The following is a 113,218-nucleotide window of genomic DNA, read 5'->3' on the forward strand; positions in this document are numbered from 1 at the left end:
TGAAACCAACACAGCGGCGGTTCTTACGTATGTATGTCTGTCTTTGCCAGGGTGTCACCGATGGTCAGATTCGCGATGCGATCTACGAAGGCTGCTGCAGCTTTCGTGACGTGCGTGAAACCCTCGGCGTGGCCACGCAGTGCGGTAAGTGTGCCTGCCTAGCCAAGGAAGTGGTACGCGATACCCTGACTCAAATCCAGACCGCTCAAGCCTCTGCACTGCCCTACCCAGCAGAATTTACACCCGCGTAAAACCACCGTCTTTGAAGAAACCGGGCCCCGCCCGGTTTTTTTATGTCTGGAATACAACGACTTAGCAACAAACGCGGAACTCAGTCATTCTTATTCCGATTAATTTTCATATAGTATTCAATAACTTAGGTTTGACATGCTTAGTTCCTGAGGCCAAACTTCACGCCATTACTCCTATACCCGCGCAGGCTCTCTGATCATGAAAGGCGATATCAGCGTCATCCAGCATCTCAACAGGATCCTCGGAAACGAGCTGGTCGCCATCAACCAGTACTTCCTGCACGCCCGCATGTACGAAGACTGGGGCCTGAACAAGCTGGGCAAGCACGAATACAAGGCGTCGATCGACGCAATGAAATACGCCGACAAGCTGATCAAGCGCGTGCTGTTCCTCGAGGGCATTCCCAACCTGCAGGAACTGGGCAAGATTCTGATCGGTGAACACGCCGGTGAAATGCTGGCCTGCGATCTCAAGATCGAATACAAGGGCCTGGGCGATCTGAAAGGCGCCATCGCTCATTGCGAAACCGCTGGCGACTTCGGCAGCCGCGAAATGCTCGAAGACATCCTTGAAGGCAAGGAAGAACAGATCGACTGGCTGGAGACTCAACTGGGCCTGATCGACAAGGTCGGGATCGAGAACTACCTGCAGTCGAGCATGGGCGAAGAAAGCTGAGTCTTCCCAACCCTGACGCGACACCATGAAAAAGCCCCGCGCTGTGTGAACAGGCGGGGCTTTTTCATGGCTGGCTGGCACCAAGGCCAGCCAGCAAGCGGATCACGCGTCGGCTTTGGGCTGTGCGGCCTTGGCCGAAGCGTCCTTGACCAGCGTCTGCAATTCACCGTTGGCGGCCATTTCGGCCACGATGTCGCTACCGCCTACCAGCTCACCGGCCACCCACAGCTGCGGGAAAGTCGGCCAGTTGGCGTACTTGGGCAGGTTTGCACGGATTTCCGGGTTCTGCAGGATGTCGACGTAGGCGAACTTTTCGCCACAGGCCATGATCGCCTGCGAAGCCTTGGCCGAGAAACCGCACTGGGGCGCATTCGGCGAGCCTTTCATGTAAAGCAGGATTGTGTTGTTGGCAATCTGCTCTTTGATCGTTTCGATAATATCCATGGAGCACCTCGCTCGGCTTGTATATCCGACTCAGTCGTCGGCACGGTGAGGCATTGTAACGGAAAGCCGAGCGCTACGCTCGGGCTCTTGCGCTGACCGTTGCTCAGAGCGAAGGCGTTGCCAAGTGTGCCGAACTAGTTCAGCGGCAGCGAAGGTGGCAGTGCCTGCAGCTGGATTTCCAGGACAGTTTCGACTTCTTCCTGGGCGACATGCACACCGGTCAGTTCGCCGATGAGGCGCCAGTGGTCGTCCAGGCCGGTGCTGATGGTCGCCATGCGATCGATCATGTGCTTGCCTGCCGAGCGTGTGACCTCGTCGGAACTGCGCAGCAGTTCGAACGACATCGAGGTCATGGATGCCGTCAGGTGGGTCAGGGTGCGCGCGGTCAGGCCGAGCAGCTCCAGCAGTTGTTGTTCTTTCGATTCCATTCCGCAAACTCCGTGTGTTTCCCAAGACGCATTTATAACCCACGCCCGATGTTTAGGAAACGTCAGATGGTCGGGCGAAACATCCAGCTATCGAAACCCTGTGAAACTTGTTGGCCCCGTTCAAAACTGCAGTGGCTGTTGGTAAAAGGCGACAGTTCCTTATAGGATGGCGCCTTCCCTTATTTCGTCGCCCCGTGCGGCTTTCGCCGCAGGTCTCACTCGTTTTTCCGAAAAACCTGTTTTCGAGTACCTGCGGTCCGTGGCAAAAGGTAGTCAATGATGAGCGCAAGGCACTTTCTCTCCCTTATGGATTGCACGCCCGAAGAGCTAATCAGCATCATTCGTCGAGGCATCGAGCTCAAGGACCTGCGCCAGCGCAGCGTGCTTTTCGAACCCTTGAAGAACCGCGTACTGGGCATGATCTTCGAGAAATCGTCGACGCGTACCCGCCTGTCCTTCGAAGCCGGCATGATCCAGCTCGGCGGCCAGGCGATTTTCCTGTCCCCGCGCGATACACAGCTGGGCCGTGGCGAGTCCATCGGCGACTGTGCCATCGTCATGTCGCGCATGCTCGATGCGGTGATGATCCGCACCTACGCCCACCAGACACTGACCGAGTTCGCCGCCAACTCGCGGGTACCGGTGATCAACGGCCTGTCCGATGACCTGCATCCGTGCCAGTTGCTTGCCGACATGCAGACATTCCTGGAACACCGTGGTGCCATTCAAGGCAAGACCGTGGCCTGGATCGGCGATGGCAACAACATGTGCCACAGCTATATAGAAGCGGCCATCCAGTTCGACTTCCAACTGCGCATTGCCTGCCCCGAAGGCTTCGAGCCCGACTCGCGATTCCTCGCCATGGCCCCGGACCGCGTCAGCGTGGTCCGCGATCCGCGCGAAGCCGTACGTGGCGCGCATCTGGTCAGCACCGACGTCTGGACTTCCATGGGCCAGGAAGAAGAAACCGCCCGCCGCCTGAAGCTGTTCAAGCCCTATCAGGTCAACCGCGAGCTGCTCGACCTGGCGGCCGACGACGCGTTGTTCATGCATTGCCTGCCTGCACATCGCGGCGAGGAAATCAGCCACGACATACTCGACGACCCTCGCGCCGTGGCCTGGGACCAGGCCGAGAACCGCCTGCATGCGCAGAAAGCGCTGCTGGAATTTCTGGTCGCTCCAGGGTATCGCCCTGAATGAGCACCGCACTGCTGCTCGAACTGCGCAACCTGGCCTGCGGCTACGGCGCCCAACGCGTGGTCCAGAACCTCAATCTGCACTTGAATGCAGGCGACATCGGTTGCCTGCTCGGCTCCTCTGGATGCGGCAAGACCACGACCCTGCGCGCCATCGCCGGTTTCGAGCCGGTTCATGAAGGCGAGATCACGCTCGATGGCGAAATCATTTCCAAGGCCGGGCACACCCTGGCCCCGGAGAAACGTCGGATCGGCATGGTCTTTCAGGACTACGCGCTGTTTCCCCACCTGACCGTGGCCCAGAACATCGCCTTCGGCATTCGCAAGCATCCGCGCCAGGCACAGGTCATCGGCGACATGCTCGAACTGGTCAACCTGGGTGGCCTGGATGCACGCTATCCCCATGAACTGTCGGGTGGCCAGCAACAGCGTGTCGCGCTGGCCCGAGCACTGGCGCCGGAGCCGCAGCTGCTGTTGCTGGACGAACCCTTCTCCAACCTCGACGTCGAGCTGCGCCGTCGCTTGAGTCACGAAGTGCGGGACATTCTCAAGCGCCGCGGTACCAGCGCGATCCTGGTCACCCATGATCAGGAAGAAGCCTTCGCCGTCAGCGATCATGTGGGCGTGTTCAAGGAGGGTCGGCTGGAGCAGTGGGATACGCCGTACAACCTGTACCATGAACCCGCTACGCCGTTCGTGGCCAGCTTCATCGGCCAGGGCTATTTCATACGTGGTCAACTGCTGGATCCGGAGACGGTGAGTACCGAGCTGGGTGTTCTGCGTGGCAACCGCGCCTATACATGGCCTGCCGGTAGCACCGTCGATCTGCTGCTGCGTCCCGACGACATCGTGCACGCGCCCGACAGCTCGCTCAAGGCACGCATCGTCGGCAAGAGCTTCCAGGGCGCCGCTACCCTGTATCGCCTGCAGCTACCGACCGGCAGCCAACTTGAAGCCGTATTCCCCAGCCACCTGGATTACCCGCCAGGCACCGAGGTTGGCATTCAGGTCGCCGCCGACCATCTGGTGTTGTTTCCTGCAGCAGGCAGTGTGCCGGTACTGGCCGGCACGCGCCGACAGGCCTGACAACCCGAAGAATTTCAGGCAATAAAAAAGGGCGCCCCACCAGGCGCCCTTTCTTCTACGGCTTCAAGCGTTACTGCAAACGAGTCTGCGCGGATCCGTTGATGGGAATCCGCTTGGCCTTGGCCTCTTCAGGCACGACACGCAGCAGGTCGATATTGAGCAGCCCGTTGTTCAACGCTGCGGCCTTGACCTCGATATGGTCGGCCAGGCGGAACGACAGCTTGAACGCGCGCTGGGCGATGCCCTGGTGCAGGTAGGTCACTGCACTGGTATCGGCGTCGCGCTTGCCACCACTGACGGTCAGTACGCCCTTCTCGACCTGCAGCTCCAGGTCTTCTTCCTGGAAGCCTGCGGCAGCGATGACGATACGGTACTGATCATCGGCATGCTTTTCGACGTTGTAGGGTGGGTAGCTGCTGGCCGACTCGTTGCGTGCGGCAGACTCGAACAGGTCATTGAACCGATCGAAGCCCACGGAGTGGCGGAACAGCGGAGCAAGGGAAAATGCAGTAGCCATGTGTCTCTCCTGAATCTCAGCGAGTGGTTGTCTCCGCGACCCGAATTCGGCATCGCGTACCCCATAGATAGGGACCACCCAAGGGCTTTCAAGAGTTCGCACGAAAAAATTTAACGGCGCAGCCATTTTTTCGTGCGGTAAGGCGGCCCGCTAGCCCGGCTGCAGCAGCCGTTCCACGGCGTCGCAATCCTGCTCGCGACGCACGAGGGTGAACAGCTCGGTCGCTTCGGGGTAGGTGCGGGTCAGCATGGCCAGCCACTGCTTGAGCCGGCCCGGTGCCTGGCGTGGTGTCAGTTGCGCACGGGCCTGGCGCCAGAATTCGCGGATCAATGGCAGCAGCTCGGACCAGGTCATGTCAGGCAGCTCGATGCCTTGCCGGGCCGCGACGATCTGCCGAGCCAGGTCGGGCCTGGACACCAGGCCCCGACCGAGCATGAAGTCTTGCGCGCCACTGACCTCGCGGCAGCGCCGCCAGTCGGCCACGGTCCAGATGTCGCCGTTGGCATAGACCGGCACCTTCACCACGTCCTGCACCTTGGCGACCCACTCCCAGTGCGCAGGCGGCTTGTAGCCATCGACCTTGGTCCGCGCGTGCACCACCAGCACATCCGCCCCGCCCTCGGCCAAGGCCGTGGCGCATTCGATGGCGCTGTCCGGGGTATCGAAACCCAGGCGCATCTTGGCCGTCACGGGAATGTGCGCAGGGACGGTGGCGCGCACTTCGCGCAGGATGCGGTGGAGCAACTCGGGCTCCTTGAGCAGCACCGCGCCGCCACGGGACTTGTTCACCGTCTTGGCCGGGCAGCCGAAATTCAGATCGATCACGGGCGCGCCGAGGGTGCAGGCGAACGCAGCGTTGTCGGCGAGGGCCGAGGGGTCGGAGCCAAGCAGTTGCACGCGCAGCGGCACCCCGGCACGGGTCTTGGCGCCGGTGAGCAGCTCGGGGCCGAACTTGTGATAGTAGGCGGCGGTGAGCACGCGCTCGTTGACGCGGATGAACTCGGTGACGCACCAGTCGATGCCGCCGACCTGGGTGAGGACGTCGCGCAGGATATCGTCGACCAACCCTTCCATGGGCGCCAAAGCTAATTGCATGGGGTAGTTCTCGGGCAGAGGCGTGAAAGGGAGCGGATTCTAGCAGAAAGCCTGCACATCGACGGCAGCGCTGCTACCCGATGGTGCCAAGAATTGATAGCTCTAGGGCTCGATGGCTATCGCCGAGCCATACCCTTCCAGAAACTGCGGCGGCATGCGTTTGGGCTTGCCGCTGGACAGCTCGATGCACACGAAGGTAGTGCGGGCCCGCAGCAGCACCGCACCATCGCGCGGACGCAGTAGCTGGAATTGGCGTGTCATTTTCAGGCGGCGGTCCCAGTCGAGGATCCAGGTACCCAGGTGCAGCTCATCGCCTTCGTGGGCACTGGCCAGGTAGTCGATCTCATGGCGCACCACGGCCATGGCGCGATCCAACTGGCGGTAGGTTGCCAGATCCAGACCCAGGTGCTGCGAGTGCTGCCAGGCACAGCGCTCGAGCCAGGTCACGTAGACTGCGTTGTTGGCATGCCCGAGGCCGTCGATGTCGTCGGACTGGACCTGGAGCTGGATAACGAAGGGGGTGGGCCGATCCCAGTTCATGGGCGCTCCTGAAGAATTGGGCGGTGGCGATTCAGGAATGGGCGATTATTGCGAGGGCAGAAAAACAAAAGGCTCATTCAATAATCGAATGAGCCTTATAAGTCCCGCAGAGCGGGTAATCGTGGCGTCCCCTAGGGGACTCGAACCCCTGTTACCGCCGTGAAAGGGCGGTGTCCTAGGCCACTAGACGAAGGGGACGCAAAACCTTCAGTCAAGCCCGCTGTTGCGGACTCCGGCAAATTGGTGGAGCTAAACGGGATCGAACCGTTGACCTCTTGCATGCCATGCAAGCGCTCTCCCAGCTGAGCTATAGCCCCGAATTTATCGCCCTGCGGCGGAATGCCGACTTCACTCGGCATTTCTGTACAACTGGCGTCCCCTAGGGGACTCGAACCCCTGTTACCGCCGTGAAAGGGCGGTGTCCTAGGCCACTAGACGAAGGGGACATACCTTCTACCAAGATCAGTCTGGAACTGATCGGCTCGTTGTCAGCACGTGACATCGAACCTGGAATTTGGTGGAGCTAAACGGGATCGAACCGTTGACCTCTTGCATGCCATGCAAGCGCTCTCCCAGCTGAGCTATAGCCCCAAACAGTGTGTTGCTGTGTGGACGGGGCGCATATTAAGACGACCTCGCCAGGGTGTCAAACTTATTTTCAGAATTATTCTGAAGTTTTTTATCGCGATTACAGGGACTTACCGGATATGCGCGGTTGGAGCCAAGGGCGACGCGGCTTGCGCCGCTGCTACAGGGGGCGTGGGGTGCCTGATGGACGGGTGGTGTGGCTGGACGCGGCTTGCGCCGCTGCTACAGGGATCGCGGTGCATCGGATGCACGTGCGGTGTGCCGGGCCCGCGATCTTCTGTAGCAGCGGCGCGAGCCGCGTCGGGGGTCAGGCGATTGCAGCCAGGAGCTTCTCCCACTCCTTGTTTTCTTTCTTGGAGACGCCGCCGAGCAGGTCGAGGGCCTGGCGCAAGCGGAAACGGGTCAGGTCCGGGCCGAGGATTTCCATGGCATCCAGAACCGACACCGAGCTGGCTTGCCCGGTGATTGCGGCGAACATCAGCGGCATGGCGTCGCGCAGTTTCAAACCAAGCGACTCGACCACGGCCTGGATGGTCGCGGTGATGCGTTCCTTGTCCCACTGGCGCAGGCTTTCCAGCTTCCACAGGATCAACTGCATCAGCTGCCGCACCTGGTCCGCAGAGAGTTTCTTGCTTTCGAACAGGCGCGCGTCCAGCTGCAGCCCGCCGGCGAAGAAGAAGCCACCCAGCGGAACGATCTGACTGAAGGTTTCCACCCTGCCCTGCACGTGGGGAGCGATCTTCATCATGTAGTCAGGGTTGAAAGCCCACTGTTGTACCCGTGCGGCGAACTGTTCCACCGGCAGCTCGCGCAACCACTGGCCGTTGAGCCACGAGAGCTTCTCGATATCGAAGATCGGACCGCCCAGGGATACACGGGAAAGATCGAAGTGCTCGACCATTTCAGCCAGGGAGAACTTTTCGCGCTCGTCGGGCATCGACCAGCCCATGCGGCCCAGGTAGTTGAGCATGGCTTCAGGCATGAAACCCATGCGCTCGTAGAACGTGACCGAGGTCGGATTCTTGCGCTTGGACAGCTTGCTCTTGTCAGGATTGCGCAGCAGCGGCATGTAGCACAGTGCCGGTTGCTCCCAGCCGAAGTATTCGTAGAGCTTCATCAGTTTGGGCGCCGAGGGGAGCCATTCTTCACCGCGCAGCACGTGGGTGATGCCCATCAGGTGGTCATCGACCACGTTCGCCAGGAAGTAGGTGGGCAGACCGTCGGTTTTCATCAGGACCTGCATGTCCATGCGGTCCCACGGGATTTCGACATCGCCGCGCAGCATGTCCGGGACCACGCAGACGCCCTCGGTAGGGACCTTCATGCGGATGACATGGGGCTCGCCTGCTGCCAGGCGACGCTGGACTTCCTCGGCCGATAGCAACAGGGCACGACCGTCGTAGCGCGGGGTTTCGCCCCGGGCGGTTTGTTCGGCGCGCATCTGGTCGAGTTCTTCGGCCGTGCAGAAGCAGTGGAACGCGTGACCCATGTCGACCAGTTGCTGGGCGTACTGCTTGTAGATGTCGCCCCGCTCGCTTTGCCGGTAAGGGCCGTGAGGGCCGCCTACGTCCGGGCCTTCGCTCCACTCGATGCCCAGCCAGCGCAGGGCGTCGAAGATCTGCTGCTCGGATTCGCGGGTGGAGCGCAACTGGTCGGTATCTTCGATGCGCAGGATGAATTCGCCGCCATGCTGTTTGGCAAAGCAATAGTTGAACAGGGCGATGTAGGCCGTGCCGACATGGGGGTCGCCGGTGGGCGATGGGGCGATACGCGTACGAACGGTCATGAAGGGTCTCGAGCAGGTTGAATCGAAACGCCGATGTTAGCAGGGCTTGGGGGCAAGGCTCCAGAATCGTGTGGCGACGGGCATGGGTGCTCGGCTGGGAACGCAGTGCGGCCTTCGCGGGCAGAGGGCTAGGCCGCCCGCCCCGCTCCCACATGGGGGCGGGCTGGTTGGTGCTTTTCTGTGGGAGCGGGTTCTACCCGCAAAGGGGGCGACGCGGTGTCAGACCTTGAGCAGGCGCTCGCGCAGCTTGCCGATTTCGTCGCGCATCTGTGCTGCCGCTTCGAACTCCAGGTCCCGCGCCAGCTGGTACATCTTCTCTTCCAGCTGCTTGATGCGCTTGGTGATCTCGCTCGGCGAGCGCAACTCGTTCTCGTAGCGTGCGTTCTCCTCGGCAGCCTTGGCCATGCCCTTGCGCTTCTTGCTGCGCGAGCCGGGCACGGTGGCGCCTTCCATGATATCGGCGACATCTTTGATAACGCCCTTGGGCACGATGCCATTGGCCTCGTTGAAGGCGATCTGCTTCTCGCGACGGCGCTCGGTTTCGCCGATGGCACGCTCCATCGAACCGGTCATGCGATCAGCATACAAAATGGCACGCCCATTGAGATTTCGCGCGGCACGGCCAATGGTCTGGATGAGCGAGCGGTCGGAGCGCAGGAAACCTTCCTTGTCGGCATCCAGAATCGCCACCAGCGAGACCTCGGGCATGTCCAGGCCTTCGCGCAGCAGGTTGATCCCCACGATCACGTCGAACGCGCCCAGGCGCAGGTCGCGAATGATCTCGACCCGCTCCACGGTGTCGATGTCCGAGTGCAGGTAGCGCACGCGCACGTCATGGTCGGCCAGGTAATCGGTAAGGTCCTCGGCCATGCGCTTGGTCAGCACGGTAACCAGAATGCGATCGTCGGTGGCGACGCGCTTGCGGATCTCGGACAGCAAGTCATCCACCTGGGTCAACGCCGGCCGCACTTCCACCTGGGGGTCTACCAGACCGGTCGGACGCACCACCTGCTCGATGATGCGGCCGGCGTGCTCGGCCTCGTAGTTGCCGGGGGTAGCAGAGACGAAAATGGTCTGCGGGCTCACCCCTTCCCACTCGTCGAAACGCATCGGCCGGTTATCCAGCGCCGATGGCAGGCGGAAGCCGTACTCGACGAGGGTTTCCTTGCGCGAGCGGTCGCCCTTGTACATCGCACCCACCTGCGGAACGCTGACGTGGGACTCGTCGATCACCAGCAGGGCGTCGGCTGGCAAATAATCGTACAACGTGGGCGGAGCGGCGCCCGAAGGGCGGCCGGAGAGGTAGCGCGAATAGTTTTCGATGCCGTTGCAATAGCCCAGTTCGAGGATCATCTCGAGATCGAAGCGGGTGCGTTGCTCCAGCCGCTGGGCTTCCACCAGCTTGTTCTTGTCGCGAAAGTAGTCCAGGCGCTCCTTGAGCTCTTCCTTGATGCCTTCCACAGCGCCGAGCAGGGTCTCGCGCGGAGTAACGTAGTGGCTCTTGGGGTAGAAGGTGAAGCGCGGCAGTTTGCGCGTGACCTCGCCGGTCAGCGGGTCGAACGCGGCGATGTTCTCGACCTCGTCATCGAACAGCTCGATACGGATGGCTTCAAGATCGGATTCGGCCGGGAACACATCGATGACGTCGCCGCGCACGCGGAACGTGGCGCGGGCGAAGTCCATTTCGTTGCGGGTGTATTGCAGGTCGGCCAGACGGCGCAGCAACGCGCGCTGGTCGAGCTTGTCGCCGCGGTCCACGTGCAGGACCATTTTCAGATAGGTTTCAGGGCTGCCCAGGCCGTAGATGCACGACACCGTGGTGACGATGATGGCGTCCTTGCGCTCGAGCAGTGCCTTGGTGGCGGACAGGCGCATCTGCTCGATGTGATCGTTGATCGAGGAATCCTTCTCGATGAAGGTGTCCGACGAAGGCACGTAGGCTTCGGGCTGATAGTAGTCGTAGTAGGAGACGAAATACTCGACGGCGTTGTTCGGGAAAAACGCCTTGAACTCGCCGTACAGCTGAGCTGCCAGGGTCTTGTTGGGCGCCAGCACCAGTGTCGGACGCTGCACCTGGGCAATCACGTTGGCAATGCTGAACGTCTTGCCCGATCCGGTTACCCCCAGCAATGTCTGGTGCGCCAGCCCTGCCTCGATACCCTCCACCATCAGGCGAATGGCTTCCGGCTGATCGCCAGCAGGCTCGAAACGGGTAACGAGTTGGAACTCGGACATGCCACACCTCATGAGTCGCACCAGCCGGACATTTTCCGACTGTATTTATAGACAGTACTTAACCCTAGTTTGCGCCTGTTCCTACGAGTTTCAAGGGCAAGGCCCAAGACCTCCGGTAAACGCGGGACCAATGGTCGAAAATAAATCGGCAAAAACAGGTAAAACCAGGTGCAACCTGTCGCCCCGTCAGCCAAGCGTCTTTATACTGACATCCCACTCGCGCACCGCTTCGCGCAGCATGGATGAAGCGTGCACCCTTCCTTACTCCCGATCAGAGCTACGGTAAAAATGAGCCTGTTTTCCGCTGTCGAATTGGCACCCCGCGATCCTATCCTGGGCCTCAACGAAGCATTCAACGCCGACACCCGCACCGACAAGGTGAACCTGGGTGTGGGCGTGTACTGCAACGAAGAGGGGCGAATTCCCCTGCTGCGCGCGGTGATCGAAGCCGAAGCGCAGCGCGTTGCACAGCACGCGGCCCGTGGCTATCTGCCCATCGACGGCATCGCTGCCTACGACAAGGCCGTACAGACCTTGATATTCGGTGCCCAGTCGCCCCTGCTGGCAGCGGGCCGTGTGGTCACCACGCAGGCCGTTGGCGGTACCGGCGCCCTGAAGATCGGTGCAGATTTCCTCAAGCAGCTGTCGCCCGATGCGGTCGTCGCGATCAGCGATCCGAGCTGGGAAAACCACCGTGCGCTGTTCGAAGCTGCAGGCTTCAGTGTCCGCAACTACCGTTACTATGATGCGACCAGCAACGACGTGAACCGTTCAGGCATGCTCGAAGACCTCGACGCCCTGCCCGCAGGCTCCATCGTTGTGCTGCACGCATGCTGCCACAACCCCACCGGGGTCGACCTCAACGCGGCGGACTGGGTCAACGTGTTGGATGTGGTCAAGCGCAAGGGCCACGTGCCGTTCCTCGACATGGCTTATCAGGGCTTTGGCGACGGCATCGAGGAAGACGCGGCGGCCGTGCGCCTGTTCGCCGAGTCGGGCTTGAGCTTCTTCGTTTCCAGTTCGTTTTCCAAGTCGTTCTCGCTGTATGGCGAGCGGGTGGGCGCGCTGTCGATCGTCACCCAGTCGAGCGACGAGCGCGCGCGCGTGCTGTCGCAGATCAAGCGGGTCATTCGTACCAACTACTCCAACCCGCCGACCCATGGCGCGATGATCGTCGCCAACGTGCTCAACAGCCCCGAACTGCGAGCCATGTGGGAAGCCGAGCTGGGCGAGATGCGCCAGCGCATTCGCGGCATGCGCCTGCAAATGGTCGAGGGCCTGGCTGCCCAGGGCGCCAACCGTGACTTCACCTTCGTCGCTCGCCAGGCGGGGATGTTTTCGTATTCCGGGCTGAGCACCGAGCAGGTCGGTCGCCTGCGCAGCGAGTTCGGCATCTACGCGCTGGATACCGGGCGCATCTGCGTGGCCGCCTTGAACCAAAGCAATATCGACGGCGTGATCAAGGCCATCGTCAAGGTGCTGTAACAACCTTGTTAAGGGGAAGGCTTGACTTCCCCTTAACAATCAGTAACATACGCAGCAGATTCCGCGATAGCTCAGTTGGTAGAGCAAATGACTGTTAATCATTGGGTCCCTGGTTCGAGTCCAGGTCGTGGAGCCAGATTCTGAAACAAGCCCCTCATCGCAGGGGCTTTTTCATGCCTGCGTCACGGGCCACGCGCAGCGCTCATCAAGGCGCATGCCTTCGAACTTTCCCCGGCCCCACCCCCTCATAACAACACACCCATTACCTGGCCGACCTGCCATGGATCTTGTCGTCGCTCGTCCCGAAGGTCTGTATTGCACCGCCGGCGATTTCTATATCGATCCGTGGAAGCCCGTCGAGCGCTCGGTGATCACCCACGGTCACGGCGACCACGCGCACACGGGCAATGAACACTATCTGGCCGCAGCACCGGGCGAAGGCATCCTGCGCACTCGCCTGGGCCAGGACATAAACCTGCAATTGCTCGAGTACGGTGAAGTCCTGCAGCACAACGGTGTGACCTTGAGTTTCCATCCTGCCGGACACGTACTGGGCTCGGCCCAGGTCCGCCTGGAATACAAAGGTGAGGTGTGGGTAGCCTCGGGCGACTATAAGGTCGAGCCGGACGGTACGTGCGCGCCCTTCGAGCCAGTGCGCTGCCACACCTTCATCACCGAATCGACCTTCGGCCTGCCGATCTATCGCTGGCAGCCGCAAGCGGAGATCTTCGAGGAAGTGAACCAGTGGTGGCGAGCCAACGCCGAGCAAGGCAAGGCCAGCGTGTTGTTCGCCTACTCCTTCGGCAAGGCCCAGCGCTTGCTGCATGGCATCGACGCCAGCATCGGACCGATTCTGGCCCACGGCTCGGTCGAACCGCTGAACCGCGTCTACCGCGATGCCGGCGTCTATATTCCGGAAACCCAGTACGCCGGGGACTTCAAGAAAACCGACCCGGCACTGCGCAACGCGTTGATCATCGCCCCGCCCTCGGCCGGGGGCAGTACCTGGATGCGCCGCTTTGGTGAGTACAGCGACGCCTTCGCCAGTGGCTGGATGCGTCTGCGCGGCACCCGCCGCCGTCGCGGCGTAGATCGAGGCTTCGTGCTGTCCGACCACGCCGACTGGCCAGGCCTGCTGTGGGCCATCGAGCAGACCGGGGCCGAGCGGGTCATGGTCACCCATGGCTCGGTAGAAGTGCTGGTGCGCTATCTGCGCGACATCGGCCTGGACGCACAGGGGTTCACCACTGAGTACGGCAATGAAGAGGAACCTCAGGAGGTCGCGTCTTGAAAGCTTTCGCGCAGTTGTATGCCAATCTCGACGAAACCACCTCGACCAATGCCAAGCGCCAGTTTCTGGAAGATTACTTCCGTCAGGCGCAACCGGCCGATGCTGCCTGGGCGGTGTACTTCCTTTCCGGTGGCCGTCCACGGCAGCTGGTGCCGACCAAGATCCTGCGCGAGCTGGCGATCAAACTGGCGAACGTGCCCGAGTGGCTGTTCGAAGAAAGCTATCAAGCCGTAGGTGACCTGGCCGAGACCTTCTCGCTGTTGCTGCCCGAAGCTGAGCAAAGCAGCGACGAAGGCCTGGCCTGGTGGCTGGAAAACGCCCTGTTGCCCCTGCGCGGGCTGCCGCCCGAGGAGCTCCACGCGCGCTTGCCGCCGCTGTGGGCGCAGCTGGATCGGACCAGCTTGATGCTGTGCCTGAAGCTGATCACCGGCAGCTTTCGCGTCGGTGTGTCGAAGCTGTTGGTCACCCGCGCGCTGGCGCAGATGGCCGGTATCGACAGCAAGCGCGTCGCCCAGCGCCTGGTGGGCTACACCGATCTGTCGCACCGTCCGGTCGCCGAAAGTTACCTCAAGCTCATCGCCCAGGAATCGGCGGACGAACATGCCCAACGAGGTGGCCAGCCCTACCCGTTTTTCCTCGCCCACTCCCTGCAGCAACCGGTCGATCAGTTCGACACCTTGTTGGGCCCCAGCAGCGACTGGCAGGTGGAATGGAAGTGGGATGGGATTCGCGCCCAGCTGGTCAAGCGCGACGGGCGCCTGTGGATCTGGTCGCGCGGCGAGGAACTGGTATCGGATCGCTTCCCGGAGCTGCACTCACTGACCGCGAGCCTGCCTGACGGTACGGTCATCGACGGTGAGATCGTGGTCTGGAAGACTCCGCCAGCAACCGATGTGGCACCTGAACATTTCAGCCTGGACGAGTCATCGAGTGCGTCGGCCGATGCACCCGCCGTGCAGCCGTTCGCCCTGCTGCAGCAGCGCATCGGCCGTAAAACCTTGAGCAAGAAAATCCTTGAGGAGATTCCGGTGGTGGTGCTCGCCTACGATCTGCTCGAATGGGCAGGGGAAGACTGGCGCAACCGCCCGCAGCACGAACGTCGCACGCGGATGGAACAGGTCATCGCGCAGGCCGCCGACCCCGTGCTGCGCCCCTCGCCGGTATTGACCGGCGACGATTGGCAAGACCTCGGCCGACAGCGCGAAGCGTCGCGCGCGCTGGGTGTGGAAGGCATGATGCTCAAGGCCCGCGATTCGCTGTATGGCGTCGGCCGCACCAAGGACATGGGCACCTGGTGGAAATGGAAGGTCGACCCGTTCAGCGTCGACGCGGTATTGATCTATGCCCAGGCCGGCCACGGGCGCCGGGCAAGCCTGTACAGCGATTACACGTTCGCCGTGTGGGATGGCCCACCCGAAGCGTCCGAGCGAACGCTGGTGCCGTTCGCCAAGGCCTATTCCGGATTGACCGATGAAGAAATGCGCAAGGTCGACGCGATCGTTCGCAAGACCACCGTGGAGAAGTTCGGCCCGGTGCGCAGCGTGACCCCGACGCTGGTCTTCGAATTGGGCTTCGAGGGCATTGCCTTGTCCAAGCGCCACAAAAGCGGTATTGCGGTGCGCTTCCCGCGCATGTTGCGCTGGCGCCACGACAAACCGGTGGCAGAAGCGGACAGCCTGGCGACCCTGCAGGACCTGTTGGCCTGACCCTTCTGAATGCACCGTCGAGGTGCATTTTTTTGCCGTGGATTATTTCAGGGCATTGCTGTACCAATGACGCGCAGCGCGGACATCCAAGCGGACTCGGGCCATGGCAAAACTTGCTGCCACGCGACACAACCTTGCTCAGAGCGGTCTGCACTGGGACTATGGTGCGGAAATTGCTATCAAAACGATGTCTGGCACTTGCCGGTAACGCACATCGCCCTCACCAACGCATTCAACTGGTTTTAAGGACTGCACGATGAAAAAAGCATTGCTGACCCTTTCTGCTCTGGCCCTGGCGTTTTCGGCCGGCAGCGCAATGGCCAAGGAATACAAGGAGTTGCGCTTCGGGGTCGATCCTTCCTACGCACCGTTCGAATCCAAGGCCGCCGACGGCAGCCTGGTGGGTTTCGACATCGATCTGGGCAATGCCATCTGCAAGGAACTGAAAGTGACCTGCAAGTGGGTCGAAAGCGATTTCGACGGCATGATTCCGGGACTCAAGGCGAAGAAATTCGATGGCGTGATTTCCTCGATGACCGTCACCCCGGCGCGGGAGAAAGTCATCGACTTCTCCAACGAACTGTTCTCAGGCCCGACTTCGTTGGTGTTCAAGAAAGGTGCAGGCCTGAGCACCGACGTGGCGTCGCTCAAGGGCAAGACCGTCGGCTACGAGCAAGGCACCATCCAGGAAGCCTATGCCAAGGCCGTGCTCGACAAGGCTGGGGTGAAAACCCAGGCCTATCAGAATCAGGACCAAGTGTACGCCGACTTGATCTCGGGTCGTCTCGACGCGTCCATCCAAGACATGCTGCAGGCCGAGCTGGGCTTCCTGAAGTCGCCACAGGGTGCTGGCTATGAAGTCAGCGACGCTATCGACAGCGAGCTGTTGCCGGCCAAGACGGCCGTGGGTATCGCCAAAGGTAACAAGGAACTCAAGGCGTTCATCGATAAAGGTATCAAAGCGTTACATGATGATGGCACCTACAGCGAAATCCAGATGAAACACTTCGGTGAGCTGAACCTGTACAGCGGTAAATAAACCCCCGCTGTGACAGCGCCCATTCCCGCTAGGGGATGGGCGTTTTTTTGATCGGCAAAGGCCAGATTCATGTTCGATGACCTTTTGCAGTACCTCGGGTTGTCTACGTTCAGCTTGAAGGGCTTCGGCCCGTTGCTGCTCGAGGGCACCTGGATGACCATCAAGCTTTCCCTGCTCTCGCTGCTGGTCAGCGTGGTGCTTGGTCTGATCGGCGCCAGCGCCAAGCTGTCCGGCGCCGCGGCGCTGCGCGTGCCTGCGCAGCTCTACACCACCCTGATTCGCGGCGTGCCCGATCTGGTGCTGATGCTGCTGATTTTCTACAGCCTGCAAACCTGGCTGACCGGTATTACCGAAGCGCTGGAATGGGACTACATCGAAATCGATCCTTTCGCCGCTGGGGTCATCACCCTGGGTTTCATCTACGGCGCCTATTTCACCGAGACCTTTCGCGGTGCCATGCTGGCAGTACCGCGCGGGCAACTCGAAGCGGCTACGGCCTATGGTCTCAAGCGCTCGCAGCGCTTTCGCTATGTGGTGTTTCCGCAGATGATGCGCTACGCCCTGCCGGGTATCGGCAATAACTGGATGGTCATGCTCAAGGCCACGGCGCTGGTGTCCATCATCGGCCTGGCCGATCTGGTCAAGGCCGCCCAAGACGCGGGCAAGAGCACCTATCAACTGTTCTACTTCCTGGTGCTCGCCGCGCTCATCTATCTGCTGATCACCAGTGCCTCCAATATCGCCCTGCGCTGGCTTGAACGACGCTACAGCGCGGGCACCCGGGAGGCCCTGCGATGATCGAGCTTCTTCAAGAATACTGGCGACCGTTCCTCTACTCCGACGGGCAGAACATCACCGGCCTGGCGATGACTCTGTGGCTGCTCACTGCCGCCCTGGTGATCGGCTTCGTGTTCTCGGTGCCGCTGTCGATCGCCCGGGTCTCGAATCGGCGCTGGGTCCGCTGGCCGGTGCAGTTCTACACGTACCTGTTCCGCGGCACCCCGCTCTATATCCAGCTGCTGATCTGCTACACCGGCATCTACAGCCTGGAGGCGGTGCGTGGGCAGCCCTTGCTCAACGACTTCTTCCGCGACGCGATGAACTGCACGGTGCTGGCATTCGCGCTGAACACCTGCGCCTACACCACGGAAATCTTCGCCGGTGCGATCCGCAGCATGAACCACGGCGAGGTCGAGGCGGCCAAGGCCTACGGCCTCAGCGGCTGGAAGCTGTACGCCTATGTGATCATGCCGTCGGCGTTGCGCCGGTCGTTGCCCTACTACAGCAACGAAGTGATCCTCATGCTGCACTCGACCACGGTGGCGTTCACCGCCACCATCCCGGACATTCTCAAGGTCGCGCGTGACGCCAATTCGGCGACCTTCCTGACCTTCCAATCCTTCGGTATCGCCGCGCTGATCTACCTGACCGTCACCTTCGCTCTGGTCGGACTGTTTCGCCTGGCCGAACGCCGCTGGCTGGCCTTTCTCGGCCCGACGCACTAGGACCTGAACATGCAACACGACATTCATGAACTGCTGGCCCCGCTGCCGGGCACCGCGCGCCAGATACACAGCTTCAGCTACGGCCCGACCGGTGCCGGCAAGGTCTATATCCAAGCCTCGCTGCATGCCGACGAGCTGCCGGGGATGCTCGTCGCCTGGCACCTGCGCCAGCGCCTGGCCGAACTGGAAAGCGCCGGGCAACTGCGCTGGCAGGTCGTGGTGGTGCCCATCGCCAACCCCGCCGGGCTCGACCAGATCGTCATGGACACTCCCATGGGCCGCTACGAGCTGGAAACCGGCGAGAACTTCAATCGCCGTTTCGTCGACCTGGCCGATCAGGTCGGGTGCGCCGTCGAGAGCCTGCTGGGCGATGACGTTGCGCGCAATACCGCGCTGATCCGTACGCATCTGCGCGATGGGTTGAACCGGCTGCAGCCTGCCACCGCCCTGCAGTCGCAGCGCCTGACCTTGCAGCGCCTGGCGTGCGACGCCGACATGGTGCTGGACCTGCACTGCGACTTCGAAGCCGTGCAGCATCTGTACACCACGCCCGAGGCCTGGCCGCAGGTGGAGCCGCTGGCGCGCTATCTGGGCGCCCAGGCCAGCCTGCTGGCCACCGATTCGGGCGGGCAGTCGTTCGACGAGTGCTTCAGCCTGTTGTGGTGGCAGTTGCAGCAACGCTTTGGCGAGCGTTTCCCGATCGCCATGGGCAGCTTTTCGGTCACTGTCGAATTGCGCGGCCAGGGCGACGTCAATCATCCGATGGCCAGCGGCGACTGCCAGGCCATTCTCGACTACCTGGCCAGCGTCGGTGCCATCGACCGCCAGCCGGCCGCGCTGCCGGCGTTGCTCGCCGCGGCAACGCCGCTGGCTGCCGTAGAACCGGTTACAGCGCCAGTGGGTGGGCTGCTGGTGTACAGCGCGGTGCCCGGACAGTACCTGGAAGCCGACCAGTTGATCGCCGAGATCATCGATCCGCTGAGCAATACGGTTACCCCGGTGCGCAATCGGCAGCCTGGCCTGATGTACGCCCGCTCGCTGCGGCGCATGGCCACCGCTGGCATGCTGGTGGCCCATGTCGCGGGTACCCAGGCCTGCCGCAGCGGCTATCTACTTCAACCTTGAGGACGTGTTGCGCATGTACAAACTGACCATCGACGGCCTGCACAAGAGCTATGGCGACAACAAGGTGCTCAAGGGCGTCTCGCTCAAGGCCAGCACGGGTGACGTGATCAGCCTGATCGGCGCCAGCGGCTCGGGCAAGAGCACCTTTTTGCGCTGCATCAATTTTCTCGAGCAGCCCGACGACGGCGCCATGAGCCTGGATGGCAAGCCGATCCAGATGATCAGCGACCACGGCGGCATGCGGGTTGCCGACGCCGAAGAATTGCAGCGCCTGCGCACGCGCCTGGCCATGGTGTTCCAGCACTTCAACCTGTGGAGCCACATGACCGTGCTCGACAACATCACCATGGCGCCACGCCGGGTGCTGGGCATCGACAAGGACGAAGCGCGGGCCCGCGCGTTGCGCTACCTGGACAAGGTCGGCTTGCCTGAGCGGGTTGCCAGCCAGTATCCAGCGTTCCTCTCCGGCGGCCAGCAGCAACGCGTGGCCATCGCTCGCGCACTGGCCATGGAACCGGAGGTCATGCTGTTCGACGAACCTACCTCGGCGCTCGACCCGGAGCTGGTGGGTGAGGTGCTGAAGGTGATCAAGGGCCTGGCCGAGGAAGGCCGGACCATGATCATGGTCACCCACGAGATGAGCTTCGCCCGCGAAGTCTCGAGCCAGGTGCTGTTCCTGCATCAGGGGCTGGTCGAGGAAGAAGGCCCGCCCTCCCAGGTGCTGGCCAATCCGAAAAGCGAACGCCTCCGGCAGTTTCTCAGCGGTAATCTCAAGTAGCCGTCAAGCGCCACCGACCTGTGGCAGTGGGTTCCACTCGCGAATGCGTCTTCGGACACTTCTCCTCCTTATAACCGATCGTTCTAAAACTCTCGCTACCCGCCTCGGTCAGTTTCATACCTGGCCGAACTTCACTCGGCCATTCCCCAACGGAAAAACCGGTAAGGACTTATGTGCGGATTAGCTGGTGAGTTGCGCTTCGACTTTCAACCTGCGGACCTTGCGGCCGTGGAACGCATTACCCATGAACTGGCCCCACGCGGGCCGGACGCCTGGGGTTTTCAGGCGCAAGGGCCGATTGCCCTGGGCCATCGCCGCCTGAAGATCATGGACCTGTCGGACGGCTCCGCGCAGCCGATGACCGATGCCCAGCTGGGCCTGAGCCTGGCGTTCAACGGTGCCATCTACAACTTTCCTGAACTGCGCAGTGAGCTGGAAGCGCTGGGTTACAGCTTCTATTCGGGTGGCGACACCGAGGTGCTGCTCAAGGGCTACCATGCCTGGGGCGAAAAACTGCTGCCCAAGCTCAACGGCATGTTCGCCTTTGCCATCTGGGAGCGCGACACGCAACGTCTGTTCATTGCCCGCGACCGTCTGGGCGTCAAGCCGTTGTACCTGTCGCGCACCGACAAGCGCCTGCGCTTCGCTTCGGCCCTGCCGGCGCTGCTCAAGGGTGGCGACATCAGCCCGATGCTCGACCCGGTGGCGTTGAACCACTACCTGAACTTCCACGCCGTAGTGCCTGCGCCACGGACGTTGATCGCGGGCATCGAAAAGCTGCCGCCTGCGACGTGGATGCGCATCGATGCCAACGGCAAGACCGAACAGCAAACGTGGTGGACCTTGCCCTATGGGCCCCATGCCGACGAAGCCAACCTGACCCTGGAAGATTGGCGCGACCGGGTGCTGGAAAGCACCCGCGAAGCGGTTGCCATTCGCCAGCGGGCCGCCGTGGATGTGGGCGTGCTGCTGTCTGGCGGCGTCGATTCGAGCATGCTGGTAGGTCTGTTGCGCGAAGTGGGCGTGAAGGATCTGTCGACCTTCTCCATCGGCTTTCAAGATGCCGGCGGCGAACGTGGCGACGAGTTCCAGTATTCCGACCTGATCGCCAAACACTACGGTACTCAGCACCACCAGCTGCGCATTGAGGAGCGAGAGATCATTGAGCAGCTGCCCGCCGCGTTCCGCGCGATGAGCGAGCCGATGGTCAGCCACGACTGCATCGCCTTCTACCTGCTCTCGCGGGAAGTTGCCAAGCATTGCAAGGTCGTGCAGAGCGGCCAGGGCGCCGACGAACTGTTCGCCGGGTACCACTGGTACCCACAAGTGGACGGCGCCAGCGATCCGTACCAGGCCTATCGCGATGCGTTCTTCGACCGCAGCTACGACGACTACGCCGCAACCGTCACCCCAAAATGGCTGACCGCCAACGATGCTGCCGGTGACTTCGTGCGCGAGCACTTCGCCATGCCCGGCGCCGATGCAGCGGTGGACAAGGCCTTGCGCCTGGACAGCACAGTGATGCTGGTCGACGACCCGGTCAAACGCGTCGACAACATGACCATGGCCTGGGGCCTGGAAGCGCGCACGCCGTTCCTGGACTATCGACTGGTCGAACTTTCCGCGCGGGTTCCAGGCAAGTTCAAGCTGCCCGATGGTGGCAAGCAGGTGCTCAAGGAAGCGGCGCGGCTGGTGATTCCGAGCGAGGTCATCGACCGCAAGAAAGGCTATTTCCCGGTGCCTGGCCTCAAGCATCTCGAAGGCGACACACTCAACTGGGTGCGCGACCTGCTGTTGGACCCCAGCCAGGACCGCGGCCTGTTCAACCCGACCATGCTCGACCGTCTGCTGACCGATCCGCAAGGCCAACTCACGCCGCTGCGCGGCTCCAAGCTGTGGCAGCTGGCGGCGTTGAACCTGTGGCTCAGCGAACAAGGACTCTGATCGATGAAAGCTCATGCCACGGCATTCAACCAGCGCTTACAGCGCGGCCAGTCGCCGTCCTACGAGCGCTTGCAGGCGCGGCTGGCCGAAGAAGGCCATAGCGACGACCTGCAACAACGACCGTTGCACTGCGGCTGGGGCCGCGTGCTGATCGGGCATACCTACCCCGACGCGGACGCCCTGGCTGCCGAGCTGCTCAACGAACAACCGGGTGAGCGCGACATCGGCCTGTATGTTGCCGCGCCGCAGCAGGTATTGGCCAAGGCGCCACAACAACTGTTCCTCGATCCGTCCGATACCCTGCGCCTGTGGTTCAGCGATTATCGACCCGCGCAGCGGGTGTTTCGTGGGTTCCGTATTCGTCGGGCGCAGAGCGACGCCGATTGGCAGGCCATCAACCAGCTTTATCTCAAGCGCAAGATGCTGCCCATCGACCAGAGTCTGCTGACCCCACGACATCAGGGCGGGCCGGTGTACTGGCTGGCCGAAGATGAAGACACCGGCCATGTGATCGGCAGTGTCATGGGCCTCAACCATGCCAAAGCCTTTCGTGACCCGGAAAAAGGCAGCAGCCTGTGGTGCCTGGCCGTCGACCCACGTTGCACACGCCCAGGTGTGGGCGAAGTGCTGGTGCGGCATCTGGTCGAGCACTTCATGAGCCGCGGCCTGGCCTACCTCGATCTGTCGGTGATGCACGACAACCGCCTGGCCAAGAACCTCTACGCCAAGCTGGGCTTTCGCAACCTGCCCACCTTCGCCATCAAGCGCAAGAACGGCATCAACCAGAAACTGTTCCTGGGCCCCGGTCCGCAGGCCGATTTCAATCCCTACGCGCGGATCATCGTCGACGAGGCGTTTCGCAGGGGCATCGATGTGCAGGTGGACGACGCCGAGGCCGGTCTGTTCACACTGGCGCACGGTGGCCGGCGCATCCGTTGCCGCGAATCATTGTGCGACCTGACCAGCTCGGTGAGCATGACCCTGTGCCAGGACAAGAGCCTGACCCACAAGGTGCTCAGGGCCGCTGGCCTGAGCCTGCCGGCGCAGCAGCTGGCCGGCAGTGCCGACGACAACCAGGACTTCCTCGACGAACATGGCCGGGTGGTGGTCAAGCCGCTCGACGGTGAGCAAGGCAACGGTGTGGCCGTGGACCTGAGCACACTCGACGAGGTGCAGCAGGCCATCGAGCATGCTCGCCAGTTCGATAGCCGGGTCCTGCTCGAAAGCTTCCATGAAGGGGTTGACCTGCGCATCGTGGTCATCGGCTACGAAGTGGTTGCGGCAGCCATCCGCCGGCCGGCGCAGATCATTGGAGACGGGCATACCGACATCGGCACGCTGATCGATGTGCAGAGCCGCCGTCGCCAGGCGGCCACTGGCGGCGAGAGCCGGATTCCGCTGGACCAGGAAACCCTGCGCACCGTGCAGGCCGCCGGTTTCGATATGCACAGCATTCTGCCGAGCGGCCAGACGCTGACAGTGCGCAGAGCGGCCAACCTGCACACCGGCGGGCATCTGGAGGACGTCACGCAGATTCTCCACCCGGTACTGGCCGACGCAGCGGTACGTGCCGCTCGCGCGCTGGACATCCCGGTGGTGGGTCTGGACCTATTGGTTCCGGCCGCCGACCAGCCGGAGTACGTGTTCATCGAAGCCAACGAGCGCGTGGGCCTGGCCAACCACGAACCGCAACCGACGGCAGAGCGCTTCGTCGATCTGCTGTTCCCGCACAGCGGTCCCAGGTAAAAGCCCGCATGGAGCCTGCCGGGGTGACCTGCGCAGGCTCCGCGCTGAAACGCTACCGGGATCGTGACGAAGCGGTCCCCATAACCCTATCCACCTCAGGAGTTTCCATGACAGCCAAAATTCCCGAACCGGATATCCAGTACTTGCAGAAAGTGCTGCTGGAAATGCTCGCCATTCCCAGCCCTACCGGGTTCACCGATACCATCGTGCGCTACGTCGCCGAACGCCTCGAAGAGCTGGGCATTCCCTTTGAAATGACACGCCGCGGTACCATTCGCGCGACTCTCAAAGGCAAGCAGAATTCACCGGACCGCGCTGTCTCTGCGCATCTGGACACCATTGGCGCCAGCGTACGGGCGGTGCAGGACAACGGTCGCCTGTCACTGGCGCCGGTAGGCTGCTGGTCGAGCCGCTTTGCCGAAGGCAGCCGTGTGAGCGTTTTCACCGACAGCGGCGTGATCCGCGGCAGCGTGCTGCCCCTGATGGCCTCCGGGCATGCGTTCAACACCGCCGTCGATCAGATGCCGGTGACCTGGGACCATGTCGAGTTGCGCCTGGATGCCTACTGCGCGACGCGAGCCGACTGCGAATCGCTGGGGGTGAACATCGGCGACTATGTGGCGTTCGATCCACTGCCCGAGTTCACCGACAGCGGCCACATCAGTGCCCGCCATCTGGACGACAAGGCAGGTGTTGCCGCGCTGCTGGCATCGCTCAAGGCCATCGTCGAGAGCGACTACGAGCCTCTGATCGATTGCCATCCATTGTTCACCATCACCGAGGAAACCGGCTCTGGCGCGGCGGCGGCTCTGCCGTGGGACGTCAGTGAGTTCGTCGGCATCGACATCGCACCTGTCGCACCCGGCCAGCATTCGAGCGAGCACGCCGTGAGCGTGGCCATGATGGACTCCGGTGGCCCCTACGACTATCACCTGTCGCGGCATCTGTTGCGGCTCGCCGACGAGAACGAACTGCCGGTGCGGCGCGACCTGTTTCGCTATTACTTCAGCGACGCTCATTCGGCCGTCACGGCGGGCCACGATATTCGCACCGCGCTGCTGGCGTTCGGCTGCGACGCAACCCATGGCTATGAACGCACCCACATCGACAGCCTCAGCGCGCTGAGCCGCATTCTCACGGCCTACATGCTGAGCCCACCGGTGTTCGCCAGCGATGCGAAGCCGAACAACGGATCGCTCGAGCGTTTCAGTCATCAGCTGGAGCACGACGCGCAGATGGAATCGGACACCCGCGTACCTGCGGTCGAAGACGTGCTGGGGCAGAAATCCAGCCATTGATCGGCCCGATCCAACCGGACCACCGCCGCCCTGCCCCTTGCCGCTGTCTGGCTTGGGGCCTCGGGCAGGCGCGGCACTGTTACAATGCCGGCCTACCCTGTGAGCGCCGAACATGCTGATTCCCTACGACCACCTTGAAGCCGACACCCTGACCCGTCTGATCGAAGATTTCGTGACCCGCGACGGAACCGACAACGGCGATGAGACACCCTTGCAGACGCGGGTCGAACGCGTGCGTCATGCACTGGCCAAGAAACAGGCGTTCATCGTTTTCGATCCGGAGAGCCAGCAGTGCACGCTGATGCTCAAGCACGACATAGCGCCCGAGCTGTTCGACTGAGCGTCACACCACCGGCACCTCCTTGGCATGCTTGCCGTGCTTCTCCTGGATTCGCCGATAGACCTCGGCACGGTGCACTTCCACGTCCTTGGGCGCCTGGATGCCGAAGCGCACGGTGTTGCCCCGCACGTCCAGCACCTTGATCCAGACGTCATCGCCGATCGAGATCAGCTCGCCTACATGTCGCGTCAATACCAGCATGGCTTTGTTCCCTCAAATGAATGCTTCTTGAGGGTGGACCCTGTTTTCGACCATCACAAGGCAAGCAGAGCAATACAGTTTAAGCCTACGAAAGTTAGTAAATTCCCTGTCAGATATTTCGCACTTGCAGCAGGCAAGGCGTCACTTAGTTGTACCGATCCATACACTTCAGGCTTTCTTTGTATGGATATTTACAATCTTGGCCACACTCGCCACTCCTAGCCCTGTTGCAGCTTCGGCCCCCACAGGATGATGCTCGCCCCCAGCACGCACAACGTTGCGCCGAGCCAGTCGAAGGTCTGCGGCCGAACTTTCTCGACCACCGCCAGCCACCCCAGCGAAGCGACGATGTAGATGCCACCGTAGGCTGCATACGCACGGCCGGCATAGGCGGCTTCCACGCGCGTGAGCAGCAGCGCGAAACAGGTCAGGCTCAGCACGCCTGCCAATGCCCACAGCGCGCTCTTGCCCATCCGCAGCCAGAGGTAGAAGGCATAGCAGCCGGCGATCTCGAAAAGGGCGGCCAGCAAAAACCACACATAATTGAGCACTCGAACTCTCCAGAGCCAATATCAGCCCGCGAGAATACGCCAGCCCAGACCCGGCTCCGAAACATTTTTAAATCTTTGGGACTTTTTACGGCAGGTCACAGTCCGAGCTATTAGGCGGACGAGTGCTACTGGCTCGCTGACGAATCATCTCATTGTCCAAATAAGGAAATCGCCATGGGCACCATACTGATCATCGTTCTGATTCTGCTGTTGATTGGCGGATTGCCAGTATTCCCGCACTCCAGAAGTTGGGGTTATGGCCCGTCGGGTATCATCGGTACTGTACTGGTCATCCTGCTGATCCTGGTATTGCTCGGCAAGATATAATCTTGCCGATGTGCAGCCTGCACCGGGCCGCACAGCAGAAATGAAAAAATCCGATGCCCTCGCGGGCATCGGATTTTTTTTGCTTGCAGCGTGGTGCAGGTATCAGTGGGAGACTGCCCCGCTGGAACCCAGACCGGTTTGCGAACGCACGAACTGCGGGTAGAACAGCGCACGCTCTTCGTCAGCGGCTGCCGACTTGTCGGTGATCGAGAAGAACCAGATACCGATGAAGGCGATGGCCATCGAGAACAGAGCTGGGTACTCGTAGGGATAGATCGGTTTGTCGTGATGCAGAATCTGCACCCAGATGGTCGGGCCGAGGATCATCAGCGTCACGGCGCTGATCAAGCCCATCCAGCCACCGATCATGGCGCCGCGAGTGGTCAGGTTCTTCCAGTACATCGAGAGCAGTAGGACCGGGAAGTTGCAGCTGGCCGCGATCGAGAACGCCAGGCCCACCATGAAGGCGATGTTCTGGCTTTCGAACGCGATACCCAGGCCGATCGCCAGGACACCGAGGCAGACGGTGGTGATCTTGGAAACGCGGATCTCGTCCTTGTCGTTGGTCTTGCCTTTCTTGATGACGCTGGCGTACAGGTCGTGGGACACCGCCGAAGCACCGGCCAGGGTCAGGCCGGCTACCACAGCCAGGATGGTGGCGAATGCCACGGCCGAGATGAAGCCCAGGAAAATGCTGCCACCGACCGCATCGGCAAGGTGCACCGCGGCCATGTTGTTACCACCGAGCAAGGCACCGGCAGCGTCCTTGAACGCCGGATTGGTGCTGACCAGCAGAATCGCGCCGAAGCCGATGATGAAGGTCAGGATGTAGAAATAGCCGATGAAACCCGTTGCGTAGAGCACCGACTTGCGGGCTTCCTTGGCATCGGAAACCGTGAAGAAGCGCATCAGGATGTGCGGCAGGCCAGCCGTACCGAACATCAGCGCCAGGCCCAGCGAGAAGGCCGAGATCGGATCCTTCACCAGCCCACCGGGGCTCATGATGGCTTCACCCTTGGCGTGCACCTTGATGGCTTCGGAGAACAGCACGTTGAAGTCGAAGTTGACGTGTTTCATCACCATCAGGGCCATGAAGGACGCACCGGACAGCAGCAATACCGCCTTGATGATCTGTACCCAGGTGGTCGCCAGCATGCCGCCGAACAGCACGTACAGGCACATCAGGATACCCACCAGAACCACAGCGACGGCGTAGTCGAGGCCGAACAGCAGCTGGATCAGCTTGCCGGCACCTACCATCTGCGCGATCAGGTAGAACGCCACCACCACCAGCGAACCACAGGCCGACAGGGTACGGATTTCTTTCTGCTTCAGGCGATAGGACGCCACGTCGGCAAAAGTGTACTTGCCCAGGTTGCGCAGACGCTCGGCGATCAGGAACAGGATGATCGGCCAGCCCACCAGGAAGCCGATGGAGTAGATCAGGCCATCGTAGCCGGAGGTGAACACCAGCGCGGAAATCCCCAGGAAGGACGCCGCCGACATGTAGTCGCCGGCAATTGCCAGGCCGTTCTGGAAACCGGTGATCTTGCCGCCGGCGGCGTAGTAGTCCGCGGCTGACTTGTTGCGCTTGGAGGCCCAATAGGTGATGCACAGGGTGGCACCGACGAACAGCACGAACATGATGATCGCCGCCACGTTGAGCGGCTGCTTCTGCACCGCGCCGGTCAGTGCATCGGCCGCCATCACGCTTGGAGCCAGGGCGAATGCGCCCATTGTTGCCAATAGACGCCGCATCATTGCTTGGCCTCCTGCAGGATCAGGCGATTCAGGTCGTCGAACTCGCCATTGGCGCGCTTGACGTAGATACCGGTCAACACGAAGGCGGAAAGAATGAGGCCGACACCGATGGGAATGCCCCAGGTGATCGACGATTCAGGACTGATCTTGGCGCCCAGGATGTGCGGGCCGTAGGCAATCAAGAGGATGAAGGCCGAATACAGTCCAAGCATGATTGCTGAAAGTATCCAGGCGAACTTCTCTCTTTTTCTCACCAGCTCCTTGAAGCGTGGGCTGTTTTGAATCGAGAGGTAAATGCTGTCGTTCATTGTTTTTGTCCTCGCAGCATAGATGGATAGAACGTATTCCACTTTAGGCTGCTCTGGAGCGCACTCCAGACGACCTTAGTAGTAGATCGGGGCCTGAAAATGAAAAAAGGTCGCCCATGGGCGACCTTTTCACAATTCGACGTAGGAGCGGTCCGTGGCCGCGAATGGTGCAGTGCTGTATCTGGTGCTCCGCGGTGCCTGGTTCGCGGCCGATGACCGCTCCTACGGGCGGCCCGCGTGCAAGGCAGCCCGTTTGGGGTTACTTGGTTACTTGGTTACTTGGCGGTCCACTCGGCCACACGGTCAGGATGCTTGTCGACCCAGGCCTTGGCGGCGGCATCAGGCTTGGCACCGTCCTGGATGGCCAGCATGACTTCGCCGATTTCGTCCTTGGACGACCACTGGAACTTCTTCAGGAAGGCAGCCACTTCCGGCGCCTTCTTGTCCAGGCCCTTGCTGCCAATGCTGTTGACGGTTTCCGCAGCGCCGTATACGCCTTTAGGGTCTTCCAGGAAGCGCAGTTTCCACTTGGCGAACATCCAGTGCGGCACCCAACCGGTCACGGCAATGGATTCCTTGGCCTTCTCGGCACGGGTCAGCTCCGAAATCATGCCGGCGCCGGAGCTGGACTGAAGCTTGTAGGTGGACAGGCCGTAGTCCTTGATCGCCTGATCGGTCTTGAGCATCACACCCGAGCCCGCGTCGATGCCCACGATGCGATTCTTGAAGGTCTCGTCGGTCTTGAGGTCGTCAATGGTCTTGGCCTTGACGTATTCAGGCACGATCAGGCCGATCTTGGCGTCCTTGAAGTTGGGGCCGTAGTCGACCACCTTGTCCTTGTTCTTGGCCCAGTACTCGCCGTGGGTCACCGGCAGCCAGGCAGAAAGCATCGCGTCGAGTTTGCCGGTGGCCACGCCCTGCCACATGATCCCGGTGGCCACTGCCTGCAGCTTCACGTCATAGCCCAGCTTCTGCTTGATGACTTCGGCGGCGACATGGGTGGTGGCAACGCTGTCCGACCATCCGTCGACGTAGCCGATGGTGACTTCCTTGGCGGCAGCGCTGGCCCAGCTACATCCCATGGCCAGAACCAGAGCAGCACTGGCTCCGAGAACTTTCTTCATGTTCATTCTGCTTCCCCGATAAGGCTGCGCGCGACGAATGCCGCACGGCATATGTTGGCGTCCTGATCATCGACTTCGCGCGCCGATGATCATGCTCCACCTACGACCTTGAACCGTCGAGAAACGACATGGCCGGGCCTTGCGGTCCGGCCGGGGGAACTCAGCTGCGCATGCCGCGGCCGCTGACCAGCAACTTCACGCAGGCGAAGTACAGCACCACCGTGGCCACCAGCATGAATGCCACCGCCACGCCGATACTGATATCCGACACGCCGAGGATGCCGTAGCGGAAGGCATTGACCATGTGCAGCACCGGATTGGCCAGCGACACGGTCTGCCAGAACGGCGGCAGCAGGCTGATCGAATAGAACACCCCACCCAGGTAGGTCAAGGGTGTGAGGACGAAAGTCGGCACGATGGAGATGTCGTCGAAGTTGCGCGCGAACACCGCGTTGACGAAGCCCAGCATGGAAAAGATCGTGGCGGTCAGCAGCACCACCAGCACCGTGATGCCCAGGTGATGCACCTGCAGATCGGTGAAGAACAACGACAGTGCGGTGACGATGATCCCGACCATCAAGCCGCGCAACACCCCACCCGCGACATAGCCGATCAGAATGGTGTGCGGCGACAGTGGCGAAACCATCAGCTCTTCGATGGAGCGCTGGAACTTGGCGCCGAAGAAACTCGAGACCACGTTGCCGTAGGAGTTGGTGATCACCGACATCATGATCAGCCCCGGCACGATGTACTCCATGTAGCTGAAGCCACCCATGCCACCGATCTGCTTGCCGATCAGGTTACCGAAGATGACGAAGTACAGCACCATGGTGATGGCTGGCGGCAGCAGGGTCTGCGGCCAGATCCGCGTGAAGCGCCGCACTTCGCGGTAGACGATGGTGTTGAGAGCGACCACATTGGCCTGGAATTCGGAACTCATACCGCAACCTTCCTCAGATTCTTCTCCACCAGAGACACGAACAACTCCTCCAGGCGATTGGTCTTGTTGCGCAGGCTCAACACCGGAATGTTCAACAGCGCCAACTGGCCGAACAGCGAGGTGATGCCGATCTCCTTGTCGACCTGCACTTCCAGCGTCTGCGGATTGACCAGGGTGCAGGGGTAGCCTTGCAGCTGCGGCGCCGCGTTGAGCGGCTGGCCCAGATCGAGCAGAAAGGTCTCCACGTGCAGGGTGCCGAGCAGTTCACGCATGCTGGTGTTCTGGACGATGGTGCCGTGGTCGATGATGCCGATGTTGCGGCACAGCTGCTCGGCCTCTTCCAGGTAATGGGTGGTGAGGATGATGGTGATGCCTTTTTCGTTCAGCTCGGTGAGGAAGCCCCACATCGAACGCCGCAGTTCGATGTCGACGCCGGCGGTGGGCTCATCGAGAATCAGCAGGCGCGGCTCGTGGATCAGCGCCCGTGCGATCATCAAGCGCCGCTTCATGCCGCCCGACAGCGACCGCGACGGCGTATCGCGCTTGTCCCACAGCCCCAGCTGGGTCAGATACTGTTCGGCACGCTGCTTGGCGACCTTGGCCGGAATCCCGTAGTAGCCGGCCTGGGTCACGACGATGTCGAAGGTCTTCTCGAACTGGTTGAAGTTGAACTCCTGAGGCACCACGCCAATGCTGCGCTTGAGCGCTGCCGGCTGGCGGTCCAGGTCGTTGCCGAAGATGTTGACCGTGCCGCTGGTCTTGTTGACCAGGGTGGAAAGAATACCGATGGTGGTCGATTTGCCTGCGCCGTTGGGGCCCAGCAGTGCGAAGAAGTCGCCTTCCGCTACGTCGAGGTCGATGCCGCTGAGGGCCTGAAACCCGTTGCCGTAGGTCTTGGTCAACTGTCGAATGGACAGAGCAGAACTCATAAGGGGTCTATACGCCGTGTTGAGAGTGGTGATGAAGTAAGGGCGACTGCGATGATTTGCAACCAGATGTGTAACAACTGACTCCATGATGGGCGCGGTGACCGCCCCCGTAAAGTGACTGCTGTCGATAGTGCACATCAGTCCCACGCGTGCCGCGAGCGCCCATGCAGATAGGGCCACAGCGGCCAGCGAACGTTCCGGGCAACTGCCTCCGGCCGTCTGCGCCGCGAACTCCCCTACCCTGCAACGGTCACTATCCAGGCAAGTACCGGATCTGTCCCACACCGAAGCTTACGTGCCTGGCCACCGTTTTCCCGTCTGCCGCCCCGTGTCGACGGCAACTGCAGGTGGTTCGTCCCGCCTGGCTTACACGGAGAAAACACTATGTTGTTGTTGTGGATCGTCGCCCTCGTGGTCGGCATCGCCTGGCTGGCTCATCGGCGCATTGCCGCCCTGCCCGCCATGGGTATCGTCGCCGTGTTTCTGGTGATCATGGGCGCGGCCAGTCACGCGCCTGGATGGTTGCTGACGCTGCTCTGGCTGTTGCTGATTGCCAGTGCGCTGCCATTGCTGCTGCCAGAGCTGCGCCGCAAGCATTTCAGCGCGCCCTTGTTTCGCTGGTTCAAGAAGACCCTGCCGCCGATGTCCGACACCGAGCGCGATGCGATCGACGCCGGAACGGTCTGGTGGGATGGCGAATTGTTCAGCGGCCGGCCCGACTGGAACACCTTGCTGGCCTATCCCAAGGTGCAGTTGAGCGCGGAAGAGCAAGCATTCATCGACGGCCCGACCGAGCAACTCTGCGCCATGGTCAGCGACTGGCAGATCGGTCAGGACATGGACCTGCCGCCGGCCGCCTGGACCCACATCAAAGGGCATGGCTTTTTCGCCCTGATCATTCCAAAGGAATATGGCGGCAAGGGCTTTTCGGCCTACGCCCACTCCCAGGTAGCGATGAAGCTGGCCACTCGCAGCGGCGACCTCGCGTCTACCGTCATGGTGCCGAACTCGCTCGGCCCCGCTGAACTGCTGCTGCACTACGGCACCGACGAGCAGCGCAATCACTACCTGCCTCGCCTGGCACGGGGCGACGACATCCCCTGCTTCGCGCTCACCGGCCCCCTGGCAGGCTCGGATGCGGGCGCGATGCCCGACGTCGGTGTCATCTGCAAAGGCCAGTGGCAGGGTGAAGAAGTCATCGGCATCCGCCTGACCTGGGAAAAGCGTTACATCACCCTGGGTCCGATCGCCACCCTGCTTGGCCTGGCCTTCAAGGCCCACGACCCCGAGCACTTGCTGGGTGACAAGGAAAACCTGGGCATCAGCCTGGCGCTGATTCCGACCGACACACCGGGCGTGGAAATCGGTCGTCGCCACTTGCCACTCGGCGCTGCGTTCATGAACGGGCCGAATTCGGGCAAGGACGTGTTCATCCCCCTCGACTACCTCATCGGCGGCCAGCCGATGCTGGGCAAGGGCTGGATGATGCTGATGAATTGCCTGTCGGTGGGTCGTTCGATCTCCTTGCCGGCAGTCGGCACCGGTGCCGCCAAGTACACCAGCCTGGTCACAGGCCAATACGCGCAGATTCGCGAGCAGTTCAACGTCCCGCTGGCGGCCTTCGAAGGGATCCAGGAATCCCTCGCCAGGATTGGTGGCAACGCCTGGTTGATGGACAGCGCCCGCATGCTGACCGCCAATGCGGTGGACCTGGGGGAGAAACCCTCGGTGCTTTCGGCCATTCTCAAGTACCACCTGACCGAACGCGGCCGCGATTGCATCACCCACGCCATGGATGTCCACGGTGGCAAGGGCATCATCATGGGCCCCAACAACTACCTGGGTCGCAACTGGCAGGGCGCACCGATCTTCATCACCGTGGAGGGCGCGAACATTCTGTCGCGCAACCTGATGATCTTCGGCCAGGGTGCCATCCGCTGCCACCCGTTCGTGCTCAAGGAAATGGCCCTGGCTGGCCGCGAAGACCAGGATCAGGCACTGCTGGAGTTCGACGCGCTGCTGCTCAAGCACATCGGCTTCGCCGTCGGTAACGCGGCCAGTACCTTTGTCTTGAACCTGGGCCTGGGCCACTTCGAACAGGCGCCGGGTGACCGTCTTGCCCAAGGCTATTTCCGCGCCCTGAACCGACAGGCAGCTGCCTTTGCCCTGCTGGCGGACCTGAGCATGATGCTGCTCGGTGGCGAGCTCAAGCGTCGCGAGCGGCTGTCGGCGCGTCTGGGCGATGTGCTCAGCTACCTGTACCTGAGTTCTGCAGCGCTCAAGCGCTATCACGACCAGAACTCGCCCGAGCATCTGCGGCCGCTGTTGTGCTGGGCCATGGAAGAAAGCCTGGGCCAGGCCGAGCACGCGCTGGATGGCATCTTGAAAAACTTCCCCAACAAGGCGCTCGGGTATCTGCTGCGTGGCGTAGTCTTCCCGTTCGGTCGGCGACACACCGGGCCTTCCGACAAGCTGGAAGCCGAAGTGGCGGCCATCACCGGTCGCCACAAAGGCGACCCGGCGCTGGAAGAACTGCTGGCCGGCTGCTACCGCCCACAGGGCGCGGACGATCCGGTCGGCGCGCTGCAAGTGGCGTTCGACCTGCTGCGCGACAGCCAGCCGCTGCACAGGAAACTGCAACAGGCCTACAAGGCACGGCAATTCAGCGCTACACCCGGCCAGTCGCTGATCGATGCAGCCCTGCACGCCGGCGTGCTGCAACCCGCCGAGGCGCAGACCCTGCAACAGGCAGAAGCTGCACGGCGCAAGGTGATCGACGTCGACGACTTCAGCAAGGAAGAGCTGCTGCCCACTGCGGACAAGGTCCGCTGAGGATCAGCGAAAAGACAGCGGGCGCGTGGAGCTTTATACTCCCGCGCCCGTTTCGCTCAAGAGGACCCCACCATGGCCATTAACCATCTCGAATACCACCTTGTCCTGCTCGACCATCTGCGCAGCATCCTCGTGGCTCTGGGCGAGGCGGAGCAGGTCCCTGAGGAAAGCCACGCGCTGTTTCTCGAGCGCTTCGATGAGCTGCGCGCGCAACTGCCGGTCGACCCGGTGGAAAGCCAGTACCTGGGCCAGGACATCATGTGCCAGGTGATCACCCGCTACCCGCAGGTCGCCCACCTGGTGCCGCGCGACCTGCTGTGGTTCTTCGCCGGCGACTGCCTGCACTACATGCCCGACGAAGAAATCGCGCTGTACCAGGCGCTGGAAGAGCGCCGTTTCGAAGCCGAGGAGAACGACGAACCCTTCGACTGGAATCAGGAGAAGCAATTGATGGCGATGTCAGGGCCACAAAGTCACCACTGATCCCGCGTCACTTCGCTGTCGCAATGACGGCGAAGGCTGGCATGCATAAGCTGATAACCAAACGCCATTACCCTCTTCACCGCCACTCTTCTATAGTCGCCCCACCGGAACACCGGCCATGCCCTTCCCCGTTCTCTTCGAGCCGACCGCGCCCCGCGGATGCGTCGGAGACGAGACTTGAAACCATGTCCACCCTCTTCACCCCGCGGCACCTGCTTGCCGCCAGCCTCAGCGTTGCGCTCGGCGTTGCCTTCAGCTTTTCGGCAGCGGCAGAAACCCAGCTGCGCATCGGTTACCAGAAGTCCTCGACGCTGATGGTGCTGCTCAAGCAGCAAGGTACGCTGGAGAAGCAACTGGCAGACAAAGGCGTGCGCGTCAGCTGGCACGAATTTGCCAGTGGCCAGCCGCTGCTCGAAGCGCTTAACGTCGGCAACGTCGACCTGTCGGCAGACGTTGCCGACACGGTGCCGGTGTTCGCTCAAGCTGCCGGCGGCAAGCTCACCTACTACGCGTCCGAATCGGCTTCACCGCAGGCCCAGGCGATTCTGGTTCGGCAAGACTCACCGCTGAAGTCGCTGGCAGACCTGCGTGGCCATACCGTAGCAGTCACCAAGGCGGCCGGGGCTCACTACCTGCTGCTGGCGGCCCTGCGCAAGGGTAATCTGACGTTCACTGACATCAAGCCGGCCTACCTGACCATCGCCGACGGCCGCGCCGCCTTCGAAAACCAGAAGGTGGATGCCTGGGTGGCGTGGGAACCGTTCCTCAGTGCCGCGCAGCAGCACCAACCTACCCGCGTACTGGCGGGCAGCGAAGGCCTAGCGGCGTACAAGCGCTACTATCTGGCAGGCACGCCTTATGCGAAGGCCAACCCGGCGATCCTGAAAACGGTGTTCGACGACTTGGCCGAAACTGGCAAATGGGTCAAGGCGAACCCGGCCGACGCCGCCGCGATTCTGGGTCCGCTCTGGGGCAATCTTGACCCGGCAGTGGTGCAGCAGGCGAACGCCCGCCGCAGCTACGATGTGCAGCCCGTCACCCGCGAAGGATTGGCCGAGCAGCAGAAGATCGCCGATGCCTTTCACGACGAGAAGCTGATTCCCAAGCGGATCGATGCGGTGAACGTGGAGGTGTGGGCGCCGGGCGAGTAATCCAACGACGCACTCCCAGGATCTGTGCGGCGGCCCCTCACCTGCCGCCGCCAACCGGGCCGGAAAACGCAGCCCATGAGCAGTCCACTGCTCCGATTACGCCGCAGACAAATGCTCGTAGAGAATCACCGCACCGACCAGCATCAACACGATGCCGCCCACGATTTCCGCGCGCTTGCCCACCACGACGCCCAGTACCCGACCCAGCATCACGCCGATCGTGACCATGACCGTGGTCGCCACGCCGATGGCGGCGGCTGCAATCCAGATGTTCACGTCGACGAAGGCCAGGCCTACGCCAACCGCAAGAGCATCGATGCTGGTGGCAAAGGCGGTGACGGCCAGAATGGCAAAGGAATGCTGTTGCGGCTTGTCCTCTTCCGGGGCTTCATCCTTGACGCCGTTGTAGATCATGTGCAGCCCAAGTGCCACCAACAGCACGAAGGCGATCCAGTGGTCGAAGTCTTGAACGTACTCAGTGGCCGCCTGGCCTATGAACCACCCTATCAAGGGGGTAATGGTCTCGATAGCACCGAAGATGACACCCGTACGAAGTGCTTCCGTGAATCGCGGTTTGTGCAGTGTCGCGCCTTTGCCGATGGCGGCGGCGAAGGCGTCGGTGGACATCGCCAGGGCGACGAAGATGATGGAAATGGGGTTCACGGTCGAAGATCCAGCCGGGCTATGAGTCAACGACGCGACCACACGCCCGGCTTTAGGCATGGATGCATCGTTGGTCTCACCAACCACAAGGTGTTCGTGCCACGGCAGGCAGCCGAGAATGTTGACACGAACGCGCTGGACCGAGGTCCAGAGCAGGCTACTCCCCAACAAGGGACGCCACTGTAATCAGCGGCACATGAAAATTTCGTGAGCCCGTTGATGGGTGTCAGAGCGCCAGTGCCTGACGCCCTATTGCAACCAGGGCGCTGTCATCCTGGGGGGTATGAATGCGCGCGCAGAGCACGTTGCGGTAGTGCCTTTCCAGCGCGTTGCGACGGTCCAGCGCCGGGTTGCCGCCGGCTTCGATGGCCAGGGTCACCGCGCGTATGGCCTGGTTGCACACCAGGTACTTGATGGCGGGCCAGCGCTCGGCGGGCAGCCGGCCTTCGGCGGCCGATTGCAACAGGGCCTGGTTGGCCAGCAGCAGGCTATCGATCTCGCCGACCCGCTCCTGGAAGCGCGGCAGCGTCGCCAGGGCGGCACCGAGATTGGCCGGTACGCGGTGCTGCAGCCAATCGATGAACGAATCACGTGCGGCCTGGGCGACGCCGTCGTAGACACTGGACATCAGCACCGCCATCCACAGCAGGCCTTCGCCGTCCAGTTCCGGCTGCGGCGTGCTGGCCGGACTTACGCTGACGGCCTGGTCGAACGGCACCAGCACGTCGTCGAAGACCACATCGTGGCTGCACGTGGCACGCATGCCCAAGTGGTCCCAGGTGTCTTCGATGGTGATTCCGGGGGTGTCTCGGTGCACCAGCCAGGAACCCACCAACGGATCGTCATCATCGCTGCGCGCCCACACCAGCAGCCAGGTCAGGCCGTGGCTGCCGGTGGAATAGATCTTGCGGCCGTCCAGTCGCCAGCCCTCGGCGGTACGTCGCGCCACGGTGTTGGGCAGGCCGCCGCGGGCCGGCGTGCCCAGTTCGGGCTCGACCCGTAGCGAGTTGATCAGCGCCCCGCTTTCCACGGCGTCCAGCGCCAGACGCTGCTTCCATGCCTGAGGCCAACGCTCGCTCTGGTGCAGGCGGGCCTGCTGCAGGTACTGCATGACCAGGATCAACGCCGTCGCCGGCTCGCCCTTGGCGACTGCCGCCACCACTTTCTGCGCCGTGGGCAGGTCGGCCCCGCCGCCGCCATAGGCCGTGGGCACGGTCAGCGCGAGCAGGCCGAGGCTGTGCAGGTGGTCGATGTTGTCATGGGGGAACTCGCCACTGCGGTCGTAGCGCTCGGCGTGCAGTGCCATTCGTTCGGTGAGCGCGGCAAGGGCGTCGGGGTCGAGTGCGGTCATGGGAAAACTCCGTCGTGCCGTTCGATAACGGCAGGCCGGCGACGGCGCGACTCACCGCACGGCAGATTGATTTGGGCCAATCTACCTAATCCCCATTACATGAGTAAAGCTCATTTTAGGCATATCTTAATATGCGAAACTCGCACACATCTCGCCACATCAGTCCGTATTCATCCCGTACGCGACGCTTTCCCCGAACAGCCTGATCGCGCCTTGCAGGTTGCCGACGAACGCCGCATGCACCAGCCACAGGTCGACCATGGGTTTGAAATCCGCCACCTGCAGAACCTGCAGTTGTTCGCGGTGGCGACTGTGCTGCAACAGCGGTGCCGGGACCAGACCCAGGCCCATGCCGCTGGCCGCCAGGCCCAGTTGCAGGTCGGTGCCGAAGGTCTCCAGGTTCAGTTTCAGGCTCAGGCCCTGCTCGGCCAAGGCGTGCGAGAGGCCAGCGCGAAAGCCACAGCCATCGGGATTGAGCACCCAACCCTCGCCTTGGCAGTCGGCCAGCTTGCAGCGTTTGCCGAAATCCAGGCCCTTGGCCCCAACCACCAGCAGCGGCATGCGTGCCAGCGAGTGACCCACCACGCCGTCGGGAAACACCTTGCCTGCCGGGAACAACGCCGCAGCCGCATCCAGCTCACGGTGCTGGATGCGCTGGACCAACTGCCCACCCCAGCCGTGGACGACCTGCACGTGCAGGTCGGCGAAGCGCTGCTTCAGGGCGTGCAGGGCATCGAGCAGCACGGCGTCGCCGACCGTCTGCGGCACGCCGAGACGCAGCGTGCCGGAGGGTAGCGCGTCTTCGTTCACCAGCTCGTGCAGCGAATCGACCTCGCGCATCACGCCCTGGCAGCGTTCATACACGCGCAGGCCGATGGCCGTGGGTTTCATCGGCTTGGTGTGCCGGTCGAGCAGAATTGCGCCCAGCGACTCTTCGAGACTTTGCAGGCGCCGGGTGACGGCGGACTGAGTCAGCTGCAGGGATTCGGCGGCCACGCTCAGGGACTGCAGGCGCACGACTGCCAGGAACGCTTGGATGTCATCTATCTTCATTCGCTTTTCGCATATTAGCTTATGAACAAATTGAATTTCGGGAAGCTTAATCCCTTTGCTAGGGTAATAACGAATCTGTTCGAGGGCTACTGAAATGACTCATCCACTGCGCTATGACCGCTTTCGCCAGTTCGTCGGCGACCTGGCCGAGTTGCTGGATCGCGAACCCAGCGAGCCGGCGGTGCTGGAACAAGGCGCAGTGCTGCTGCAGCGGCTGGTCAGCCACGACGACTGGCTGCCGGCCATCGCTGCCCAGCCCGATCCGCAACGCTACCAGCAATTCCTGCTGCACGCCGACGCCCGCCAGCGCTTTTCCGTGGTGAGCTTCATCTGGGGCCCTGGGCAGAGCACACCGATCCATGACCATCGCGTCTGGGGCCTGATCGGCATGTTGCGCGGTGCCGAGTTTTCCCAAGGCTTCAGCCGCGAAGCCGATGGGCGCCTGGTGCCCGACGGCGCGCCGATCCGCCTCGGGCCGGGCCAGGTCGAAGCGGTATCACCCAGCATCGGCGACATCCATCAAGTCAGCAATGCCTTCCACGATCGGGTGTCCATCAGCATCCATGTCTACGGCGCCAATATCGGCGCGGTAGCGCGCGCTGTGTACAGCGAAAGCGGCGAAGAAAAGCCATTCATTTCCGGTTATTCCAATGCCGGTATCCCCAATTTCTGGGACTTGTCCAAAGAGCGCCAGCCAAAAGAGAGTTCACCTGCATGAGCCAGATTGCCGTACGCCCCTACTCCACCTTGCGCCAGGCACTGCTGGACGGCCAGGAAGTGGCATTGATCGATGTCCGCGAAGAGGCGCCTTTCGCCGAGGCTCACCCGCTGTTCGCCGCCAATATCCCCCTGTCCCGGCTGGAACTGGACATCTACGCCCGGGTACCGCGCCGCGATACGGCCATCACCGTCTATGACGAAGGCGAAGGCCTTGCCGCCGTGGCCGCGCAACGCTTGCAAGCGCTCGGTTATACCGATGTGGCGCTGCTGCAAGGCGGGCTTGCCGGCTGGCACGATGCAGGCGGCGAGCTGTTTCGCGACGTCAACGTACCGAGCAAGGCCTTCGGCGAGCTGGTCGAAAGCCTGCTGCATACGCCTTCACTGGCGGCCGAGGACGTGCAGGCCCTGCTCGACAGCCGGGCCGACGTGGTGGTGGTCGACGCACGACGTTTCGACGAATACCAGACCATGAGCATTCCGGGTGGCATCAGTGTGCCGGGCGCCGAACTGGTGCTGCGCATCCGCGAACTCGCGCCCGATCCGCAGACCCGAGTGATCGTCAACTGCGCCGGTCGCACCCGCAGCATCATCGGCACGCAGTCGCTGGTCAATGCGGGCATTCCCAACCCGGTGTCGGCACTGCGCAACGGCACCATCGGCTGGACACTGGCAGGTCAGACACTGGAACATGGCCAGCAACGTCGCTTCGGCGAAGTCGCCGAGCACACCCGCGCGGCAGCGGCGCAGTCGGCACGCGCGGTCGCGGACAGGGCCGGTGTGCAACGCGCGACGCTTGCAGCGCTGGCCCGCTGGCAAACCGAACAGGGCCGCACCACCTATGTGTTCGACGTGCGCACCCTGGAAGAATACGCGGCCGGGCACCTGCCTGCGGCGCGCTCCACCCCGGGCGGCCAGTTGGTGCAGGAAACCGATCATTTCGCCAGCGTGCGAGGTGCGAGGCTGGTGCTGGTGGACGACGACGGCGTACGCGCCAACATGAGCGCGTCGTGGCTGGCCCAGATGGGTTGGGACGTGTTCGTGCTGGACGATGCACAGTCCAGCGATTTCACTGCCGACGGCGCCTGGCAGACGCCCCTGCCGACCCTGCCGGAAGCCAAGACGATCAGCCCGGCCACGCTCGCTCAGTGGCAACGCGAGGGCAACACCCAGGTGTTCGACTTCACCAGCAGCGCCAACCACGTGCAACGTCATATCGCCGGTGCCCATTGGGCACTGCGCGCGCAATTGCCCCAGGCCCTGGAGAACGTACCCGTGGCCGAACGCTACGTGGTGACCTGCGGCAGCGGCCTGCTGGCACGCTTCGCGGTGACCGATCTGCAGGCGTTGACCGGCAAACCGGTGTTCCTCCTCGAAGGTGGCAACGCCGCCTGGGTGGCCCAGGGCCTGCCGGTGGAAGCCGGCGAACGCCATCTGGCCGTGCCCCGCAGCGATCGCTACCGGCGCCCCTACGAGGGCACCGACAACCCTCGCCAAGCCATGCAAGGCTACCTGGATTGGGAGTTCGGCCTGGTCGAGCAACTGGCCAGGGACGGCACCCACGGCTTCAAGGTGATCTGACACCGCAACGCCCCTACATCACTGGCTGCTCGGGACCTGATGAAACCGGACCGAGCGGCGATCGCACTCATGTGCCGTCGCCGCCGGCACGCACGTTTTTCAGGAGAGACCCGATGACTTCGTTGTCCGTTCTGCACGATTCCACGCCCACGCTGCGCCAGCGTGTCACGCCGCAGGAATGGGAGGTGCGCGTCAAGCTCGCGGCCGCCTATCGCCTGGCCGCGCAACTGCGCTGGACCGACCATATCTACACGCACTTCTCGGCCCGTGTGCCGGGTGATCAGGAGCACTTCCTGATCAACGCCTTCGGCCTGCTGTTCGATGAAATCACCGCGTCCAATCTGGTCAAGGTGGATATCGACGGCGAGCTGATCGACGATCCGCTGGGGCTGGGCATCAACCACGCCGGCTACGTGATCCACAGCGCCATCCACCGCGCACGCCCCGACCTCAAAGCCGTGTTGCACACCCATACCCGCGATGGTGCTGCAGTGTCGGCCCAGCGCAACGGCTTGCTGCCGTTGTCCCAGCACGCATTGCTCTACTACAGCCGCGTCGCCTACCACGGTTATGAAGGCATAGCCCTGGACCTGGATGAACAGACGCGCCTGGTTCGCAACCTGGGCAACAGCAACATCCTGATCCTGCGCAACCACGGCCTGTTGACCGGAGGCGTCAGTGTCGAACATGCCTTCCGCGAACTGCATGGGCTGGAGCGGGCCTGCAACACCCAGATCGCCGCCCAGGCCGGCGGCAATGCCGACCTGCTGCTGGCGCCGCAGGCGGCCATCGACAAGGTGCACCAGCAATCTGCCAGTGCAGCCAGCGGCGACAACCCCAAGATCCAACTGCACTGGGACGCCCTGATCCGTCAGCTCGACCGCGAGGGCCAAGACTATGCCACCTGAAATCGCCTCTGCGCCGATCGCCAGGGCGCCCATCCACATGCTCGAAGTCACGCCCAGCGCACCCCGGCGCGGCGTGCCGGTGCCAGGCTTCGTACTCAGGCTGCTGAGCCCGCTGGCGATCCTGGTGCTCTGGGAGCTGGCCTCGCGGGTCGGGCTGATCCCGCCGCGTATCATCGCCGCGCCGTCGAGCATCGGTGTGACGTTCTGGGCGCTGACCATCAGCGGCGAGCTCCCGGCGCATCTGCTGATATCCCTGCAGCGCGCGGTGTCGGGCCTGGCTATTGGTGTGTTCATCGGCACCGCTGCGGCCCTGCTCACCGGCCTTTCGCGGCGTGGCGAAGTGCTGCTCGACTCACCCATGCAGATGCTGCGCACCGTACCCTCACTGGCGCTGGTGCCGCTGTTCATTCTGTGGTTCGGCATCGGCGAATTCACCAAGGTCGCGCTGATCGTCATGGGCACCACCTTTCCGGTGTACCTGAACCTGTTCGCCGGCATCCGCAGCATCGACCCCAAGCTGATCGAAGCCGGCAACACCCTGGGGCTGAACCGTCGCGAACTGGTCTGGCACGTGATATTGCCCGGCGCGCTGCCGTCGTTCTTCGTCGGCCTGCGCTATTCGCTGGCGATCTCCTGGCTGGCGCTGGTGTTCGTCGAGCAGATCAACGCCACCTCCGGCATCGGCTTCCTGGCCAGCGACGCGCGCGACTTCATGCGCACCGACATCATCGTCATCTGCCTGCTGGTGTACAGCCTGCTGGGGCTGCTGATCGACGGCATCATCCGCGCCCTGGAGCACTACGCCCTGGCCTGGCGCCCCTCCTTCGTGAAGAGCTGATCCCATGACCGCACACAACGTCACCCGCCCGTTGCACCCACAACCCGCCGTCAGCCTGCAGAACGTGGTACGTCAGTTCGGCGCCAACCGCGTCATCGATGGCTTGAACCTGGACATCGCGCCCGGCGAGTTCGTTGCCCTGCTGGGCGCCAGCGGCTCGGGCAAGACCACCCTGCTGCGCTCGCTGGCCGGGCTCGACCCGATCGAAGGTGGCCGCCTGCTGGTGCCTGCGGCCCGCTCGGCGGTGTTCCAGGAACCGCGCCTGATGCCGTGGAAGCGCGTGTGGAAGAACGTCACCTTGGGCGTGCGCACCCCCCAGGCCCGCGAGCGTGCGGTCAAGGCGCTGACCGAAGTGGGTTTGGCGCATCGGCTCGATGCCTTTCCCGCCACCTTGTCCGGGGGTGAAGCCCAGCGCGTGGCATTGGCCCGCAGCCTGGTGCGCGAGCCTCGCCTGCTGCTGCTGGACGAACCGTTCGCCGCTCTCGATGCGCTGACCCGCATTCGCATGCATCAGTTGATCATCGACCTGTGGCGTGCCCACGGGCCTGCAGTGCTGCTGGTCACCCACGATGTCGAGGAAGCGATCCTGCTGGCCGATCGCATCATCGTGCTCAAGAACGGGCGCATTGCCGAAGCGCTGCCCATTGGCCTGGATCGCCCTCGGGAAAAAGGCACACCGGCCTTCAATGCCATTCGCCGACGCCTGTTGGGGCTGCTGGGCGTGGAAGCCGGCCCGCCTCAGGTGGCCGATGGGCCCTTGCCGCTGGCCAGCAGACCAAGAGCGCTCGCGACCTAAATCGAGGTGGGGCCATTCGCGGGCAGAGCCCCGCTCCCACAAGGAGTGCAGCAGACATTCGGGCACCACCAACCCTGTGGGAGCGGGGCTCTGCCCGCGAAGGCCCCCACCCCAAACCCAAGCCGATCACAGCACTGAAAAGGACCCTCACCCATGCCCCACCCAGCCCCCTCATCGGCTTCGAACCCACCTACACGCCCCCGCCTGCTGGCACTCGGCGTACTGCTCGCAACACTTGTGGGCTGCTCCCCCTCGGCCCCCGAGCAGGCCGACAAGACTTTGAAGATCGCCTTCTTCGGCGACAACACCACCCTGGTCAGTGTCGACCCTTTCCAGGTCTATTGGCTCGAACATCGCGTGCTGCTGCGCAACGTCGCCGAATCACTGACCGACCAGGACCCGGACAGTGGCAAGATCATTCCCTGGTTGGCCAAGAGCTGGGACATCAGCGACGACGCCCTGAGCTACACCTTCCAGCTGCGTGACGACGTCACCTTCAGCAATGGCGAGCGCTTCGACGCCCACGCCGTGAAGGCCGCCTTCGACAGCGACAAGGCATTCGCCAAGGAGCTGCCGGCGACCTTCGGTGCAACCTACCTGGCGGGCTACGACCACGCCGAAGTGCTCGACGACTTCACCGTCAAACTGGTGCTGTCGCGACCCAACGCCGGCTTCCTCCAGGCCACGTCCACCACCAACCTGGCGATTCTTGCACCTGCCTCCTACCAGTTGACGGCCAAGCAGCGCTCGCTCGGCCAGATCATCGGCACCGGGCCGTTCGTGCTCGAGCACTACACGCCGGAGAGCGGCGCCCGACTGACCCGTCGACCGGGCTACCACTGGGCGTCGGCGAACATGAAGAACAAGGCCGACGCCCATCTGGATGCCGTGGAAATCAGCTACATCGCCGAGGAAAGCGTACGCAACGGATTGTTCCTGCAGGGCAAGGTCGATGTGCTGTGGCCGCGCAATCCGTTCTCGGAAGTCGACCTCAAGCTGTACCAGAGCAAGGGCGCTACCATTCAGAGCCGCGCCTTGCCCGGCCCCGCGTTGAACCTCTACCCCAACACCCGCAACGGCCGTGTACTGGCCGACAGGAAAGTGCGCCAGGCACTGCTCAAGGCCATCGACCGCAAGAGCTACGCCAGCACCGTGTACAACGCCGATTTCCCCGTCGTCAACGGTGTGTACGACAGCACCACGCCGTACTTCAAGGCCCAGGGCGCCAAGCTTGGCTACGACGCTGTCGGCGCCGCACGCTTGCTGGACGAGGCAGGCTGGGCACCGGCTGCCGATGGCTATCGACACAAGGACGGCAAGCGCCTGAGCCTGGCCTACAACATCAACGGCAGTGAAACGGCCGGCGATGTGCTGATGCAGGATCAACTGCGCAAGGTGGGTATCGACCTGAAACTCAATGTGGTGACCCGCGCCGAATGGACCGCCGCCAATGCCCAGGGCAACTACGACCTGACGTCCACCTACATGACCCGCGCCGATCCGATCATTCTGCAGACCATTCTCGATCCGCGCAGCGCCAACAGCTCGACCCTGGCCACCAATATCTACGAACCGGCGACCCTGAACCGGGCCACCGCGCTGTTCGACGCTGGCATCACTGCCACTCGAGCCGAGCAACGCGCCAAGGCCTACGGCGATCTGCAGGACCTGCTGGTGGACGAGGCCTCGGCCATCCCGATCTACGAGCGTGTCTGGCAGGCAGCCACGGCGGCTCGGGTGAAGAACTTCCACTGGACCGCAGAAGGCTTCGCCTTCCTCGGTGACATCGAGGTCGGCACGCCATGAACCGTTACCTGCTGGGGCGTGTCGGCCAGGCGCTGCTGGTGCTGTGGGGCGCCTATACCATCACCTACTTCATCCTCTACCTGCTGCCCGGCGACACGCTGTCAATCATGCTCAGCGCCTCGGGCCTGGAAGTCGATGCGCTGTCGCCGGCGGACCTGGCCAAGGCACGTGCCTACTACGGACTGGATCGCGGCCTGTTCGAGCAGTACGGGCATCTGCTCTGGCGGGCCCTGCACGGTGACTTCGGTCAGTCGCTGTCGCTCAACCGGCCGGTGACTGCGCTGCTGGCCGAGCGCCTGCCACAAACCCTGACCCTGGCCGGTTCGGCCATCGTGCTGTCGTTGATCGGCGGCATCGGCCTGGCCTACCTGACCGCCTACGTGCGCTGGCAACCCTTGCAATCGGCCATGGCGCGCCTGCCGTCGCTGGGGTTCTCGGTACCAGTGTTCTGGCTGGGCCTGCTGCTGATACAGGTGTTCGCCTTCGGCCTGGGCTGGTTCCCCGCCATCGGCAGTCAGGGCCTGGACAGCCTGGTGCTGCCGGCCATCACCCTGGCGATCCCCAGCGCGGCGGTGTATGCCCAGGTGCTGCAACGCGGATTTCAGCACGTGTGGCGCGAGCCCTACATCACCACGGCCTACGCCAAAGGTCTGAGCCGCGCCCAGGTGCAGTACCGCCACGGCCTGAAGAACGCGGCGCTGCCGATTCTCACGCTGTTCGGCCTGCAGGTCGGCAACACCGTGTCGGGTGCGGTGCTGGTGGAAACCATTTTCAGCCGCAACGGTGTCGGGCGCCTGGCCCAGGAAGCGGTACTGCGCCAGGACATTCCGGTGGTGCTGGCGATCGTCGCCATCTCCGCGGCCGCTTTCGTGGTGGTGAACCTGTTGGTGGACCTGCTCTACCCGATGTTCGACCCCCGTATCACCCACGCGCCCCGTGCGCCCAGTGCGGCCTAGGCCTGCCAAGGATTCCGCTCATGCCTTCATCCAACGCCGTGCACAACCTCGACCGTCGGTTCGGCTCGCCGTCGATACAACGCTTGCCGGCTACGACGCCATCCGCGCCATTGCCAGTAGAGGCCACGACGCCATGGCGACGGCGCAATCGCTGGTCACGCCTGCTCAGCGCTTCACGTCCCCTGTTGCGCCGGCCCGGCTTCATGCTGGCCGCGCTGGTAGTCGCCTTTGCCTTGCTGGCTGCGCTGGCACCGGGCGTGCTGAGCGGCTTCGACCCCAATGCCACCGCGCCGCTGGCCAAGCTCACCGCGCCCAACGCCACCCACTGGTTCGGCACCGACGAGCTCGGCCGCGACCTGTATACCCGCGTGATCCACGGCGCCAGCCTGTCGATTCAGGCAGCGCTGCTGGCGGTTGGCCTGGCCCTGCTCGGCGGCTTGAGCCTGGGCGTGCTGTCGGGGTTCGCCGGGGGCCGCGTGGATGCGCTGATCATGCGCGTGATCGACGTGCTGCTGGCCCTGCCTGGCTTGCTGCTGGCCCTGGCCATCGTCACCGCCATCGGCTTCGGCACCTTGCCGGTAGCCCTCGCCGTGGGTGTAGGGATCATTCCCGGTTTTGCCCGCACCACCCGCGCCGAGGTGTTGCGGGTGAAGACCTTGCCTTACGTGGAAGCCGCCCGCTTGGGCGGTGCGAGCTGGTTGCAGACGTTGTGGCGGCACATTCTGCCCAACGCCTGGGGGCCGGTCGCCGTGCTCGCCACCCTCGACTTCGGCGCCGCCATTTTGGCCACCGCAGGCCTCAGCTTCCTGGGTTTCGGCGCCGCGCCACCGGCGCCGGAATGGGGCACGCTGATCGCTACCGGACGGCATTTTCTGATCACCGCGCCGTGGGTGGCGCTGTTGCCCGGCGCCTTTGTCGTGGCGGTGGTGTTCAGCCTCAATCACCTGGCCCGCACCTTTGAAGAGATCAAGCGATGAACGCGCTCATTGAAGTACACAACCTGGGCATCGCCTACCGCCAGGGCGCGCAGCACACCCAGGCGGTGACGGATGTATCGTTCAGCCTGGCCCAGGGCGAGACCCTGGCCATCGTCGGAGAATCGGGCTCGGGCAAGACCACTGTGGCCAACGCTATCCTCGGCTTGCTGCCTGACAGCGCCGTGCTGACCGCCGGTCGGCTGGTGGTGGCCGGGCAGGACCTGAGCCAGGCCAGCGAACGCGTCAAGCGCCAACTGCGCGGCCGCACCATCGGCTTGGTGCCTCAAGACCCGATGGTCAGCCTCAACCCCACCCAGCGCATCGGCGTGCAAATCGCCGAGGCACTGGTGCTGGCCAGAGGTGGGCGCTACCGGGGGGTGGACAACGATGTCGGCGAGCTGCTCGCCCAGGTCGGCCTGGACAACCCGACGCTGCGCGCCCGGCAGTACCCTCACGAGCTGTCAGGCGGCATGCGCCAGCGCGTGCTGATCGCCATCGCACTGGCCGGCAACCCGCGACTGATCATCGCCGACGAACCGACCAGTGCGCTGGATGTGACCGTGCAGCAGCGGATTCTCGATCATCTCGAGGGGCTGGTGCGCGAGCGAGGCATCTCGTTGCTGATCATCACCCACGACCTGGGCGTGGCCGCCGACCGCGCCGACCGGGTGCTGGTGATGAAGTCCGGGACGCTGGTCGAGCACGGCACGCCGCAGCAGGTGCTGGCCAAGCCGACCCAGCCTTACACCCGCGCCTTGATCGCCGCCGCGCCAGCCTTCGCCGAGCCCCGCGCACCGTGCGCTGCGGCTGCGCCAGGGCAACCGCCGCTGCTGGCGCTGACTGCGGTGAACAAGCATTACCGGCTGCCACGGGTCCGTGGCCAGGCCGACCGCTTCCAGGCGCTGGCCGATGTCAGCTTCAAGGTCTGCGCCGGGCAGACCCTGGGCATCGTCGGCGAATCCGGGTCGGGCAAAAGCACGGCGTTGCGCATTGCCCTGGGGCTGGAGAAAGCCGACAGCGGCCGCATCGAGTTTGCCGAGCAGGACGTGACCGATTTCGGCTGGCGACAATTCCGGCCGCTGCGTCGGCGCATGCAACTGGTGCAGCAGAACCCGTTCGCAGCGCTGGACCCGCGCCTGTCGATCTTCGACAGCATTGTCGAACCTCTGGTGTCGTTCGGCCTGGCCCGAGGGGCGGAGCTCGATCGGGCTGCGCGTGAATTGATCGAACGGGTGCATCTGCCGGCCCACTTCCTCGACCGCTTGCCCAGGGCGCTGTCCGGCGGCCAGCGCCAGCGTGTGGCCATCGCCCGGGCCCTGGCACTGCAGCCCGACCTTCTGCTGCTGGACGAGCCGGTGTCGGCCCTGGACGTTTCGGTGCAGCGGCAGATCCTGGATCTGCTCGACGAGCTGCAACGCGAGCTGGGCATCGCCTACGTCATCGTCTCCCATGACCTGGCCGTGATCGCCAACGTCGCCGATGAGGTGCTGGTCATGCGCCAGGGCCGCATCGTCGACCAGGGCCCCACTGCGCAGCTGTTCAACCATCCGGGGAATGCCTACACCCAGGCCCTGCTGGACGCCGTCCCCGGCAAGCGCCAACGCGCCCTGACCTGAGCCACGTCATCCCAGCGCCCCTTCGCGGCCACGGACCGCTCCTACAATACTCCGCGCAATCCCCGTAGGAGCGGTCATCGGCCGCGAAGGAAGCACCGCGGTATGCCTGAACCACCGCAGCGCCCATTCGCGGCCACGGACCGCTCCTACAATACTCCGCGCAACCCCCGTAGGAGCGGTCATAGGCCGCGAAGGAAGCACCGCGGTATGCCTGAACCACCGCAGCGCCCATTCGCGGCCACGGACCGCTCCTACAATACTCCGCGCAACCCCCGTAGGAGCGGTCATAGGCCGCGAAGAAAGCACCGCGGTACGCCTGAACGACCGGAGCGCCCCTTCGCGGCCACGGACCGCTCCTACAAGACAGACCCATACAAAAATATGCTAGCTACGCATATTGCCATCACCTAAGAATTCATAAAAAGAATAATTAACTTAGAACTAAATGTCATTTCACAGCGCCTCGTTAGAGCTTTAGCTTGAATGCAGACCGACCCCTCGCCTGGTGGAGGTAACTCAATCCCTCTTCAGGAGTCGCTGTCCATGACCCGTTCCCGTGTCCTTTCCCTCGTCCTGGCCGTGGGGCTGCTGGCCACCGGCCCCCTGGCCTGGGCCGACAAGCTCGAACCATTGCGCGTTGCCAATCAGAAATCCACCCTGAAGCTGCTGCTTACCGCGGCCGGTGAACTCAAGAACGTTCCCTACCCCATCGAGTTCTCGGAATTCGCAGCCGCCGCGCCGCTGGGCGAAGCGTTGAACGCCGGCGCGGTGGACGTGGGCTATCTGGGCGATGCGCCTTACGTCTTCGCGCTGGGTTCCGGTGCGCCGCTCAAGGCCGTCAGCATCACCCATTTCGAAGGCCGCTATACCACGTCCATCCTGGTGCCCAAGGACTCGCCCCTGCAATCGGTCGCCGACCTCAAGGGCAAGCGCGTCGTCACCAACCGTGGCTCCATCGGGCACTTCCTTGTGATCAAGGCGCTGCGCGACGCAGGCTTGAAGACCGCCGACATCACCTTCGTCAACCTGCTGCCCAGCGATGCCCAAGGCGCCTTGCAGTCCGGCGACGCCGACGCCTGGTCGACCTGGGACCCCTACACCACCATTGCGCTGAACCAAGGCAACGCCCGCATCCTGCGCAAAGGCACCGACCTGCTGACCAACAACACCTACCTGGTCGCCACCGAGCAAGCCACCAAGACCAAGCGCGCGCAGGTCGAGGACTTCGTCGTGCGCCTGGAGCGTGCCTACCAATGGGCCAACACCCACCACGACGAGTTCGCCGCAGCCCAGGCTCAGGTCACGCGCCTGCCCCTGGCGGTGCACCTGGCCTCGGTCAACGAGACCCGCTACACCCGCGCCGAGATCACCGACGCGGTGATCGCCGACCTGCAGCAAACCGCCGACATCTATCTGGAGGAAGGCGTGCTGGCCCAGCCGGTCAAGGTTGCCCAAGGTTTCGACAAGCATTTCAACGCCTACCGCGCACCCACCCAAACCCCACTGGCCAGCGCGCCATAACAGGAGATTTCCATGAGCACACGACAACTGAAACTGGGCGCCATGATCCACGGTGTGGGGCATGGCTGGGGCGAGTGGCGCCATCCGCAGGCGTTGGCCGACGCCAGCACCAACCTGCGCTACTACCAACAGCAGGCGCGGCTGGCCGAAGCGGCGCGCTTCGACTTCGCCTTCATCGCCGACAGCCTGCACATTCACGAACGCTCGAGCCCGCACTACCTCAATCGCTTCGAACCGCTCACCCTGCTCTCGGCGCTGGCCGCCACTACCGAGCACATCGGCCTGGTGGCTACCATCACGGTCAGCTACACCGAGCCCTACCAGGTGGCGCGGCAATTGGCTTCGCTCGACCACATCAGTGGCGGGCGCGCCGGCTGGAACGTGGTCACCTCCTGGCTGTCCGGCACCGCCGACAACTTCAGCAAGGCCGAGCACCCGCCCCATGCCGTTCGCTACCGCATCGCCCGGGAGCACGTGGATGTGGTCAAGGGGCTGTGGGATTCCTGGGAAGACGACGCCTTTACCCGCAACAAGGCCACCGGCGAGTTTTTCGACCGCAGCAAGCTGCACGCGCTGAACCATCAGGGCGAATTCTTCCAGGTCAAGGGACCGCTGAACATCGCCCGCTCGCGCCAGGGTCAACCGGTGATTTTCCAGGCCGGCGTTTCCGAGGACGGCCGCAACTTCGCCGCGCAGAATGCCGATGCGATCTTCTGCCGGCACGAGTCGTTCACCGAGTCGCACGCCTATTACCAGGACCTCAAGCAACGTGCGGCGAAGGCCGGTCGCAACCCGGACAAACTGTTCATCCTGCCCGGCATCAGCCCGATCGTGGGCCGGGACCGCGACGAGGTCGAGCGCCGCTATCAGGAAGCTGCAGACCTGGTGGGCATCGAAGACGCCATCGTCGCCCTCGGCCGCCCGTTCAATGACTACAACTTCAACGGGCATGACCTGGACGCGGCCTTCCCCGATCTGGGCGATCTGGGCGCCAACAGCCACAAAGGTACGTCCGAGCGTATCAAGCACGTTGCCCGTGAAGAGAACCTGACCTTGCGCCAAGTGGCGCTGCGCTTCGCCAAGCCCGATCGGGACTTCGTCGGCCTGCCCGAAGAAGTCGCCGACGCGGTGCAAGCCTGGTTCGAGGGTCACGCCGCCGATGGCTTCATCATCAACTCGCTGTTGCCCGACGGCCTCGAATACTTCACCCGCTACGTGGTGCCGATCCTTCAGCAACGCGGCCTGTTGCGCACCGAGTACCCCGGCCTGACCCTGCGCGACAGCCTCGGCCTCGAGGTGCCGGCCAATCGCAACGCAACCGCGCGCCGCAACGAAGAAGTGGCCTGAATTCCCTTTCCCCACCCGCCGTGGCCGTGGGCTCCGGCACTCGATTGCAAAGGACATCTGCCATGTTTGCCGAAAAAATACCGCGCCCTGCCACGGCGATCCGCGCCACTGCGCTGGAGCCGACCATCGGCGCGCAGATCGAGGGCGTGGATCTGCGACGCCCACTCGACGCGCACGCCCGTGATGAAATACGTGCCTTGCTGCTCAAGCACAAAGTGTTGTTCTTCCGTGACCAGCACATCGATACCGCCCAGCAATTGGCGTTCGCCCGTCAGTTCGGCGAGCTGTACCAGCATCCGACCACCCAGAAGCAGGACCACGAGCGTCCCAACGCCCACCTGATTCTGGGAAGTGAAGCCCGCGACCGTTACGGCGACGCCCGCAAGGGCCGTTGGCATACCGATACCAGCTGGATGCTCAAACCCACCTTCGGCGCCGTGCTACGCGCGGTCTCGCTGCCCGAAACCGGCGGCGACACGCTCTGGGCCGACACCGGCCTGGTGTACCGCAGCCTGCCGGCGGCCCTGCGCGAGCGCATCGACAATGCCTTCGTCACCCACAACTTCAAACCCGCGCTGGACAAGGTCGGCTACAACTACCCGATCCTCGCGCACCCGCTGGTGCGTACGCATCCGGAGACGGGCGAAGATGCGTTGTTCATCAACTTTTCGATGTCACCGCAAATTCTGGGTCTGTCACTGGAAGAAAGCCGCGAGATCGTCGGCCTGTTGCTCAAGGAAGTGAGCAACCCGGAGTACCAGGTGCGTTTCAAGTGGCAAGCCGGAGATGTAGCGTTCTGGGACAACCGTGGGGCATTGCATTACCCGGTGTACAACTACGGTGATTTCCCGCGGGCAATGGAACGGGTATTGATTGCCGACGACGACATCCCCCATCGGCGCCGGGTTCAGCCTGACAGCCCGCAGTGAACCCTTCGCGGCCGATGACCGCTCCTACGGTCGGCTCGCTACTGCGTAGGAGCGGTCATCGGCCGCGAAAGGCACGCCACGGTGCATGACTCATAAATCACGCACGAACAAAAACGCCGCTCATCTCTGAGCGGCGTTTTCATTGAATTTGGAGCGGGAAACGAGACTCGAACTCGCGACCCCGACCTTGGCAAGGTCGTGCTCTACCAACTGAGCTATTCCCGCAAATGGCGTCCCCTAGGGGACTCGAACCCCTGTTACCGCCGTGAAAGGGCGGTGTCCTAGGCCACTAGACGAAGGGGACACGCTGACCGAAACACATGGTGTGTATTCCGGCGCCCAGACCCAAGTCCGAAGACTGGATGCTGGTTTCACTCAGTGCCGCCCGAAGGCCACACTGCTTAAACTGGAGCGGGAAACGAGACTCGAACTCGCGACCCCGACCTTGGCAAGGTCGTGCTCTACCAACTGAGCTATTCCCGCAATGGCGTCCCCTAGGGGACTCGAACCCCTGTTACCGCCGTGAAAGGGCGGTGTCCTAGGCCACTAGACGAAGGGGACACGCTACAACTTCACTCCCTGCCGCGCTTCGCTGTGTGCTTTACGCTGCAAGTGGCGCGCATTCTATGGATGCTTTCGAGGGTCGTCAACCCCCTGTTATAAATTTATTTAAATCAATGACTTCAACGTGCTTTGCGGGCCAGCCGGGCGTGCTGATGAAGCAGCGAGACACGTGGACATGAATAAGCTTTTGACAGCAGTAATAGCACAAAGCCATAGTTGCGACAGACAGCGCTGGTACCTCTATAAATGCGTTGCAGCGTGTTGTGCTATCGGTGTCGGCAGACCGGCCCTACACTTCAACCTCACTCAACCTCGAGAGCTCCCCGGTGACTCCACTCATGATCACCCTGTTCATCGTAACGGGGATCGCCATCCTTATCGTCATCGGCCTGCTCAACAACATGGTCGAGAGCAACAAGCTGGCCAAGGCGCGCGACAAGCTCGAGCTCACCGACCGCCTGCGCCGCTGCGGCCGCATCGGCGAGACGTTCCCCGGCCAGCTGATGACCCCTGCCCTCAAGCAACTGCTTACCCGGCTGGAGCTGAACATCAGCCAGCGCCTGTTGCTGCTCGACAGGCAGAACGCGCCGCTCAAGACGCGCCTTGAAGAGTTGCACGGTGAGATCGCCAAGGGCGATGACATTGCAATCGGCAATCCGCCCTTCCCGATCCTGACCGAAGACCAGGCCAAGGAAGTACGCTTTCTGCTCGAAGCTTTGCATGCGCAGGTCACGCGTGCCGCTCAGGAGGGCTTTCTCAACCCGGCCGAAACCAAGCACTGGGGCCGCGAGATCCGCAGCATTCTGGTCCTGCTGCACATCGAATTCTTCAACAACCTGGGCCAGCAACTGCTGGGAGAGGGCCAGCCGGGCCGCGCGCGGCTGGCATTCGAGCGGGGCGTGCAATACCTCAAGGGTCAGCCCGACGCTGCGCTCTACCAAGAGCAGCTGGAGTACTTGCAGAAGATGCTCAAGCGCACCAATGCCATGGTGCTCAGCCAGATGGAGCCGACCGGGAACGAAGTCAACGAACTCACCGACGGTTTGAAGGCCGACGAGAAGGAAGACCCGTTCCAGAAGAAGACCAACTACGACTGAACAGGCTGGCGCTTCAGTAGCGGCTGCAGTCGGTCGCTTCGAGGAAGATCGCCGCCAGCTGTTCCAGGCCCTGCTGGTCCGCTTCGCTGAAGCGGGCAGTACGTGGGCTGTCCAGATCCAGTACGCCGATCAGCACGCCGTCCTTGACCAGCGGAATCACCAGTTCGCTGTTCGATGCGCTGTCGCAGGCGATGTGCCCGGGGAACGCATGCACGTCCTCGACCCGCTGGGTCTGCCGGGTCGCCGCAGCGGCCCCGCAGACGCCACGGCCAAACGCAATGCGCACGCAGGCCACCTGCCCCTGGAAGGGCCCCAGTACCAGCTCCTCGTTGCGGTTGAGGTAGAAGCCCGCCCAGTTCAGGTCGTCGACCTGGTTGAACAGAAGCGCCGAGAATTGCGCCGCATTGGCGACGAAATCACGCTCGTCGGCCAACAGCGATTGCAGTTGAGCGCACAGCATGCGGTAGCCTTCCAGCCCCGCGCCTGCGGCGTGCAAATCGATCATGCTTGTTGCTCCAGCAGTTTGAGGCCTACCCAGTAACGGGCGAATTGATAGGCGCAGCGGCCGTTGCGGTTGCCCCGTCCGGTCGCCCAGCGCACGGCAAGGATATCCAGTTGCTCGTCACGCGACCATTGCAGGCCGCTGTCGCGAGCGAGTTCGCCGATCCAGTGCTCCACCACACGCAGGAAGTGCTCCTGGGTGAACGGATAGAACGACAGCCACAGGCCAAACCGGTCGGACAGAGCGATCTTGTCTTCGACCGCTTCGCTGGGGTGCAACTCACCGTCGACCCGGGACCAGTTCTCGTTGTCGCTCTGATGCTCGGGGACCAGATGGCGACGGTTGGAGGTTGCATACAGCAGCACATTGTCAGGTGCCTGCTCGAGGGAGCCGTCGAGCACGCTCTTGAGCACCCGGTAGTCGCCCTCGCCCGCTTCGAACGAAAGGTCGTCGCAAAACAGCACGAAACGCTGCGGCAGTTTCTGCAACTGCTCGACCACCCGCGGCAGGTCGGCCAGATGGTCGCGCTCGATTTCGATCAGGCGCAGCCCTGCGCCCGCATGTTCGGCAAGCAGCGCTCGCACCAGCGATGACTTGCCGGTGCCGCGCGATCCCCACAGCAACGCATGGTTGGCTGGGTGGCCATCGAGAAACTGCTGGGTGTTGCGCGCCAGCTGCTGGCGCTGCTGGTCGACACCGATGAGGTCGCTCAGACGCATGTCCAGGCTGACCTCCAGCGGCAACAGGTAGCCGCTGCGGCCTTCACGCTGCCAGCGCGCGGCCAGGCACTGATTCCAGTCGATTTCGCTGCGAAGCGCGGGCAGCAACGGCTCGAGCCGCGCCAGCACGGATTCGGCGCGCTCAAGAAAGGCATTCAAACGAGAGTCCACGACTTTTCCTCAAGGCAAGTTGCGTGTAAAAGGTTCGGCAAGGCGGACATGCCGTCGCACGCTGCGGCGCACACACATGGTCCATGCTTTGGCCCTGCGCACGGAATGGAAATTGGCCCAGTACCCATGGATATAAAATTCACCCAGCGGCTGTCCTATAAACAAGCACGCCTGACGGTACTGGTCGGCTTCATTCTGGGGGCTTTGCTCAGTGTTATCCAGATCGGCATCGATTATTCCAATGTCAACGAAGCCATCGATCGGCAGATGCGCTCGCTGCTCGAAATCAGTCACAACCCGGCCTCGCGCATCGCCTACAACATCGATGCCGAACTCGCCAAGGAACTCACCCTGGGCCTGCTGCAGTCGGAGTCGATCACCGGCGCGCGGCTGACGGACAACAACGGCAACGTGCTCGCCAGCGTGCAGCGACCGCGCCTGGAAAGTAGCTACCGCTTCCTCAGCGACATACTCTTCGACGCCCAGCGCCAGTACGAAGACCCCCTGTTTCTGTCGCACATGCCCAACGACCGCCTGGGCACCCTGCAACTGAGCGTCGACACCTTCGCCATCGGCAACCGTTTCCTGCGCCGCGCCGAAATCACCCTGGCCAGCGGCTTCCTGCGCACGGCGCTGCTCACCGGCATGCTGCTGGGGTTTTTCTACCTGATGCTGACCAAGCCCCTCAACCGGGTCATCCGCGCCTTGAGCAGCAGCGATCCGCACCAGCCCAAGCCCGCGCGCCTGGACTACCCGCCGGGCCACGAGCACGACGAGATCGGCGTGCTGGTGAAGGTCGCCAACCAGCAGTTCATCAGCATGGCCACGGAGATCCAGCAGCGGCGCAGTGCCGAGAATCGCTTGACCGAGTACCTGGGTGAGCTGGAAAACATCGTGTCGGCGCGCACCACCGAGCTCAAGGCCAGCAATACGCGCCTGAGCATGTCCAACGAAGAATTGGAAAAGGCCCGCCGCACTGCCCTGGACATGGCCCAGGCGCGCGCCTCCTTCCTGGCCAACATGAGTCATGAGATTCGTACCCCGCTCAACGGCCTGCTGGGCATGATTGCCCTGTCGCTGGACAGCCCACTCAACGCCGAGCAGCGTCAGCAACTGTCCATCGCGCACGACTCGGGCAAGGTGCTGGTCGAGTTGCTCAACGATATCCTCGACCTGTCCAAGTTCGACGCTGGCCAGCTGGAGCTGGAGCGCATCCCCTTCGACCTCGGCGCCCTGATCGAAGACACCGCCAACCTGTTGTCGCAGAACGCGGCGCCCAGCGTCGAGCTGACCTGCCTGATCGATCCGCACTTTCCCGCGCTGGTCCTGGGCGACCCTACCCGGGTGCGGCAGATCGTCAGCAACCTGTTGTCCAACGCATTGAAATTCACCCGCTTCGGCCGCGTCGACGTGCGCCTCTATACCCGTCCGGGTGGCGTGCGCATCGAAGTCAGTGACACCGGAATCGGGATCGCCCAGGAAGCGCAGGTCAAGATCTTCCAGCCCTTCACCCAGGCCGGTGCCGGCATCACCCGGCAGTTCGGCGGCACCGGCCTGGGCCTGGCGCTGACCAACAACCTTTGCGAGGCCATGCAGGGCCGCTTGAGCATCAGCTCGGAAGCCGGCTTCGGTAGCCAGTTCTACGCCGACCTGCCGCTCATGGCGCACAGTCCGGCCTACGTTCCGCCGTTGCTGCGTGGCCAGGTGTTGCTGGTCGGGCACGCCGGCAGCGGCCTGGCAGAACTGTTGCACGATCTGCTGCCGCTATGGGGCATTGATTACCAGCGCTACGACCTGGGCGCGGACCTTACCGGTATCACTCCAGACCTGGTCGTCACCGACAGCCTGGACTGCCTGTTCGGCCTGCGTCCCGGTATCCAGGCGCCGATTCTGCTGGTGACCGCCTACGGCAACTTCCTGCCCACCGAGCAGGCCAACGCGCTGATGCCGTTGCAGCAACAAGCCCGGCCGCTGGCACGCAATGCGCTGTATCAAGCGTTGCGGCGCAGCCTGGTGGGTGACGAACCCACCGCGCTCGACCACCTGGCCAACCGACGCAGCGCGCAACGGCGTGCACGCATCCTGCTGGTGGAGGACAACCCGGTGAATCAGCTGGTGGCCAAAGGCATGCTGAGCAAGCTGGGGTGCGAGGTCACCGTGGCCGCGCACGGCGGCGAGGCACTCGGCGAGCTGGAAAAGCACGAGTTCGACCTGGTGCTGATGGACTGCAACATGCCGGTCATGGATGGCTACGAAGCCAGTCGGCAGATTCGTCGAAGCGGGCGCTGGCCGCAGCTGCCGATCGTGGCGCTGACAGCCAATGCCATGCCCGAAGAACGCGAGCGCTGCCGCGCGGCGGGCATGAGCGACTATCTGGCCAAGCCGTTCCGCCGAGAAGAACTGGTCATGCTGATCGACCAGTGGGTACCTGAATAGCAGCCAGGTTCAGCGCAGCGCCATTTCGATCTCGTGAGCCAGCGCAGCGGGTTTGGTCAACGGCGCGAAGCGCTTGACGCTGCCGTCGGCCGCCACCAGGAATTTGGTGAAGTTCCACTTCACCTTCTCCGACCCGAACAGCCCCGGTGCGCGCTTCTTCAGCTGCACGAACAGCGGATGGGTCAGGTCACCGTTAACATCGATCTTGCGAAACATCGGGAAGCTCACGCCGAAGTTCTTTTCACAGAACTGCACGATGTCCAGGGTATCGCCGGGCTCCTGATTGCCGAACTGGTTGCAGGGAAACCCCAGCACCACCAGGCCCTGCTTGCGATACGTCTGCCACAGCTCCTCCAACCCCTTGTACTGTGGCGTAAAGCCACACTGGCTGGCCGTATTGACCACCAGCAGGACCTTGCCGGCGAAATCGCCGATGGTCTTGTGCTGGCCGTCCAGGGTGATGCACGGGATGGAAAGAAGATCTTTGCTCATGGTCGCTTTCTTGTCAGAGGTCATGCCGGCTGGTCGGCCCGCGGCTGGAAGTCCAGGCACACCGAGTTGATGCAGTAGCGCAGGCCGGTCGGGGCCGGGCCATCGGGAAACACGTGACCCAAATGTGAGTCGCACGTGGCGCACTTGACCTCGGTACGAACCATGCCGTGGGTGGTATCGCGGATCTCGACCATCGCCTGCTCGCCGATCGGTGCGGAGAAACTCGGCCAGCCGCAGCCGGAATCGAATTTGCTGCGCGAGTCGAACAACGGCTCTTCGCAGCCGACGCAGGTGAAGATGCCGTCACCCTTGAAGTCGTTGTACTTGCCCGTGAAAGGCCGCTCGGTCGCGCTCAGGCGACACACATTGTACTGCTCGGGATCGAGCATTTTCTTCCATTCTTCTTCGCTTCGCGTGAGCTTGCCCATCGGTACACCTCGGCAGTTCAAAAAGCCCGATCTGTGTCTTTTGCAACGATCAGGCGGCACGTATGATTGCGCCTTTGGACAGCAATCTGTCACCCGCGTTGCAGCGAATCGTTTTTTTCATCATCAGGGCCGGCGCGGGCCTTGCCATCTTTCGGGACCTCACCATGCAGTTCAGCAAATCGAACAAGCTCGCCAACGTCTGCTATGACATCCGCGGGCCGGTGCTCAAGCACGCCAAGCGCCTGGAAGAGGAAGGCCACCGCATCCTCAAGCTGAACATCGGCAACCCGGCGCCGTTCGGTTTCGAGGCACCCGTGGAAATTCTTCAGGATGTCATCCGCAACCTGCCCACCGCCCAGGGCTACAGCGACTCCAAGGGCCTGTTCAGTGCGCGCAAGGCGGTCATGCAGTACTACCAGCAGAAGCAGGTGGAAGGGGTCGGCATCGAGGACATCTACCTGGGCAACGGCGTCTCCGAGCTGATCGTCATGTCGCTGCAGGCCCTGCTCAACAATGGCGACGAAGTGCTGATCCCGGCGCCCGACTACCCGCTGTGGACAGCCTCGGTCAGCCTGGCCGGTGGCCATGCCGTGCACTACCTCTGCGACGAGCAGGCCAACTGGTGGCCAGACCTGGCCGATATCAAGGCCAAGATCACCCCCAACACCAAGGCCATGGTGATCATCAATCCGAACAACCCCACCGGCGCCGTGTATTCCAGGGAAGTGCTGCTGGGCATGCTGGAAATCGCTCGCCAGCACAATCTGGTGGTGTTCTCCGATGAGATCTACGACAAGATCCTCTACGACGATGCCGTACACATCTGTACGGCATCGCTGGCCCCGGACCTGTTGTGCCTGACCTTCAACGGCCTGTCCAAATCCTACCGCGTGGCCGGTTTCCGCTCCGGCTGGATCGCCATTTCAGGGCCCAAGCACAACGCCCAGAGCTACATCGAGGGCATCGACATCCTCGCCAACATGCGCCTGTGCGCCAACGTACCCAGCCAGCACGCGATCCAGACCGCACTGGGCGGCTACCAGAGCATCAACGACCTGGTCCTGCCTAACGGTCGCCTGCTGGAGCAGCGCAACCGCACCTGGGAGCTGCTCAACGACATTCCCGGCGTCAGTTGCGTCAAGCCCATGGGCGCGCTTTACGCCTTCCCGCGCATCGATCCCAAGGTCTGCCCGATCCTCAACGACGAGAAGTTCGTGCTCGACCTGCTGTTGTCGGAAAAGCTGCTGGTGGTCCAGGGCACTGCGTTCAACTGGCCCAACCCGGACCATTTCCGGGTAGTGACGCTGCCGCGGGTCGACGACCTCGAGCAGGCCATCGGTCGCATCGGCCGCTTCCTGAAGAATTATCGCCAGTAAAAACCGAACGTATTCAAGTGTCCGTGCGCATATACACAGTTTGAAATAGTCCCCCGGTTGAATCGACCGGGCTCGGGCCTTATATAGCGCATACGCAACACTTCTATCCGTCAGGAGAACGTTACAACCATGATGCGCATCTTGCTGTTTCTGGCCACTAACCTTGCGGTTGTGCTGATTGCCAGCATTACCCTGAGCCTGTTTGGCTTCAATGGGTTCATGGCGGCCAACGGGGTGGATCTGAACCTCAATCAGCTGCTGATCTTCTGCGCCGTGTTCGGCTTCGCCGGTTCGCTGTTCTCGCTGTTCATCTCCAAGTGGATGGCGAAGATGAGCACTGGCACGCAGATCATCACCCAACCGCGCACCCGTCACGAACAATGGCTGCTGCAGACCGTCGAGGAGCTGTCGCGCGAGGCAGGCATCAAGATGCCCGAAGTCGGCATCTTCCCGGCCTACGAGGCCAACGCCTTCGCCACCGGCTGGAACAAGAACGACGCCCTGGTGGCCGTCAGCCAGGGCCTGCTCGAGCGTTTCTCGCCCGACGAAGTCAAGGCGGTGCTGGCCCACGAGATCGGCCACGTGGCCAACGGCGACATGGTCACCCTGGCGCTGGTGCAGGGCGTGGTGAACACCTTCGTGATGTTCTTCGCACGAATCATCGGCAATTTCGTCGACAAGGTGATCTTCAAGAACGAGCAAGGCCAGGGCATCGCCTACTACATCGCGACCATCGTCGCCGAACTGGTACTGGGTATCCTGGCCAGCGTCATCGTCATGTGGTTCTCGCGCCGCCGTGAGTTCCGCGCCGACGAAGCCGGTGCCCGGCTGGCCGGCACCAACGCGATGATCGGTGCGCTGCAGCGCCTGCGCTCCGAGCAGGGCGTTCCCGTGCAGATGCCAGACTCGCTGAACGCCTTCGGCATCAACGGTGGCCTCAAGCATGGCCTGGCCGGCCTGCTCATGACCCACCCGCCACTGGAAGACCGTATCGAAGCGCTGCGCCGTCGCGGTTGAATGCAACGGGCTTGATCGAGGGCGACGCGAGTCGCCCTTTTTTGTGGGTTGCGGCAATGCACCTCGGCCCCATGCCGGTTGCAACTTCGCTGCGCGTTCCCCATCAATAGATCATGAACCTACCTGCACAGCACGATTCGGCACTGGCCAACTTCCATCCAGCAGTAAGCGCCTGGTTCCGCCGGCAATTTGCTGCCGTCACTCCCGCCCAGGCCCAGGCCTGGCCGTTGATCCAGCAGGGCCACTCGACCCTGATCGCCGCACCCACCGGCTCGGGCAAGACCCTGACGGCCTTCCTGGCCGTTCTCGACGAGCTGGTGCAGCTGGGCCTCGCGCAAGGAGGCGAGCTGCCGCGACGCACCCTGGTGCTTTACGTCTCACCGCTCAAGGCCTTGTCCAACGACATCCAGCTGAACCTGCGACGTCCACTGCAGGGTATTGCCGCGCAATTGGCCGGCATGGACCTGCCTGCGCTGACCCTCATCGCCGGGGTACGTACCGGCGATACGCCGCAGAAAGAGCGGGCCGCCATGCGCCGGCACCCTCCGCACATCCTGGTTACCACGCCCGAATCGCTCTATGTGCTGCTCGGATCCGACTCCGGCCGCCGCATGCTCGCGGATGTCGGCACGGTGATCGTCGATGAGATCCATGCAGTGGCCGGCAGCAAGCGTGGCAGCCATCTGGCCTTGAGCCTGGAGCGTCTGCAGGCACTGTGCAGCAAGCCGCTGCGACGTATCGGCCTGTCCGCCACGCAAAAGCCGATCGCTCAGGTGGCGCAGTTCCTGGTCGGTGCGCAGCGGATGTGTTCGATCGTCGACATCGGTCACGCCCGGCCCCGCGACCTGGCCATCGAAGTGCCCGCGGTGCCGCTGGCGGCGGTCATGCCCAATGACGTCTGGGAGTTGGTCTACAACCGCCTGGCCGAGCTTGCCCAGGCGCACCGGACCACCCTGGTGTTCGTCAATACCCGGCGTCTGGCCGAGCGTCTGGCGCGCCATCTGAGCGAGCGGCTCGGGCGCGAGCAGGTGGCGGCGCACCATGGCAGCCTGGCGAAGGAGCAGCGTCTGGATGCCGAACAACGGCTCAAGCGTGGCGACCTGCAGGTGCTGGTCGCCACGGCCTCGCTGGAGCTGGGCATCGACATCGGTGACGTGGACCTGGTCTGCCAGATCGGCTCGCCCGGCTCCATTTCAGCGTTTCTACAACGGGTGGGCCGTTCCGGCCACCACGTCGGCGGTATTCCCAAGGGCCGCCTGTTTGCAATTTCTCGGGATGACCTGATCGAATGCGTAGCGTTGCTGGACTGCGTGCGGCGCGGCGAACTGGATATCCTGCGCATTCCCCAGGCGCCGCTGGACGTACTGGCCCAGCAGATCATCGCCGAGGTCAGCTGCCAGGAATGGCCGGAGCAGGCGTTGCTGCAGATGTTCCGTCAGGCAACGCCCTATGCGGCCTTGGACGATACGCGCTATGAAGCGTTGCTGCGGATGTTGGCCGAAGGTTACAGCGGGCGTCAGGGCGTGCGCGCCGCCTATCTGCACCGTGATGCAGTCACCCAGAGCCTGCGCGGCCGGCGCGGCAGCAAGTTGACTGCGGTCACCAGCGGAGGCGCCATAGCCGACAACGCCGACTATGCGGTGCTGCTGGAGCCGCAGGCGTTGAGCATCGGCAGCGTCAACGAGGATTTTGCCGTGGAAAGCCTCGCTGGCGACATCTTCCAGCTGGGCAATCGCTCCTACCGCATCCTGCGCATCGAAGGCGGCAAGGTACGGGTCGAAGATGCCCACGGTCAGGCGCCGAACATCCCCTTCTGGCTCGGCGAAATACCCGGACGCAGCGCCGAGCTGTCGGCGGGCGTGGCGCGCCTGCAGGCCTCGATAGACCAACGCCTGGCGCTCAGTGACGGGCTACTCGAGCCCGTACTGCCGTGGCTGCAGGACGCGCTCGACCTGGCGCACGACAGCGCTGGGCAATTGCTCGATTATCTCTCCCGTACGCGCGAAGCGCTTGGCGCGCTGCCGTCCCAGGACACGCTGATCATGGAGCGTTTCTTCGATGCCTCGGGTGCCACGCAGCTGGTCATCCACACGCCATTCGGCAGCCGCATCAACCGGGCCTGGGGCCTGGCCCTGCGCAAGCGGTTCTGTCGCACGTTCAATTTCGAGCTGCAAGCGGCAGCCAGCGAAGATGCCATCGTGCTATCCCTGTCAACCAGCCACAGCTTCGCCTTGGAGGACGTCTGGCACTACCTGCACAGCAACAGTGCCGAGTCGATATTGACCCAGGCGCTGCTCGACGCTCCGCTGTTCGGCGTGCGTTGGCGCTGGAACGCCGCAACGGCCCTGGCCCTGCCCCGTTACAGTGGCGGACGCAAGGTGGCCCCGCAGCTGCAGCGAATGAAAAGCGAGGACCTGATCGCCACGGTATTCCCCGACCAGATCGCCTGCCTGGAGAACATCGTCGGCGAACGGGAGATTCCCGACCACCCGCTGGTCGCGCAAACCCTCGACGACTGCCTGCACGACGCCATGGACAGCGAGGGCTGGCTGGCCCTGCTGCGGCGCATCGAAACCGGTCGGATCAGCCTCATCCAGCGTGATCTGCCCCGCCCTTCGCCACTGGCGGCAGCGATCCTCAATGCCAGGCCGTATGCGTTTCTCGACGACGCTCCGCTGGAAGAGCGACGTACCCAGGCGGTGCTCAACCGGCGCTGGGACGAACCGCGCACAGCGGACGACATGGGCGAACTGGACAAGGATGCCATCGCGGCAGTGGCCGCCGAAGCATGGCCCTCCCCTGTCAGCAATGACGAGATGCACGAGGCGTTGATGAGCCTGGGCGCATTGGCCGAACGCGAGATTGGGGCCAGCGAGCTACCGCTGTTGAAGGCCCTGGCCGGTACAGGTCGCGCGGCACGCCTGACCCTGGGCGACGGCAGCCACCTGTGGCTGGCCCTGGAACGGGTAGCCTGCCTGCAGGCCATCTATGGGGGTATCGAGCTGTCGCCAGCATTGCGGATGCCCGTGCACTTGGCGCAGACGTGGACGAAGCAGGAAGCGACACTGGAACTGATCCGCGCCCGCTTGAGCGGGTTCGGCCCGCAGCGGCTGGGTGAAATCGCCGCCCCGCTGAACCTGCATCCCGCGCTCGTCGAACAAGCCCTGCTGGTGTTGGAAAACCAGGGCTACGTCATGCGTGGCCGGTTTATCGCACACATCGAGGAAACCCAGTGGTGCGAACGGCACCTGCTGGCGCGCATCCACCGCTACACGGTGAAGCGTCTGCGCCGCGAGATCGAACCGGTCAGCCTGCAAGTGTTCATGCGCTTCCTCCTCGACTGGCAGTGCCTCGCGCCCGGTACGCGCCTGCAAGGCGAAGCGGCAATGAGCCGCTTGCTCGACCAGCTCGAAGGCTACAGCGCGCCGGCCAGCGCCTGGGAGAACGACCTGCTGCCGGCTCGACTGCGCGGATACGATCCGTCGTGGCTGGACCGCGCCAGCCGCAGCGGCAAAACGGTCTGGGCGCGGCTGGCCAGCAGTGGCAAGGGTGCGACCCTGCGCAACACGCCGATCGTGCTGCTGCCGCGCGCGCGCCTGCCTTTGTGGCGCAGCCTGGCTGCGGCAGTCCAGCCGCAGGAACTGTCCATGCGTGCGCAGAAGCTCGAGCAGACCCTGGCCGCGCAAGGCGCCATGTTTTTCGACGACTTGGTCCACCAGACACGCCTGCTGCGCACCGAAGCCGAGAACGCCTTGCAGGAGCTGGTCGCTGCAGGTCGCGTGAACGCCGACAGCTTCGCCGGCCTGCGCGCACTGATCACCCCGGCTGGCAAGCGCCAGGCCCGCAGCAGTCGCCGGGGTCGCGGTGCGTTCATCGGCGGCATGGACGATGCCGGACGCTGGGCCCTGCTGCAGGCGCCCGATCGCGCGCCCGATGAAGCCGTGGAACAGGTCGCACTGGTGCTGCTGCGCCGCTACGGCGTGGTGTTCTGGCGCCTGCTGCAACGCGAAGCGGACTGGCTGCCCAGCTGGCGCGACCTGTTGCGCGCGCTGCAGCGCCTGGAGGCACGTGGGCAGATCCGCGGGGGGCGTTTCATCGATGGTTTGTCCGGTGAGCAGTTCGCACTGCCCGAGGCTATCCCAGCCCTGCGCGAGGTGCGCAAGCGACCGGTCGATGGCACCCTGGTGTCGATCACGGCCAGCGACCCGTTGAACCTGGTCGGTACCCTGCTGCCACTGCCCGGAGCCGACCCCCTGCAGATCCAGAAAAGTGTGCCGGCGCTGCCGGGCAACCGCGTGCTGTACCGCGACGGGCTGCCCGTGGCGGCGTTGATTGCAGGCAAACCGGTGTACTGGAGCGAAGAGACCACGGAAGTGCGCCGACAACTGATCCACCCATCCCTGTAGCAGCGGCGCAAGCCGCGTCATGGGTGCGCACGGTGAGCCTGAAAGCGGTGAGGCCGGACACAGCTTGCGCCGCGACCACAAGGGCTGCGTCAACTCAGCCTTGTGACATTCCGTAATAGCCAAACTTTTGCAATTCGTTGCGAAACCGGCCAACCTCCGCGCCGCTGATCGATAATGGCCGCCGATACGGAACCGTAATGCCCGGTGCCCAATCCCTACTACATCCTTCCTATTCGCAAGAGCCTGTCGCCATGACTAACGATCGAGACCATCGGATCGATTTCTATCGAGGTTTGGCGTTGATCTTCATCTTCTGGGATCACATACCGCAAAACCCACTGGCCAGCTTCACGCTGCGCAACTTCGGCTTCAGCGATGCGGCGGAGGTGTTCGTGTTTCTCGCCGGCTACGCAGCCGTGCTGGCCTACGGCAAGATCGCCCTGCGCGACGGCTACCTGGTCGCCACGGTGCGCATACTGCGCCGCGCCTGGGTGTTGTACGTGGTGCACATCTTCCTCCTGGCGGTGCTGATGGGCATCATTTTCGTTGCCAACAATCACGTCGAAACGCGCGACATGATCCAGGAAATGAACCTCACCTATTTCGTCTCCAACCCGCAACAGGCCATGGTCGACGAACTGCTGCTGCGCTTCAAACCCAACCTGATGGACCCTTTGCCGCTGTACATCGTGTTGCTGCTCGGCCTGCCGATCGTCCTGCCACTGCTGATCAAGCGGCCAGCGCAGGCCATCGGCTTGTCGCTGGTGTTGTACCTGGCAGTGCAATGGCTGGGCTGGAACATCCCGGCGCACGACAACGGCCTGTGGTATTTCAACCCCTTGGCCTGGCAAGTGCTGTTCGTACTGGGTGGCGCCACGGCGCTGCATGCGGCACGCGCGCCAGTCGCGGTGGCACGCCCGTTGGGCCGCCAGCCGCTGTTTCTCGCGTGCGCCACACTGGTGACATTCAGCGCGCTGGTCGCCCTGGGCTGGCGCTGGCCGGTGCTGCACGAGGCGCTGGTGCCTGGCTGGTTTGGCGAACTGCTCTATCCCATCGACAAGACCAACCTCTCGCCGTCACGCCTTTTGCACTTCGTGGCCCTGGCCTACTGCGTGGCCAAGCTGATACCCCAGGGCGAGTGGGTGAATCATCTGCTGGCACGCAAGGTTGCGCTGATGGGACGTTATTCGCTCGAGGTCTTCTGCCTCAGCGTGGTGCTGGCACCGTTGGCCGACATGGCCAATGCCCTGGCCGACGACCAGCTAACGATGCAGATCGCAAGTGCGCTGGTGGGCGCGGGCCTGATGCTGGCCCTGGCCGAATGGCTGGAACTGAACAAACGACTGGGCCGTCCGCGGCCAGAGTTGCCGAAGCTTGAGCTGGCGAAGTCCGAACGGCCTGTGGTCGCGCTGGGCAAAAGCCTCTGATCAGGCGTTACCGGCCAGCTTCAGGCGCGCGGCCTGGGTAAAGTCCAGCATGCGCTTGAGCGGCCGAATGGCCTGGGGAATCAGCGCCGCGTCCACGGTGATTTCGTTGCTGCCCGCGCGCAGGCATTCCAGCATGCGCTGCAGGGTGTTCATGGCCATCCACGGGCAATGCGCACAACTGCGACAGGCGGCACCGTTGCCGGCCGTAGGGGCCTCGATCAAGGTCTTGCCGGGAACTGCCTGCTGCATCTTGTAGAAGATACCGCGGTCGGTGGCCACGATCAGGGTCTGCTGCGGCAGTGTGCGGGCCGCGGCAATCAATTGGCTGGTCGAACCCACGGCGTCCGCCAGAGCGATCACTTCGGCCGGCGACTCGGGATGCACCAGAATCGCGGCGTCGGGGTACAACGCCCGCATGTCGGCCAACTGCCGCGCCTTGAACTCCTCGTGAACGATGCAGGCACCGTCCCACATCAACATGTCCGCGCCGGTGTGGGTCTGGATATAGTTACCCAAGTGCTTGTCGGGCGCCCAGATGATCTTCTCGCCGTTGTCCATCAGGCTTTCGACGATCTCCAGCGCGCAACTCGACGTCACGACCCAATCGGCACGGGCTTTCACCGCAGCCGAAGTATTGGCGTAAACCACCACGGTGCGTTCGGGATGCTGGTCGCAGAAGGCCGAGAACGCGTCCACCGGGCAACCCAGGTCCAGCGAACAGGTTGCCTCCAGGGTGGGCATCAGCACACGCTTTTCCGGATTGAGAATCTTCGCCGTTTCGCCCATGAACCTGACACCTGCCACCAGCACCGTTCGGGCCGGATGCTGATTGCCAAAGCGCGCCATCTCCAGCGAGTCGGAGACGCAGCCACCGGTTTCCTCGGCCAATGCCTGGATCACGGGATCGCAGTAGTAGTGGGCAACCAGAACCGCATCCTGAGCCTTGAGCTCGGCGGCGATGGCAGCACGATAGTCGGCTTCCTGTTCCGGTGTCAGAGGCCGGGGCTGCTTGGCATCCAGGTGAGCCTGGACCAGAAGGCGTTCGGATATCTGCGTCATGGGGCAAGACCTGCGGGCGCTGATGCGCGAGAGTCGAGTATAGGCCGGGCCGACAAGGCCTGGGAGTATATGCCCTGGCTTTCGTGAGGCTTTTGAGGGCTGGCGCAGGCTACAGAGAAACCAGCCGTTAGCAAAGCCTTATAGACGTGGCAGGCACCAGCGCCGAATCACGGGCATAAAAAAACCCGCAGCCTTTGCAAGCTGCGGGTTTCGAAATGGTGGGTCGTGTGGGATTCGAACCTACGACCAATTGGTTAAAAGCCAACTGCTCTACCAACTGAGCTAACGACCCGTTTCGTGGGGCGTATAATACCGAATTCTTTCGGTAATTCAACACCCTACGGAAAATAAATCAAAAATAGCGTGTCGGATCGCTCACACCTGCCGCAGCGAAGCCCTCGGCACGCAGGCGGCAGCTGTCGCACTTGCCACAGGCCTGGCCCTGATCATCGGCCTGGTAGCACGACACTGTCAGGCCATAGTCCACACCCAGCGCCACGCCTGCCTTGACGATGTCAGCCTTGCTCATGTTCTGCAGCGGTGCCTGTATGGTGAAGCCATTGCCTTCCACTCCCGCCTTGGTGGCCAGGTTGGCCAGACGCTCGAAAGCCTCGATGAACTCAGGCCGACAATCCGGATAGCCCGAATAGTCCACCGCATTGACGCCAATGAAGATGTCGCGCGCTTCGAGCACCTCGGCCCAACCCAGGGCCAGAGAGAGAAACACCGTGTTGCGGGCCGGAACGTAGGTGACCGGGATGCCCTCACCCAAGGTCTCCGGCACATCGATCGAGGTGTCGGTCAGTGCCGAGCCGCCCATGCCATCCAGGTCGAGCCCGATGACCTTGTGCTGTATCACGCCCAGGTCCCGCGCCACACGTGCCGCGGCATCGAGTTCGGCCCGATGGCGCTGGCCATAGTCGAAGCTCATGGTATAGCAGGCGTAGCCCTGGGCTTTGGCCATCGCCACGACAGTGGCGGAATCCAGGCCGCCGGAAAGCAGAATGACTGCCTTTTTCTCGTGTTGGGTATGGTTCATCTCAGCGCCCCGGCTCGTCGTTCCAAAGAAGTTTGTGCAGCTGCATCTGCAGGCGCACCGGCAGGTTGTCGGCCACGATCCAGTCGGCCAGATCGGTAGCGCGCAGTTGATCCTTGCTCGGCGAGAACAGCACTTCGCCGGCACGACCGTCCAGCCCGTACTGAATCAGCTTGGACACGGCCCAGTCATAGTCCTCGCGCGAGCACAGGACGAACTTGACCTGGTCGTTGCGGGTCAGCAGCTCGATGTTCTCGTAACGGTTGCGATGGACTTCGAGAGAACCCGGCGTCTTCAAGTCGAGCACGCGACTGACGCGGGTGTCGACCGCGCTGATATCGAGTGCGCCGCTGGTTTCCACGGAAACTTCATAGCCGGCATCGCAGAGCCGCTGCATCAACGGGATGGCATTGGGCTGAGCCAATGGCTCGCCTCCGGTAACGCATACATAGCGAGGCTTGTAGCTGGCCACCTGTTCCATGAGCGAATCGAGCGTGCGCTGGGTTCCCCCGCTGAACGCATACGCGCTGTCGCAATATTGGCAGCGCAAGGGGCAACCGGTCAGGCGTACGAAAACCGTGGGCAAGCCGGCGGTCCGCGTCTCACCCTGCAACGAGTAGAAGACTTCGGTAATACGTAGTGTGTCTTGCATAGGGTCCACGGGCGTGACAGCGAAACAGGCTGACCGCCTCCGTTGGGCACTTCAGGCGGCCCGCGATCGCGCGGCCTCAGGAAGCGTGTTCATAAAATGGCGGCAAATTCTAACGAAAAAACCCGCGACAGGCGCGGGTTTCTTCGAATCACATGGCAGGCTTCACAATCTTTGCAGGTCTTTCTGCGCCAACTGCGCAGCGGACGTGCCCGGATATTGGGTCACAACCTGCTGCAGAATGCCTTTGACTCGGTCGGTATGGCCCAAGCGGCGCTCGACGTCGGCCAGCTTGTAGAGCGAATCCGGCACCTTGTTGTGCTTGGGATAGAGCTGGCTGACCTTGGCGAAAGCCTGGCCTGCGCCCTGCAGGTCACCCTTGGCAAGGTTGACCTCGCCCAGCCAGTATTGGGCATTGCCCGCATACTGGCTGTTCGGGTATTTGCGCAGGAACGCGGCGAAGGCCTGGCTGGCCTTGTCGAAATCCTTGGCCTTGATCAGGTCGAAGGCTGCATCGTAATACAGCTTCTCCTTGGCCGGATCGCCAGGCTCTGCGCCTGCGGACGACTGGCCGGCAGCCGATGAAGCACCAGCGCCGCTAGACGCGCCGCTGGCTGAAGAATTATCCGGTTGGGCACTGGGTGCAGGTGCAACCCCCGAGCCAATCCGACGATCGAGTTCCTGATACCGCTCGAGCCCTTCCTGTTTCAGGCGCTGGATATCGTTCTGCTGGACTTCGACCTGACCTCGCAGACGTGCGATGTCTTCCTGCATTTGCTGCAGTTGCATGAACAGCTCGCCCTGAGCCGAGACAGGCGCTTGCGCGACTGTCCCGGCCGAGGCGCCGTTCGTACCGTAACCTGAGGGCGGATAGCTGCCACCAACGGCGCCACTGTTACCGTAGCCTCCATTGTTGTTGCTATCGACCACAGGCACCGCGCCCCAAGCCATCACAGGCAGGGCGAAAGCCAGAACAGTTACAGCACGACGGCACGTTCGCATGACGAATTACTTACGCAGTTCGACGCGACGGTTCTGAGCCCACGACTGCTCGTCGTTGCCAGTAGCCACTGGACGCTCTTCACCGTAGGAAACCAGTTCCAGCTGGGCTGGCGAAACGCCTTGCAGTACCAGGTAACGCTGAACGGCCTTGGCACGACGCTCGCCCAGTGCCAGGTTGTACTCGCGAGTACCGCGCTCGTCGGTGTTACCTTCCAGGACGACGCGAGCGCCGTTGGCTTTCAGGTCCTTGGCGTGAACGTCCAGAGCGCGCATGGCTTCTGGCTTCAGGTCCGAGCTGTCGTATTCGAAGTAGAACGTGGTGATAGCGCGCAGAGCAGCTTCTTCGCTCAGGGAACCGTCAACGGCACCGGTGTTTGCGCCGTAACCAGCGTTAGGGTCGACAGCAGCGCCGCCTTGACCAGCATCTTCGCCGCCTTTGGACGAGCAACCTACAGCTACGGACAAGGCCAGGGCCAGCGCAGCGAACTTACCAAACTTCAGCATTTCCATCGTGAAACTCCTAATGAACCCCAATGTGTTAAGTACAACGTATTACGCCGCGTCAGTTCAGGTAAGGGGACCAGGACGGTTCTCTGACTTCGCCTTGAGCGGTAGGAAGCGGGAGCCTCACGCGGCCGTTTAGCGACACGAGCATCAAGACTCCCCGGCCCTGCTGGCGGGTGGCGTAGATTACCATGGTGCCGTTGGGCGCAACAGTAGGCGACTCATCAAGAGTTGAATCTGTGAGGATCTTTACGCTTCCGCGCTCCAGGTCCTGCGCCGCCACCTTGAAATTGGTGAAACCATCTTGCCGATGGATCATTACGAGGGTCTTTTCGTCAGCCGAAAGTTTCGGGTTGGCATTGTAGTTGCCCACGAACGTCACACGCTCGGCATTGGCGCCACCGGATGTGCTGGTCTTGTAGATCTGTGGCTTGCCGCCACGGTCCGACGTGAAGTACAGGGTCGAACCGTCCTTGCCCCAGAAGGGTTCGGTGTCGATGGCCGGGCTGTTGGTCACGCGGGTCAGCGCGCGCGAGGCCAGGTTCATCACGTAGATCTCCGGGTTGCCGTCCTTGGACAGCACCAGCGCCAGGCGATTGCCGTCCGGCGAGAACGCCGGTGCACCGTTGAGGCCTTCGAAGTTGGTCAACTGCTCGCGGCGACCGGTGTCGACGTTCTGCAGGAAGATCCGCGGACGACGCTGTTCGAACGATACATAGGCAATGTTGCGGCCGTTGGGCGAGTAGCGTGGCGACAGGATCGGCTCGCGCGACTGCAACAGGGTCACCGCACGTGCGCCGTCGTAGTCCGAACGCTGCAGGGTGTAACGGGTGGCATTGGTGCCGGCCCGTTCGGCGGTCACGTAGAGCATGCGCGTGGAGAACGCACCCTTGATCCCGGTCAGCTTCTCGAACGACTGATCGGAGATGAAGTGGGCCATGTCACGCAGCTGGTCGGTAGTGCCCGAGACGCTGCCGGTCAACACCTGTTGCTGGGTGTTGACGTTCAGCAGCGCGTATTGCACCTGCAAGCGGCCGCCGGCCGGCGTGATGCTGCCTACCATGACGTACTGGGCACCCAGCGCCTGCCAGTCGCGGTAGATGACTTCGCTGGCCTGGGAAGGCTGGCTGATCATGTTCTGCGGTGGAATGGGTGCGTAGTAGCCCGAGTTGCGCAGGTCGTTGCCGACGATCTCGGCAATGTTGTCAGGCAACACGCTGCCGCCCTGGAAACCGAACGGCACGACGGCAATCGGCGTGGCACGGTCGGCACCGCTGGTGACCAGAATGTTCTTTTCGTCCGCAGAGGCCATGCCGGCTGCGCAGCAAAGGACGACGAGCAGTCCTCGAAGAAGGGTAATCACAAGGCAAGATCCTCAGGTGTAAATGTCATCTTGAAGGAACGATAGGGGTTGAAGTCAGCTGGTTTCAAACCCTGCATTTCCGTTAAACGGCCAATGTTCTTGACCGCAGCAACCGCCGAACTGTCGAAGGGACCATCGCCACTGGAGCGTGAGACGCTGACATTGGTGACGGTGCCATCGGGCAACATGTTGATCTGCAATACCACGGTCATGTTCTTGCGTGCCGAAGGCGGTCGCGCCCATCCTTCGGCTGCTCGCGAGCGGATCAGATCGTCGAAGTTGCCCGCGACCTCATCACCCTGCTCGTCGGCGAGCGCCTGCTGGCGTTCAGGCTTGTCGGAAAGCAGATCGGCCAATGCCTGCGCCTTCTTGTCCTCCGCTGCCTTGCGAGCTGCGTCCTGAGCCTTCTTCTTCGCGGCATCGGCCGCAGCCTTCTTCTTCGCGTCCTCGGCGGCCTTCTTCTTCGCGTCCTCGGCCGCGGTGGCCTTCTTGGCGTCGTCTTCGGCTTTCTTCTTCGCGTCTTCGGCGGCCTTTTTCTTGGCGTCCTCGGCAGCCTTCTTCTTGGCGTCCTCGGCTGCCTCCTTCTTCGCCTCTTCCTGCTCGGCCTTCTTCTTGGCGATGTCGGCCAGCTCGCTCTTCTTGGCTTCGGCCGCTTTTTCAGCGGCTTCGGCCTTGGCCGCCTCAGCCTTGGCCGCTGCTGCAGAGGCGGCTTCCGCCTTGGCGGCAGCATCGGACTTCTTGGCTTCGTCGGCCTTCTTCGCCGCTTCGGCCTTTTGAGCGGTTTCCTCTTTCTTTTGTTCCGCGGCCTTGATGGCTTCCTGCTCCAGCTTCTTGGTCTCCATCTGCTCGACTTCGGTCTGCCGCGCAGCAGACTTCTTCGCCTCGCCCGCCAGTTTCTGGTTGGTCTGGGTGGTGGCCTGGCTCTTGGACTTGAGCTGATAGAGCGTAGCCTGCACGATGGGTCGCGCTTCAGGCAGTTCGGGCGTCATGGCGAAACTGACGAACAGCATCCCGAAGATCAGCACGTGCAGGGCTACCGCCCAGACCGTGGGCCAGAAGAAGCTTTCCGAGGCTGAATGCTCTCGCTTTCGCATCAGGGGGCCTCGGTAATCAAGCCAACGTTACCGACACCTGCCTGCTGCAAACCACCCATGGCGCCCATGACAGCCCCGTAATCCACGGTCTTGTCACCGCGAATGAAGACCTGGGTCTTCTTGCCGCTGGCATTGCCCTGGTTGATGATCGCGGTGGCGGCCTGGGTCATCTGCGCCAGCGTCATTGCCTTGTCCTGCTGCTTTTCAGTGTCTACTTCCTTGCCGACGTTCCAGTAGTAGGTCTTGTCGGCCTTGATGGAAATGGTGAGCACCTGAGTGTTGTTGTCCTGCGGCAACGCTTCGCTGGAAACCTTGGGCAGATCGACCTTCACACCTTGGTTGATCATCGGAGCGGTGACCATGAAGATGACCAGCAGTACCAACATCACGTCGATGTAGGGCACCACGTTCATCTCGGCGACCGGCTTGCGTTTTGGGCGACGACCTCGAGTCATTGGGTTATCCCTGCTCACTCTTCGCTGGTGTGCACTTTACGGTGCAGGATGGCCTGGAACTCGTCAGCGAACGTGTAGTAGCGGTTGATCAGGGTTTCGCTGCGAGCAGCGAAACGGTTGTAGGCGATGACCGCCGGAATCGCTGCGAACAGACCGATGGCCGTGGCAATCAGTGCTTCGGCAATACCTGGCGCAACGGTGGCCAGAGTCGCCTGCTGCGCCGAGGCCAGGCCGCGGAACGAGTTCATGATGCCCCATACGGTACCGAACAGACCCACGTAGGGGCTGGTGGAACCGACGGTTGCCAGGAATGGCAGACCCTGTTCGAGCTTCTCTTCCTCACGGGAAATCGCCACGCGCATGGCACGGCCCACGCCTTCCATCACGGCATCGGGATCGACGCCCTGCTGCTGGCGCAGGCGGGAAAACTCCTTGAAGCCAGCACGGAAAATCTGCTCGACACCCGAATCAGGGTCGGGATTGCTGCCAGCCTGACGGTACAGCTTGGACAGGTCGATGCCCGACCAGAAGCGTTCCTCGAAGCTGTCCAGGGCACGACGACCGGCGCGCAGCATCGAACTGCGCTGAAAGATCATGACCCACGAGGTGACCGAGGCGGCCACCAGAATAAGCATTACCAACTGCACCACGACACTGGCATTGCTGACCAAACTCCACATGGAGGTATGGTCGACGACGTTAGCTTCCACGCTTAATCTCCTGCACTGGATTGTTTGCCCAGGCCGCCTGCGTCGGCAAAGGCCGTACGCAAGGCTGGGGGAATGGCCCGGGGTCTGAAGTTATCGGCGCGCACACAGGCCACCATGAACTGCCCTTCGCAGAGCAGCGTTGTATCTTTCACACGCCAGACCTGCTGTTTGAAACGCAGGCTGGCGCGATTCAATTCGGTTATTTCGGCGGTCACCGTCAGCTCGTCGTCCAACCGCGCCGGCGCATGGTAGCGCGCCTCTGCCGAATGCACGACGAACAGCAGGTTCTCACCTGCCAGCTGCGACTGGACGAAACCCAGCGCACGCAGGTGCTCGGTACGAGCCCGCTCCATGAATTTGAGGTAGTTGACGTAATAGACGACGCCGCCGGCGTCGGTGTCTTCGTAATAGACCCGACACTGATGGGCGAACGCCTGAACCCCGTTTTGCGCGCGCATACTCTAGTGCTTACTCCTCAGGTTGCCAATCCGCCCGGGCAACTGTTTTTTCGTCGCGTGTGCAGGCAAGGGCCATGCAAAAGCCGTGTCAGCCCCTAGGACCACGGAAAGCCGAATTAGGTCGCTGTGCGAGGGGCCTTTCATGCGTCGATTTCTTCGGACATGGCATCGCTGCCCGGCATGTCGCCCAGCCGGTTGGGAATGTTCAGACCGAAATGCAGGTAGGCGTGGCGCGTCACGACCCGGCCGCGCGGGGTACGCATGATGTAGCCCTGCTGAATGAGGTAAGGCTCCAGGACGTCCTCGATGGTGTGGCGCTCTTCGCTGATCGCTGCGGCGAGACTGTCGACACCCACCGGCCCACCGTCGAACTTCTCGATCATGGTCAGCAGCAGCCGGCGATCCTGGTGGTCGAAGCCGCGCTCGTCGACGTCGAGCATGTTCAGCGCCAGGTCGGCGATGGGCTTGGTGATGTGCCCCTTGCCACGCACCTGGGCGAAGTCGCGCACGCGGCGCAGCAGGCGATTGGCGATTCGCGGCGTACCGCGGGCGCGGCGGGCGATCTCGAAGGCGCCTTCGTCCTCGATCTCCAGGTTGAGGATATTGCCCGATCGACTGACGATGGTTGCAAGGTCCGCGGTGCTGTAGAACTCCAGGCGCTGGACGATACCGAAGCGGTCACGCAGCGGATTGGTCAGCATGCCTGCCCTGGTGGTGGCCCCGACCAGGGTGAACGGCGGCAGATCGAGCTTGATGGAACGTGCCGCGGGACCCTCGCCAATCATGATGTCGAGCTGGAAGTCCTCCATGGCCGGATACAGGACTTCCTCGACGATGGGCGACAGCCGGTGGATCTCGTCGATGAACAGCACATCGTGGGGTTCCAGGTTGGTAAGCAGGGCAGCCAGGTCGCCCGGCCGTTCCAGTACCGGCCCCGACGTGCTCTTGATCGACACGCCCATTTCCTGGGCGATGATATTGGCCAGGGTCGTCTTGCCCAACCCGGGCGGGCCGAAGATCAAGGTGTGATCCAGGGATTCACTGCGCCCGCGCGCAGCCTGGATGAACAGCTCCATCTGCTCGCGCACGGTGGGCTGGCCAATGTAGTCGGCCAGGCTGAGCGGGCGGATGGCCCGATCCTGTACTTCTTCCCGATCGCGGCCGGTGGCGGCGATCAGACGGTCGGCTTCGATCACTTAGATCATTCCCTTCAACGAGCGGCGGATCAATTCTTCGCTGCTCAGCCCCTTGGCGTCGATGGCCGCCACGGCGCGACTGGCCTCCTGGGGCTTGTAGCCCAGGGAGATGAGCGCACTGACGGCATCGGCTTCGGCGCTGTTGACCGGCGCCGGCCCCTGCGGCCCACTGGGCACCAGCTCGAACATGCTCGGCGTGGTCTGCCAGGCCTTGAAGCGATCCTTGAGTTCGACCAGAAGCCGCTCGGCGGTCTTCTTGCCCACGCCGGGTATCTTCACCAGCGCCGAGGTGTCCTGAGCCTGCACGCAGCGCACGAGTTCGTCGACGTCCAACCCCGACATCAGCGCCAGTGCCAGCTTGGGGCCGACGCCGTTGAGGCGGATCAGCTCACGGAACAGCTCGCGCTCGCGCTTTTCATAGAAGCCATAGAGTAACTGAGCGTCTTCACGCACAACCAGGTGGGTGTGCAGGGTCACGCTTTCGCCGACCGGCGGCAGCCGATAGAGCGTGGTCATCGGCACTTCGAGCTCATAGCCCAGCCCGTTGACGTCGAGAATCAGGTGCGGCGGCTGCTTTTCAGCCAAGGTACCGCGCAGGCGTCCAATCACGTATGAATCCTTTGTCGGAAGGCGCAGTCACGCCCTGTTCATGCGGGCCAGTTCGAGGGCCATCATTACAGGACTGAGGTGAGCTGCAAGCAAAAAAGTTTGAAACGATGTAAGCCGCTACAGGCGCAGGCGCCCACCGCGACTGCGGGCGGCGCTCAGCCCGTGGGGCATGAGGCTGGATCGGGTGTGCGCGTGGGTGAGTGCGATGGCCAGGGCGTCGGAGGCATCGATCTGGGGTTTCTGGGTCAGTTTGAGCAGGTGCATGACCATCATTTGTACCTGTTCCTTGTTGGCCGCGCCGGTGCCGACGATGGCCTGCTTGACCTGGGTGGCACTGTACTCGGCGATCTCCAGCCCCTCCTCCGCCGCCGCGACGATGGCAGCGCCACGCGCCTGGCCCAGTTTCAGGGCCGAGTCGGCGTTGCGCGCCATGAACACCCGCTCGATGCCCATGGTCACCGGACCGTAGGTCTGGATCACCTCACGCACCCCACGAAAAACGATCTGCAGACGATCATGCAGCAGTCCGCCGCCGGTACGAATACAACCCGAAGCCACGTATTCGCACCCGCGGCCGGTTTCACGCACGACGCCAAACCCGGTGATGCGCGAGCCTGGGTCGATTCCAAGAATTAATGTCATAAAGCCTGCAGTAGTGAGAAACACGGCTGACGCCTTCGCGGGTATAACCCGCTCCCACATGGGTGTGCATAGCATGTGGGAACGCTGCGGGCGGCGAGCCATCTACCGGCCAAGAGGCCGGCACTGGTAAAGCATGGCTTAGATGAAACACACGGGCCGATCAGCCAAGCTGCTCCATCACGGCGTCGGATATCTCGGCGTTGGAATAGACGTTTTGCACATCATCCAGATCTTCGAGCATGTCGATCAGCTTCAGCACCTTCTCGGCACCTTCCGCATCGAGTTCGGCACTGGTCGTCGGCGCCATGACGATCTCGGCTTCATCGGCATTGAAACCGGCCGCCTGCAGCGCATTGCCCACCGAGTAGAAGCTGGCGAACGAGGTGAACACGTCCATCGAGCCGTCGCCATGGGTCACGATGTCGTCGGCATCGGCCTCCATGGCCGCCTCCATCAACGCATCCTCGTCCACGCCCGGTGCGAAGGACAACTGCCCCTTGCGCTCGAACAGATACGCCACCGAACCATCGGTGCCCAGATTGCCCCCGCATTTGCTGAACGCATGACGCACGGCGGCAGCGGTGCGATTGCGGTTGTCGGTCATGCATTCGACCAGTACGGCGACGCCACCGGGACCGTAGCCCTCGTAGCTCAGCTCGACCACGTCGTCGCTGCCGGCTGCCCCGGTGCCCCGTGCAATCGCGCGATCGATGATGTCGCGACTCATGTTGGCGCTCAGGGCCTTGTCCAGCGCCAGGCGCAGACGCGGATTGGAACCTGGCTCGCCGCCGCCCTGGCGGGCAGCGACGGTCAGTTCACGAATCCACTTGGTGAAGATCTTGCCCCTCTTGGCATCCTGGCGCTCTTTGCGGTGCTTGATGTTCGCCCACTTGGAATGACCAGCCATAACGCAACTCCAGTTTCTGTGTGTTACCCATACGAACCCTGCCCCTGGCAAGGTTTTTCCACCGCCCAACGCAAGGGCGCATCCGAAGATGCGCCCTGTCAGCAGTTACTCGGCCTTGGGCTGTTCGCGCAGGCGAATGTGCAGTTCACGCAGCGCCTTGGCATCGACCACGCCAGGCGCCTGGGTCATGACGTCGGCGGCGCTCTGGGTTTTCGGGAAGGCGATGACTTCACGGATCGACTGCGCACCGGTCATCAGCATGACCAGACGGTCCAGGCCGAAGGCCAGGCCACCATGGGGTGGTGCACCGTATTTCAGCGCGTCGAGCAGGAAGCCGAACTTCTCTTCCTGTTCCGCAGCTTCGATACCGAGCAGGCGGAACACGGCCTGCTGCATGTCCTTGCGGTGGATACGGATCGAACCGCCGCCCAGCTCGGTGCCGTTGAGGACCATGTCATAGGCGCGCGACAGGGCAGTGGCCGGGTTGGCCTCCAGCTCTGCAGGCGTGCACTTGGGTGCGGTGAACGGATGGTGCAGCGCACTGAAGCTGCCGTCGTCGTTCTCTTCGAACATCGGGAAGTCGACGACCCACATCGGCGCCCATTCGCAGGTCAGCAGGTCGAGATCGTTGCCCAGCTTGATGCGCAGCGCACCCAATGCCTCGCTGACGATCTTGGCCTTGTCGGCACCGAAGAACACGATGTCGCCATCGACCGCGCCAACGCGATCCAGGATCACGTCGAGGTTGGCTTCAGGGATGTTCTTGACGATCGGCGACTGCAGGCCCTCGACCCCCTTGGCGCGCTCGTTGACCTTGATGTAGGCCAGGCCCTTGGCGCCGTAGATGCCGACGAACTTGGTGTAATCGTCGATCTGCTTGCGCGGCATGCTCGCCCCGCCTGGAACGCGCAGTGCGGCAACGCGGCACTTGGCGTCGTTGGCCGGACCGCTGAAGACCTTGAACTCGACATCCTTGAGTTGATCGGCGACGTCGACCAGTTCCATCGGATTGCGCAGGTCGGGCTTGTCCGAGCCGTAGCGGCGCATGGCTTCTTCGAAGGTCATGTGCGGGAAATCGCCGAACTCGACGTCGAGCACTTCCTTGAACAGCTTGCGCACCATGGTTTCGGTGATGCCGATGATTTCGCTCTCGTCGAGGAAGCTGGTCTCGATGTCGATCTGAGTGAACTCGGGCTGACGATCGGCACGCAGGTCTTCATCGCGGAAGCACTTGGCGATCTGGTAGTAACGATCGAAACCGGCCACCATCAGCAGCTGCTTGAACAGCTGGGGCGACTGCGGCAGGGCGAAGAAGCTGCCGGGGTGGGTACGGCTGGGCACCAGGTAGTCACGTGCGCCTTCGGGGGTGGCACGGGTCAGGATCGGCGTTTCGACGTCGAGGAAACCGTTTTCGTCGAGGTAGCGGCGAATGCTGGTGGTGATGCGCGAGCGCAGGCGCAGCTTCTCGGCCATTTCGGGACGACGCAGGTCGATGAAGCGATAGCGCAGGCGCGTTTCCTCACCCACGTCGGAGTACTCGTTGAGCGGAAACGGCGGGGTTTCCGCTTCGTTCAGCACTTCGAGCTCGTAGCCCAGCACTTCGATGGCGCCAGACGCCATGTTCGGATTGACTGCGCCGGCGGGCCGCGCACGGACCTTGCCGGTGACCTTGACCACGTACTCGCTGCGCACGCGATCGGCGGCGGCGAAGCTGTCGGCGCGATCGGGGTCGAAGACCACCTGGGCCATGCCTTCACGATCCCGAATGTCGAGGAAGATCACCCCGCCATGGTCGCGACGGCGATGGACCCAGCCGCACAGGGTGATTTCCTGACCTTCCAGGGTCTCGTTCAGTTGGCCGCAATAGTGGCTGCGCATCATAGTAGTGGTTTCACTTCTCGTAATTCATGATTCGATGACGGCGTGTAGCTGGACACGCGGCACCCTGGACATAGTGCAGGAGCAGGCCGGGGCCGGGCAATTCACTCGGCCTTGTCGCCGCCTGCCAGATTCTTCTTGTTGCCGGTCTTGAAATCGGTCTCGTACCAGCCGGTGCCGCTGAGGCGGAAGCCCGGCATGGAAAGCACCTTTTTCAGTTGTGGCGCCTGGCAGGCAGGGCAATCGGTCAAAGGCTCGGCGCTGATCTTTTGAATGACTTCCATCTGATGACCGCAGGAAGCACATTGATAGTCGTACATCGGCATGGGTAGTGTCTCGGCAACCAAATGACCGCGGCGCAAGCGGCGCCAGGGCGAAACGCGGGATTATATCCGGTTAATCGACGCTGCGCAGCCGTCCAAGGTAACAGACGACGTTCGATCACGTCCCATCAAGTAGGTGACACAGACTACCCGCACCAGTCCGCTGAAATTCTTGACGCCGCCATGGCGCAGGTGCACTTCGCGGTCGACGTAGGAAAGCAGCGCGTTCACCGTGCATTCATTGGCCAGGGCGATGCGCTCGAGAATCTCCCAGTAGATCCGTTCCAGGCGCAGGCAGGTGGCGAAACCGTTCAAGCGAACCGAACGCGAGACAGGCCTGGCCAGGCCCATGTCGAAGTTGTCCGAGTAGGGATCGACGGCAAGCTTGCTCGATCGATCGAGCTGGCGCGCCCGGGTGACGATGATGTTCCGTTCCATGGATCAGTGCTTCCTTGATGATCGCCCCTCCAACCCTGGAGGTGTGCTGACGGATCTATGGAAGCGTATCGGCGAACGATGACGACAGGGGAATACGGAAGTGCATACGTACGAAGAGCGGCGTCGTTGGGTAGGAGCGAACCCCCCGTACCCAGGCCGGTGGCAAGCGGGAAAAGCTGGATCGACACGGCGGGCGCAGCAGTGCAAAAGACGCCGCCGTGTCGCCAGGGATCAGCCTTCGAGCAGCGAACGCAGCATCCAGGCAGTCTTCTCGTGCACCTGCATGCGCTGGGTCAGCAGGTCGGCCGTCGGCTCGTCGCTGACCTTGTCCAGCAGCGGGAAGATACCGCGGGCCGTGCGGGTGACGGCTTCCTGGCCTTCGACCAGTTGCTTGATCATGTCCTGGGCCGAGGGCACCCCTTCCTCTTCCTTGATCGAAGACAGGCGGGCATAGACCGAATAGGCGCCAGGCGCGGGAAAACCGAGGGCACGGATACGCTCGGCGATGCAGTCCACGGCCAGCGCCAGTTCGGTGTACTGCTCTTCGAACATCAGGTGCAGGGTACGGAAAGCCGGGCCGGTCACGTTCCAGTGGAAATTGTGCGTCTTGAGGTACAGGACGTAGGTGTCGGAAAGCAGACGGGACAGGCCGTCCACGATCGATTTGCGATCTTCTTCGCTGATGCCGATATCGATTGCCATGTGATGTCCTTGATGACGATGAATGTATACCACCACGGGTGGATGCCCACTTTACCAAGACCCATCGACCCACGCAGCTCCGGCCTCGGGCAAGTTGCGCAGGCTATCCGCCCGACGGCGTCGGGCGCCGCTCTGGCCGATTTGAGAAGGATCGGGCTTTGCTGTTAAATAGACCGCGTGCCGCCGGGGCGATTCATCAAGCCGTGGCGCATAGGCTGATCCCTGCAGATGCTCGGCAATTATTGTCACCCCAACGCTGTGCTTGTTGCGGTATCAGCTCTTCCTGATGCCTGATCTTAGAGTGAGCCAATCAAATGTTGAAAATCGTCCACCTCCTGACGGGCGCAGCGGCCGTGCTGCTGTCGTTCATACCAAGCCTGCGGGCCGATGTAGCGCCTTACCTGCAACAACCCGACGCAATCTACCTGGCGCTGTTCGGTCTGCTCAACCTGCTTTTGGCTCCAGTGATACCGCGCTGGAACAAAGGCCCACGTCATCTGTTGCAAAATCTGGTCAGTGTGCTGCTGGTTGCCTCGGTGATCACCCAGACCCTGACGTTGCTGGTGCCGCTGCCGGCCATCGGCATCCTGCCGGGCCTGTTGTGCGCACTGCTCGCGTGCCTGGCGCACCTGTCGATCAGCTTCTACCGCGCGTCACCGGCACCCAGCGCCGTGCAGTACGACATGACCAACCGCGATACCGGTACGGTGAAGTGGTTCAACACGTCGAAGGGCTTCGGCTTCATTTCCCGCGATTCCGGCGACGACATCTTCGTGCATTTTCGTGCCATTCGTGGCGAAGGCCATCGCGTGCTGGTCGAAGGCCAACGGGTCGAGTTCTCGGTCATGAACCGTGACAAGGGTCTGCAGGCCGAAGACGTGATTGCGGCATCGCCACGTCGCTGACTCCAATGCAGCAATAAAAAAACGCGGGCATTGCCCGCGTTTTTCATTGCCGAAAAAAAGATTTCAGTAATGCGGCGGCGGCGCCTCCTGGGTAGCCGTTTCGAACTGGCCGACCATTTCTTCCTGACGCTTGAGCAGCGCGGCCAGCTGCATCTGCAGGCGCTCGATCGCCCGCTGTTGCAGGATCAGTTCGTCGCTGAGCGAAGACAGGGTGTCATCCTGAAAAGCCAGACGTGTCTCCAGCTCCATCACGCGATCTTCCAGACTCATGCCCTGCCCTCCGTAAAAATGAAATCGGTGCCCAGCACGCCTGCCAGCCTTTGGCGAACCGCCACCAATTGCTCGGCGGTGTAAGGCATGGACGGCAGCTTGCCCCACACGGGCGCAGGCCAGGCCGCGTCGGCCCGGTAGCGAACGATCACGTGCATATGCAACTGACTCACGACATTGCCCAGGGTCGCGATGTTGATCTTGTCGGCGCCATAGTGCTGGTGAAGCAACTTGGCCAATGCATTGGTTTCGCTCCACAGCACTTCACGGTCTGCGTCATCGAGTTCGAAGACCTCGGTGATATCCGGGCGTCGCGGCACCAGAATGAACCAGGGATACCTGGCGTCATTACTGAGCAGCAGGCGACAAAGTGCGAAGTCACCGATGACATGAGCGTCTCCGGCAAGTCGGGCATCCAGGCTGAACACGGGCGTTCTCCACAGGAAGGAATGGGGGATCGAGGCATGGCCGCGAATCATCGAATGCCAAGGATAGCGTGCCTGATCGGTTTTTTCCGAACCCACCGGCATCAACTCGACATGCCTGCAACCGGCGCATCTCGCACCGAGTCGTAAGCGAAGCACGGTTTTGGTGCCTTCCGCCCCAGGATCGCCCGCGGCATCAGGGCTTGCCGAACCGCCTTTCGCTGCAGTTCACGCGCTTTATGCAGTACCGCGCGTAACTGCCTGACAAGCGGTCCTTCTTTACGTGGGCACAGCGTTGCCAATTCCTGTCGGTGGTCTAGCCTTGCCATTCAGGACGTCACCTTTCGCACCAAAAAGGTCCACCAGGGAAGGTCTCGGTGCATCAAGGCCTCGCAATCTACCCACTCTTGTCACCCTGCGGTAACGTTTGCGCCGCGAAACAGGATTCACTCGCACAGCGGTATTCGTTACCGAGGAAAGCAGGAATGGCCCGATGCGCCGGTTTTACGCGGGCTTGGCCGAACCACTGGAAGAAAAGTGAAAAATATGTGAACTGCTGGCACGTTTGTGCACGCTTGTTGCATTCATCCCAGCACGGTCACCGGGGACGTGGGAAGACGAAACCGGAACAAACGGAAACAGTGAATCAATGACGCACGTTAGTGCAGGCACACAACCCAAGTGTGGTTGTAAGCCTGGACATGCAACAGCGGACTTGAAGTATCGCCAACATGACCGGCGTGGTATACGTTCCGCGCCGTCATAAAAAGAAAGAACTGCCTCAGATAAAAAAACAGGTGAGGCAGTGGTTACTCTTCTTAAAAACCAAAGGAGCAAATCACGATGCGCGTGATGAAGTGGAGCATGATCGCACTGGCTGTAACAGCCGGCACCTCGCAGTTGGCTTTGGCCTCCGCCCAGGACGAGTCCAAGGGTTTCGTGGAAGACAGCACCCTGAACCTCAAGCTGCGTGCCTTGTACATGAACCGTGACTACAAGCACGGCGCAGGCAACCCTACCGCAGGCAGCGACAAGGGCTATCGTGAAGACACTGGCCTTGGCGCCCAGATGTTCTACGAATCGGGCTTCACCCAAGGCACCATCGGTGCCGGTGTCGATGCAATGGGCTTCGGTTCGGTGCGCCTGGACGGCGGTACCGGTCGCCGCAGCAACGGCCTGTTCGCAGCCGACGACGAAGGCAACCTGGAACACAGCCAGACCAAGGGCGGAGCGGCCGTCAAGTTCCGCTTCTCCAACACCGTACTCAAATACGGCCAGCAGATCGTTGCCAGCCCGGTCTTCGCGACCGATGACGGCCGTCTGTTGCCTGAAGTCGCTACCGGCACGTCGATCACCAGCAACGAAATCGACAACCTGACCCTGAACATCGGTCGCTTCACCTCGATGAGCGCGCAGACCGGCATGGGTCACGACTCCCTGGGCCTGAAGTCCGCCGACATCGCCGGCGCCACCTACGCCTTCACCAAGAACTTCACCGGTACGGTCGCTGCGTCCGACGTGGAAGATTACTGGAAGCGTCAGTACGTCAACCTGAACTACACCCTGCCGATCGACGACCTGCAGTCGCTGAACTTCGACTTCAACGCCTATCGCACCAAGAGCCAGGGCGAAGATCTGGGCGGCGACGTCGACAACAAGATCTGGAGCACCGCGGTTGCCTATAGCCTGGGCGCGCACAAGTTCACCCTGGGCTACCAGCGCAGTTCCGGCGACACCGGCTACGCCTACGGCGTGGACGGCGGCGGCACCGTGTTCCTGAACAACTCCGTTCAGTACTCCGACTTCGTCGGCGCCGAAGAGAAATCGTGGCAGGTTCGCTACGACATCAACATGGCAACCTACGGCGTACCCGGCCTGAGCTTCATGACTCGCTACATCACTGGCGACAACATCGAAGCCAGCAACGGCGAAGAAGGCAAAGAGCACGAGTGGGACTTCGAAACCAAGTACGTGGTTCAGCAAGGCCCGATCAAGGACATGTCCTTCCGCCTGCGTAGCGCCATCTACCGCGCCAACAACGCCTACGATGCCGACTACGGTCCGTCGAACAACGACCTGCGTTTCATCGTCGAGTACCCTCTGAGCATCATGTAACCGCCCAGCAGGTCGCTTCACCTCGAAAAGCCCGGCTCTGCCGGGCTTTTCTGCGTCTGGACGGCAACGCCCGGCAAAGCCCGGCCCTACGCCTGTACGTCGCCCAATCACCCCCGTACAATGCCAGACCTCGATAAAATTTCGCGAAGACAACGGTCAACCATGCGCACCAGTCAATATCTGCTCGCCACACAGAAAGAAACCCCTTCCGATGCGGTCGTGATCAGCCATCAGCTGATGCTGCGTGCCGGCATGATCCGCAAGCTCGCTTCGGGCCTGTACACATGGTTGCCGATGGGTCTTCGGGTGATGCGCAAGGTTGAGCGGATCGTGCGCGAGGAAATGGACGCCGCCGGCGCTCTCGAAGTGCTCATGCCCGGCATCCAGCCGGCCGAACTGTGGCAGGAGTCGGGACGCTGGGAGCAGTACGGTCCCGAGTTGCTGCGCCTCAAGGACCGCCACGACCGTGACTTCTGCGCCGGCCCCACCCACGAAGAAGTCATCACCGACCTGATGCGCAACGAGCTCAACAGCTACAAGCAGTTGCCCATCAATCTCTACCAGATCCAGACCAAGTTCCGTGACGAGATCCGTCCGCGCTTCGGCCTGATGCGCGGTCGCGAGTTCATCATGAAGGATGCGTACTCCTTCCACGCCGACCAGCCCTCGCTGCAGGCCACCTATGACCGCATGCACCTGGCCTACAGCAACATCTTCACCCGCCTGGGCCTGAAATTTCGCGCAGTGGAAGCCGACAACGGCTCCATCGGCGGCGCCGGCTCCCACGAATTCCATGTGCTGGCAGAGTCCGGCGAAGACGACATCGTCTTCAGCGATACGTCCGACTACGCAGCCAACATCGAGAAGGCCGAGGCGATCCCCCGTGAAACCGAGCGTGGCGCCGCACTCGAGGAACTGCGCCTGGTCGACACGCCCAACGCCAAGACCATCGCCCAACTGGTGGAAAACTTCGGCCTGCCGATCGAGAAGACCGTGAAGACGCTGGTGGTCCACGCCGCCGAAGAAGGCAAATTGATTGCCTTGATCATCCGTGGCGATCACGAGCTGAACGAGATCAAGGCCGCCAACCAACCGCTGGTTGCCAATCCGCTGGTCATGGCCAGCGAAGCGGAACTGCGTGATGCCATCGGCGCGGGCGCAGGCTCCCTGGGCCCAATGAACCTGCCCCTGACCTGCATCATCGATCGCTCGGTAGCTTTCATGAGCGACTTCGCCGTGGGCGCCAACATCGACGACAAGCATTACTTCGGCGTCAACTGGGAGCGCGATCTGCCCCTCCCGGAGATTGCCGATCTGCGCAACGTGGTCGACGGCGACACCAGCCCGGATGGCCAGGGCACCCTGACCATCAAGCGCGGTATCGAGGTGGGTCACATCTTCCAGCTGGGCACCAAGTACAGCGAAGCCATGAAGTGCCAGGTGCTGGGTGAGAACGGCAAGCCGGTGACCTTGGCCATGGGCTGCTACGGCATCGGTGTGTCGCGCGTGGTGGCCGCTGCCATCGAGCAGAACAACGATGCTGGCGGCATCATCTGGAGCGATACCCTGGCGCCTTTCCAGGTCGCCCTGGTGCCGTTGCGCTACGAAACCGAGCAAGTGCGCGAAGCCACCGACCGGCTGTACGCGGAATTGACCGAGGCGGGCTTCGAAGTGCTGCTGGACGACCGCGACAAGAAAACCAGCCCCGGGATCAAGTTCGCCGACATGGAGCTGATCGGCATTCCCCATCGGATCGTCATCAGCGACCGTGGCCTGGCCGAAGGCAACCTGGAATACAAGAGCCGTACCGAGGAAGCCGCACAGGCCTTGCCTGTCGACGACGTCCTGTCTTTCATCCAGGCTCGCGTGCGCCGCTGACAGATTCGAGAAACCATGTTCAAGCGAACTACCTTGGCCTTCGGTGGTGCTGCCCTGTGCAGCACCCTGCTGGTCAGTGGCTGTGCCAACCAGATGTCGCAGCGCAACGAACACGAAGAGCGCATCGAGCGCAAGCTGCTCGAACACAGCGTGCAGATCGACCTGGGCAAGCCCGAGGTGCTGCAGACGCCGCAACGTCGCGTGCGCATTCGCGAACTGAAGGATTTCGAGGTCACGGCGTTCGAGACCACACGTCACTACGACCGCTACACACCCTATCAACCCTGGCGTGAAGTCTACGAGATTCCGCTAGGGGTGGTGGCCGTGGTCGCCGGCGTCGGCGCCAACGTGGTGAACGTGGCGACCTTCGGCAGCCTGCCCGACAGCGTGACCAAGGACTGGGTCAGCTATGGTTTCGCCGGACTCAATCCGTTCATGAACGTGCAGTCCAACGGCCGTGCCGAGCAGAACCTTGCCGGTATCGACGAGGTGCAGACCGACAGGCGCGTGGAGCACGACAGCACGCCATGGAGCGAGCGGCCTGTACAAGTGGGCACCGGCCGCAAGACCTATGACCTGGAAACCGACGCCAACGGTGTGTTGCGCATCAACCTGCTCGACAACCCGTTTGCGGAACAGGATCTGACCCACGTCACACGTCTGCAACTGAGCGTGGTGGACGAGGAAACCCAGACCCGGGCCAGCGCCCTGCTGCCGGTGAGCCCGGACCTGCGCGGCAAACTGGCCGAAGCGCACACGCTGATTTTCGACGACCTGGAAGGTGACGAGATCGGTCAGTGGGTGTATCGGGTCAAGCGCCTGGCCGAACTGGGCCTGGAAGACGAAGCCAGCGAACTGGAACAGAGCCTGATCGAGCTGACCCGCAACGACCCCGAATTGCAGCAGGATTTCCTCAAGTCGCTGCGCAGGGACACCGGCCGACTGGTCGCCGATCCCGGGACCTGAGCCAGCCGGTCAGCCGTCGCTGAACAGTTCCAGCTGCTCGTGGGCCCCACGCAGGTCCAGCAGGCGCGCGCCGATGCCCAACAGGCGCACCGGCTTGCCGCCACGGGCGAAGGCCTGACCCAGTAGCTGCCGGTAGCTTTCCAGGTCCCTGCCCGCCCCTGCCTGTTCCAGGGTGGTCTGGGTAAAGTCGTGAAACTTCACTTTGACGAAAGGCTTGCCCGGACGATAGCTGCTGTCGATCCGGTCGATGCGCTCGGCCAGGGTCTGCATCAGCTCTGGAAGCTTGTCCAGGCAACTGGCCAGATCCGGCAGGTCCGTCTCGTAGGTGTTTTCCACGCTGATGGACTGGCGCCGACTGTCGTTCTGCACCACACGCTCGTCGATGCCCCGTGCCAGGCTGTAGAGACGCTCGCCAAAGCTGCCGAATTCGCGCACCAGCGCCAGCTTGGTCCATTCACGCAGTTCCAGGCAGCTGTCGATCCCCAGGCGGGCCAGCTTGTCGGCGGTGACCTTGCCTACGCCATGCAGCTTGGTGACCGGCAAGGCGGCGACGAAGTCTTCGATCTGTGCCGGGGTGATGACGAACAGGCCATCCGGCTTGCGCCAGTCGCTGGCAATCTTGGCCAGAAATTTGTTCGGCGCCACCCCCGCCGAAACCGTGATGTGCAGGCGCTTGGATACCTTGCGCCGGATGTCCTGGGCAATTCGCGTGGCGCTGCCGGAAAAATGCGGGCAGTCGGAAACGTCGAGGTAGGCCTCGTCCAACGACAGCGGCTCGATCAGGTCGGTGTATTCGCGAAAAATCCCCTGAATCTCCCGCGACGCTTCTTTATAGGCATCCATGCGCGGTTTGACGATGGTCAGGTCAGGGCACAGCTTGAGCGCGTGCCGCGAGCTCATGGCTGAACGCACACCATAGGCGCGGGCTTCATAGTTGCAGGTGGCGATCACCCCGCGACGCTCCGCCGAGCCGCCGACGGCCAGTGGCTTGCCGGCCAGCCGGGGGTCGTCACGCATTTCGATGGCGGCATAGAAGCAGTCACAGTCGACATGGATGATCTTGCGCTGCGTCATGGTCTGGGCGGGGTACCAAGCTGGTAAAAGATCGTACAAAAACAACGGTATTATCTCACTCGCAGCGATAAGCGCCATGGCCAAAGCCCGGCGCGCATTCTTTTGCCCATCGACAAATCCCCCCAATACCGCTGGAAGCCCCGCCCCGCCTGACTCGTAGCACTATCGGCAAAGCTAAGCGATTGATGGAAAAGAGTTTTCTTGAAATCAGGGTTTGACAAGCAGGCGCTGCGCTGTAGAATAGCCCACACAGACGCGGGATGGAGCAGTCTGGTAGCTCGTCGGGCTCATAACCCGAAGGTCGTCGGTTCAAATCCGGCTCCCGCAACCAAACAACGAAGAAGGCCACTTGAAAAAGTGGCCTTTTTTGTTGCCTGCAATTTGTTCGCCGACCTGTTACCCCACGAGGTCGCCTGGCCGATCCACATCGCGATAGATCCCTGGGTCGTCGCACGCCACCCGCTGCGTGTGTGCCTCGGCGAACAATCGTCGAGCCCCCTGATCACCCTGCAGCGACAGCAACTGCTCACGAAAGGTGCGGCCAAAGCCTACCGGGTGCCCGTGACCCTGAGCGCCATGGGCAACGCAGATACGCTCCGGCGCCATGCACTGGCTTACCCTGGCGAACGTTGCGGGAGTCACGAACGGCATGTCGCCCAGGCACACCAGCCAGCCATCGGCATCCAGACTGGCTTCGACACCCGTGCGCAGGCTGTCGCCCATGCCTGCGGAGTCGAGCAATACCACCTCGCAGCCGTAGGTTTCGGCCAGCTGTATCAGCTGCGTCTTGTGCGCACGGGTGACCAGCACACGCCGCTCGAGCGTATCACCGAGGTTGCGCATCACCTGTTCGATGACGCTGCGCTCGATGCCGTCCAGCCCGCTGCACCGTGCAAGCAGTTTGTCGCTGCCCTGCCCTGCGGCGTCCTGGAAACGGCGCCCTTGCCCTGCAGCGAGAATCAAGGCACAGGGGGCGGTGATGGCTGACATGGGGGTAAGCTCCGATAGTCACGATGCGCCGTACGGACGCTCAATACAGATTGGGTTCCATCTCCAGCACCACACCGAAGCGTGACTGGATATCGTCCTGGATCCGCTGGGCCAGGGCATGCAGCTGCTTGCCCGATGCATTGCCGTGATTGACCAGCACCAATGACTGCAAGCGGTGCACGCCGGCGTCGCCCTCGCGATGGCCCTTCCAGCCGGCGCGCTCGATCAGCCAACCCGCCGCCAGTTTGTACAGGCCATCGGCCTGGGGATAGGCAACCACATCGGGATGCTCGCTGCGAATGGCGTCCAGCACCGAGGCGGTCACGACCGGGTTCTTGAAGAAGCTGCCGGCATTGCCCAGCTCGGCAGGGTCGGGAAGCTTTTCTCGACGGATGCTGCAGATGGCGGCGCTGACGTCGGTGGGCGTCGGGTGCTGGATACCCTGTTCGGCCAGCCGCTGACGCACTGGGCCGTAGTCCAGATGCACCGGCGCGGAACGTGAAAGCGTGAAGCGCACGCGCAGGATCACCCAGCGGCCGGGCTGGCGCTTGAACAGGCTGTCGCGATAGCCGAATGCGCATTCGGCGGCGCTGAAGTCGCGTATCTGCAACGTATCCCGGTCAAGCGCAGTGAGGCCGGCGAACACGTCTTTGATCTCGACGCCGTAGGCACCGATGTTCTGCATCGGCGCCGCACCCACGGTTCCAGGAATCAGGCTGAGGTTTTCCAGGCCCGCCAGACCCCGTTCCAGCGTCTGCAATACGAAGGGATGCCACGGCTCGCCGGCTTCGGCTTCCAGCAGCACCTGATCACCGGCCTCTGCGAGCACGCGCACGCCGCGGCTGGCCATGCGCACCACCAGTACGTCGGAGAGGTCGGCGGTCAGCAACAGGTTGCTGCCACCACCGATCACCAGCGCACGCAGACCGTTCGTGGTGGCCCAGGCCAAGGCCTGGATCAGCTCGATATCGTCATGCACCGCGACCAGAAACGCCGCCTTCACCTCGATACCAAAGGTGTTGTACGGCTTGAGCGACTGATTGGCGCGAATGTCCAGGTTCACCAGCTCACCTGCCGGAACGTTGCCATGGGCTGCCATCAAGCCTCCAGCAGGCGCCGTACGCGCTCCAGGTCTTGCTCGGTGTCGACACCGGCGGGCGGCGCCTGCACGGCATCGGCCACATGGATGCGTACCCCGTGCCAGAGCGCACGCAGCTGCTCGAGGCGCTCGGTGTTTTCCAGCCAGCACGGGCCCCACTGCACGAAGTCCTGCAGAAAGCCGGCACGGTAGGCATAGATACCAATGTGACGACGGTAGGGCACCTGAGCCGGGAGGGCATCGCGATCGTTGGCGAACTCGTCGCGCGCCCACGGCAGCGGTGCTCGGCTGAAGGTCAGCGCCAGGCCGTTCAGGTCGGTGACCACCTTGACCACATTGGGGTTGAACAACGCTTCCACGTCCGTGATCGGCTCGGCCAGGGTTGCCATGGCGGCCTCGTGGCTGGCAGCGAGATTGGCCGCCACCTGGTCGATGACCACGGGCGGAATCAACGGCTCGTCGCCTTGCACGTTGACCACGATGGACTCGGCATCCAGCCCCAATGCCTGGCATACCTCGGCCAAACGGTCGGTGCCCGATTCGTGGTCGGGGCGAGTCATCACCACTTCGGCGCCGAAGGCACGGCAGGCGGACTCGATGCGGCCATCGTCGGTGGCGACCACTACCCGTGCAGCCGAACTCTTGCAGGCCTGTTCCCAGACATGCTGGATCATCGGCTTGCCGGCGATCATCTGCAGTGGCTTGCCCGGCAGGCGGGTCGACTGGTACCGCGCGGGTATCACTACGGTGAAAGCCGTGCTCATTTATCCAGGCGCTCGTCGTCGGTCAGGGTCCGCGCTTCGGTTTCCAGCATCACCGGAATGCCGTCGCGGATGGGATAGGCCAGGCCAGCGCCCTTGCTGATCAGCTCGCGCTTGTCGGCGCTGAGCTTGAGCGGACCCTTGGTGATCGGGCAGGCGAGGATATCGAGCAGTTTGGTGTCCATGGAAAAATCCTTCAGGGCAAGGGGATCAGGGCAAAAGGCTGGTCAGGCGCTGGTCGAGCCAACCGATGAAATGGGGCGAAGGCTGGGCGTCGACGGCCAGGTACCACCAATCCGCAGCGGCGAACTCGCGGCACTTCACGGCATCTTTCTCGGTCATGACCACGGGCAACGGTGGCTCGAAACACAGGGCCTGCGGCGTTAACCGGGCATGATCGGCGAAAGCGTGAGCGACAGGCTGCCAGTGTAGCGCCTGCAAGGTGTCGAAGAAACGTTGCGGATTGCCGATCCCGGCCACGGCGTGTACTGCCTGCCCTGGCGGGAAGTGACTCAACGGCCGGCGCTCGCCGCTGCGCACGTGGATCAGCGCCCGGGCTTGCAAGGTCAGGCCGTAGCCTTGCGCCGAATCGCCGGCGGCACCGTTGCACAGCACAGCATCGACCGACTGCAGGCGCTCGACTGGCTCGCGTAACGGGCCGGCGGGCAGGCAGCGACCGTTGCCCAGCCCGCGCGCCGCGTCGATCAGCACCAGTTCGATGTCGCGCGCCAGGCGGTAGTGTTGCAAGCCATCGTCGCTGAGCACCAGGTCCACAGGCTCGGCTTCGAGCAGCGCACGTACGGCACGGCCACGGTCGGGGTCGATCACCAGCGGCACCCCGCTGCGCCGCACGATCAGCAACGGCTCGTCGCCCGCCTGGGCAGCGTCCTGATCGGCGCGGACCCGCCATGGCAGGCTCGGTGGCCTGGCGCCGTAGCCGCGACTGACCACGCCAACGCGCAGGCCGCGCGCCTGGCAGTGCTCGATCAGCCAGAGGATCATCGGGGTCTTGCCGGTGCCACCCACGGTGATGTTGCCGACCACCAGCACCGGCACCGGGGCGCGGTAGATTGCGCCCTGCCCGGCCTCGAATCGCCGACGCTTACGCGCCACGACACTGCGATACAGACATTCCAGCGGACGCAACAGCCACAGCGCGCGATGACCGGCATACCAGGCGGCGGACAATCGGTCGGCGAAGCTCATCAGGGATTCGCCTGCGCCTCGACGGTGATCATGCTGATCTGGCTGAAACCCAGCTTGCCGGCCGCGTCCATTGCGCTGATGACCGCTTGATGTGGCGTCTTGCCGTCGGCGCTGATCGACAGTGGCAGCGAGCTGTCACCGGCCGATGCGGTACGCAGGGCGTCGAGCAGGGTCGGCAGGTCGCTTTTCGGTAGCAACTGGTTGTTCACCGCATAGACGCCTTCGGCGCTGATGGCGATGTCGATGCGTTTGAGGTTGCTGGCCTGTTCCGGCGCGCCGTTCACCGCTTCCGGCAGCTCGACACGCAGCTGGGTTTCGCGGGTGAACGTGGTGGTGATGACGAAAAACAGCAACAGCACGAACACGACGTCTATCAGCGAGATCAGGTTGAGCTCGATGTTTTCCCGACTGCGACGACGAAACTTCACGCTTTTTCCTCGGCCAGGTCGACCTCGCGATCACCCTGCACGACTTCCACCAGTTTGATGGCTTCCTGCTCCATGCCCACCACCAGCTCGTCGATGCGCCGTTGCAGCAGGCGATGGAAGAACAGCGCCGGGATCGCGACGATGAGGCCGGAAGCCGTGGTGACCAGCGCTTTGGAGATACCGCCTGCCATGACACCGGGGTTACCGCTGACGGCGCCTCCGGTGAACGAGCCGAAGATCTCGATCATGCCGATCACCGTGCCGAGCAGACCCAGCAGCGGCGCCATGGCGGCAATGGTGCCCAGGGTACTGATGTAGCGTTCCAGCTCGTGGATGACCCGGCTGGCCGCCTCCTCGATGCTTTCCTTCATGATTTCGCGGCCATGGCGTGAATTCGCCAGGCCAGCCGCGAGGATCTCGCCAAGCGGCGAGTGGGCACGCAACTCCTTGAGCTTTTCCTTGCTCAGCTGTTTGTCTTTCTTCCAGCGCCAGACCTGGCCGACCAGGTGGGCAGGCGCAACACGGCTGGCACGCAAGGTCCACAAGCGCTCGGCGATGATAGCCAGGGCGACGATGGAGCTCACTATGATTGGCAACATCATCCAGCCGCCAGACTTAACCAATTCCCACACAGGTACGATCCCCTCGAAAAAGTTCGCCACTCTACCATAGGGGTGAGGCGCGTCGAAGCGTGCGATGACCGTTGGAAAGCTCAGGGGTGGTCGGGTGCCTCGCGCCAGAAACGTCGCTGGGAGCGCTGCCGCTGCACCGGGCCAAAGGTACCCAGGCGGACACGCAACGCGCCGTCCTCGGCGGTGTCGTGGGTGGCGATGCCCAATGCCTGAAAACGCGCCAGTACGGAGGCATGGGGATGGCCGAAGGTATTGCCATGCCCCCTGGAGATCAACGCTGCCTGTGGACGCACTGCATCCAGCAAGGGCTTGCTCGATGACGTCCGGCTGCCGTGGTGCGGCACCTGCAACCAGTGCGCCTGAACCGGCAAACCGCTCGCGACCAAAGCTTTTTCGGCCGCCGCGTCGATGTCGCCGCTGAGCAGCAGGCGCTCGCCATTGGCTTCGACCCAGAGTACGCACGAGGCGGGATTGCCGGGCACGGCCGACGGCCAGCGCCACAAGACGAACTTCACCTTGTCCCACTCCCAACTGCGCCCGGGCTCGCAAGGCTGCGCCTGCCACGCGGCGGGCAAAAGGTCGGGCTCACCGGCCAGCGTCTGGTCGACCGGCAGGCGTCGCATAACGGTGCCAGCACCACCGGAATGATCGAGGTGCGCATGACTGATGATCATCGCATCCAGGCGCCGCACGCCCAGGGCTACCAGGCTGGGCACCACCACACTGGCGCCGGCGTCGATTTCGCCCAGGCCGGGACCGGTGTCGTAGAGCAACTGGTGGTGGGCGGTGCGCACGAGCACACCCAGCCCCTGGCCGACATCCAGCACCCAGATATCGGCCTGGCCCACGGGCGGTGCCTGACGCGGGCTGAACAACAGCAGCCCGGCCATCGGCACGCCCAACCAGCGCAATGGAATACCGGCCGGCAGCAACAGCAGCAGCACGCCGATGACCAGCACCAGCCATACCCCGGGCGACAGCCCCGGCGGCAGCCAGGAAGGCCCCCACTCGGCGGCCCAGGTCAGCCATTGAAACAGGCCGCGCAGTGCGCCTCCGGCCAGCCACAGCAGGGTTTCGCCCACCCAGGGCACTGGCAGCAGCACGGCACCGGCCATGGCCACCGGCAGCACCAGCAGACTGATCCAGGGCACGGCCAGCAGATTCACCAGCGGCCCGCTGATACTCACCGGCAACGCCAAGGCCACCATCACCGGCAGCAGACCCACCGCCACGCAGCACTGCGCGCGCGTCCAGGCCTGCCACCAGCGCCAACCGCCCAGACGTCCGGAAAACGTCAGCAGCAGCACTCCCACCGCGCAAAACGACAGCCAGAATCCCGGCTGCAGGCTGACCAGGGGGTCGACCAGCAAGACCGTGGTGAATGCCAGCAGCAGCGGCGACCACACGCCCAGGTGGCGGAAGCGCAGCCGCCACAACAGCACCAGGGCGATCATGATGCAGGCTCGGCGTACCGGCACCTGGAAGCCGGCCAACAGCCCATACGCCAACGCGCCGGTGAACGCAAATGCGCAGGCGCAGGGCAACCAGGGCCAACGCGCCGGCCAGACACCGAGTTTTGCCAACAGGGCAACCAGGCCATACAGCAACCCCGCAAGCAGGCCGACGTGCTGGCCGGAGATAACCAACAGATGCACGGTCCCCGTGGCCTGGAGAACGTCCCACTGCTGGCGGGACACGCCCGAACCGTCGCCCAGCAGCAAGGCGGCGAGCGTGCCGCCCTGCTGCTGGCTGTCCACAGCCAGCAGCCGCTGGCGCACGCCATCGCGCCAGGCCAGACGGGCCGCCCGCACCCGCTGGCCGGCCTTGACGCTGCCGGTGGCGCCGATGCCCTTGGCCAGGGCCCAGGCCTGGGCGTCGAAACCTCCGGGGTTGACCAATGCCCGCGGCCGCTTGAGTTTCACGGCCAGCCGCCAACGCTCGCCGCTGACGACCCGCGGGCCGCCATACCAGGCCAGGCGCAGGTGCGACGGTAGCTGCGCACGGCGCGACCAGGCCTCGGCCAGTTCGAAGCGCACCGTGCTGCCGTTGGTTGCCGGCAGGCCCACCACCTCCCCTTCGAGCCACAGGGTTTGTCCGTCCAGCGCCGCCACCAACTGGCCGTTCGTCGCCCAATGAGCGTGCAGGCAGGCCCAGCACAGACCCAGCAGGAAAAGCCCGCAATGCCAGCGGCGCACTGCCAGCAACAACACCCCGCCCGCGCTCATGCCTACCAACCAACCCAGCGACGGAAGCGCCGGCAGCCAACGCAGACACACCATCCCGGTCGCCAACGCCAACATCGCTGTGCGCATACCTTCCTCCCTGGAAAAACCGCCGGGCAAGGCTAAGGGCAAACGGGCCGCGTCGCGCCTTATCAAATGTCACAAAGTCTGAGCTCGGACTTCAGGCAACTTGTGCATACTGCCGGACACATCCAGACAGATACGTGCGAGACCGCTATGCCGCGTCGCCTGTTCAAGCGCTACATGCCGGACCCAGAGACGATTCGTGAACACAAGTCGCTGCGATTTTTGGGTCGCCTCCTGCATGACGCCAACCTCTGGCACCTGAACCGTCATTCCGTGGCACGGGCGATGGCGGTCGGCCTGTTCGCCGCGTTCATGCCCATCCCGCTGCAGATGCTCCTGGCGGCGGCCCTGGCCATCATGGTGCGCGGCAACATGCCCATCGCGGTCAGCCTGGTGTGGCTGACCAACCCGATCACCATGCCGCCGGTGTTCTATTGCACGTACAAGGTAGGGTCCTGGCTGCTGGGTCAGCCACCGCGGCAGCTACCTGACTCCTACAGCTGGGACTGGGTGATGAGCCAGATGTCCACGCTGTGGCAGCCGTTCCTGCTCGGCTCGGTGGTGACTGGCGTGGTACTGGGAGCGTTGGCATACTTCCTGACAATGTTTTACTGGCGCTGGTGGGTCAGTCGCCAATGGCGGCGACGCAAGCAGCGGCGGTAGCACTGCTCACTGTGGCGTGCAGCAGGTCGGAGCACGCGCATCGAGTGGTGAATTCAGTGTATCTTGCCGCCGGTCAGGACGAGTTGTTGTGTTAAAAACCCAGCGGCTTGGCAACTTGCCACCAGTGCGCTTGTCCTAGCCTCGAACGTCAACACAGCATTCTCCTCTAGGGACTCCGTCATGCTCCGATCATTGCGCTTCGCTGCCCTGCTTGGCGGCCTCATCATGAGTGCGTCCGCGTTGGCGAAGGATATCGACCCCGCCACCTATGGCTATCCGCTCACCAACCCGTTCGAGGCCACGATCGCTTCGACACCGCCGGAGCTACGGCCCAAGCTGCCCCTGGACGAAGACATCGATCAGGCCGACTACAGCCTCAACGTGCGCCCGGAGCGAGAGTTCATCCTGCCGGACAATTTCTGGGCCGTGAAGAAGCTGCGCTATCGCCTGGCCCAGCAGGACCATGCCGCGCCGCTGATCTTCCTCATTGCCGGCACCGGTGCGCCCTACAGCAGTTCGCTCAACGAATACCTGAAAAAGCTGTATTACCAGGCCGGCTACCACGTGGTGCAGTTGTCCTCACCCACCAGCTTCGACTTCATCAGCGCCGCGTCGCGCTTCGCCACTCCGGGCGTGACCCGCGAAGATGCCGAAGACCTGTACCGGGTCATGCAGGGCGTGCGCGCCCAGCATCCGAAGTTGCCGATCACCGATTTCTACCTGACCGGCTACAGCCTCGGTGCGCTGGACGCCGCGTTCGTCAGCCAATTGGATGAAACCCGCCGCAGTTTCAACTTCAAGAAAGTGCTGCTGCTCAACCCGCCGGTCAATCTGTACACCTCGATCACCAACCTCGACAAGTTGGTGCAGACCCAGGTCAAGGGCATCAACAACAGCACGACGTTCTACGAGCTGGTCCTCAACAAGCTGACGCGCTACTTCCAGCAGAAGGGCTATATCGACCTCAACGACGCGCTGCTCTACGATTTCCAGCAGTCCAAGCAGCACCTGTCCAACGAGCAGATGGCCATGCTGATCGGCACCTCGTTCCGATTCTCGGCTGCCGACATCGCCTTCACCTCCGACCTGATCAACCGCCGCGGGCTGATCACGCCACCCAAGTATCCGATCAGCGAAGGCACCAGCCTCACGCCGTTCCTGCGCCGGGCGCTGCAGTGCGACTTCGACTGCTACCTGACCGAGCAGGTGATTCCGATGTGGCGCGCCCGCACCGACGGTGGCAGCCTGCTGCAGTTGGTGGATCAGGTGAGCCTGTATGGCATCAAGGACTACCTGCAGAACAGCACCAAGATCAGCGTCATGCACAACGCCGACGATGTGATCCTGGGCCCTGGCGACCTGGGCTTTTTGCGCAAGACCTTTGGCGATCGCCTGACCGTTTACCCTTATGGCGGCCATTGCGGCAACCTCAATTACCGCGTCAACAGCGACGCTATGCTGGAGTTCTTCCGTGGCTAGAACATTCCTGTTGATGGCAACGCTGCTGTGCGCAGGCGTTGCCCAGGCCGACGACAGCACCGTCCAGAAGGTCGACAGCGACGGCTTCAAGCAACCGTTGCAGGTACTCAAGTTCAACCCTGGCCTGGACCAGCGCGAGTTCGAGCGCTCCACGCTCACGGCGTTGAATGTCTACGACCCGTTGGAAAACCTGAACCGGCGCCTGTATCACTTCAACTATCGTTTCGACGAGTGGGTATTCCTGCCGGTGGTCAACGGCTATACGTACATCACGCCGTCGTTCCTGCGCACCGGGGTGAGCAACTTCTTCAGCAACCTGGGCGAAGTGCCGAGCCTGGTCAACAGCCTGCTGCAGTTCAAGGGCAAGCGTGCCCTGGATACATCTGGACGGTTGTTGGTGAACACCACGCTGGGCGTGGCGGGCCTGTGGGACCCGGCCACCTGGTTCGGCCTGCAGAAGCAGGCCGAAGACTTCGGCCAGACTTTGGGCTTCTACGGTGTGCCGAACGGCGCCTACCTGGTCTTGCCGATCCTGGGGCCGTCCAACCTGCGCGACACCACCGGCCTGGTGTTCGACTTCGCCGTCGAGAACCAGATCAATTTCCTCAATGTGTCCGAGGTCAGCAGCAATCATCCAGAGTTGTGGGCGTTGCGTGCCGTGGATCGGCGCTACAGCAACAGCTTCCGCTACGGTCAGCTGAACTCACCGTTCGAGTACGAGAAGGTGCGTTACGTGTACACCGAGTCGCGCAAGCTGCAGATCGCCGAGTAAGCGCATCGCGCACGGGCCTCTTCGCCGGTAGCAACCGCTCTCACCAGAGCTGAGCCTCAGGCGATTGTGAGAGCGGGGTCGACGCTGGTTCGTCTACCCCACCCCGCTCAGCGCTTCTCGTACAGTTTCGGTGCGCCGACAGGCCGCGACTTGAAGCGGCGATGGGCCCACAGGTACTGCTCGGGGCATTCGGTCACGGCCTGTTCCACCCACTGGTTGATGCGCAAGGCATCGGCCGCTTCGCTCTCGCCGGGAAACCCCTGCAGCGGTGGATGCAAAACCAGCCGATAGCCAGAGCCGTCTTCCAGCCGCCGTTGCGTGAACGGGATGACCCGTGCCTTGCCCAGTCGGGCGAAATGCGTGGTAGCCGTCACCGTGGCCGCCTCGATACCGAACAGCGGCACGAAGATGCTCTGCTTGGCGCCATAGTCCTGATCGGGTGCGTACCAGATAGCGCGGCCCTTGCGCAGCAGCTTGATCATCCCGCGCACGTCCTCGCGTTCTACCGCCAGCGAATCGGGATTGTGCCGTTCGCGGCCCTGGCGCTGGACGAAATCGAACAGGGCATTGCGATGCTCGCGGTACATGCCGTCGATGGTGTGGCGCTGGCCCAGCAACGCTGCACCGATTTCCAGGGTGGTGAAATGCAGCGCCATCAGAATTGCGCCCTCGCCCTCACGTTGCGCCGCCTGCAGGTGTTCGAGACCTTCGATGTGCGCCAGCCTGGCCAGGCGCGCCTGTGGCCACCACCAGCTCATGGCCATCTCGAAGAATGCAATGCCGGTGGATACGAAGTTTTCCTTGAGCAGGCGTTTTCTTTCGACGGGCGGCATCTGCGGGAAGCACAACTCGAGGTTGCGCGCCGCCACACGGCGACGTTCGCTGGCCACGCGGTACATGCCCATCCCCAGCCAGCGGCCCAGCCTGAGCAAGGCGCGATAGGGCAATTGCACGACCAGCCACAACGCGCCGAGCCCCAGCCACAGGGGCCAGAAGCGCGGATGAAGAAAAGATCGGCGAAAACGCGGGCGGTCCATTGACGATTCCGAACAGGCTACAAGGCGGGGCATTCTACATGGGTTGACCACCCATCGCTGCGTCGCGGCTTGCAGGGGAAGGTGGTTCTCGCTATAAGTCTCGGCACTTTTTTTAGTTACAAGGCGCGTTTTGCCGACCATGAGCCAGACCGATCAGCTAGACCAGGAACCTGTGTTCCAACTCAAGGGCAGCATGCTCGCCATCACCGTGCTTGAGTTGGCGAAGAACGATCTTGCCGGCCTCGACCGCCAGTTGGCGGCCAAGGTCGCGCAGGCCCCGAACTTCTTCAGCAACACGCCGCTGGTGCTGGCGCTGGACAAACTGCCCGCCAACCAGGGCAGCATCGACCTGCCGGGCCTGATGCGCATCTGCCGTCATCATGGCCTGCGGACCCTGGCGCTGCGTGCCAGCCGCATCGAAGACATCGCGGCGGCAATCGCCATCGACTTGCCGGTGCTGCCACCCTCGGGTGCCCGCGAACGACCGCTGGAAGTCGAAGAGCGCAAGCCCGAGAAGCCTCCGGAAAAGCCTCCAGAGCCCTTGATCCAGCCGACTCGCGTGATCACCACGCCGATCCGTGGCGGCCAGCAGATCTACGCCCAGGGCTGCGACCTGGTGGTGATCAGCTCGGTGAGCTCGGGTGCCGAACTGCTGGCCGATGGCAACATTCATGTGTACGGCCCGATGCGTGGCCGCGCCCTGGCGGGCATCAAGGGCGACCGCAAGGCCCGCATCTTCTGTCAACAGCTGGGCGCCGAACTGCTTTCCATCGCCGGGCAGTACAAGGTCTCCGAAGACCTGCGTCGCGACCCGCTGTGGGGTGCGCCCGTTCAGGTGAGCTTATCGGGGGATGTGTTGAACATCACCCGTCTTTAACGGATACTGCCGCCATTTTCAGCGCAACTTTCAAATAGCGCGGTTGTCGAGCGGTACGCTTCCGGTACCGCAGGCACATGCAGTCCGCCGATGTTTTGAAGTCATGTTTTTTCGGGGATTAACAGTCCCTTTTTAAGTAGGGGTGATACACCTTGGCCAAGATTCTAGTGGTTACATCCGGCAAGGGTGGTGTGGGCAAGACCACCACCAGCGCCGCCATCGGCACCGGCCTCGCACTGCGCGGCCACAAAACCGTCATCATCGACTTCGACGTCGGCCTGCGTAACCTTGACCTCATCATGGGCTGCGAACGCCGCGTGGTGTACGACTTCGTCAACGTGGTGAACGGTGAAGCGACCCTGCAGCAGGCCCTGATCAAGGACAAGCGCGTCGAGAACCTCTTCATCCTGGCTGCCAGCCAGACGCGCGACAAGGATGCCCTGACCAAGGAAGGCGTCGAGAAAATCATCACCGAGCTGTCCAAGACCCACGACTACATTCTGTGCGACTCCCCGGCAGGCATCGAGAAAGGTGCTCACCTGGCCATGTATTTCGCCGACGAAGCAATCGTGGTGACCAACCCCGAGGTGTCCTCGGTACGCGACTCGGACCGCATGCTTGGCCTGTTGGCGAGCAAGTCGCGACGCGCCGAGAACGGCGAGGATCCGATCAAGGAACACCTGCTGATCACCCGCTACAGCCCCGAGCGCGTCAGCCGCGGCGAGATGCTGGGCGTGGAAGACGTCGAGGAAATCCTGGCCATTCGCCTACTGGGCGTGATTCCGGAATCCGAAGCAGTGCTCAAGGCGTCCAACTCGGGTACGCCGGTGATTTTCGACGACCAGAGCGACGCCGGCCAGGCGTACAGCGATGCCGTCGACCGCTTGCTGGGCAAGGAAAAGCCCCACCGCTTCCTTGATTTCAAGAAGAAGAACTGGGTCGAGCGCCTGTTTGGAGGTCGCTAATGAATATTTTCGACTTCTTTCGTGACCGCAAGAAAGGCAACACCGCGTCGGTCGCGAAAGAGCGTCTACAGATCATCGTGGCGCATGAACGCGGCCAACGCACTACCCCTGACTACCTGCCGGCTCTGCAGAAAGAGCTGGTGGAAGTGATTCGCAAGTATGTGAACATCGAGAGCGACCAGGTACAGGTTGCGCTCGAGAATCAGGGTAGCTGCTCGATTCTGGAATTGAACATTACCCTGCCCGACCGCTGAGCCCCGCGCTCGGCTCCACGGCGGCCCGCCGGCCCTTTGCTGAAAAGGGTCGACGCGCCGCCGTTGGCGTTTCTGAGAGATAGACCTTTCATGCCGTTGTCGAACATTCGCATCATCCACCAGGACGCCGCCGTGCTGGTCATCGACAAGCCGACCCTGTTGTTGTCGGTGCCCGGGCGCGCCGACGACAACAAGGACTGCCTGATCACCCGCCTGCAGGAAAACGGCTTCCCCGAGGCGCGCATCGTGCATCGCCTGGACTGGGAAACCAGCGGCATCATTCTGCTGGCGCGCGATGCCGACAGCCACCGCGAGCTGTCCCGGCAGTTCCACGACCGCGAGACGGAAAAAGCCTATACCGCCCTGGCCTGGGGCCAGCCTGCGCTGGACAGTGGCAGTGTCGACCTGCCGCTGCGCTACGATCCGCCGACCAAGCCACGGCACGTGGTGGATCACGAGCACGGCAAGCATGCGCTGACCTTCTGGAAGGTGCTGGAGCGCTGCGGCGAGTGGTGTCGCGTGGAGCTGACGCCGATCACCGGGCGTTCCCACCAATTGCGCGTGCACCTGTTGTCGATCGGTCATCCGCTGCTGGGTGACCGGCTGTATGCCCACCCCGAGGCGTTGCAGGCACACGAACGGTTGTGCCTGCATGCCAGCATGCTGGCGTTTACCCATCCGGTGACGGGTGAGCGGATGAAATTCGAGTGCGCCGCACCCTTCTGAACAGCGGTGAGGCTTTCGCGGGCGATGACCGCTGCTACCGGTATGCCAGGTCCTGTGTGGGAGCAGCAGCCACACGGGTGGGCAATCGGGTAAACTCGGTGGCATTGCTGTCTGGAGTTTTCTATGCGTGAAGCTTTGAACCAAGGCCTGATCGATTTTCTCAAGGCCTCCCCTACCCCATTCCACGCCACTGCGACGCTGGCTCGCCGCCTCGAGGCAGCCGGTTACCAGCGGCTGGACGAGCGCGAAAGCTGGAACACGGTGCCCGGTGGGCGCTACTACGTAACGCGCAACGATTCCTCGATCATTGCCGTCAGGCTGGGCAAGCATTCGCCGCTGCTGAGCGGCTTGCGCCTGGTTGGCGCTCACACCGACAGCCCCTGTCTGCGGGTGAAGCCGCAACCCGAGTTGCAGCGCCAGGGCTTCTTCCAGCTGGGCGTCGAAGTCTATGGCGGTGCGTTGCTGGCGCCCTGGTTCGACCGCGATCTGTCGCTGGCCGGCCGGGTCACCTTTCGCCGTGACGGCAAGGTCGAAAGCCAGCTGATCGATTTCCGCCTGCCGATTGCCGTGGTGCCCAACCTGGCCATTCATCTGAACCGCGAGGCCAACCTGGGCTGGGCGATCAACGCACAGAACGAACTGCCACCCGTGCTGGCTCAGGTGGCCGGCGACGAGCGGGTCGATTTCCGCGCGCTGCTGACCGAGCAATTGGCACGCGAACACGGGCTGAACGCCGACGTGGTGCTCGATTACGAACTCAGTTTCTACGACACGCAAAGCGCCGCGGTGATCGGCCTGCACGGTGATTTCATCGCCGGCGCGCGGCTCGACAACCTGCTGTCCTGTTATGCAGGCCTGCAGGCCCTGCTCGATGTCCAGGGCGATGAAAGCTGCGTGCTGGTATGCACCGACCACGAAGAAATTGGCTCCAGCTCTGCCTGCGGCGCCGACGGGCCGATGCTCGAACAAGTCCTGCAGCGCCTGTTGCCCGAGGGCGACGAGTATGTGCGCAGCATCCAGCGCTCGCTGCTGGTATCGGCCGACAATGCCCATGGTGTACACCCCAACTATGCCGACAAGCACGACGCCAACCACGGGCCCAAGCTCAATGCCGGGCCGGTGATCAAGGTCAACAGCAACCAGCGCTACGCCACCAACAGCGAGACGGCGGGGTTCTTCCGCCACCTGTGCATGGCGGTGGAAGTGCCGGTGCAGAGTTTCGTGGTACGCAGCGACATGGGTTGCGGCTCGACCATCGGTCCGATCACCGCCAGCCACCTGGGGGTCAGGACCGTCGACATCGGCCTGCCGACGTTTGCCATGCATTCGATTCGCGAGCTTGCCGGCAGCCATGACCTGGCGCATCTGGTCAAGGTGCTCGGGGCGTTCTACGCCAGCAACGAGCTGCCCTAGCTGCGCGCACGCGGGGGACGCTCACGGTTCCATTCTTCGTGGCCGGCCCTCGGCGGGCCCAGGGCGGACCACGCAAACACCGATCTACAGGTGATTCCACTGATGGCCCTTTTCCTGCGCCTGGCGCTTGCAGTCCTGTTGCTACTGCCGATCACCGCCCAAGCCGTTGCTTTGCCTGGGTTGCTGGGGGGGAGTTCGGAAAAACCCGCCGAGCAACCAGCCCAACCCTTGGGTCAGTCCCTGGATCAGGTGATCCAGACCCTGGAAAACGACCAGCAACGCACCAAACTCTTGAGCGACCTGAAAAAACTGCGGGACAGCACCCGGCAAGCCCAACCTGCGGCCGAGCAGGGCGTGTTGGGCATGATCGGCAGTGCCCTGGCGCACGTCGACCAGCAGTTTTCCGGCGATAACAGTCCGTTCCAGCGCTGGGGCGCGGAAGTCGCCCTGGCCCATGAAGAGCTAGAGGCGCTGGCCCTGCCGATGGCCGAATGGCCGCCGATCATCGGCGCATTTCTGTTGATCATTCTGGTGTGGAGCCTGCTTGCCTACAGTTTGATCTGGATCGGGCATCGCGTGCGTGTGCGCTTTGGCCTGTCGGAAGAGTTGCCGCAGCATCCGCGTACCCTCGACCTGCTGCGCTTTGCCTTGCGCAAGCTCGGGCCCTGGCTGGTGGCGCTGGTCATTACCGTTTATGTGGGCTACGCCCTGCCCTCTTCATTGGGCAAGAGCCTGGCGATGGTGATGGCCTACGCGCTGGTGGTCGGCACACTGTTTTCCGCGATTTGCGTGATCGCGTTTTCCCTGCTCGACGGACCGCATCGACACCGCGCGCTGAACATCCTGCGTCACCGTGCGTTTCGCCCCCTGTGGTTGATCGGCAGTTTCGCCGCCTTCGGCGAGGCGTTGAGCGACCCACGGATGGTCGCTGCGCTCGGCCAGCACCTGGCACACAGCGCGGCGACCCTGGCCAATGTACTGGCGGCCCTGTCGACCGGGCTGTTCATCCTGCGCTTTCGCCGGCCCATCGCCCACCTGATCCGCAACCAGCCGCTGCCGCGACGCCTGACCCGGCGAGCCTTGAGCGACACCATCGAGATCCTCGGCAGTTTCTGGTACCTGCCGGCGCTGGTGCTGGTCGGCATCTCGCTGTTCGCCACGTTCTTCTCGGCCGGCGACACCAGCACGGCCCTGCGCCAGTCGCTGATGTGTGCGGTGCTGTTGATCCTGTGCATGGTCATCAATGGCCTGATCCGGCGTCACGCCTTGCGCCCGCCCAAGGGCCCGCGGCGTCATGCCTTGTATTCAGAGCGCTTGAATCACTTTGCCTACACCTTGATGCACCTGCTGATCTGGGTGGTTTTCGTCGATCTGGGCCTGCGCGTGTGGGGCATGTCGCTGATCGGCTTCACCGAAGGCGATGGCCACGAGATCTCGGTGCGCCTGGCCAGCCTGGTGGGCACGCTGATCTTCGCCTGGCTGGTGTGGATCCTGGCTGACACAGGCATCCACCATGCCCTCACGCGCTCGCGCAAGGGCATGGCGAATGCGCGCGCGCAGACCATGATGCCGCTGATTCGCAACGTGCTGTTCGTGACCATTTTCATCATTGCGGCGATCATTGCCCTGGCCAACATGGGCATGAACGTCACGCCACTGCTGGCGGGTGCGGGTGTGATCGGCCTGGCCATCGGTTTTGGCGCGCAGTCGCTGGTGGCGGATCTGATCACCGGGCTGTTCATTATCATCGAGGATTCCCTGGCCATCGATGACTACGTGGATGTAGGTGGGCACCTGGGCACTGTGGAAGGCCTGACCATCCGTACCGTGCGCCTGCGCGACATCGACGGCATCGTGCACACCATTCCGTTCAGCGAAATCAAGAGCATCAAGAACTACTCGCGGGAATTCGGCTATGCCATCTTCCGCGTGGCGGTGCCCTACAGCATGGGCATCGACGACGCCATCAAGATGATGCGCGAAGTGGGCCAGAAGATGCGCAGCGATCCGTTGCATCGGCGCGATATCTGGTCGCCGCTGGAGTTTCAGGGCGTGGAGAGCTTCGAGTCGGGTACGGCGATCCTGCGGGCGCGGTTCAAGACCGGCCCGATCAAGCAGTGGGAGGTGTCGCGGGCCTTCAACCTGGCACTCAAGCGGCAGATGGACGAGGCCGGGCTGGACCTGGCGACGCCGCGCCTGAGTGTGCAGGTGATCACGGCAGGGGCGGTTGGCGAGAAATAGCGGGGCGCCCTTCGCGGCCACTGACCGCTCCTACAGGGGGTCTAGGCTTTCGCGGCCGATGGCCGCTCCTACGGCGATCCAGATCTCCCGTAGGAGCGGCCATCGGCCGCGAACGGGGCGCCGCGGTGTTACAGGTTCACCACATTGGCGATCCGCACCGGGGCGCTGTCGTCGATGCGCAGGTTGTGAAAGTCGAACAGGTTGCGGTCGGCCAACTGCGATGGCATCACGTTCTGCAGGCTGCGGAAGATGCTGTCGGTGCGGCCGGGCGTCTTGCGCTCCCAGTCAACCAGCATGTCCTTGACCACCTGGCGCTGCAGGTTTTCCTGGGAACCGCACAGGTTGCAGGGAATGATCGGGAACTGCTTGAAGTTGGAGTAGGCCTGGATATCCTTCTCGTGGCAGTAAGCCAACGGCCGGATCACCACGTTGCGCCCGTCGTCGGCAAGCAGCTTGGGCGGCATGGCCTTGAGCGAACCATTGAAGAACATGTTGAGGAAGAACGTCTCGACGATGTCGTCGCGGTGGTGCCCCAGGGCCATCTTGGTTGCACCGATCTGGTCGGCGAAGTTGTACAGGGTGCCGCGACGCAGGCGCGAGCACAGCGAGCAGGTGGTCTTGCCTTCGGGGATCAGCTCCTTGACCACCGAATAGGTGTCCTTCTCGACGATGTGGTACTCCACGCCCAGTTGTTCCAGGTAGGCCGGCAGCACCTGCTCGGGGAAGCCCGGCTGCTTCTGGTCCATGTTCACGGCGACGATGCTGAAAGCGATGGGCGCCACCTTCTGCAGGTGCAGGAGCACATCGAGCATCGTGTAGCTGTCCTTGCCACCCGAAAGACAGACCATGACCTTGTCGCCGTCTTCGATCATGTTGTAGTCGGCGACGGCTTCACCGGCCAGCCGGCGAAGGCGTTTCTGCAATTTGTTCTGGTTGACCGAAAGAGTGCCCATGGCGACAGGATCCGCGAGGTGTGTGACAAAAGCCGGGCATTTTACGCGCTTTGATGTATTGGGTGTAGCGCCGCAGCAAGCGATACCTGCGCGTGGTACCGACGGGTGGCTCGGCAATGCCTGGACGTTGCGGCATAATCGGCGCATCTGGAGTGTGTCAAAGAATGCCCGAGCAACTCAATCAACGCGTCGAAGCCTGTTTCTGCCAGGCCGAACTGTTTTTCAAGCGGCCTTTCCGGCGCCCGGTGGTCAGCACCAAGCTGCGCGGGCAGAAAGCCGGTGTCGCGCACCTGCATGAAAACCTGCTGCGCTTCAATCCACAGCTCTACCGCGAGAACACCGAGGACTTCCTCAGGCAGACCGTGCCCCACGAAGTCGCGCACCTGGTCGCCCATCAGTTGTTCGGCGACCGCATTGCGCCCCATGGCGAGGAATGGCAACTGATCATGCGCGGTGTCTACGAGCTGACACCCCACCGTTGCCACAGCTATGCGGTGAAACGTCGCCAGGTTATCCGTTACCTCTACAAATGCCCCTGCGCCGACGGCGACTTCGCCTTTTCCGCCCAGCGCCACGGCATGGTTGGCAAAGGCCGCCGCTACCTGTGCCGCCGGTGCCGCCAGACCCTGGTGTTCAGCGGTGAAACGCGCGTGCAATGATCGTCATTCCCTTGCACGACGAGGCTGGGCAGAATGCGCACATGAATACAGCCCTCCCCGCTTGCCTGAGCGATCTGCGCCAGCACTGGCCACTGCCTGAATCGGTGCCCGGCGCACGGTTGTTCAGCAACCGTTTCGAGCACAGCGCGTTCACGACCGAGGATTTCTCGCGGTGCGGCATCGTGGCGCCTGCGTCGATCCAGCGTTCGGTGGCCAAGCGCCAGGCCGAGTACCTGGCTGGGCGTGTCTGCGCACGCGAGGCACTGCTGGCCCTCACCGGCGAAGCGCAGGTGCCGGTCATCGGCACCGACCGCGCGCCGATCTGGCCTGAACAGACCGTAGGGTCGATTACCCATGGCAGCGGTCGGGCCGCAGCCGTGGTCGCCAGCCGCGATGACTGCCAGGGACTGGGCCTGGACATCGAGAGCCTGCTGCCGCTGGCGCGCGCCGAACGGCTGCGCGCGGAAATACTGACCCTGGACGAGCAGGCCCGGATGGACCCCAACCAGGTGGCCATGGTGGTGACCCTGACGTTCTCCCTCAAGGAAAGCCTGTTCAAGGCGCTGTATCCGCTGGTCGGCAAGCGCTTCTATTTCGAACATGCCGAAGTGCTGCATTGGTCTGCCCAAGGGCAGGCACGCCTGCGCCTGTTGATCGACCTCTCACCGCAGTTCGCCAGCGGATTCGAAATCGACGGGCAGTTCGCCTGGCTCGATGGGCAGCTGTTGAGCCTGGTGGCGGTCCGTTGAGACCACCCCGACGGCAGCGTGCTCGGCGTGCAGCGGCCTTGCTGGTTGCACTGGCGCTGTGGGCCGGCCTCACCGGCGCCGCCGATCTCGACAGCCCGCGCCTGCTCGATCAGACGCTGAACAGCCAGGCTGCACGGCAATCCATCGCGCGAATCCTCGCTTCACAGCCGTCGGTGAGTACGCCCTATCGAGGTGCCCGGGACTTTCTCCAGGCACAAGGGCTGGGCAACCATGCGACAACCACTTGGGACGAACTGGACACGCTGCCTGCACGCGGCCACAGCCTGATGCTGCTGCACCGGCAAACGCCGCTGTCGGCCCAGCAAGTCGACCGTCTGCTGGGCTGGGTGCAGCGTGGCGGACGCCTGCTGGCGGTCGCCGACGCCTTGTGGGACGAGGCCCGCGCCAGCAGTGGGGATGCTTTGCTCGATCGCCTGCAGATTCGCGTGCAGTCGAGCTCGCAGTTGCCGCAACTGCCGCCTGCGGCGGGCGACGACTACCCTTCGCTGACCAAGCTCTATCTGGAAGACGAATCGGCGCCGGCCTACATGGGTTTCGACACGCAACGCCATCTGGATGACCCGACCGGCAAGGTCCAGTCCTGGGCCAACAGCAACGGCGCCACGCATCTGATGCAGATGGCCTACGGCGAGGGCCTCATCACCCTGGTCAGCGATGCCCGTTTGTGGACCGACGAGCAGATCCAGCGCTACGACAATGCCTGGCTGCTGTGGTACCTGAATCAGGGCAGCGAAGTGACCTGGGTGTTCGAGCCGGTGCCTGAGCCGCCTGGGCGATACGCGTTGTGGGTGTTTGCCGCGCTGCTTCTGGCAGCCGTGCCGGGCCTGTGGTGGATGAGGACGCGACAGCGGCCACAGCGTGCGCCGAACCTGCTGGACCGAGGTCAGTTGCAGGGCATTCGTGAGCAAGGACGTCGATCCCTGCGCGAGCTGGGGCCGGGAGAAGTGTTGGCCGCCCTGCAGAAAGACCTGCTGCAGCGTGCCTGCCTGCACCATCCGGGCTTCGACGCGCTTGCAGTGGCCGAGCAGTGGCAGGTGCTGGCCCAACTCTCGCAGCAATCGACCCGCAGCATCGGTGCCGCACTGATGCCCGTGCGCGGTCGGCGGATGCCCGCTCGAGTGTTCACCCGCACCGTGGCGCAATTGCAACGCTTGCGGGACAGCCTGGGGCCGATGTCGGCCGCTGCGCGGACCGGCCACCCCGTCGCTGCTGCAGTGGGGACGGTCGGGCCGTCCGCCATGCCGGCCGAGCGGGCGGTGATGATCCTGCTCGAGTGTGGCGCGTGGTCCAGTCACCCAGGTGCCCACTCAAGCGACCTGAAACACGCCGTACACGCTTGCCTGCAACTGGCTGAAACGGTACTGGCTGACGGATTCGCCGTCGGCCTGCACGTGTCTTCCAGCACGTCGCCCGTACACTTGAAACCGCAACCCGGCGCCGAACAGTTGCAGCGCCTGGTTGAAGCGCTCGCGCAGCTCGAGCCCTGCCAGATAAACGGCGATCCCGCCACGGTCCTGGATGCCCTGCACCGCGACGAACACGACTACGCATTGCTGGTGATGGTGACCGGCTTTCATGCCGGCATCGAATCGACCTGGCCCCTGGCGTTGAGCAGGGCCGCGCAGCGCTGGCCGGTATTGCTGGCCAGCCTGCGCGACGAAGCACTCGAGCGCCTGCGTCAACAGCCGGTCCGAACCCGCCGCGAAGCACTGCTCTACTGCGGAGTGATGCAGCGCCTGCTGCTGCGCCAGCGCCTGCATGATCGGCTGGCCGCAGGCGGCGTGAATGTCGTGGACGCATGGCCTGGCGAGATCGCCGCAGAATCGCTGATGCGCTATCGAAGCCTGCGGCAGCCGCGTACCTGAACCCTGGATGACCCGTCAGGCCGACGTGCCATGGGGATGGAACGTGAAATACTGACGCAGCGCGTCGACCAGCTTGAGGAACTCGGTGGGCACCTGGCCCTGCAACTCGAAGCCCGAATCGTAGTGCCCCGGCGTGGCGTCTTCATGGCACCACAGGCACTGCGCCGAAAGGTCGATGAGCTTGGGCTCGCCTTCGACCGAAGGGATTTTCACCTGCAGTTCGAACACCGGCCCGACCAGCAACGGCAGCTCGCTGATCAGCATCAGCCCGACATCCGACACGTTGCCCATGTAGCCCATGGCACGACCGGTGTGACGGTTGTAGACCTTGAGGTAGTACGGCAGTTGATGCCGCTCGATCCGACGCTCGGTGTACATGATGGGCCTGCTGTAGATATCCGGCATATGTGTCGTGTTCATCCTCTGTCGTTTCGTAGCTCCACTCGTTCAGCGTAGCCCAGGCCTTGTTCAAGGCTGTTTCAGAGTACAGGAAATTTACCTCAGAATGCCGCCGGCCGCGGCTGCGCGGGCACACCCGGACGCACGTGGCCCAGTTGATCGAGTGTCTGCAGGCGCGCCTGGGCGCGGTAGGCGTACTCGCTGGAGGGATAGCGGTTGATGATGTACTGGTAGGTCTGGGCGGCGTCGACGTACAACTTCTGGCGCTCCAGGCACTGGCCACGCAGCATCGAGACCTCCGGTTGCACATAGGGCCGCGACCGGCTCTTGCGGTCGACCTGGGACAGTTCCAGCACGACTTTCTCGCAGTTGCCGTCGTCGTAGGCGCGATAGGCGCTGTTCAAGTGCTGGTCCATCGACCAGCGGGTGCAGCCTGACACGGCGATGGCCAGGGCAATCAATACAAGCGCGCGCATGGGATTCTCCTGCCGCAGGGGGGTATCAGGGTTTATCGACCCATTGCCGGGAATCTTCAATACCCAGGCATTGGATGCCGGTGCGTGCAAATCCTCCCGGCCAATTCCTGGACATGTTGTGCAGAGGAACGATGACTACAGCGCAATTGAGGAGTAGCCTTTGGCAGCGCTTCAATAAAGGAGTCA

107 protein-coding genes, 11 tRNA genes and 1 pseudogene are annotated in these 113,218 nt (G+C 62.8%); 56 read left to right on the top strand and 63 right to left on the bottom strand.

The features are described from left to right. Window positions 1–29: 29 nt before the first annotated feature. Both H7993_RS07085 and bfr read left to right on the top strand, forming a co-directional pair. The gene (locus tag H7993_RS07085) at window positions 30–251 is read left to right on the top strand and encodes a bacterioferritin-associated ferredoxin (RefSeq protein WP_122479247.1); all 222 of its coding nucleotides are present in this window, start codon (window positions 30–32) and stop codon (window positions 249–251) included. 199 nt (window positions 252–450) lie between these two features. Continuing rightward, window positions 451–927, top strand: a complete 477-nt coding sequence (gene bfr / locus H7993_RS07090; protein WP_185793904.1) for a bacterioferritin — start codon at window positions 451–453, stop codon at window positions 925–927. A gap of 102 nt (window positions 928–1,029) precedes the next feature. On the opposite strand, the gene grxD is transcribed toward bfr, so the two are convergent. Continuing rightward, window positions 1,030–1,371 (bottom strand): Grx4 family monothiol glutaredoxin, encoded by a 342-nt coding sequence (gene grxD / locus H7993_RS07095; RefSeq protein WP_043187303.1) that lies wholly within the window; start codon window positions 1,369–1,371, stop codon window positions 1,030–1,032. A 134-nt stretch (window positions 1,372–1,505) separates the two neighbouring features. Next, entirely contained in the window at window positions 1,506–1,799 is a 294-nt protein-coding gene (locus tag H7993_RS07100) for a hypothetical protein (RefSeq protein ID WP_122479249.1), read from the bottom strand. A gap of 279 nt (window positions 1,800–2,078) precedes the next feature. Between H7993_RS07100 and argF the strand changes: the two genes are divergently transcribed. Both argF and H7993_RS07110 read left to right on the top strand, forming a co-directional pair. Continuing rightward, a complete protein-coding gene (gene argF / locus H7993_RS07105; RefSeq protein WP_185793905.1) occupies window positions 2,079–2,999 on the top strand; it encodes an ornithine carbamoyltransferase in 921 nt (306 codons plus the stop codon). Next, window positions 2,996–4,081, top strand: a complete 1,086-nt coding sequence (locus tag H7993_RS07110; protein WP_185793906.1) for an ABC transporter ATP-binding protein — start codon at window positions 2,996–2,998, stop codon at window positions 4,079–4,081. Before argF ends, H7993_RS07110 begins: the two co-directional genes overlap by 4 nt. Window positions 4,082–4,151: 70 nt before the next feature. On the opposite strand, the gene H7993_RS07115 is transcribed toward H7993_RS07110, so the two are convergent. From H7993_RS07115 to uvrB, 9 genes are all read right to left on the bottom strand, one after another. Continuing rightward, entirely contained in the window at window positions 4,152–4,598 is a 447-nt protein-coding gene (locus tag H7993_RS07115) for an Hsp20 family protein (RefSeq protein ID WP_122713242.1), read from the bottom strand. Between the two features lie 150 nt (window positions 4,599–4,748). After that, window positions 4,749–5,693, bottom strand: coding sequence for a tRNA dihydrouridine synthase (locus tag H7993_RS07120; protein ID WP_122479253.1), 945 nt, complete (start codon window positions 5,691–5,693; stop codon window positions 4,749–4,751). 102 nt (window positions 5,694–5,795) lie between these two features. Further along, window positions 5,796–6,233, bottom strand: a complete 438-nt coding sequence (locus H7993_RS07125; RefSeq protein WP_122479254.1) for an acyl-CoA thioesterase — start codon at window positions 6,231–6,233, stop codon at window positions 5,796–5,798. A gap of 122 nt (window positions 6,234–6,355) precedes the next feature. Then, a tRNA-Glu gene (locus H7993_RS07130) sits at window positions 6,356–6,431 on the bottom strand. A 43-nt stretch (window positions 6,432–6,474) separates the two neighbouring features. After that, window positions 6,475–6,550, bottom strand: a tRNA-Ala gene (locus tag H7993_RS07135). A 53-nt stretch (window positions 6,551–6,603) separates the two neighbouring features. Continuing rightward, window positions 6,604–6,679 (bottom strand) — tRNA-Glu (locus H7993_RS07140). A gap of 69 nt (window positions 6,680–6,748) precedes the next feature. Further along, a tRNA-Ala gene (locus tag H7993_RS07145) sits at window positions 6,749–6,824 on the bottom strand. Window positions 6,825–7,128: 304 nt separating this feature from the next. Then, window positions 7,129–8,607 (bottom strand): glutamate--tRNA ligase, encoded by a 1,479-nt coding sequence (gene gltX / locus H7993_RS07150; protein WP_185793907.1) that lies wholly within the window; start codon window positions 8,605–8,607, stop codon window positions 7,129–7,131. A gap of 219 nt (window positions 8,608–8,826) precedes the next feature. After that, a complete protein-coding gene (gene uvrB / locus H7993_RS07155; protein ID WP_122479256.1) occupies window positions 8,827–10,842 on the bottom strand; it encodes an excinuclease ABC subunit UvrB in 2,016 nt (671 codons plus the stop codon). A gap of 288 nt (window positions 10,843–11,130) precedes the next feature. Here uvrB and H7993_RS07160 point away from each other — a divergent pair, with 288 nt between their 5' ends. The 13 genes from H7993_RS07160 (at window position 11,131) to H7993_RS07220 (ending at window position 25,099) form a co-directional block, all read left to right on the top strand. Then, complete coding sequence (locus H7993_RS07160) at window positions 11,131–12,327, top strand: amino acid aminotransferase (protein ID WP_185793908.1); 1,197 nt, start codon at window positions 11,131–11,133, stop codon at window positions 12,325–12,327. Window positions 12,328–12,387: 60 nt separating this feature from the next. Beyond that, window positions 12,388–12,463 (top strand) — tRNA-Asn (locus H7993_RS07165). Window positions 12,464–12,607: 144 nt separating this feature from the next. Beyond that, the gene (locus tag H7993_RS07170; protein ID WP_185793909.1) at window positions 12,608–13,618 is read left to right on the top strand and encodes a ligase-associated DNA damage response exonuclease; all 1,011 of its coding nucleotides are present in this window, start codon (window positions 12,608–12,610) and stop codon (window positions 13,616–13,618) included. Next, the gene (locus H7993_RS07175; protein ID WP_185793910.1) at window positions 13,615–15,324 is read left to right on the top strand and encodes an ATP-dependent DNA ligase; all 1,710 of its coding nucleotides are present in this window, start codon (window positions 13,615–13,617) and stop codon (window positions 15,322–15,324) included. The genes H7993_RS07170 and H7993_RS07175 overlap by 4 nt, the downstream gene beginning before the upstream one ends. A 256-nt stretch (window positions 15,325–15,580) precedes the next feature. After that, complete coding sequence (locus H7993_RS07180) at window positions 15,581–16,363, top strand: transporter substrate-binding domain-containing protein (protein ID WP_185793911.1); 783 nt, start codon at window positions 15,581–15,583, stop codon at window positions 16,361–16,363. Between the two features lie 69 nt (window positions 16,364–16,432). Beyond that, a complete protein-coding gene (locus H7993_RS07185) occupies window positions 16,433–17,161 on the top strand; it encodes an ABC transporter permease (RefSeq protein WP_185793912.1) in 729 nt (242 codons plus the stop codon). After that, a complete protein-coding gene (locus H7993_RS07190; protein ID WP_122479262.1) occupies window positions 17,158–17,868 on the top strand; it encodes an ABC transporter permease in 711 nt (236 codons plus the stop codon). The genes H7993_RS07185 and H7993_RS07190 overlap by 4 nt, the downstream gene beginning before the upstream one ends. Before the next feature lie 9 nt (window positions 17,869–17,877). Next, window positions 17,878–18,993, top strand: a complete 1,116-nt coding sequence (locus H7993_RS07195; RefSeq protein WP_185793913.1) for a succinylglutamate desuccinylase/aspartoacylase family protein — start codon at window positions 17,878–17,880, stop codon at window positions 18,991–18,993. Between the two features lie 13 nt (window positions 18,994–19,006). Continuing rightward, window positions 19,007–19,771, top strand: coding sequence for an ABC transporter ATP-binding protein (locus H7993_RS07200; RefSeq protein WP_185793914.1), 765 nt, complete (start codon window positions 19,007–19,009; stop codon window positions 19,769–19,771). 171 nt (window positions 19,772–19,942) lie between these two features. Continuing rightward, on the top strand, window positions 19,943–21,715 hold the full coding sequence (locus tag H7993_RS07205) for an N-acetylglutaminylglutamine amidotransferase (protein ID WP_185793915.1): 1,773 nt from the start codon (window positions 19,943–19,945) through the stop codon (window positions 21,713–21,715). A gap of 3 nt (window positions 21,716–21,718) precedes the next feature. Next, window positions 21,719–23,461, top strand: a complete 1,743-nt coding sequence (gene ngg, locus H7993_RS07210; protein WP_185793916.1) for an N-acetylglutaminylglutamine synthetase — start codon at window positions 21,719–21,721, stop codon at window positions 23,459–23,461. Window positions 23,462–23,568: 107 nt separating this feature from the next. Further along, on the top strand, window positions 23,569–24,759 hold the full coding sequence (locus H7993_RS07215; protein WP_122479267.1) for an osmoprotectant NAGGN system M42 family peptidase: 1,191 nt from the start codon (window positions 23,569–23,571) through the stop codon (window positions 24,757–24,759). 112 nt (window positions 24,760–24,871) lie between these two features. Further along, window positions 24,872–25,099: a YheU family protein gene (locus H7993_RS07220; protein ID WP_122479268.1), complete on the top strand. Its 228-nt coding sequence runs from the start codon at window positions 24,872–24,874 to the stop codon at window positions 25,097–25,099. Between the two features lie 3 nt (window positions 25,100–25,102). On the opposite strand, the gene csrA is transcribed toward H7993_RS07220, so the two are convergent. Together csrA and H7993_RS07230 are read right to left on the bottom strand one after the other, a co-directional pair. Further along, on the bottom strand, window positions 25,103–25,300 hold the full coding sequence (gene csrA / locus H7993_RS07225; protein ID WP_043187251.1) for a carbon storage regulator CsrA: 198 nt from the start codon (window positions 25,298–25,300) through the stop codon (window positions 25,103–25,105). 218 nt (window positions 25,301–25,518) lie between these two features. Then, a complete protein-coding gene (locus H7993_RS07230; RefSeq protein ID WP_185793917.1) occupies window positions 25,519–25,851 on the bottom strand; it encodes a YnfA family protein in 333 nt (110 codons plus the stop codon). 168 nt (window positions 25,852–26,019) lie between these two features. On the opposite strand from H7993_RS07230, the gene H7993_RS07235 reads away from it, so the two are divergent. Further along, the gene (locus H7993_RS07235; RefSeq protein ID WP_122479270.1) at window positions 26,020–26,178 is read left to right on the top strand and encodes a DUF3309 family protein; all 159 of its coding nucleotides are present in this window, start codon (window positions 26,020–26,022) and stop codon (window positions 26,176–26,178) included. 102 nt (window positions 26,179–26,280) lie between these two features. Here the strand turns inward: H7993_RS07235 and H7993_RS07240 are convergent, their stop codons facing one another. From H7993_RS07240 to H7993_RS07260, 5 genes are all read right to left on the bottom strand, one after another. Then, a complete protein-coding gene (locus tag H7993_RS07240) occupies window positions 26,281–27,939 on the bottom strand; it encodes a cation acetate symporter (protein WP_185793918.1) in 1,659 nt (552 codons plus the stop codon). Then, window positions 27,936–28,247 carry a DUF485 domain-containing protein gene (locus H7993_RS07245; protein WP_122479272.1) on the bottom strand — a complete coding sequence of 104 codons (312 nt, stop codon included), beginning with the start codon at window positions 28,245–28,247 and terminating at the stop codon, window positions 27,936–27,938. The genes H7993_RS07240 and H7993_RS07245 overlap by 4 nt, the downstream gene beginning before the upstream one ends. A 275-nt stretch (window positions 28,248–28,522) precedes the next feature. Beyond that, complete coding sequence (locus tag H7993_RS07250) at window positions 28,523–29,377, bottom strand: glycine betaine ABC transporter substrate-binding protein (protein WP_185793919.1); 855 nt, start codon at window positions 29,375–29,377, stop codon at window positions 28,523–28,525. Window positions 29,378–29,531: 154 nt separating this feature from the next. After that, the gene (locus H7993_RS07255) at window positions 29,532–30,311 is read right to left on the bottom strand and encodes an ABC transporter permease (protein ID WP_122479274.1); all 780 of its coding nucleotides are present in this window, start codon (window positions 30,309–30,311) and stop codon (window positions 29,532–29,534) included. Then, the gene (locus H7993_RS07260) at window positions 30,308–31,240 is read right to left on the bottom strand and encodes an ABC transporter ATP-binding protein (protein WP_122479275.1); all 933 of its coding nucleotides are present in this window, start codon (window positions 31,238–31,240) and stop codon (window positions 30,308–30,310) included. Before H7993_RS07260 ends, H7993_RS07255 begins: the two co-directional genes overlap by 4 nt. A 384-nt stretch (window positions 31,241–31,624) precedes the next feature. On the opposite strand from H7993_RS07260, the gene H7993_RS07265 reads away from it, so the two are divergent. The 3 genes from H7993_RS07265 (at window position 31,625) to H7993_RS07275 (ending at window position 35,706) form a co-directional block, all read left to right on the top strand. Further along, complete coding sequence (locus H7993_RS07265; protein WP_185793920.1) at window positions 31,625–34,072, top strand: acyl-CoA dehydrogenase; 2,448 nt, start codon at window positions 31,625–31,627, stop codon at window positions 34,070–34,072. Window positions 34,073–34,144: 72 nt separating this feature from the next. Next, window positions 34,145–34,555 (top strand): PA2817 family protein, encoded by a 411-nt coding sequence (locus H7993_RS07270; protein ID WP_185793921.1) that lies wholly within the window; start codon window positions 34,145–34,147, stop codon window positions 34,553–34,555. Between the two features lie 185 nt (window positions 34,556–34,740). Then, entirely contained in the window at window positions 34,741–35,706 is a 966-nt protein-coding gene (locus H7993_RS07275) for an aliphatic sulfonate ABC transporter substrate-binding protein (RefSeq protein WP_185793922.1), read from the top strand. Window positions 35,707–35,802: 96 nt separating this feature from the next. Here the strand turns inward: H7993_RS07275 and mntP are convergent, their stop codons facing one another. The 3 genes from mntP to H7993_RS07290 form a co-directional block, all read right to left on the bottom strand. Beyond that, window positions 35,803–36,369: a manganese efflux pump MntP gene (mntP, locus tag H7993_RS07280; protein WP_185793923.1), complete on the bottom strand. Its 567-nt coding sequence runs from the start codon at window positions 36,367–36,369 to the stop codon at window positions 35,803–35,805. Between the two features lie 226 nt (window positions 36,370–36,595). Next, window positions 36,596–37,720, bottom strand: a complete 1,125-nt coding sequence (locus tag H7993_RS07285; RefSeq protein WP_185793924.1) for an acyl-CoA dehydrogenase family protein — start codon at window positions 37,718–37,720, stop codon at window positions 36,596–36,598. 159 nt (window positions 37,721–37,879) lie between these two features. Further along, window positions 37,880–38,773: a LysR family transcriptional regulator gene (locus H7993_RS07290; protein WP_185793925.1), complete on the bottom strand. Its 894-nt coding sequence runs from the start codon at window positions 38,771–38,773 to the stop codon at window positions 37,880–37,882. A gap of 94 nt (window positions 38,774–38,867) precedes the next feature. On the opposite strand from H7993_RS07290, the gene H7993_RS07295 reads away from it, so the two are divergent. The 12 genes and pseudogenes from H7993_RS07295 to H7993_RS07350 all read left to right on the top strand — a co-directional run bounded on the left by H7993_RS07295 (window position 38,868) and on the right by H7993_RS07350 (window position 52,765). Then, a complete protein-coding gene (locus tag H7993_RS07295; RefSeq protein WP_122479284.1) occupies window positions 38,868–39,491 on the top strand; it encodes a cysteine dioxygenase family protein in 624 nt (207 codons plus the stop codon). Continuing rightward, window positions 39,488–41,071 (top strand): rhodanese-related sulfurtransferase, encoded by a 1,584-nt coding sequence (locus H7993_RS07300; RefSeq protein ID WP_185793926.1) that lies wholly within the window; start codon window positions 39,488–39,490, stop codon window positions 41,069–41,071. The genes H7993_RS07295 and H7993_RS07300 overlap by 4 nt, the downstream gene beginning before the upstream one ends. A gap of 113 nt (window positions 41,072–41,184) precedes the next feature. Beyond that, on the top strand, window positions 41,185–41,979 hold the full coding sequence (locus H7993_RS07305) for a class II aldolase/adducin family protein (RefSeq protein ID WP_185793927.1): 795 nt from the start codon (window positions 41,185–41,187) through the stop codon (window positions 41,977–41,979). Window positions 41,980–42,058: 79 nt separating this feature from the next. Further along, window positions 42,059–42,817: pseudogene (locus tag H7993_RS07310) on the top strand (ABC transporter permease); the annotation flags it as partial. Window positions 42,818–42,821: 4 nt separating this feature from the next. After that, a complete protein-coding gene (locus tag H7993_RS07315) occupies window positions 42,822–43,613 on the top strand; it encodes an ABC transporter ATP-binding protein (protein WP_185793929.1) in 792 nt (263 codons plus the stop codon). Window positions 43,614–43,766: 153 nt separating this feature from the next. Further along, window positions 43,767–45,419, top strand: coding sequence for an ABC transporter substrate-binding protein (locus H7993_RS07320; RefSeq protein WP_185793930.1), 1,653 nt, complete (start codon window positions 43,767–43,769; stop codon window positions 45,417–45,419). Next, complete coding sequence (locus H7993_RS07325; RefSeq protein WP_185793931.1) at window positions 45,416–46,375, top strand: ABC transporter permease; 960 nt, start codon at window positions 45,416–45,418, stop codon at window positions 46,373–46,375. Before H7993_RS07320 ends, H7993_RS07325 begins: the two co-directional genes overlap by 4 nt. A 20-nt stretch (window positions 46,376–46,395) precedes the next feature. Further along, entirely contained in the window at window positions 46,396–47,352 is a 957-nt protein-coding gene (locus H7993_RS07330) for an ABC transporter permease (RefSeq protein WP_185793932.1), read from the top strand. Further along, on the top strand, window positions 47,349–48,968 hold the full coding sequence (locus H7993_RS07335) for a dipeptide ABC transporter ATP-binding protein (RefSeq protein ID WP_185793933.1): 1,620 nt from the start codon (window positions 47,349–47,351) through the stop codon (window positions 48,966–48,968). The genes H7993_RS07330 and H7993_RS07335 overlap by 4 nt, the downstream gene beginning before the upstream one ends. Before the next feature lie 543 nt (window positions 48,969–49,511). Continuing rightward, on the top strand, window positions 49,512–50,489 hold the full coding sequence (locus H7993_RS07340) for an ABC transporter substrate-binding protein (RefSeq protein WP_185793934.1): 978 nt from the start codon (window positions 49,512–49,514) through the stop codon (window positions 50,487–50,489). Between the two features lie 12 nt (window positions 50,490–50,501). Continuing rightward, window positions 50,502–51,836: an LLM class flavin-dependent oxidoreductase gene (locus tag H7993_RS07345; protein ID WP_185793935.1), complete on the top strand. Its 1,335-nt coding sequence runs from the start codon at window positions 50,502–50,504 to the stop codon at window positions 51,834–51,836. Between the two features lie 62 nt (window positions 51,837–51,898). After that, complete coding sequence (locus tag H7993_RS07350; RefSeq protein ID WP_185793936.1) at window positions 51,899–52,765, top strand: TauD/TfdA dioxygenase family protein; 867 nt, start codon at window positions 51,899–51,901, stop codon at window positions 52,763–52,765. A 149-nt stretch (window positions 52,766–52,914) separates the two neighbouring features. Here the strand turns inward: H7993_RS07350 and H7993_RS07355 are convergent. The 4 genes from H7993_RS07355 to H7993_RS07370 all read right to left on the bottom strand — a co-directional run bounded on the left by H7993_RS07355 (window position 52,915) and on the right by H7993_RS07370 (window position 53,326). Continuing rightward, a tRNA-Gly gene (locus H7993_RS07355) sits at window positions 52,915–52,990 on the bottom strand. Between the two features lie 3 nt (window positions 52,991–52,993). After that, window positions 52,994–53,069: transfer RNA gene (locus H7993_RS07360), tRNA-Glu, on the bottom strand. 103 nt (window positions 53,070–53,172) lie between these two features. Further along, window positions 53,173–53,248, bottom strand: a tRNA-Gly gene (locus tag H7993_RS07365). 2 nt (window positions 53,249–53,250) lie between these two features. Continuing rightward, window positions 53,251–53,326, bottom strand: a tRNA-Glu gene (locus H7993_RS07370). A 329-nt stretch (window positions 53,327–53,655) separates the two neighbouring features. On the opposite strand from H7993_RS07370, the gene H7993_RS07375 reads away from it, so the two are divergent. Continuing rightward, on the top strand, window positions 53,656–54,426 hold the full coding sequence (locus H7993_RS07375; RefSeq protein WP_122479296.1) for a hypothetical protein: 771 nt from the start codon (window positions 53,656–53,658) through the stop codon (window positions 54,424–54,426). A 13-nt stretch (window positions 54,427–54,439) separates the two neighbouring features. Here the strand turns inward: H7993_RS07375 and H7993_RS07380 are convergent, their stop codons facing one another. After that, a complete protein-coding gene (locus tag H7993_RS07380; RefSeq protein WP_185793937.1) occupies window positions 54,440–54,931 on the bottom strand; it encodes a GAF domain-containing protein in 492 nt (163 codons plus the stop codon). Next, complete coding sequence (locus H7993_RS07385) at window positions 54,928–55,818, bottom strand: DUF815 domain-containing protein (RefSeq protein WP_185793938.1); 891 nt, start codon at window positions 55,816–55,818, stop codon at window positions 54,928–54,930. Before H7993_RS07385 ends, H7993_RS07380 begins: the two co-directional genes overlap by 4 nt. Window positions 55,819–55,944: 126 nt before the next feature. Between H7993_RS07385 and H7993_RS07390 the strand changes: the two genes are divergently transcribed. Then, entirely contained in the window at window positions 55,945–58,254 is a 2,310-nt protein-coding gene (locus H7993_RS07390; RefSeq protein ID WP_122713284.1) for a response regulator, read from the top strand. A gap of 9 nt (window positions 58,255–58,263) precedes the next feature. On the opposite strand, the gene H7993_RS07395 is transcribed toward H7993_RS07390, so the two are convergent. Beyond that, entirely contained in the window at window positions 58,264–58,746 is a 483-nt protein-coding gene (locus tag H7993_RS07395) for a glutathione peroxidase (RefSeq protein WP_122713285.1), read from the bottom strand. A gap of 20 nt (window positions 58,747–58,766) precedes the next feature. Continuing rightward, entirely contained in the window at window positions 58,767–59,174 is a 408-nt protein-coding gene (gene msrB / locus H7993_RS07400) for a peptide-methionine (R)-S-oxide reductase MsrB (RefSeq protein WP_122479301.1), read from the bottom strand. 164 nt (window positions 59,175–59,338) lie between these two features. On the opposite strand from msrB, the gene H7993_RS07405 reads away from it, so the two are divergent. The 4 genes from H7993_RS07405 (at window position 59,339) to H7993_RS07420 (ending at window position 67,400) form a co-directional block, all read left to right on the top strand. Then, the gene (locus H7993_RS07405) at window positions 59,339–60,550 is read left to right on the top strand and encodes a pyridoxal phosphate-dependent aminotransferase (RefSeq protein WP_185793939.1); all 1,212 of its coding nucleotides are present in this window, start codon (window positions 59,339–59,341) and stop codon (window positions 60,548–60,550) included. 129 nt (window positions 60,551–60,679) lie between these two features. Beyond that, window positions 60,680–61,567: a protease HtpX gene (gene htpX, locus H7993_RS07410; protein WP_043187206.1), complete on the top strand. Its 888-nt coding sequence runs from the start codon at window positions 60,680–60,682 to the stop codon at window positions 61,565–61,567. A gap of 113 nt (window positions 61,568–61,680) precedes the next feature. Further along, entirely contained in the window at window positions 61,681–65,973 is a 4,293-nt protein-coding gene (locus tag H7993_RS07415) for a DEAD/DEAH box helicase (RefSeq protein ID WP_185793940.1), read from the top strand. 251 nt (window positions 65,974–66,224) lie between these two features. Then, a complete protein-coding gene (locus tag H7993_RS07420) occupies window positions 66,225–67,400 on the top strand; it encodes an OpgC family protein (protein ID WP_185793941.1) in 1,176 nt (391 codons plus the stop codon). On the opposite strand, the gene nadA is transcribed toward H7993_RS07420, so the two are convergent. The 19 genes from nadA to H7993_RS07515 form a co-directional block, all read right to left on the bottom strand. After that, complete coding sequence (nadA, locus tag H7993_RS07425) at window positions 67,401–68,459, bottom strand: quinolinate synthase NadA (RefSeq protein WP_122479304.1); 1,059 nt, start codon at window positions 68,457–68,459, stop codon at window positions 67,401–67,403. A 216-nt stretch (window positions 68,460–68,675) separates the two neighbouring features. After that, a tRNA-Lys gene (locus tag H7993_RS07430) sits at window positions 68,676–68,751 on the bottom strand. 60 nt (window positions 68,752–68,811) lie between these two features. After that, window positions 68,812–69,498 (bottom strand): 7-cyano-7-deazaguanine synthase QueC, encoded by a 687-nt coding sequence (queC, locus tag H7993_RS07435; protein ID WP_185793942.1) that lies wholly within the window; start codon window positions 69,496–69,498, stop codon window positions 68,812–68,814. A gap of 1 nt (window position 69,499) precedes the next feature. Continuing rightward, window positions 69,500–70,147: a 7-carboxy-7-deazaguanine synthase QueE gene (queE, locus tag H7993_RS07440; protein ID WP_122479306.1), complete on the bottom strand. Its 648-nt coding sequence runs from the start codon at window positions 70,145–70,147 to the stop codon at window positions 69,500–69,502. A 162-nt stretch (window positions 70,148–70,309) separates the two neighbouring features. Then, window positions 70,310–71,146, bottom strand: a complete 837-nt coding sequence (ybgF, locus tag H7993_RS07445; RefSeq protein WP_185793943.1) for a tol-pal system protein YbgF — start codon at window positions 71,144–71,146, stop codon at window positions 70,310–70,312. Between the two features lie 6 nt (window positions 71,147–71,152). Then, window positions 71,153–71,656: a peptidoglycan-associated lipoprotein Pal gene (gene pal, locus H7993_RS07450; RefSeq protein WP_043187198.1), complete on the bottom strand. Its 504-nt coding sequence runs from the start codon at window positions 71,654–71,656 to the stop codon at window positions 71,153–71,155. A 52-nt stretch (window positions 71,657–71,708) separates the two neighbouring features. After that, window positions 71,709–73,013 carry a Tol-Pal system beta propeller repeat protein TolB gene (tolB, locus tag H7993_RS07455; protein ID WP_122479308.1) on the bottom strand — a complete coding sequence of 435 codons (1,305 nt, stop codon included), beginning with the start codon at window positions 73,011–73,013 and terminating at the stop codon, window positions 71,709–71,711. Beyond that, entirely contained in the window at window positions 73,010–74,107 is a 1,098-nt protein-coding gene (gene tolA, locus H7993_RS07460; protein WP_425311979.1) for a cell envelope integrity protein TolA, read from the bottom strand. The genes tolB and tolA overlap by 4 nt, the downstream gene beginning before the upstream one ends. Beyond that, entirely contained in the window at window positions 74,107–74,562 is a 456-nt protein-coding gene (gene tolR, locus H7993_RS07465; RefSeq protein ID WP_122479310.1) for a protein TolR, read from the bottom strand. The genes tolA and tolR overlap by 1 nt, the downstream gene beginning before the upstream one ends. Before the next feature lie 14 nt (window positions 74,563–74,576). Then, a complete protein-coding gene (tolQ, locus tag H7993_RS07470) occupies window positions 74,577–75,272 on the bottom strand; it encodes a protein TolQ (protein ID WP_122479311.1) in 696 nt (231 codons plus the stop codon). A gap of 2 nt (window positions 75,273–75,274) precedes the next feature. Further along, a complete protein-coding gene (gene ybgC / locus H7993_RS07475; RefSeq protein WP_185793944.1) occupies window positions 75,275–75,730 on the bottom strand; it encodes a tol-pal system-associated acyl-CoA thioesterase in 456 nt (151 codons plus the stop codon). A 140-nt stretch (window positions 75,731–75,870) separates the two neighbouring features. Then, a complete protein-coding gene (gene ruvB, locus H7993_RS07480) occupies window positions 75,871–76,926 on the bottom strand; it encodes a Holliday junction branch migration DNA helicase RuvB (protein WP_122479313.1) in 1,056 nt (351 codons plus the stop codon). Beyond that, window positions 76,927–77,535: a Holliday junction branch migration protein RuvA gene (ruvA, locus tag H7993_RS07485; protein WP_122479314.1), complete on the bottom strand. Its 609-nt coding sequence runs from the start codon at window positions 77,533–77,535 to the stop codon at window positions 76,927–76,929. 117 nt (window positions 77,536–77,652) lie between these two features. Further along, window positions 77,653–78,177, bottom strand: a complete 525-nt coding sequence (ruvC, locus tag H7993_RS07490; RefSeq protein ID WP_122479315.1) for a crossover junction endodeoxyribonuclease RuvC — start codon at window positions 78,175–78,177, stop codon at window positions 77,653–77,655. Window positions 78,178–78,337: 160 nt separating this feature from the next. Next, window positions 78,338–79,084: a YebC/PmpR family DNA-binding transcriptional regulator gene (locus H7993_RS07495; RefSeq protein WP_122479316.1), complete on the bottom strand. Its 747-nt coding sequence runs from the start codon at window positions 79,082–79,084 to the stop codon at window positions 78,338–78,340. A 105-nt stretch (window positions 79,085–79,189) separates the two neighbouring features. Then, window positions 79,190–80,965: an aspartate--tRNA ligase gene (gene aspS, locus H7993_RS07500; RefSeq protein ID WP_122479317.1), complete on the bottom strand. Its 1,776-nt coding sequence runs from the start codon at window positions 80,963–80,965 to the stop codon at window positions 79,190–79,192. Window positions 80,966–81,066: 101 nt separating this feature from the next. Next, the gene (locus H7993_RS07505) at window positions 81,067–81,288 is read right to left on the bottom strand and encodes an FmdB family zinc ribbon protein (protein WP_122479318.1); all 222 of its coding nucleotides are present in this window, start codon (window positions 81,286–81,288) and stop codon (window positions 81,067–81,069) included. 60 nt (window positions 81,289–81,348) lie between these two features. Further along, entirely contained in the window at window positions 81,349–81,636 is a 288-nt protein-coding gene (locus H7993_RS07510) for a ribbon-helix-helix domain-containing protein (RefSeq protein ID WP_122479717.1), read from the bottom strand. Between the two features lie 318 nt (window positions 81,637–81,954). Beyond that, on the bottom strand, window positions 81,955–82,425 hold the full coding sequence (locus tag H7993_RS07515) for a Dps family protein (RefSeq protein WP_185793945.1): 471 nt from the start codon (window positions 82,423–82,425) through the stop codon (window positions 81,955–81,957). Between the two features lie 314 nt (window positions 82,426–82,739). Between H7993_RS07515 and H7993_RS20820 the strand changes: the two genes are divergently transcribed. Continuing rightward, window positions 82,740–83,330, top strand: a complete 591-nt coding sequence (locus H7993_RS20820) for a cold-shock protein (RefSeq protein ID WP_049861522.1) — start codon at window positions 82,740–82,742, stop codon at window positions 83,328–83,330. A gap of 63 nt (window positions 83,331–83,393) precedes the next feature. On the opposite strand, the gene H7993_RS07525 is transcribed toward H7993_RS20820, so the two are convergent. Both H7993_RS07525 and H7993_RS07530 read right to left on the bottom strand, forming a co-directional pair. Beyond that, on the bottom strand, window positions 83,394–83,600 hold the full coding sequence (locus tag H7993_RS07525) for a SlyX family protein (RefSeq protein ID WP_049861523.1): 207 nt from the start codon (window positions 83,598–83,600) through the stop codon (window positions 83,394–83,396). Then, window positions 83,597–84,028 carry an HIT domain-containing protein gene (locus tag H7993_RS07530; protein WP_185794199.1) on the bottom strand — a complete coding sequence of 144 codons (432 nt, stop codon included), beginning with the start codon at window positions 84,026–84,028 and terminating at the stop codon, window positions 83,597–83,599. The genes H7993_RS07525 and H7993_RS07530 overlap by 4 nt, the downstream gene beginning before the upstream one ends. A gap of 840 nt (window positions 84,029–84,868) precedes the next feature. Here H7993_RS07530 and H7993_RS07535 point away from each other — a divergent pair. The 3 genes from H7993_RS07535 (at window position 84,869) to H7993_RS07545 (ending at window position 88,984) form a co-directional block, all read left to right on the top strand. Beyond that, the gene (locus H7993_RS07535; RefSeq protein ID WP_122479320.1) at window positions 84,869–86,140 is read left to right on the top strand and encodes an OprD family porin; all 1,272 of its coding nucleotides are present in this window, start codon (window positions 84,869–84,871) and stop codon (window positions 86,138–86,140) included. Between the two features lie 162 nt (window positions 86,141–86,302). After that, window positions 86,303–88,018 (top strand): proline--tRNA ligase, encoded by a 1,716-nt coding sequence (locus H7993_RS07540; RefSeq protein WP_185793946.1) that lies wholly within the window; start codon window positions 86,303–86,305, stop codon window positions 88,016–88,018. 15 nt (window positions 88,019–88,033) lie between these two features. Continuing rightward, a complete protein-coding gene (locus tag H7993_RS07545) occupies window positions 88,034–88,984 on the top strand; it encodes a hypothetical protein (protein ID WP_185793947.1) in 951 nt (316 codons plus the stop codon). 9 nt (window positions 88,985–88,993) lie between these two features. On the opposite strand, the gene dinB is transcribed toward H7993_RS07545, so the two are convergent. Then, the gene (gene dinB, locus H7993_RS07550) at window positions 88,994–90,058 is read right to left on the bottom strand and encodes a DNA polymerase IV (RefSeq protein ID WP_185793948.1); all 1,065 of its coding nucleotides are present in this window, start codon (window positions 90,056–90,058) and stop codon (window positions 88,994–88,996) included. Between the two features lie 254 nt (window positions 90,059–90,312). Between dinB and H7993_RS07555 the strand changes: the two genes are divergently transcribed. Beyond that, a tRNA-Met gene (locus H7993_RS07555) sits at window positions 90,313–90,389 on the top strand. A 65-nt stretch (window positions 90,390–90,454) separates the two neighbouring features. On the opposite strand, the gene H7993_RS07560 is transcribed toward H7993_RS07555, so the two are convergent. The 8 genes from H7993_RS07560 to H7993_RS07595 form a co-directional block, all read right to left on the bottom strand. Beyond that, window positions 90,455–91,048 carry a nucleotidyltransferase family protein gene (locus H7993_RS07560; protein WP_185793949.1) on the bottom strand — a complete coding sequence of 198 codons (594 nt, stop codon included), beginning with the start codon at window positions 91,046–91,048 and terminating at the stop codon, window positions 90,455–90,457. 40 nt (window positions 91,049–91,088) lie between these two features. Continuing rightward, the gene (gene murB, locus H7993_RS07565; RefSeq protein WP_342214369.1) at window positions 91,089–92,111 is read right to left on the bottom strand and encodes a UDP-N-acetylmuramate dehydrogenase; all 1,023 of its coding nucleotides are present in this window, start codon (window positions 92,109–92,111) and stop codon (window positions 91,089–91,091) included. A 35-nt stretch (window positions 92,112–92,146) separates the two neighbouring features. Further along, entirely contained in the window at window positions 92,147–92,911 is a 765-nt protein-coding gene (gene kdsB / locus H7993_RS07570; protein WP_185793951.1) for a 3-deoxy-manno-octulosonate cytidylyltransferase, read from the bottom strand. Then, window positions 92,908–93,093 (bottom strand): Trm112 family protein, encoded by a 186-nt coding sequence (locus tag H7993_RS07575; protein ID WP_122479326.1) that lies wholly within the window; start codon window positions 93,091–93,093, stop codon window positions 92,908–92,910. Before H7993_RS07575 ends, kdsB begins: the two co-directional genes overlap by 4 nt. A 25-nt stretch (window positions 93,094–93,118) precedes the next feature. Next, on the bottom strand, window positions 93,119–94,114 hold the full coding sequence (gene lpxK / locus H7993_RS07580; RefSeq protein WP_185793952.1) for a tetraacyldisaccharide 4'-kinase: 996 nt from the start codon (window positions 94,112–94,114) through the stop codon (window positions 93,119–93,121). Next, window positions 94,114–94,542, bottom strand: a complete 429-nt coding sequence (locus H7993_RS07585) for an ExbD/TolR family protein (protein ID WP_122479328.1) — start codon at window positions 94,540–94,542, stop codon at window positions 94,114–94,116. The genes lpxK and H7993_RS07585 overlap by 1 nt, the downstream gene beginning before the upstream one ends. After that, window positions 94,539–95,174: a MotA/TolQ/ExbB proton channel family protein gene (locus H7993_RS07590; protein WP_163007608.1), complete on the bottom strand. Its 636-nt coding sequence runs from the start codon at window positions 95,172–95,174 to the stop codon at window positions 94,539–94,541. The genes H7993_RS07585 and H7993_RS07590 overlap by 4 nt, the downstream gene beginning before the upstream one ends. A gap of 80 nt (window positions 95,175–95,254) precedes the next feature. Next, a complete protein-coding gene (locus H7993_RS07595) occupies window positions 95,255–97,486 on the bottom strand; it encodes a DNA internalization-related competence protein ComEC/Rec2 (protein ID WP_185793953.1) in 2,232 nt (743 codons plus the stop codon). Window positions 97,487–97,633: 147 nt separating this feature from the next. Here H7993_RS07595 and H7993_RS07600 point away from each other — a divergent pair, with 147 nt between their 5' ends. The 3 genes from H7993_RS07600 to H7993_RS07610 all read left to right on the top strand — a co-directional run bounded on the left by H7993_RS07600 (window position 97,634) and on the right by H7993_RS07610 (window position 100,397). Further along, entirely contained in the window at window positions 97,634–98,146 is a 513-nt protein-coding gene (locus H7993_RS07600) for a DUF2062 domain-containing protein (protein WP_185793954.1), read from the top strand. 180 nt (window positions 98,147–98,326) lie between these two features. Continuing rightward, window positions 98,327–99,625, top strand: a complete 1,299-nt coding sequence (locus tag H7993_RS07605; RefSeq protein WP_122479332.1) for a serine/threonine protein kinase — start codon at window positions 98,327–98,329, stop codon at window positions 99,623–99,625. After that, window positions 99,618–100,397 (top strand): MlaA family lipoprotein, encoded by a 780-nt coding sequence (locus tag H7993_RS07610; protein ID WP_122479333.1) that lies wholly within the window; start codon window positions 99,618–99,620, stop codon window positions 100,395–100,397. The genes H7993_RS07605 and H7993_RS07610 overlap by 8 nt, the downstream gene beginning before the upstream one ends. A gap of 107 nt (window positions 100,398–100,504) precedes the next feature. Here H7993_RS07610 and H7993_RS07615 read toward each other — a convergent pair whose 3' ends face one another. Further along, window positions 100,505–101,434 carry a lipid A biosynthesis lauroyl acyltransferase gene (locus tag H7993_RS07615; protein ID WP_185793955.1) on the bottom strand — a complete coding sequence of 310 codons (930 nt, stop codon included), beginning with the start codon at window positions 101,432–101,434 and terminating at the stop codon, window positions 100,505–100,507. 139 nt (window positions 101,435–101,573) lie between these two features. Here H7993_RS07615 and minC point away from each other — a divergent pair, with 139 nt between their 5' ends. From minC to H7993_RS07645, 6 genes are all read left to right on the top strand, one after another. Next, a complete protein-coding gene (gene minC, locus H7993_RS07620; protein ID WP_122479335.1) occupies window positions 101,574–102,311 on the top strand; it encodes a septum site-determining protein MinC in 738 nt (245 codons plus the stop codon). Between the two features lie 152 nt (window positions 102,312–102,463). Continuing rightward, entirely contained in the window at window positions 102,464–103,276 is an 813-nt protein-coding gene (gene minD / locus H7993_RS07625; RefSeq protein WP_122479336.1) for a septum site-determining protein MinD, read from the top strand. Continuing rightward, window positions 103,276–103,530: a cell division topological specificity factor MinE gene (gene minE, locus H7993_RS07630; RefSeq protein WP_122479337.1), complete on the top strand. Its 255-nt coding sequence runs from the start codon at window positions 103,276–103,278 to the stop codon at window positions 103,528–103,530. Before minD ends, minE begins: the two co-directional genes overlap by 1 nt. A gap of 90 nt (window positions 103,531–103,620) precedes the next feature. Continuing rightward, window positions 103,621–104,256, top strand: a complete 636-nt coding sequence (locus H7993_RS07635) for an RluA family pseudouridine synthase (protein WP_122479338.1) — start codon at window positions 103,621–103,623, stop codon at window positions 104,254–104,256. A 123-nt stretch (window positions 104,257–104,379) separates the two neighbouring features. Continuing rightward, complete coding sequence (locus tag H7993_RS07640) at window positions 104,380–105,669, top strand: M18 family aminopeptidase (protein ID WP_185793956.1); 1,290 nt, start codon at window positions 104,380–104,382, stop codon at window positions 105,667–105,669. A 102-nt stretch (window positions 105,670–105,771) separates the two neighbouring features. Next, window positions 105,772–107,910: a mechanosensitive ion channel family protein gene (locus tag H7993_RS07645; protein ID WP_185793957.1), complete on the top strand. Its 2,139-nt coding sequence runs from the start codon at window positions 105,772–105,774 to the stop codon at window positions 107,908–107,910. A 128-nt stretch (window positions 107,911–108,038) separates the two neighbouring features. Here the strand turns inward: H7993_RS07645 and ttcA are convergent, their stop codons facing one another. Beyond that, window positions 108,039–108,863, bottom strand: coding sequence for a tRNA 2-thiocytidine(32) synthetase TtcA (ttcA, locus tag H7993_RS07650; protein ID WP_185793958.1), 825 nt, complete (start codon window positions 108,861–108,863; stop codon window positions 108,039–108,041). 164 nt (window positions 108,864–109,027) lie between these two features. On the opposite strand from ttcA, the gene H7993_RS07655 reads away from it, so the two are divergent. Genes H7993_RS07655 through H7993_RS07665 form a run of 3 tightly spaced genes read left to right on the top strand, consistent with a single transcriptional unit; the run spans window position 109,028 to window position 112,157 of the window. Further along, window positions 109,028–109,522 carry a SprT family zinc-dependent metalloprotease gene (locus tag H7993_RS07655; protein ID WP_122479342.1) on the top strand — a complete coding sequence of 165 codons (495 nt, stop codon included), beginning with the start codon at window positions 109,028–109,030 and terminating at the stop codon, window positions 109,520–109,522. A gap of 41 nt (window positions 109,523–109,563) precedes the next feature. Continuing rightward, a complete protein-coding gene (locus tag H7993_RS07660) occupies window positions 109,564–110,271 on the top strand; it encodes a 4'-phosphopantetheinyl transferase family protein (protein WP_185793959.1) in 708 nt (235 codons plus the stop codon). Between the two features lie 38 nt (window positions 110,272–110,309). Further along, the gene (locus H7993_RS07665) at window positions 110,310–112,157 is read left to right on the top strand and encodes a DUF4350 domain-containing protein (RefSeq protein WP_185793960.1); all 1,848 of its coding nucleotides are present in this window, start codon (window positions 110,310–110,312) and stop codon (window positions 112,155–112,157) included. 15 nt (window positions 112,158–112,172) lie between these two features. Here the strand turns inward: H7993_RS07665 and H7993_RS07670 are convergent, their stop codons facing one another. Beyond that, entirely contained in the window at window positions 112,173–112,535 is a 363-nt protein-coding gene (locus H7993_RS07670; protein ID WP_122479721.1) for a PilZ domain-containing protein, read from the bottom strand. Between the two features lie 122 nt (window positions 112,536–112,657). Further along, complete coding sequence (locus H7993_RS07675; RefSeq protein WP_056843377.1) at window positions 112,658–113,032, bottom strand: tetratricopeptide repeat protein; 375 nt, start codon at window positions 113,030–113,032, stop codon at window positions 112,658–112,660. Window positions 113,033–113,218 lie beyond the last annotated feature (186 nt).

The organism is Pseudomonas baltica (assembly GCF_014235765.1).
Classification (GTDB): domain Bacteria; phylum Pseudomonadota; class Gammaproteobacteria; order Pseudomonadales; family Pseudomonadaceae; genus Aquipseudomonas; species Aquipseudomonas baltica.

Excerpts from the sequence above, each read along its gene's own strand:
- H7993_RS07085 (WP_122479247.1), top strand. The coding sequence starts at position 30 with ATGTATGTCTGTCTTTGCCAGGGTGTCACCGATGGTCAGATTCGCGAT.
- bfr (WP_185793904.1), top strand. The coding sequence starts at position 451 with ATGAAAGGCGATATCAGCGTCATCCAGCATCTCAACAGGATCCTCGGA.
- grxD (WP_043187303.1), bottom strand. The coding sequence starts at position 1,371 with ATGGATATTATCGAAACGATCAAAGAGCAGATTGCCAACAACACAATC.
- H7993_RS07100 (WP_122479249.1), bottom strand. The coding sequence starts at position 1,799 with ATGGAATCGAAAGAACAACAACTGCTGGAGCTGCTCGGCCTGACCGCG.
- argF (WP_185793905.1), top strand. The coding sequence starts at position 2,079 with ATGAGCGCAAGGCACTTTCTCTCCCTTATGGATTGCACGCCCGAAGAG.
- H7993_RS07110 (WP_185793906.1), top strand. The coding sequence starts at position 2,996 with ATGAGCACCGCACTGCTGCTCGAACTGCGCAACCTGGCCTGCGGCTAC.
- H7993_RS07115 (WP_122713242.1), bottom strand. The coding sequence starts at position 4,598 with ATGGCTACTGCATTTTCCCTTGCTCCGCTGTTCCGCCACTCCGTGGGC.
- H7993_RS07120 (WP_122479253.1), bottom strand. The coding sequence starts at position 5,693 with ATGCAATTAGCTTTGGCGCCCATGGAAGGGTTGGTCGACGATATCCTG.
- H7993_RS07125 (WP_122479254.1), bottom strand. The coding sequence starts at position 6,233 with ATGAACTGGGATCGGCCCACCCCCTTCGTTATCCAGCTCCAGGTCCAG.
- gltX (WP_185793907.1), bottom strand. The coding sequence starts at position 8,607 with ATGACCGTTCGTACGCGTATCGCCCCATCGCCCACCGGCGACCCCCAT.
- uvrB (WP_122479256.1), bottom strand. The coding sequence starts at position 10,842 with ATGTCCGAGTTCCAACTCGTTACCCGTTTCGAGCCTGCTGGCGATCAG.
- H7993_RS07160 (WP_185793908.1), top strand. The coding sequence starts at position 11,131 with ATGAGCCTGTTTTCCGCTGTCGAATTGGCACCCCGCGATCCTATCCTG.
- H7993_RS07170 (WP_185793909.1), top strand. The coding sequence starts at position 12,608 with ATGGATCTTGTCGTCGCTCGTCCCGAAGGTCTGTATTGCACCGCCGGC.
- H7993_RS07180 (WP_185793911.1), top strand. The coding sequence starts at position 15,581 with ATGAAAAAAGCATTGCTGACCCTTTCTGCTCTGGCCCTGGCGTTTTCG.
- H7993_RS07185 (WP_185793912.1), top strand. The coding sequence starts at position 16,433 with ATGTTCGATGACCTTTTGCAGTACCTCGGGTTGTCTACGTTCAGCTTG.
- H7993_RS07190 (WP_122479262.1), top strand. The coding sequence starts at position 17,158 with ATGATCGAGCTTCTTCAAGAATACTGGCGACCGTTCCTCTACTCCGAC.
- H7993_RS07195 (WP_185793913.1), top strand. The coding sequence starts at position 17,878 with ATGCAACACGACATTCATGAACTGCTGGCCCCGCTGCCGGGCACCGCG.
- H7993_RS07200 (WP_185793914.1), top strand. The coding sequence starts at position 19,007 with ATGTACAAACTGACCATCGACGGCCTGCACAAGAGCTATGGCGACAAC.
- H7993_RS07205 (WP_185793915.1), top strand. The coding sequence starts at position 19,943 with ATGTGCGGATTAGCTGGTGAGTTGCGCTTCGACTTTCAACCTGCGGAC.
- ngg (WP_185793916.1), top strand. The coding sequence starts at position 21,719 with ATGAAAGCTCATGCCACGGCATTCAACCAGCGCTTACAGCGCGGCCAG.
- H7993_RS07215 (WP_122479267.1), top strand. The coding sequence starts at position 23,569 with ATGACAGCCAAAATTCCCGAACCGGATATCCAGTACTTGCAGAAAGTG.
- H7993_RS07220 (WP_122479268.1), top strand. The coding sequence starts at position 24,872 with ATGCTGATTCCCTACGACCACCTTGAAGCCGACACCCTGACCCGTCTG.
- csrA (WP_043187251.1), bottom strand. The coding sequence starts at position 25,300 with ATGCTGGTATTGACGCGACATGTAGGCGAGCTGATCTCGATCGGCGAT.
- H7993_RS07240 (WP_185793918.1), bottom strand. The coding sequence starts at position 27,939 with ATGATGCGGCGTCTATTGGCAACAATGGGCGCATTCGCCCTGGCTCCA.
- H7993_RS07245 (WP_122479272.1), bottom strand. The coding sequence starts at position 28,247 with ATGAACGACAGCATTTACCTCTCGATTCAAAACAGCCCACGCTTCAAG.
- H7993_RS07250 (WP_185793919.1), bottom strand. The coding sequence starts at position 29,377 with ATGAACATGAAGAAAGTTCTCGGAGCCAGTGCTGCTCTGGTTCTGGCC.
- H7993_RS07255 (WP_122479274.1), bottom strand. The coding sequence starts at position 30,311 with ATGAGTTCCGAATTCCAGGCCAATGTGGTCGCTCTCAACACCATCGTC.
- H7993_RS07260 (WP_122479275.1), bottom strand. The coding sequence starts at position 31,240 with ATGAGTTCTGCTCTGTCCATTCGACAGTTGACCAAGACCTACGGCAAC.
- H7993_RS07265 (WP_185793920.1), top strand. The coding sequence starts at position 31,625 with ATGTTGTTGTTGTGGATCGTCGCCCTCGTGGTCGGCATCGCCTGGCTG.
- H7993_RS07270 (WP_185793921.1), top strand. The coding sequence starts at position 34,145 with ATGGCCATTAACCATCTCGAATACCACCTTGTCCTGCTCGACCATCTG.
- H7993_RS07275 (WP_185793922.1), top strand. The coding sequence starts at position 34,741 with ATGTCCACCCTCTTCACCCCGCGGCACCTGCTTGCCGCCAGCCTCAGC.
- H7993_RS07285 (WP_185793924.1), bottom strand. The coding sequence starts at position 37,720 with ATGACCGCACTCGACCCCGACGCCCTTGCCGCGCTCACCGAACGAATG.
- H7993_RS07290 (WP_185793925.1), bottom strand. The coding sequence starts at position 38,773 with ATGAAGATAGATGACATCCAAGCGTTCCTGGCAGTCGTGCGCCTGCAG.
- H7993_RS07295 (WP_122479284.1), top strand. The coding sequence starts at position 38,868 with ATGACTCATCCACTGCGCTATGACCGCTTTCGCCAGTTCGTCGGCGAC.
- H7993_RS07300 (WP_185793926.1), top strand. The coding sequence starts at position 39,488 with ATGAGCCAGATTGCCGTACGCCCCTACTCCACCTTGCGCCAGGCACTG.
- H7993_RS07305 (WP_185793927.1), top strand. The coding sequence starts at position 41,185 with ATGACTTCGTTGTCCGTTCTGCACGATTCCACGCCCACGCTGCGCCAG.
- H7993_RS07315 (WP_185793929.1), top strand. The coding sequence starts at position 42,822 with ATGACCGCACACAACGTCACCCGCCCGTTGCACCCACAACCCGCCGTC.
- H7993_RS07320 (WP_185793930.1), top strand. The coding sequence starts at position 43,767 with ATGCCCCACCCAGCCCCCTCATCGGCTTCGAACCCACCTACACGCCCC.
- H7993_RS07325 (WP_185793931.1), top strand. The coding sequence starts at position 45,416 with ATGAACCGTTACCTGCTGGGGCGTGTCGGCCAGGCGCTGCTGGTGCTG.
- H7993_RS07330 (WP_185793932.1), top strand. The coding sequence starts at position 46,396 with ATGCCTTCATCCAACGCCGTGCACAACCTCGACCGTCGGTTCGGCTCG.
- H7993_RS07335 (WP_185793933.1), top strand. The coding sequence starts at position 47,349 with ATGAACGCGCTCATTGAAGTACACAACCTGGGCATCGCCTACCGCCAG.
- H7993_RS07340 (WP_185793934.1), top strand. The coding sequence starts at position 49,512 with ATGACCCGTTCCCGTGTCCTTTCCCTCGTCCTGGCCGTGGGGCTGCTG.
- H7993_RS07345 (WP_185793935.1), top strand. The coding sequence starts at position 50,502 with ATGAGCACACGACAACTGAAACTGGGCGCCATGATCCACGGTGTGGGG.
- H7993_RS07350 (WP_185793936.1), top strand. The coding sequence starts at position 51,899 with ATGTTTGCCGAAAAAATACCGCGCCCTGCCACGGCGATCCGCGCCACT.
- H7993_RS07380 (WP_185793937.1), bottom strand. The coding sequence starts at position 54,931 with ATGATCGATTTGCACGCCGCAGGCGCGGGGCTGGAAGGCTACCGCATG.
- H7993_RS07390 (WP_122713284.1), top strand. The coding sequence starts at position 55,945 with ATGGATATAAAATTCACCCAGCGGCTGTCCTATAAACAAGCACGCCTG.
- H7993_RS07395 (WP_122713285.1), bottom strand. The coding sequence starts at position 58,746 with ATGAGCAAAGATCTTCTTTCCATCCCGTGCATCACCCTGGACGGCCAG.
- msrB (WP_122479301.1), bottom strand. The coding sequence starts at position 59,174 with ATGGGCAAGCTCACGCGAAGCGAAGAAGAATGGAAGAAAATGCTCGAT.
- H7993_RS07405 (WP_185793939.1), top strand. The coding sequence starts at position 59,339 with ATGCAGTTCAGCAAATCGAACAAGCTCGCCAACGTCTGCTATGACATC.
- htpX (WP_043187206.1), top strand. The coding sequence starts at position 60,680 with ATGATGCGCATCTTGCTGTTTCTGGCCACTAACCTTGCGGTTGTGCTG.
- H7993_RS07415 (WP_185793940.1), top strand. The coding sequence starts at position 61,681 with ATGAACCTACCTGCACAGCACGATTCGGCACTGGCCAACTTCCATCCA.
- H7993_RS07420 (WP_185793941.1), top strand. The coding sequence starts at position 66,225 with ATGACTAACGATCGAGACCATCGGATCGATTTCTATCGAGGTTTGGCG.
- nadA (WP_122479304.1), bottom strand. The coding sequence starts at position 68,459 with ATGACGCAGATATCCGAACGCCTTCTGGTCCAGGCTCACCTGGATGCC.
- queC (WP_185793942.1), bottom strand. The coding sequence starts at position 69,498 with ATGAACCATACCCAACACGAGAAAAAGGCAGTCATTCTGCTTTCCGGC.
- queE (WP_122479306.1), bottom strand. The coding sequence starts at position 70,147 with ATGCAAGACACACTACGTATTACCGAAGTCTTCTACTCGTTGCAGGGT.
- ybgF (WP_185793943.1), bottom strand. The coding sequence starts at position 71,146 with ATGCGAACGTGCCGTCGTGCTGTAACTGTTCTGGCTTTCGCCCTGCCT.
- pal (WP_043187198.1), bottom strand. The coding sequence starts at position 71,656 with ATGGAAATGCTGAAGTTTGGTAAGTTCGCTGCGCTGGCCCTGGCCTTG.
- tolA (WP_425311979.1), bottom strand. The coding sequence starts at position 74,107 with ATGCGAAAGCGAGAGCATTCAGCCTCGGAAAGCTTCTTCTGGCCCACG.
- tolR (WP_122479310.1), bottom strand. The coding sequence starts at position 74,562 with ATGACTCGAGGTCGTCGCCCAAAACGCAAGCCGGTCGCCGAGATGAAC.
- ybgC (WP_185793944.1), bottom strand. The coding sequence starts at position 75,730 with ATGCGCGCGCAAAACGGGGTTCAGGCGTTCGCCCATCAGTGTCGGGTC.
- ruvC (WP_122479315.1), bottom strand. The coding sequence starts at position 78,177 with ATGACATTAATTCTTGGAATCGACCCAGGCTCGCGCATCACCGGGTTT.
- H7993_RS07495 (WP_122479316.1), bottom strand. The coding sequence starts at position 79,084 with ATGGCTGGTCATTCCAAGTGGGCGAACATCAAGCACCGCAAAGAGCGC.
- aspS (WP_122479317.1), bottom strand. The coding sequence starts at position 80,965 with ATGATGCGCAGCCACTATTGCGGCCAACTGAACGAGACCCTGGAAGGT.
- H7993_RS07505 (WP_122479318.1), bottom strand. The coding sequence starts at position 81,288 with ATGCCGATGTACGACTATCAATGTGCTTCCTGCGGTCATCAGATGGAA.
- H7993_RS07510 (WP_122479717.1), bottom strand. The coding sequence starts at position 81,636 with ATGGGCCTGGCCAGGCCTGTCTCGCGTTCGGTTCGCTTGAACGGTTTC.
- H7993_RS07515 (WP_185793945.1), bottom strand. The coding sequence starts at position 82,425 with ATGGCAATCGATATCGGCATCAGCGAAGAAGATCGCAAATCGATCGTG.
- H7993_RS20820 (WP_049861522.1), top strand. The coding sequence starts at position 82,740 with ATGTTGAAAATCGTCCACCTCCTGACGGGCGCAGCGGCCGTGCTGCTG.
- H7993_RS07525 (WP_049861523.1), bottom strand. The coding sequence starts at position 83,600 with ATGAGTCTGGAAGATCGCGTGATGGAGCTGGAGACACGTCTGGCTTTT.
- H7993_RS07535 (WP_122479320.1), top strand. The coding sequence starts at position 84,869 with ATGCGCGTGATGAAGTGGAGCATGATCGCACTGGCTGTAACAGCCGGC.
- H7993_RS07540 (WP_185793946.1), top strand. The coding sequence starts at position 86,303 with ATGCGCACCAGTCAATATCTGCTCGCCACACAGAAAGAAACCCCTTCC.
- H7993_RS07545 (WP_185793947.1), top strand. The coding sequence starts at position 88,034 with ATGTTCAAGCGAACTACCTTGGCCTTCGGTGGTGCTGCCCTGTGCAGC.
- dinB (WP_185793948.1), bottom strand. The coding sequence starts at position 90,058 with ATGACGCAGCGCAAGATCATCCATGTCGACTGTGACTGCTTCTATGCC.
- H7993_RS07560 (WP_185793949.1), bottom strand. The coding sequence starts at position 91,048 with ATGTCAGCCATCACCGCCCCCTGTGCCTTGATTCTCGCTGCAGGGCAA.
- kdsB (WP_185793951.1), bottom strand. The coding sequence starts at position 92,911 with ATGAGCACGGCTTTCACCGTAGTGATACCCGCGCGGTACCAGTCGACC.
- H7993_RS07575 (WP_122479326.1), bottom strand. The coding sequence starts at position 93,093 with ATGGACACCAAACTGCTCGATATCCTCGCCTGCCCGATCACCAAGGGT.
- lpxK (WP_185793952.1), bottom strand. The coding sequence starts at position 94,114 with ATGAGCTTCGCCGACCGATTGTCCGCCGCCTGGTATGCCGGTCATCGC.
- H7993_RS07595 (WP_185793953.1), bottom strand. The coding sequence starts at position 97,486 with ATGCGCACAGCGATGTTGGCGTTGGCGACCGGGATGGTGTGTCTGCGT.
- H7993_RS07600 (WP_185793954.1), top strand. The coding sequence starts at position 97,634 with ATGCCGCGTCGCCTGTTCAAGCGCTACATGCCGGACCCAGAGACGATT.
- H7993_RS07605 (WP_122479332.1), top strand. The coding sequence starts at position 98,327 with ATGCTCCGATCATTGCGCTTCGCTGCCCTGCTTGGCGGCCTCATCATG.
- H7993_RS07615 (WP_185793955.1), bottom strand. The coding sequence starts at position 101,434 with ATGGACCGCCCGCGTTTTCGCCGATCTTTTCTTCATCCGCGCTTCTGG.
- minC (WP_122479335.1), top strand. The coding sequence starts at position 101,574 with ATGAGCCAGACCGATCAGCTAGACCAGGAACCTGTGTTCCAACTCAAG.
- minE (WP_122479337.1), top strand. The coding sequence starts at position 103,276 with ATGAATATTTTCGACTTCTTTCGTGACCGCAAGAAAGGCAACACCGCG.
- H7993_RS07635 (WP_122479338.1), top strand. The coding sequence starts at position 103,621 with ATGCCGTTGTCGAACATTCGCATCATCCACCAGGACGCCGCCGTGCTG.
- H7993_RS07640 (WP_185793956.1), top strand. The coding sequence starts at position 104,380 with ATGCGTGAAGCTTTGAACCAAGGCCTGATCGATTTTCTCAAGGCCTCC.
- H7993_RS07645 (WP_185793957.1), top strand. The coding sequence starts at position 105,772 with ATGGCCCTTTTCCTGCGCCTGGCGCTTGCAGTCCTGTTGCTACTGCCG.
- ttcA (WP_185793958.1), bottom strand. The coding sequence starts at position 108,863 with ATGGGCACTCTTTCGGTCAACCAGAACAAATTGCAGAAACGCCTTCGC.
- H7993_RS07655 (WP_122479342.1), top strand. The coding sequence starts at position 109,028 with ATGCCCGAGCAACTCAATCAACGCGTCGAAGCCTGTTTCTGCCAGGCC.
- H7993_RS07660 (WP_185793959.1), top strand. The coding sequence starts at position 109,564 with ATGAATACAGCCCTCCCCGCTTGCCTGAGCGATCTGCGCCAGCACTGG.
- H7993_RS07670 (WP_122479721.1), bottom strand. The coding sequence starts at position 112,535 with ATGTACACCGAGCGTCGGATCGAGCGGCATCAACTGCCGTACTACCTC.
- H7993_RS07675 (WP_056843377.1), bottom strand. The coding sequence starts at position 113,032 with ATGCGCGCGCTTGTATTGATTGCCCTGGCCATCGCCGTGTCAGGCTGC.